This is a genomic window from Domibacillus indicus, assembly GCF_000970685.1.
GTDB classification, from domain to species: Bacteria; Bacillota; Bacilli; order Bacillales; family Domibacillaceae; genus Domibacillus; species Domibacillus indicus.
In genome coordinates, this window is record NZ_LAJB01000008.1 from 1 (window position 1) to 94,889 (window position 94,889).

92 protein-coding genes, 1 pseudogene and 3 riboswitches are annotated in these 94,889 nt (G+C 44.3%); of the genes and pseudogenes, 27 read left to right on the forward strand and 66 right to left on the reverse strand.

The window, feature by feature from the left end:
- Positions 1-18: 18 nt before the first annotated feature.
- From VP98_RS19110 to VP98_RS11415, 7 genes are all read right to left on the reverse strand, one after another.
- A complete protein-coding gene (locus VP98_RS19110; RefSeq protein ID WP_197076589.1) occupies positions 19-165 on the reverse strand; it encodes a hypothetical protein in 147 nt (48 codons plus the stop codon).
- A gap of 317 nt (positions 166-482) precedes the next feature.
- Positions 483-1,811: a 6-phospho-beta-glucosidase gene (locus VP98_RS11390; RefSeq protein ID WP_046175517.1), complete on the reverse strand. Its 1,329-nt coding sequence runs from the start codon at positions 1,809-1,811 to the stop codon at positions 483-485.
- A gap of 168 nt (positions 1,812-1,979) precedes the next feature.
- Positions 1,980-2,309 carry a PTS lactose/cellobiose transporter subunit IIA gene (locus VP98_RS11395; RefSeq protein ID WP_231584172.1) on the reverse strand — a complete coding sequence of 110 codons (330 nt, stop codon included), beginning with the start codon at positions 2,307-2,309 and terminating at the stop codon, positions 1,980-1,982.
- A gap of 30 nt (positions 2,310-2,339) precedes the next feature.
- Positions 2,340-3,683 carry a PTS cellobiose transporter subunit IIC gene (gene celB, locus VP98_RS11400; RefSeq protein ID WP_046175519.1) on the reverse strand — a complete coding sequence of 448 codons (1,344 nt, stop codon included), beginning with the start codon at positions 3,681-3,683 and terminating at the stop codon, positions 2,340-2,342.
- A gap of 14 nt (positions 3,684-3,697) precedes the next feature.
- A complete protein-coding gene (locus VP98_RS11405) occupies positions 3,698-4,003 on the reverse strand; it encodes a PTS sugar transporter subunit IIB (protein WP_046175520.1) in 306 nt (101 codons plus the stop codon).
- 224 nt (positions 4,004-4,227) lie between these two features.
- Positions 4,228-4,545 (reverse strand): PTS sugar transporter subunit IIB, encoded by a 318-nt coding sequence (locus VP98_RS11410; protein ID WP_046175602.1) that lies wholly within the window; start codon positions 4,543-4,545, stop codon positions 4,228-4,230.
- A 31-nt stretch (positions 4,546-4,576) separates the two neighbouring features.
- Positions 4,577-6,514: a BglG family transcription antiterminator gene (locus VP98_RS11415; RefSeq protein WP_046175521.1), complete on the reverse strand. Its 1,938-nt coding sequence runs from the start codon at positions 6,512-6,514 to the stop codon at positions 4,577-4,579.
- Positions 6,515-6,767: 253 nt separating this feature from the next.
- Here VP98_RS11415 and VP98_RS11420 point away from each other — a divergent pair, with 253 nt between their 5' ends.
- Positions 6,768-7,490 (forward strand): MurR/RpiR family transcriptional regulator, encoded by a 723-nt coding sequence (locus VP98_RS11420; RefSeq protein ID WP_046175522.1) that lies wholly within the window; start codon positions 6,768-6,770, stop codon positions 7,488-7,490.
- A 122-nt stretch (positions 7,491-7,612) separates the two neighbouring features.
- Here the strand turns inward: VP98_RS11420 and VP98_RS19345 are convergent, their stop codons facing one another.
- On the reverse strand, positions 7,613-7,741 hold the full coding sequence (locus VP98_RS19345; protein ID WP_269431504.1) for a hypothetical protein: 129 nt from the start codon (positions 7,739-7,741) through the stop codon (positions 7,613-7,615).
- A gap of 116 nt (positions 7,742-7,857) precedes the next feature.
- On the opposite strand from VP98_RS19345, the gene VP98_RS11425 reads away from it, so the two are divergent.
- On the forward strand, positions 7,858-9,000 hold the full coding sequence (locus VP98_RS11425; protein ID WP_046175523.1) for an MFS transporter: 1,143 nt from the start codon (positions 7,858-7,860) through the stop codon (positions 8,998-9,000).
- 196 nt (positions 9,001-9,196) lie between these two features.
- Here VP98_RS11425 and VP98_RS11430 read toward each other — a convergent pair whose 3' ends face one another.
- Complete coding sequence (locus VP98_RS11430; RefSeq protein ID WP_046175524.1) at positions 9,197-10,162, reverse strand: EAL domain-containing protein; 966 nt, start codon at positions 10,160-10,162, stop codon at positions 9,197-9,199.
- A 219-nt stretch (positions 10,163-10,381) separates the two neighbouring features.
- Between VP98_RS11430 and VP98_RS11435 the strand changes: the two genes are divergently transcribed.
- The 5 genes from VP98_RS11435 to VP98_RS11455 all read left to right on the forward strand — a co-directional run bounded on the left by VP98_RS11435 (position 10,382) and on the right by VP98_RS11455 (position 12,920).
- Entirely contained in the window at positions 10,382-10,774 is a 393-nt protein-coding gene (locus VP98_RS11435) for a thiol-disulfide oxidoreductase DCC family protein (protein ID WP_046175525.1), read from the forward strand.
- Between the two features lie 153 nt (positions 10,775-10,927).
- Positions 10,928-11,404 carry an Lrp/AsnC family transcriptional regulator gene (locus VP98_RS11440; RefSeq protein ID WP_046175526.1) on the forward strand — a complete coding sequence of 159 codons (477 nt, stop codon included), beginning with the start codon at positions 10,928-10,930 and terminating at the stop codon, positions 11,402-11,404.
- 99 nt (positions 11,405-11,503) lie between these two features.
- Entirely contained in the window at positions 11,504-11,647 is a 144-nt protein-coding gene (locus tag VP98_RS18925) for a hypothetical protein (protein ID WP_156151381.1), read from the forward strand.
- 185 nt (positions 11,648-11,832) lie between these two features.
- Positions 11,833-12,393 carry a chromate transporter gene (locus VP98_RS11450; RefSeq protein ID WP_046175527.1) on the forward strand — a complete coding sequence of 187 codons (561 nt, stop codon included), beginning with the start codon at positions 11,833-11,835 and terminating at the stop codon, positions 12,391-12,393.
- Entirely contained in the window at positions 12,390-12,920 is a 531-nt protein-coding gene (locus tag VP98_RS11455) for a chromate transporter (RefSeq protein WP_046175528.1), read from the forward strand. The genes VP98_RS11450 and VP98_RS11455 overlap by 4 nt, the downstream gene beginning before the upstream one ends.
- A 327-nt stretch (positions 12,921-13,247) precedes the next feature.
- On the opposite strand, the gene VP98_RS11460 is transcribed toward VP98_RS11455, so the two are convergent.
- The 9 genes from VP98_RS11460 to VP98_RS11500 form a co-directional block, all read right to left on the reverse strand.
- Complete coding sequence (locus VP98_RS11460) at positions 13,248-13,757, reverse strand: methylated-DNA--[protein]-cysteine S-methyltransferase (protein WP_046175529.1); 510 nt, start codon at positions 13,755-13,757, stop codon at positions 13,248-13,250.
- The gene (locus VP98_RS11465; RefSeq protein ID WP_046175530.1) at positions 13,757-14,323 is read right to left on the reverse strand and encodes a bifunctional transcriptional activator/DNA repair enzyme AdaA; all 567 of its coding nucleotides are present in this window, start codon (positions 14,321-14,323) and stop codon (positions 13,757-13,759) included. Before VP98_RS11465 ends, VP98_RS11460 begins: the two co-directional genes overlap by 1 nt.
- A 121-nt stretch (positions 14,324-14,444) precedes the next feature.
- Complete coding sequence (locus VP98_RS11470; RefSeq protein WP_046175531.1) at positions 14,445-15,287, reverse strand: Cof-type HAD-IIB family hydrolase; 843 nt, start codon at positions 15,285-15,287, stop codon at positions 14,445-14,447.
- A 112-nt stretch (positions 15,288-15,399) separates the two neighbouring features.
- Positions 15,400-16,668: a PTS ascorbate transporter subunit IIC gene (locus VP98_RS11475; RefSeq protein ID WP_046175532.1), complete on the reverse strand. Its 1,269-nt coding sequence runs from the start codon at positions 16,666-16,668 to the stop codon at positions 15,400-15,402.
- Between the two features lie 39 nt (positions 16,669-16,707).
- Positions 16,708-16,974 (reverse strand): PTS sugar transporter subunit IIB, encoded by a 267-nt coding sequence (locus tag VP98_RS11480; protein WP_046175533.1) that lies wholly within the window; start codon positions 16,972-16,974, stop codon positions 16,708-16,710.
- A complete protein-coding gene (locus VP98_RS11485) occupies positions 16,971-19,031 on the reverse strand; it encodes a BglG family transcription antiterminator (protein WP_046175534.1) in 2,061 nt (686 codons plus the stop codon). Before VP98_RS11485 ends, VP98_RS11480 begins: the two co-directional genes overlap by 4 nt.
- Positions 19,032-19,415: 384 nt before the next feature.
- Positions 19,416-20,408, reverse strand: a complete 993-nt coding sequence (locus VP98_RS11490) for a LacI family DNA-binding transcriptional regulator (RefSeq protein ID WP_046175535.1) — start codon at positions 20,406-20,408, stop codon at positions 19,416-19,418.
- Between the two features lie 112 nt (positions 20,409-20,520).
- Positions 20,521-20,895 (reverse strand): hypothetical protein, encoded by a 375-nt coding sequence (locus tag VP98_RS11495; protein WP_046175536.1) that lies wholly within the window; start codon positions 20,893-20,895, stop codon positions 20,521-20,523.
- Positions 20,896-20,913: 18 nt separating this feature from the next.
- Complete coding sequence (locus tag VP98_RS11500; protein WP_046175537.1) at positions 20,914-21,684, reverse strand: alpha/beta hydrolase; 771 nt, start codon at positions 21,682-21,684, stop codon at positions 20,914-20,916.
- A gap of 231 nt (positions 21,685-21,915) precedes the next feature.
- Between VP98_RS11500 and VP98_RS11505 the strand changes: the two genes are divergently transcribed.
- Positions 21,916-22,341, forward strand: a complete 426-nt coding sequence (locus tag VP98_RS11505; RefSeq protein WP_046175604.1) for a DUF2243 domain-containing protein — start codon at positions 21,916-21,918, stop codon at positions 22,339-22,341.
- Complete coding sequence (locus VP98_RS11510) at positions 22,331-23,110, forward strand: cytochrome c oxidase assembly protein (protein ID WP_046175538.1); 780 nt, start codon at positions 22,331-22,333, stop codon at positions 23,108-23,110. Before VP98_RS11505 ends, VP98_RS11510 begins: the two co-directional genes overlap by 11 nt.
- Before the next feature lie 57 nt (positions 23,111-23,167).
- Here VP98_RS11510 and copZ read toward each other — a convergent pair whose 3' ends face one another.
- Both copZ and VP98_RS11520 read right to left on the reverse strand, forming a co-directional pair.
- On the reverse strand, positions 23,168-23,374 hold the full coding sequence (gene copZ / locus VP98_RS11515; RefSeq protein WP_046175539.1) for a copper chaperone CopZ: 207 nt from the start codon (positions 23,372-23,374) through the stop codon (positions 23,168-23,170).
- A gap of 208 nt (positions 23,375-23,582) precedes the next feature.
- A complete protein-coding gene (locus VP98_RS11520) occupies positions 23,583-24,476 on the reverse strand; it encodes a cation diffusion facilitator family transporter (RefSeq protein WP_046175540.1) in 894 nt (297 codons plus the stop codon).
- Positions 24,477-24,710: 234 nt separating this feature from the next.
- Between VP98_RS11520 and VP98_RS18930 the strand changes: the two genes are divergently transcribed.
- Both VP98_RS18930 and VP98_RS11525 read left to right on the forward strand, forming a co-directional pair.
- Positions 24,711-24,851 (forward strand): hypothetical protein, encoded by a 141-nt coding sequence (locus VP98_RS18930; RefSeq protein WP_156151382.1) that lies wholly within the window; start codon positions 24,711-24,713, stop codon positions 24,849-24,851.
- A gap of 270 nt (positions 24,852-25,121) precedes the next feature.
- Positions 25,122-25,424, forward strand: coding sequence for a DUF3817 domain-containing protein (locus VP98_RS11525; protein WP_046175541.1), 303 nt, complete (start codon positions 25,122-25,124; stop codon positions 25,422-25,424).
- A 129-nt stretch (positions 25,425-25,553) separates the two neighbouring features.
- Here VP98_RS11525 and VP98_RS11530 read toward each other — a convergent pair whose 3' ends face one another.
- The 10 genes from VP98_RS11530 to VP98_RS11575 all read right to left on the reverse strand — a co-directional run bounded on the left by VP98_RS11530 (position 25,554) and on the right by VP98_RS11575 (position 35,889).
- A complete protein-coding gene (locus VP98_RS11530; protein WP_046175542.1) occupies positions 25,554-26,309 on the reverse strand; it encodes an HAAS domain-containing protein in 756 nt (251 codons plus the stop codon).
- Between the two features lie 16 nt (positions 26,310-26,325).
- The gene (locus VP98_RS11535; protein ID WP_046175543.1) at positions 26,326-26,640 is read right to left on the reverse strand and encodes a PadR family transcriptional regulator; all 315 of its coding nucleotides are present in this window, start codon (positions 26,638-26,640) and stop codon (positions 26,326-26,328) included.
- Positions 26,641-26,791: 151 nt separating this feature from the next.
- Entirely contained in the window at positions 26,792-27,745 is a 954-nt protein-coding gene (locus tag VP98_RS11540; protein WP_046175544.1) for a pectinesterase family protein, read from the reverse strand.
- 12 nt (positions 27,746-27,757) lie between these two features.
- Positions 27,758-28,660 (reverse strand): dienelactone hydrolase family protein, encoded by a 903-nt coding sequence (locus VP98_RS11545; RefSeq protein WP_046175545.1) that lies wholly within the window; start codon positions 28,658-28,660, stop codon positions 27,758-27,760.
- The gene (locus tag VP98_RS11550; protein ID WP_046175546.1) at positions 28,653-29,996 is read right to left on the reverse strand and encodes a glycoside hydrolase family 28 protein; all 1,344 of its coding nucleotides are present in this window, start codon (positions 29,994-29,996) and stop codon (positions 28,653-28,655) included. Before VP98_RS11550 ends, VP98_RS11545 begins: the two co-directional genes overlap by 8 nt.
- A 17-nt stretch (positions 29,997-30,013) precedes the next feature.
- A complete protein-coding gene (locus VP98_RS11555; RefSeq protein WP_046175547.1) occupies positions 30,014-31,132 on the reverse strand; it encodes a glycoside hydrolase family 88/105 protein in 1,119 nt (372 codons plus the stop codon).
- Positions 31,129-32,709 (reverse strand): glycoside hydrolase family 43 protein, encoded by a 1,581-nt coding sequence (locus VP98_RS11560; RefSeq protein ID WP_231584169.1) that lies wholly within the window; start codon positions 32,707-32,709, stop codon positions 31,129-31,131. Before VP98_RS11560 ends, VP98_RS11555 begins: the two co-directional genes overlap by 4 nt.
- Before the next feature lie 69 nt (positions 32,710-32,778).
- Positions 32,779-34,290 carry an extracellular solute-binding protein gene (locus VP98_RS11565; protein ID WP_046175549.1) on the reverse strand — a complete coding sequence of 504 codons (1,512 nt, stop codon included), beginning with the start codon at positions 34,288-34,290 and terminating at the stop codon, positions 32,779-32,781.
- Between the two features lie 5 nt (positions 34,291-34,295).
- Positions 34,296-34,934 (reverse strand): YesL family protein, encoded by a 639-nt coding sequence (locus VP98_RS11570; protein WP_046175550.1) that lies wholly within the window; start codon positions 34,932-34,934, stop codon positions 34,296-34,298.
- A gap of 43 nt (positions 34,935-34,977) precedes the next feature.
- Complete coding sequence (locus VP98_RS11575) at positions 34,978-35,889, reverse strand: ABC transporter permease (protein ID WP_082087922.1); 912 nt, start codon at positions 35,887-35,889, stop codon at positions 34,978-34,980.
- 363 nt (positions 35,890-36,252) lie between these two features.
- Between VP98_RS11575 and VP98_RS11580 the strand changes: the two genes are divergently transcribed.
- Positions 36,253-37,122, forward strand: a complete 870-nt coding sequence (locus VP98_RS11580) for a carbohydrate ABC transporter permease (protein ID WP_046175552.1) — start codon at positions 36,253-36,255, stop codon at positions 37,120-37,122.
- 390 nt (positions 37,123-37,512) lie between these two features.
- On the opposite strand, the gene VP98_RS11590 is transcribed toward VP98_RS11580, so the two are convergent.
- The gene (locus tag VP98_RS11590) at positions 37,513-39,783 is read right to left on the reverse strand and encodes a helix-turn-helix domain-containing protein (RefSeq protein WP_046175554.1); all 2,271 of its coding nucleotides are present in this window, start codon (positions 39,781-39,783) and stop codon (positions 37,513-37,515) included.
- Between the two features lie 304 nt (positions 39,784-40,087).
- On the opposite strand from VP98_RS11590, the gene VP98_RS11595 reads away from it, so the two are divergent.
- Positions 40,088-40,609, forward strand: coding sequence for a type 1 glutamine amidotransferase domain-containing protein (locus VP98_RS11595; protein ID WP_046175555.1), 522 nt, complete (start codon positions 40,088-40,090; stop codon positions 40,607-40,609).
- Between the two features lie 152 nt (positions 40,610-40,761).
- Here the strand turns inward: VP98_RS11595 and VP98_RS11600 are convergent, their stop codons facing one another.
- The 8 genes from VP98_RS11600 to VP98_RS11635 all read right to left on the reverse strand — a co-directional run bounded on the left by VP98_RS11600 (position 40,762) and on the right by VP98_RS11635 (position 49,521).
- Complete coding sequence (locus VP98_RS11600; protein WP_046175556.1) at positions 40,762-41,760, reverse strand: LacI family DNA-binding transcriptional regulator; 999 nt, start codon at positions 41,758-41,760, stop codon at positions 40,762-40,764.
- An 18-nt stretch (positions 41,761-41,778) separates the two neighbouring features.
- Positions 41,779-43,257 carry a UDP-glucose--hexose-1-phosphate uridylyltransferase gene (galT, locus tag VP98_RS11605; RefSeq protein WP_046175557.1) on the reverse strand — a complete coding sequence of 493 codons (1,479 nt, stop codon included), beginning with the start codon at positions 43,255-43,257 and terminating at the stop codon, positions 41,779-41,781.
- Positions 43,254-44,255: a UDP-glucose 4-epimerase GalE gene (gene galE, locus VP98_RS11610; RefSeq protein WP_046175558.1), complete on the reverse strand. Its 1,002-nt coding sequence runs from the start codon at positions 44,253-44,255 to the stop codon at positions 43,254-43,256. The genes galT and galE overlap by 4 nt, the downstream gene beginning before the upstream one ends.
- Complete coding sequence (locus tag VP98_RS11615; RefSeq protein WP_046175559.1) at positions 44,252-45,433, reverse strand: galactokinase; 1,182 nt, start codon at positions 45,431-45,433, stop codon at positions 44,252-44,254. The genes galE and VP98_RS11615 overlap by 4 nt, the downstream gene beginning before the upstream one ends.
- A 153-nt stretch (positions 45,434-45,586) precedes the next feature.
- Complete coding sequence (locus tag VP98_RS11620; protein WP_231584170.1) at positions 45,587-46,462, reverse strand: histidine phosphatase family protein; 876 nt, start codon at positions 46,460-46,462, stop codon at positions 45,587-45,589.
- A 43-nt stretch (positions 46,463-46,505) separates the two neighbouring features.
- A riboswitch (cyclic di-GMP riboswitch) is annotated at positions 46,506-46,594 on the reverse strand.
- Between the two features lie 58 nt (positions 46,595-46,652).
- Entirely contained in the window at positions 46,653-47,393 is a 741-nt protein-coding gene (locus VP98_RS11625; RefSeq protein ID WP_046175560.1) for a sulfite exporter TauE/SafE family protein, read from the reverse strand.
- 108 nt (positions 47,394-47,501) lie between these two features.
- Positions 47,502-48,560, reverse strand: a complete 1,059-nt coding sequence (locus VP98_RS11630) for a tartrate dehydrogenase (protein ID WP_046175561.1) — start codon at positions 48,558-48,560, stop codon at positions 47,502-47,504.
- Between the two features lie 292 nt (positions 48,561-48,852).
- Entirely contained in the window at positions 48,853-49,521 is a 669-nt protein-coding gene (locus VP98_RS11635) for a GntR family transcriptional regulator (RefSeq protein WP_046175562.1), read from the reverse strand.
- Positions 49,522-49,662: 141 nt separating this feature from the next.
- Between VP98_RS11635 and VP98_RS11640 the strand changes: the two genes are divergently transcribed.
- Together VP98_RS11640 and VP98_RS11645 are read left to right on the forward strand one after the other, a co-directional pair.
- Positions 49,663-49,932, forward strand: coding sequence for a YiaA/YiaB family inner membrane protein (locus tag VP98_RS11640; protein WP_046175563.1), 270 nt, complete (start codon positions 49,663-49,665; stop codon positions 49,930-49,932).
- A gap of 132 nt (positions 49,933-50,064) precedes the next feature.
- Positions 50,065-50,724 carry a DsbA family oxidoreductase gene (locus VP98_RS11645; RefSeq protein ID WP_046175564.1) on the forward strand — a complete coding sequence of 220 codons (660 nt, stop codon included), beginning with the start codon at positions 50,065-50,067 and terminating at the stop codon, positions 50,722-50,724.
- 116 nt (positions 50,725-50,840) lie between these two features.
- Here VP98_RS11645 and VP98_RS11650 read toward each other — a convergent pair whose 3' ends face one another.
- From VP98_RS11650 to VP98_RS11660, 3 genes are all read right to left on the reverse strand, one after another.
- The gene (locus tag VP98_RS11650; protein WP_231584171.1) at positions 50,841-51,911 is read right to left on the reverse strand and encodes a two-component system sensor histidine kinase NtrB; all 1,071 of its coding nucleotides are present in this window, start codon (positions 51,909-51,911) and stop codon (positions 50,841-50,843) included.
- A gap of 148 nt (positions 51,912-52,059) precedes the next feature.
- A complete protein-coding gene (locus VP98_RS11655; protein WP_046175565.1) occupies positions 52,060-53,088 on the reverse strand; it encodes a hypothetical protein in 1,029 nt (342 codons plus the stop codon).
- A gap of 98 nt (positions 53,089-53,186) precedes the next feature.
- Positions 53,187-54,365: an MFS transporter gene (locus VP98_RS11660; protein ID WP_046175566.1), complete on the reverse strand. Its 1,179-nt coding sequence runs from the start codon at positions 54,363-54,365 to the stop codon at positions 53,187-53,189.
- A gap of 184 nt (positions 54,366-54,549) precedes the next feature.
- Positions 54,550-54,644, forward strand: a riboswitch (guanidine-I (ykkC/yxkD leader).
- Positions 54,645-54,712: 68 nt separating this feature from the next.
- On the opposite strand from VP98_RS11660, the gene VP98_RS11665 reads away from it, so the two are divergent.
- The 5 genes from VP98_RS11665 (at position 54,713) to atzF (ending at position 63,079) form a co-directional block, all read left to right on the forward strand.
- Positions 54,713-56,074 carry an APC family permease gene (locus VP98_RS11665; protein WP_046175567.1) on the forward strand — a complete coding sequence of 454 codons (1,362 nt, stop codon included), beginning with the start codon at positions 54,713-54,715 and terminating at the stop codon, positions 56,072-56,074.
- Between the two features lie 89 nt (positions 56,075-56,163).
- Positions 56,164-56,269, forward strand: a riboswitch (guanidine-I (ykkC/yxkD leader).
- Positions 56,270-56,322: 53 nt separating this feature from the next.
- Entirely contained in the window at positions 56,323-57,051 is a 729-nt protein-coding gene (locus tag VP98_RS11670; protein ID WP_046175568.1) for an urea amidolyase associated protein UAAP1, read from the forward strand.
- Positions 57,051-57,701 (forward strand): urea amidolyase associated protein UAAP2, encoded by a 651-nt coding sequence (locus VP98_RS11675; RefSeq protein WP_046175569.1) that lies wholly within the window; start codon positions 57,051-57,053, stop codon positions 57,699-57,701. Before VP98_RS11670 ends, VP98_RS11675 begins: the two co-directional genes overlap by 1 nt.
- Positions 57,702-57,717: 16 nt before the next feature.
- Positions 57,718-61,374 (forward strand): urea carboxylase, encoded by a 3,657-nt coding sequence (gene uca / locus VP98_RS11680; protein ID WP_046175570.1) that lies wholly within the window; start codon positions 57,718-57,720, stop codon positions 61,372-61,374.
- Positions 61,334-63,079 carry an allophanate hydrolase gene (gene atzF / locus VP98_RS11685; RefSeq protein WP_046175571.1) on the forward strand — a complete coding sequence of 582 codons (1,746 nt, stop codon included), beginning with the start codon at positions 61,334-61,336 and terminating at the stop codon, positions 63,077-63,079. The genes uca and atzF overlap by 41 nt, the downstream gene beginning before the upstream one ends.
- Positions 63,080-63,185: 106 nt before the next feature.
- Here atzF and VP98_RS11690 read toward each other — a convergent pair whose 3' ends face one another.
- Positions 63,186-63,617, reverse strand: a complete 432-nt coding sequence (locus VP98_RS11690; RefSeq protein WP_046175572.1) for a DnaD domain protein — start codon at positions 63,615-63,617, stop codon at positions 63,186-63,188.
- 165 nt (positions 63,618-63,782) lie between these two features.
- Here VP98_RS11690 and VP98_RS11695 point away from each other — a divergent pair, with 165 nt between their 5' ends.
- On the forward strand, positions 63,783-64,082 hold the full coding sequence (locus tag VP98_RS11695) for a hypothetical protein (RefSeq protein ID WP_046175573.1): 300 nt from the start codon (positions 63,783-63,785) through the stop codon (positions 64,080-64,082).
- A gap of 52 nt (positions 64,083-64,134) precedes the next feature.
- On the opposite strand, the gene gntK is transcribed toward VP98_RS11695, so the two are convergent.
- The 8 genes from gntK to VP98_RS11740 form a co-directional block, all read right to left on the reverse strand.
- Positions 64,135-65,682, reverse strand: coding sequence for a gluconokinase (gntK, locus tag VP98_RS11700; RefSeq protein WP_197076590.1), 1,548 nt, complete (start codon positions 65,680-65,682; stop codon positions 64,135-64,137).
- Between the two features lie 15 nt (positions 65,683-65,697).
- Entirely contained in the window at positions 65,698-67,044 is a 1,347-nt protein-coding gene (locus VP98_RS11705) for a GntP family permease (RefSeq protein ID WP_046175575.1), read from the reverse strand.
- An 806-nt stretch (positions 67,045-67,850) separates the two neighbouring features.
- Complete coding sequence (locus VP98_RS11715; protein ID WP_046175607.1) at positions 67,851-68,477, reverse strand: LysE family translocator; 627 nt, start codon at positions 68,475-68,477, stop codon at positions 67,851-67,853.
- A gap of 171 nt (positions 68,478-68,648) precedes the next feature.
- Positions 68,649-69,368 carry a YebC/PmpR family DNA-binding transcriptional regulator gene (locus tag VP98_RS11720; protein ID WP_046175577.1) on the reverse strand — a complete coding sequence of 240 codons (720 nt, stop codon included), beginning with the start codon at positions 69,366-69,368 and terminating at the stop codon, positions 68,649-68,651.
- A gap of 71 nt (positions 69,369-69,439) precedes the next feature.
- Positions 69,440-70,225 (reverse strand): enoyl-CoA hydratase, encoded by a 786-nt coding sequence (locus VP98_RS11725; protein ID WP_046175578.1) that lies wholly within the window; start codon positions 70,223-70,225, stop codon positions 69,440-69,442.
- A gap of 199 nt (positions 70,226-70,424) precedes the next feature.
- Positions 70,425-71,456: an NADH:flavin oxidoreductase/NADH oxidase gene (locus VP98_RS11730; RefSeq protein WP_046175579.1), complete on the reverse strand. Its 1,032-nt coding sequence runs from the start codon at positions 71,454-71,456 to the stop codon at positions 70,425-70,427.
- 130 nt (positions 71,457-71,586) lie between these two features.
- A complete protein-coding gene (locus VP98_RS11735) occupies positions 71,587-72,030 on the reverse strand; it encodes a MarR family winged helix-turn-helix transcriptional regulator (protein WP_046175580.1) in 444 nt (147 codons plus the stop codon).
- A gap of 311 nt (positions 72,031-72,341) precedes the next feature.
- Entirely contained in the window at positions 72,342-73,688 is a 1,347-nt protein-coding gene (locus VP98_RS11740) for a GntT/GntP/DsdX family permease (protein WP_046175581.1), read from the reverse strand.
- 153 nt (positions 73,689-73,841) lie between these two features.
- On the opposite strand from VP98_RS11740, the gene VP98_RS11745 reads away from it, so the two are divergent.
- Positions 73,842-74,678, forward strand: a complete 837-nt coding sequence (locus VP98_RS11745) for a MurR/RpiR family transcriptional regulator (RefSeq protein ID WP_046175582.1) — start codon at positions 73,842-73,844, stop codon at positions 74,676-74,678.
- 236 nt (positions 74,679-74,914) lie between these two features.
- Here the strand turns inward: VP98_RS11745 and VP98_RS11755 are convergent, their stop codons facing one another.
- Both VP98_RS11755 and ypfJ read right to left on the reverse strand, forming a co-directional pair.
- Positions 74,915-75,232, reverse strand: a complete 318-nt coding sequence (locus VP98_RS11755; RefSeq protein ID WP_046175584.1) for a thioredoxin family protein — start codon at positions 75,230-75,232, stop codon at positions 74,915-74,917.
- Positions 75,233-75,426: 194 nt separating this feature from the next.
- Positions 75,427-76,257, reverse strand: a complete 831-nt coding sequence (gene ypfJ / locus VP98_RS11760; protein WP_046175585.1) for a KPN_02809 family neutral zinc metallopeptidase — start codon at positions 76,255-76,257, stop codon at positions 75,427-75,429.
- A 213-nt stretch (positions 76,258-76,470) separates the two neighbouring features.
- Between ypfJ and VP98_RS11765 the strand changes: the two genes are divergently transcribed.
- The gene (locus VP98_RS11765; protein ID WP_046175586.1) at positions 76,471-77,052 is read left to right on the forward strand and encodes an LOG family protein; all 582 of its coding nucleotides are present in this window, start codon (positions 76,471-76,473) and stop codon (positions 77,050-77,052) included.
- A 219-nt stretch (positions 77,053-77,271) separates the two neighbouring features.
- Here VP98_RS11765 and VP98_RS11770 read toward each other — a convergent pair whose 3' ends face one another.
- From VP98_RS11770 to VP98_RS11780, 3 genes are all read right to left on the reverse strand, one after another.
- Positions 77,272-78,186 (reverse strand): LysR family transcriptional regulator, encoded by a 915-nt coding sequence (locus VP98_RS11770; RefSeq protein ID WP_046175587.1) that lies wholly within the window; start codon positions 78,184-78,186, stop codon positions 77,272-77,274.
- Positions 78,187-78,258: 72 nt separating this feature from the next.
- Positions 78,259-78,825: an O-acetyl-ADP-ribose deacetylase gene (locus VP98_RS11775; RefSeq protein ID WP_046175588.1), complete on the reverse strand. Its 567-nt coding sequence runs from the start codon at positions 78,823-78,825 to the stop codon at positions 78,259-78,261.
- Positions 78,809-80,095: a cytochrome P450 gene (locus VP98_RS11780; protein WP_046175589.1), complete on the reverse strand. Its 1,287-nt coding sequence runs from the start codon at positions 80,093-80,095 to the stop codon at positions 78,809-78,811. Before VP98_RS11780 ends, VP98_RS11775 begins: the two co-directional genes overlap by 17 nt.
- Before the next feature lie 359 nt (positions 80,096-80,454).
- Between VP98_RS11780 and VP98_RS11785 the strand changes: the two genes are divergently transcribed.
- The gene (locus tag VP98_RS11785) at positions 80,455-80,781 is read left to right on the forward strand and encodes a KGG domain-containing protein (protein WP_046175590.1); all 327 of its coding nucleotides are present in this window, start codon (positions 80,455-80,457) and stop codon (positions 80,779-80,781) included.
- Between the two features lie 94 nt (positions 80,782-80,875).
- Here VP98_RS11785 and VP98_RS11790 read toward each other — a convergent pair whose 3' ends face one another.
- Positions 80,876-81,343, reverse strand: coding sequence for a hypothetical protein (locus VP98_RS11790; RefSeq protein WP_046175591.1), 468 nt, complete (start codon positions 81,341-81,343; stop codon positions 80,876-80,878).
- A gap of 493 nt (positions 81,344-81,836) precedes the next feature.
- On the opposite strand from VP98_RS11790, the gene VP98_RS11795 reads away from it, so the two are divergent.
- A complete protein-coding gene (locus tag VP98_RS11795) occupies positions 81,837-82,598 on the forward strand; it encodes a MerR family transcriptional regulator (RefSeq protein ID WP_046175592.1) in 762 nt (253 codons plus the stop codon).
- A 45-nt stretch (positions 82,599-82,643) separates the two neighbouring features.
- Here VP98_RS11795 and VP98_RS11800 read toward each other — a convergent pair whose 3' ends face one another.
- Both VP98_RS11800 and VP98_RS11805 read right to left on the reverse strand, forming a co-directional pair.
- A complete protein-coding gene (locus VP98_RS11800; protein ID WP_046175593.1) occupies positions 82,644-83,156 on the reverse strand; it encodes an SRPBCC family protein in 513 nt (170 codons plus the stop codon).
- A 60-nt stretch (positions 83,157-83,216) separates the two neighbouring features.
- Positions 83,217-84,110, reverse strand: coding sequence for a PPK2 family polyphosphate kinase (locus tag VP98_RS11805; protein WP_046175594.1), 894 nt, complete (start codon positions 84,108-84,110; stop codon positions 83,217-83,219).
- A gap of 300 nt (positions 84,111-84,410) precedes the next feature.
- Here VP98_RS11805 and VP98_RS11810 point away from each other — a divergent pair, with 300 nt between their 5' ends.
- Positions 84,411-85,487: a serine hydrolase domain-containing protein gene (locus tag VP98_RS11810; RefSeq protein ID WP_052712223.1), complete on the forward strand. Its 1,077-nt coding sequence runs from the start codon at positions 84,411-84,413 to the stop codon at positions 85,485-85,487.
- A gap of 185 nt (positions 85,488-85,672) precedes the next feature.
- Positions 85,673-85,942: pseudogene (locus tag VP98_RS11815) on the forward strand (CPBP family glutamic-type intramembrane protease); the annotation flags it as partial.
- A 42-nt stretch (positions 85,943-85,984) separates the two neighbouring features.
- Here VP98_RS11815 and VP98_RS11820 read toward each other — a convergent pair.
- The 7 genes from VP98_RS11820 to sigW form a co-directional block, all read right to left on the reverse strand.
- The gene (locus VP98_RS11820; protein ID WP_046175596.1) at positions 85,985-87,574 is read right to left on the reverse strand and encodes an amidohydrolase; all 1,590 of its coding nucleotides are present in this window, start codon (positions 87,572-87,574) and stop codon (positions 85,985-85,987) included.
- Positions 87,575-87,726: 152 nt separating this feature from the next.
- Entirely contained in the window at positions 87,727-89,529 is a 1,803-nt protein-coding gene (glmS, locus tag VP98_RS11825) for a glutamine--fructose-6-phosphate transaminase (isomerizing) (protein ID WP_046175597.1), read from the reverse strand.
- Between the two features lie 524 nt (positions 89,530-90,053).
- On the reverse strand, positions 90,054-91,403 hold the full coding sequence (glmM, locus tag VP98_RS11830; protein WP_046175598.1) for a phosphoglucosamine mutase: 1,350 nt from the start codon (positions 91,401-91,403) through the stop codon (positions 90,054-90,056).
- Positions 91,404-91,440: 37 nt separating this feature from the next.
- Positions 91,441-92,388, reverse strand: a complete 948-nt coding sequence (locus VP98_RS11835; RefSeq protein ID WP_052712224.1) for a CdaR family protein — start codon at positions 92,386-92,388, stop codon at positions 91,441-91,443.
- Positions 92,381-93,220, reverse strand: a complete 840-nt coding sequence (gene cdaA / locus VP98_RS11840) for a diadenylate cyclase CdaA (protein ID WP_046175599.1) — start codon at positions 93,218-93,220, stop codon at positions 92,381-92,383. The genes VP98_RS11835 and cdaA overlap by 8 nt, the downstream gene beginning before the upstream one ends.
- A 110-nt stretch (positions 93,221-93,330) precedes the next feature.
- Positions 93,331-93,927, reverse strand: a complete 597-nt coding sequence (locus VP98_RS11845; protein ID WP_046175600.1) for a zf-HC2 domain-containing protein — start codon at positions 93,925-93,927, stop codon at positions 93,331-93,333.
- An 18-nt stretch (positions 93,928-93,945) separates the two neighbouring features.
- The gene (gene sigW, locus VP98_RS11850) at positions 93,946-94,509 is read right to left on the reverse strand and encodes an RNA polymerase sigma factor SigW (RefSeq protein WP_046175601.1); all 564 of its coding nucleotides are present in this window, start codon (positions 94,507-94,509) and stop codon (positions 93,946-93,948) included.
- Positions 94,510-94,889 lie beyond the last annotated feature (380 nt).

A 94,889-nucleotide genomic window follows, 5' to 3' on the forward strand; every position in this document is an offset into this window, starting at 1 on the left:
TAGATTCTTTTTGTTTATTTATAGAATTAAAGAAATTGCTTTTTTTAAAAGCCTGATATCTTTCGCTATTTCTTTTTTAACAGCCCCATCACGGCAGCGGCTGTAATCCATATATAATAAAGAAAGTTCTTTCTGTAAAATTGTTCTTTCTGCTGCCATCCCCATACTGGCCACATCCTTTGCGTAGCTTTTCTTTTTTCTTTATAGTAATAATTACCCACTATAAAGAAATATATGCCTTATTTTTTAAAGTTTTTCAACTCTTTATTTACAATTGAATTAATGGGGGACACAGTATAAAGAATGCCACTTAAGAAAGGGGCCTTTTCAAATTATCTCAAATAATAAAAAGGGGAATATTTAACCGGATTACTTTTAAATTGGAGATAAAAAAGCAAAATTAAAAAGCTGAGTCAGGCCGTATCCTGTCTCAGCTTTTTTAATTTTACCTGCTGTAAGATCACAGCCCCGTTTGTATCCTTTTATGCTTCTACTTTTTGAAAAAATTGCGGCAGATGCTCTTTATGGGCTTCCATCATTTCATCTACAATTTCTTTTGCAATTGTATCTGTCGGTGTCAACGGATTGATTGTCAGCGCCAGCACAGCTTTTTCATAATCGCCCGTTACAGCTGCTTCTGCTGAGATACGTTCAAACGATTTAATTTGTTGGACCAGTCCGCGTACCGCTACCGGCAGGTCACCCATGACAATCGGTTTCGGGCCGTCTTTTGTAATTACACAGCTTATTTCTACAGCGGAGTCATCGGGGATGCTCGCAATTGCACCGTTGTTGCGCGTATTAACCGGCTGAATATCTCTTTTATCCGTGTAAATAGATGTAATAAGACGCACTGCTGCATCCGAATAATAAGCACCGCCGCGTTTTTCAAGCTGTGGCGGCTTGATATCGAGATTTGGATCCTGATAAAGCTCAAATAGTTCTTTTTCGAGCTTCTGCACAACTTCTGCCCTTGTACCTTCTTCTTTCGCATTTTTGACGTCTTTTTCGATCATGTTTTTTGTTTTGTAGTAGTACATGTGATAAGGACATGTTAAGACGTTTAAGGATCTTAAAAATTCCGGCTCCCAGCCAAGACCTTCAATATTTTTTACAAAGCTGCTGTTGTTTGGATCTGTTAACAGCTCAATCACTCTGTCCTTAACGCTTTCTCCATCCACATATACATCAAGTCCGTACACCATATGGTTTAATCCGGCAAAATCAATGCGGACACGTGAATGGTCAACATCTAAAAGCTTGGCAATCCCCATTTCCATTCCGATCGGCACATTGCACAGCCCGACGACTTTTTCAATGTTGGAATACCGGAGAACCGCCTCTGTCACCATACCAGCCGGATTGGTAAAATTAATTAGCCAGGCATTCGGACAGAGCTCCTCCATATCCTTGCAAATATCAAGAATGACTGGAATCGTACGCAATCCTTTAAACAAGCCTCCCGGTCCGTTTGTTTCCTGGCCGAGCACACCGTATTTCATAGGAATGCGTTCATCTTTTGCCCGTGCATCAAGAAGGCCGACACGAAATTGAGTCGTTACAAAGTCGGCATCCTTTAAAGCGGCACGGCGGTCAAGTGTTAAATGAACATCAATTGGCAGTCCGGCTTTTTGGATCATTCGTTTCGCCAGGTTTCCGACGATTTCCAGCTTCTCTTTCCCGGCTTCAATATCGACAAGCCATAACTCACGAATAGGCAGCTCGTCATACCGTTTAATAAACCCTTCGACCAGCTCGGGAGTATAGCTTGAGCCGCCGCCAATTGTAGCGATCTTAATTCCTTTTGTCATTTTGCTGCACCTCCATTTTTGATACGTCTATCATATCGTGCCGGATGTAAGCGGTAAATATATCTTAGCCATTGGGTTTTATATGCCGCCGAAAGGGATTTGTCACTAACAAGTAACAAGCTGTTACAAGACGGGTTCATTATTTTCTTAATTTGGTTTATTTTTTTTTCAAGACTGAATGCTTTGCATTTTAAGCACTTTATACATATCGATAAATTCAACAGCAATATCTTTTAATGTCATGGCATTCATTAAATGATCCTGGGCATGCACCATTAATAGTGAAACAGGTGCGTTTTCTCCCCTCGTTTCCGCTTGAATCAAAGAAGTTTGTAATTTATGAGCTTCACTTAGAGACTGGGCAGCTTCATCCAATTTATTTTTCGCTTCATCAAAGTTGCCGGCTTTTGCTGCCATAATTGCTTCCATGGCGGCACTCCTGCCGTTTCCTCCATAAAGAATAATTTGAAAAATTGTATTTTCCAGGTTTTCCATTATACATCCTCCATTTTCCAGCTGATAAGCCGTTTACAGTGCTTTTTTATCAAGCGTTCCTGATGTTTCCATGCCGCCTTCTTCAATCACTTTTTGTTTATCCCACATTTTAAAGAACGGGACATAGATAAAGAAAGCAACCGCTAAATTTACCAGCTGTAAAATCGCCCCGGAAAAATGTCCTCCCGTCGCCAGATAACCGCCGAAAATTGGAGGAGTCGTCCACGGCAGGGAAATCCCGACCGGCTTGGCAATAAGCCCCGCCTGCATAGAAAGGAAGCTGATTGTAGTGACGACAATCGGTACCAAAATAAATGGAATAATCATAATGGGATTCATCACAATAGGCATTCCGAAAATGATCGGTTCATTGATGTTAAATAATCCCGGCGCAATGCCTAATCTGCCCAGCTGCTTCATCTGTTTACTTTTTGCAGTGAAAAGCATAGCCAGTACTAATGCCAAGGTAGCTCCTGACCCGCCAATTAAAACGAAAATATCGATAAATTGCTGTGTAACAATGTTCGGCACTTCTTCCCCTGCCTGAAAAGCAATACGGTTTGCGTCCATTGCCCCCAGCCAGATGGGACCCATTACCCCGCCGACAATTGTCTGGCCATGGAGGCCGGTAGACCAGAGCATTTGAACAAGAATTAACGCTAAAATGGTTCCAATTAGTGTACCTCCCAACGCGCTGAGAGGCTCCTGCAGCAGCTGCGTGACTACATTATGCAGGCTTTCAAAGGAAGTGTTTTCCACCAGCAGCCTCAGCAGCCAAATGGTTAATACAACGGCAAAGCCCGGGATTAAAGCGACAAACGATTTACTAACTGCTGGCGGAACACCGTCCGGCATTCTAATAACGATATTTTTTTGGATAATAATCCGATAAATCTCTGTTGAAACCATGGCCAGAATCATGGCAATAAACAGTCCCTTGCTTCCTGTTAAAGCAGCGGGAATTGCGCCTCCCACCATAATGGCTTCTTCAGCACCCTCAGGAGTAAATGGCACCTGGTAAGGGGTAGCCAGCAGGAATGCAACAAGTGAAATGATACCCGCTGACAGCGGGTCAACATGATACTTTTCTGCCAGCCGGTAGGCAATCGCAAAGGCGGCAACCAGCGCCATAATATCAAATGTAGCTCCTACCGGATATAAAAGCTTATCGAGCCAGCCGTCTCCAAATATACTGGCCATCATTTCCGGGTAGCCGTTAATCGGCAGAAAGCCAATGATCAAAAACAATGAACCGATAATCATTAACGGCATTGTCGCAATAAGCCCATCACGCAGCGCCTGCAAATGACGCTGTCCGGCGATACGCCCGGCAACCGGCATCACTTTTGCTTCTAAAAATTGGGTTAACTTATTCATGATTTTTTCCTCCTTTACTTTTTCGCTAAAGATAGTGCTGTTTTCAGCACTTCTGCTCCGTTAACTGTTCCATAATGTATTGGGTTAATCGCATCGACCGGAATATTGTTTTCTTCTCCTATTTTTTTAACCTGCGGCAGAAGATAGCGAACCTGCGGGCCGAGCAAAATTACATCTGTTCCCCGCACATGATTTTTGATAGAATCCACTCCTTCTGCCCAAATCTTACAATCGATCCCCAGTTCTGCTGCAGCTGCCTCCATTTTGGTTACCAAAAGACTGGTTGACATACCTGCCGAACAGCATAGTAAAATATTCATCCGAATTCCCCCTTTAATTTTGTTGAAACCAATACTTTGACACAGCCCACTGACCTTTATGCTTATATTTTAATTTAAAAGCGCTTTCATTTGAACGCAGTCTTTTTCCGTTACGTAACGGAAATGATTGACACAAGCAAAAAGCAGCTGGATTCTTAGAAGAGTATTGTGCATAAAAAAACCCATCCTAAAATAGAATGGGCCAGCCATTTCATTTCCTGGGCTCACAATGATTGACCTTTTTCTACGAGCCGTTTAGCAAACTGGTAAACTTCCTCCCCGTTAAAGGTTCCATAATGTACCGGGTTAATAATCTCGACAGGAATGCCGTGTACTTTCCCGAGCTCTGCTATTTGCTTGAGCATATGCCGGACATGAGGACCAATAAGGATTACATCTGCATCAGCTAAATAATGCCGGACGGAATCGCCCGGGATAGCCCATATCTGGCACTCTTCTCCCAGTATTTCTGCATATTTCTCCATTCTCGTCACTAAAAGACTGGTTGACATACCTGCTGAACAGCACAACAGTATATTCATCCGCTTAATCCTTTCTTTTTTGTTTTTCAATTTAAAATCTTACAAACACATGAACAAATTCCTCATAGGTTTTACACTTTATCAGCTTTTGTACTTTCGCGCTGTCATCAATAATTTTCCCGAGCAGCCGGTACATCTTTTGCAGGTCTTCTTTGCTGCTTTTTTTCACACTCAGCAGGCAAACAAATTGAACGAACTGCTCTCCCCATTTGATCGGCTTCTGCAGGGTGCAAATTGCCCAAAAAGTCGAATCGGTCTGAGGATCAACAGGGTGCGGAATCGCCGTCATATTTCCAAAAGAAGTGGGCGACAATGCCTCTCTCTCTAAAACGGAATTCAAAAATTGATCACCCACAAGACCAATTTCCTGCAGTCTGTTACAAATAAAATGGAGAACTTCTTTCTTTGAGTCCAGCTTTTGCTGTAAAAAAACTAATTCTTTTCTCGTGTACTCAATATCTATATTTTCTGGGCCGGAAAATACATGCTGAATTTTTTCAAAATCATTATTTCCCAGAAAGGTATTTACCTCAATGATAGGAACAGGAAACGGTTCAGAAATAGGAATTGTGCTGATGATAAAATCAATATCCTTTAAAGGCTGTTCCTTCAGCTTGTAGTATTCCGTAGTGCCTGCAACCTCTATTTTATCACCAAACTTTTCCTGAAGCTTATACGAAAGCAGGCGCGAGCTGCCGATCCCGGTAGCGCAAACGACCAGGCACCTCTTCGGCCGGTTCGTGATTTTCCTTCTTTCTATGGCGGCACCAATATGAAGAGCCAGATACCCCGCTTCATGCTCATTCATTTCAACACCTGTTTCTTTTTCAATTACACGCCCTGCAATAATTCCCGCTTCAAATGCTACGGGGTAATTGAGTTTTATTTCGTTTAACATAGGGTTGCGAATGTTCATCCCATACTTAAACCGGTTAATTGCCGGCTTTAAATGAAGATAGAGAGACATGTTCAGCTCTTTATCCGTTCTTATGCCCAGCCGTAATTCTTTGTCTACTGTTTCAATAATCCTGGCTGTAAGCTGATGCGTTTTATTGTCAATCACACTTTGATAATCAGATCCTTTTGCATCCATGTACGTAACCAGCTTTGTCCCCATCAAATGAACAGCCACGTAAGCAATTTCTCCTGCCGGGAAAGAAACCTCCAGCTCTTTTTCAAGAAGCTGAATGATCTTTCCGGCTACTTCATATTCCTTTTGTTTTTCGACTTCTTTTAATTCTTCAGGCACCCAGTAAACAAAGTTATTGTTTTGAATCCGTTTACAAGCAATTGCAATATGAATAACCAAATTTGTTAATCCTATATCAGAAAGCGTAATATGATGTTCGTTTATTTGCTTAACAATAATATCCCGTATAATCAGCATATCCTCCCTGGAGAGAATAGAACTATCGAGATTGGCAATGTCAGGGTGGTTGCCTGAATACTGATTAAAAATAAACTCCGACATACAAAAGCGAAGCTTAAATTCCGGTCCCTTCAGCTTCATGCCATAGTTCGGGCGGGATTCGAGAAAAATCCCGTATTTCTTAAATATGTTTCTCACATGGCGAAAATCATACTGGATCGTAGACTTGCTTACAAAAAGCTCTTCCGCTGCGTCTTCCATCTTCAAATAATTTTCCGCCAGTAAAAGACGCTTCACCAGATATTGAACACGGTCTTCCGGGGTTGTAGGAATTTCCCCTTCGTTAAATCCATCCTTTTGAAAATTTAATTGAAGAAATTTAAGGAATTTCGTCTGATCATGGACCATTAAACGAAACCCCGCGCCGCGAACCGACTTAATTTCAGCGCCATAATCAGACAGAAGAATATTCAGTTCTTTGATGTCATTTCTGACCGTCCTTGATGTAACCCCGATCACTGCGCCGATTTCTTCACTTGTAACAGAAGCTTCCACTCCCATTAATTCACGTAAAATCACCGCTGTCCGTGTGTTTAACATTTTCCCCCTCCTTTTTAAACATCCCGCAGCAAAAGGATTGATAAAATTATATGCGGTTTGGATGCAAGACGAACACCATAAGTACTAATTATTATAATCAACTGAGTATAAATGTCTATACAATTAATCAGAAAATTATAAAACCGGACAAAATCTTTTTTCTGCCAGGAAGCTGCAACCGGAATTCTGGATCAGATTTTTTATTTTTATTCATGATATACTTTTTCTAACTTTACACCCTGGAGGGATGGTTTTGTTTACGTCCGAGCAAATCGCTTCATTTAATGAGCTGGAAACCATTTTATATCAATATATTACAACGCACAGCGGAAAGGTAGTTCATATGCGTATCCGTGATCTTGCAGATGAAACCCATGTTTCCCCTTCGACTATTTTACGTTTTTGCCGTAAGGCCGGCTGTGACGGATTCGCAGAATTAAAGGTTAAGTTAAAAATAGAAGCAGAAACACGTAAGAAGGAAGCGGTGAAAAGCTCAAATTCCGCTTTTGCGGAATTTGCGGAAAAAACATTAGAAGGGCGATTTGAACATGCCATCGGGGAAGTCGCAAGCCTTGCTTCTTCAGCTAAAAGCGTCATCTTTGTCGGAGGCGGCTCTTCTGGTATTCTTGCCCAGTATGGAGCTCATTATTTCTCCGGGCTTGGCAAGTTTTCCACTTATATAAATGATCCTTATTTTCCCGTATATGATGATTTGCGGCATACTGCCACAATTGCTTTATCTGTCAGCGGAGAAACAAAGCAGATGATCGACCTTGCCAGCAAGCTGAAAAAAGAAGGAAGCCGCCTTATCAGTATTACGAATAATAAGCAATGCACACTTGCCAAAATGTCTGAAGTGAATATCGCCTATTATACGACAGAAGAGCGCCACCGCTATACGAATATTACTACTCAATTGCCCGTTCTTTACTTAATTGAAGCTATTGCAAGAAATATGTACACTTTTTCAAGTTGATTTTTTAGTTGATTGATCTGGATAAGCATGGCTTCTTTTTTTGATGAAACACCGCTGCAATTAAAAAGAGATCCACTTGAACTCTGTGAAAAATAAATTGCTTTTTCAAGCTGTATTTTTTGTTAATTTAACCATTTTACCAGGGCACGGATACCATACAAAAGGGCTTCTCCACCGTATGTTACTGCTTCAATCAAAATATCGGCTACATACCACCTGTCTTCGCCTTTCTTTTTTCTTTTTCTTTCCAAAAAGTCCGCCTCCCTTTTTCTGCTTCTACGAGTGCGGGGAAGAATTTGTTTCATTTTCTTTTCCAGCTCTCCTCATGCTATAGTAAAAAATATTCACCGAACGGAGGCGGCCATGGATGCGGGTGTTTGTTTATATTATCGTCTTTTTTTCTTTTTTTGACTTGTTTACCCAGCTGCCCATTATGAGCCCGTTTGCAGAATCACTCGGGGCAACGCCGTTTTTAACCGGACTTGTAGTAGGCATGTATTCTTTTTCAAATACAGCTGGAAATATACTTTCTGGTGTTTGGACCGATAAAAAAGGGCCCTTCCGGGTGCTTGTAACGGGCCTTTTTGCTGCGGGTGCCGCTCTTTTGCTGTATCAGACGGCTGCAACTCCGTGGATGCTGCTGCTGATTCGTTTTCTTCATGGCCTGCTGGCCGGCCTGATTACACCTGCTGCCTTTACCTTCCTGGCAAATCACTCTGCACAGGATAAAAAAGGAAAGAACGCAGCCGTTTCAGGAGCATTCGTTGGAATGGCAGCAATTATTGGGCCTGCGTTCAGCGGGATTATGGCAAGCCGGACAAGTGAAACGGCTGTCATTAACACAACAGCAGCTGCGATGTTTATATTGGGGATCGTTGCCCTTTTTGTGCTAAGAAAACTGCCTTACCAGGCCATTACTGCTCATGAAAGACATATCTCACTACGCGGCTTTTTTCGAAATACTGGTATGCTTAAGGCGTTCACTGGCGCTTTTCTGCTTATGTTTTCTCAGGGAGTGCTTGCTTATATGCTCCCTTTAAAAGTGATACATCTTGGTTTTGATTCCCAAACAAGCGGCCTTTTATTAAGCACATTTGGCATTGTGGCTATTTTTGTGTTTCTTACTCCCATAAACCGCCTGTTTGACCGGCTGCGGCCGGAAACGACATTTTCATTTGGAATCGCAATGATGGGAATCAGCCTTATCTGTCTTAGCCAGGCAGAGGTTTCTTCTCTTCTTTATATAATTATGGGACTGTATGGAATCGGGTTTGCTTTCTTGTTTCCTTCTATCAATTCACTGCTTGTCGGCGCGGTTCCCCCGGAAAACCGCGGCAAAGCATATGGCTATTTTTACGCATTTTTCTCGCTTGGAGTAGTGGCAGGATCAACGGTTACAGGCGGACTTTCCTTATCGCCTTCCCAGGGCCTTTTCTTTACAGGCATCCTGCTTTGCAGCGCCGGCTTTTTTGTGGGAGCCGGCCAACTGAAAAAAGCATCCGCCAAGTAAGAGCGGATGCTTGAAAGTGTAAACAAAGTTAGAACTCAGGCTGATTGAAAGCGCCTGTCTTTCAAGGAACGCGGCCGGTTGGGAAGCGGAGTGACCTTTTGGGGGTCATGAGCATTCACAGCCGGCAAGTGACACCGAAAGCGGGCGTTTGTCAACAGCCTGAAGCATCCGCCAAGTAAGAGCGGATGCTTTTTTCTTATATATATTGAATATTACCCATCGGCTCTGCAGAAGGCCTGCCAAAATAATAGCCCTGCGCAAGCGGTATGCCCGCAGAACGGCAGTAGTCATATTCCTCTTTTCGTTCAATTCCTTCTGCAAGTGCTATAATGCCAAGATCTGAGGCTGTTTTTAATGCTCTATTGATAAATGACTGCTTTGTACTGTCCTGGTCACAGAAGGATATATAAGACCGGTCGATTTTGATGTAGTCCGGCCGCAGCTTCTCCAGCATTTCAATTGTGGAAAAACCCGCTCCTACATCATCAAGCGCCACTTTAATCCCTTCTCTTTTGTATACATTCAACACTTTTTTTAAATGATCCACGTCTTCGATTTTCTCCGTTTCCACTACTTCAAAAACAAGGTCATCCGGTCTTACATTGTACTTTTCAATAACACTGAATGTATGCTTCAAGCAAAATTCCGGATTATAAATGGTAGAAGGCAGAAAATTGATAAAGCTTTTTTGGCCATCCTTCACATGCTCTTTTCTTGCAAGAATGGCACTTTCTCTCGCCTGCTTATCAAGATAGGAATGCATGCCTAACTTTTGAGCAGTATGAAAAAGCCTTCCCGGCGGTATTGCCGCTTCTTCGTTTGTTCTCAATAATGATTCATATCCGTAGACATTGCCGGAAGATGTTTCTACAATCGGCTGCAGAAAACTGACAAACTGCCCTTTTTCAATTACACGAATCACTTCCTGATGTGAAAACCATTCGGCAACATCACGAAGCGGCGCAGTGCGGACCGGCTTTTGATCGCCGGGCTTTCCAATTCCCCCTATGACGTTATCGTTGCCGATGCGGCCGAGCTCTTCTTCTGCTTCTTTTATTGTTTGAAAATCAACAAACGACCAGTGATTTTCATTTGAAATAAACAGCCTTCCCGGCTCGTAAAACCGAATTGGAATCCGGCATTCAATACAGCTCCCTGTCATACATGCGCGCCCCTTTTCTTTATCTATATACTTTCAAACAGCAGATACTACATTAGTCCCCTCGCTCTTTTAGCTATAAACCTTTTTTCATATTAATTTTTAAGCATTTTTAACTAGTTTAATATTTTCAAAAGGAGCATTGCAAGTGAAGCTGTTTAAAATTCAGAAAAGCGGTTAAAGTAATTAAGACATGACTCTTGTTGAAGGAGGAAGTTTACAATGACTGCGATTGTTTTATTTGATGGTGATTGCAATTTTTGCGATGCAAGTGTTCAATTTATTATACAGCGTGATTCCAAAGGATATTTTAACTATGCGTCTTTACAAAGCGATGTAGGGCAGAAGTTATTAAAAGAGCACAATATGCCGGAAGATCTTGACAGCTTTATGTTAGTAGAAGATGGGAAAGCATATATTAAATCGGCGGCTGCACTGCGGATTACCCGTCATCTGGATGGAGCCTGGAAGCTTTTGTATGCCCTTATTGTTCTTCCAGCACCGCTCCGCAACTTCGTTTATGATTATGTAGCTGCTAACCGCTACAAATGGTTTGGCAAAAAAGAAGACCACTGCATGCTTCCATCACCGGAAGTTCGCCAGCGCTTTTTATAAATAAGAAGCTGAAACCGTATCTTATAGATGCACTTCGCCCATATGCGATAATACTTTCTTTGTATAAAGCGCCTGCTTAGCCGCAGGTTCTTTTTTTTGCGCAAAAAATGGTACACTAAAACAAACCATGTGATGAAATTGGAGTGGAACATAATGGGGACGAACTATCAAATGCCGGATTTGCATATTGATCAAATAGACAAGCAGATTTTATCTTTGTTACATGAAAACAGCCGGATGTCTTACACGGATATAGCCAAAGAAGTGGAACTGTCGCGCGTAGCTGTGCAGGCGCGGGTTAATAATTTAATGGAGCAGGGTGTAATTGAAAAGTTTACTGCTGTTATTAATCCGGCAAAGATCGGTATTCACGTATCTGCTTTTTTTAACGTGGAAGTTGAGCCGCAGCACCTGGAGCAGGTCGCCAGCCATTTAGAGACGGAACCGGCTGTGACAAGCCTTTATCATATGACCGGGCCAAGCAAGCTTCATATGCACGGAATTTTTTCGGACAATCAGGAAATGGAGCAGTTTTTGGTAGAAAAGCTCTATCCCCTGCAGGGGGTAGTGAGTGTTGACTGCCAGATTTTAATTAAACGATATAAAAGCCGGATGGGCATGAAACTGTAAAAAACACTCTCCGTTAAGCTAAAGCTGTTTTCTTTTGAAGGCAGCTTCAGTTTTTCTTAAACAGGTTACCGTATTGCAGGAAAAGCATGTTATATAGTTATGCTGACTTCAACAAACTTACAAGAGATCGAAGAGTTTATTAATGAAATCACTTCATTTGCGGAAGCGGTTCCCCACATTATTTTTTCTGAAACAAAAATTAACTCTTCCATCGAGCAGCATGTTCCTCTTTTAACGGAATGAAAGAACCCCTTTTTTAAAGACGGGGTTCTTTCTATTTTTTCGCAGCAGTGCTGAATAAAAAAATGGCTGTCATATGTGGAAAACGATTCGTTTTCGAAGCGAAAGATTTTTTCCTTTTTTTCTTTCTTTTCGAATGATAAAATAAATAAAAAAATTCGTAATGTTAAGAAGAAAGGGTGTTTTGAATGAAGCAGCGAGATATTTTTGTCGCTTTTTTCCGCAGCAGCATGCTTGGCTATGGCGGCGGCCCTACCACGATTCCGCTCGTTCAAAAGGAAGTAGTCGAGCGGTTTAAATGGATGGACAATGAAGAATTTGGAGATGTGCTGGCTATCGGCAACACCCTTCCCGGCCCGATCAATACCAAGATGGCCGGTTATATTGGCTATCGAGTCGGCGGTATTCCAGGAACCATCAATGCCATTTTAGCCACAGTGCTGCCAACGATTCTTTTAATGATTATCCTTTTGACGACCTTAACTGCTTTTAAAGACCTGGCCTGGGTGCAGGGAATGACCAGAGGTGTTATGCCGGTTGTCGGTGTTATGCTTGCCGTTTTAACAAAAGATTTTCTGCAAAGCTCCGTCAAGGGGCTAAAGTGGGCAACAGTCGCCCTTCATACTGTGCTGTCCCTTATTCTTATCGAATTCCTTCATATTCATCCCGCTGTTATTATTGGAGCTCTTTTGCTATTTGCTTTCTTTAAGCCTGAAACAAACCGTGAAAAGAAAGGACGGCTTACATGATTTATTTGCATATTTTTTGGGTCTTTTTCATGACCAACCTTTTAGGCTATGGCGGCGGTCCGGCAACCATTCCGCTTATTCAAAAAGAAGTGGTGGACCGTTACGGCTGGATGACTGTACAGGAATTTAACGAAGCATTTGCCATGGGCAATGCGCTGCCTGGCCCGATTGCGACAAAAATGGGCGGTTATATTGGATTCCAGGAAGGCGGATGGCTCGGCGCATTTCTCGCTGTTCTTGCAACGGTTACCCCGTCTCTTATCTTAATGATCACACTGATGGGCATTTTGTATAAAAACCGGACCTCTCCCCGTGTGAAGCGGATGACTGCTTATGTAAAGCCAACGATTGCTGTTCTGCTCGGCGTCATGGCGTTTCAAGCATTTGCAGATGTATATTTTGATGTAAGCATTATTCATATTATCATTTTGGCGGCCGGCAGCTACTGGCTTATGGAAAAAAGAAAAGTCCACCCCGGTCTTGTGGTCTTATCTTCTCTTATTTACGGGGCTGTTTTTCTTTCTTAAACCGGCACGCCTTTCACAGTGTTGAAAAAGAGAGTCGTCAAGAAGATAGTCTGTTTTTGGGCCGACATGATCTTTCTTTTGCGGGCTGGAGACGGGCTAGTTTCTTTTCAAAGCTGTATTAGGGGCTGCGGTCTGCCGGCTGCGCTTTTTTGAAGCGAACACCGAACCAGCCATCGTGCTGGAGACCTGAACGTTCATAAATAGGTTAAATGTAACCTGGAAAAGGTGTAGACAGTTGCTTATTTCAACAGCATGAAAGACGGGCTCTTACAAGAGCCCGCCTTTTTAAACAGCGGAATCCATAAATCCCCGGACTCTGCTTTTGCTTTATTTATTTCCTTCTAATTCCAATTCAAGCAAATAGCGCTTTAATTCCAGCCCGCCCCTGTAGCCTGTTATGGCTCCATTTTTGCCAATAACCCGGTGGCACGGAATTGTCACCAATACCGGATTGGCGCCAATGGCAGCACCAACGGCCCTGACTGCGGCCGGCCTGTTAATTGCTTTTGCAACCTCAGAGTATGACCATGTTTCTCCATATGGGATTTTTTTAAGCGCCTCCCAAATCTGCTTTTGAAACACGGTTCCTTTTATGTCGACAGGCAGTGTAAATTCCCGGTTCTTTCCTTCCAGATATTCCTGTAATTCCTCACGGTATGGCTTTAATGCTTCATCGTTCCGGTACAAGATGGACTCAGGATAGTGCTTCTTTATTTTGCTTTCCAATTCTTCTATTGTTGCACCCGGCGAGCTGACATAACAAAGCCCTCTTTCTGTTTTCGCAATGTAAAGATGCCAGTGATCTTGCTTTACAGCCGAGTAACAGATCATTTCCATCAAGATTCACCTGCTTTTTTTCGATATTGCAGAGGCGTACAGCCTGTTATTCGTTTAAAAAGAGCTGAAAAATAAGGAGTGCTTAAAAATCCAATTTCCCGGCTGATATCTGAAACCGTGCGGCCAGTCGATCGAAGCAGGCAGCACGCCCGGTTAAGCCTCGCCATTTGAACATATTCAGCCGGCGACAGGCCGGCTATCCGCTTGAATGACCGCTGCAGATGAGAAGGACTTCCATGCCATTCACGGGCCAGTGATTGAAGTGTAATAGGCTCTGCGTAATGAGCATCAATCCATTGGGTTATTTGGAGGATCCAGTTTTCTGCCGGCAGCCGCAGTTCGTCTGGCTTGCAGCGCTTGCATGGGCGGAAATTGTTTTCGAGTGCGCTGTAAGCATTTTTAAAAATGCGCACATTTTCTTTTTTAGGCAGCCGTGATTTGCATGAAGGACGGCAGAAAATTCCTGTCGTTTTCACTCCATAAAAAAATGTACCGTCATAGTCTTTGTCACATTGTTCAATGGCCCGCCAGTATTCTTCTGAAACGATCTGCTTTCCTGCTCTCATAACGCTCACCTCTTCATTCACTATACACCGAAATCTCCAGGATAAAGCAGGAAAAGAATGAAAAAGCAACATATCATAATTTCTGCAAATTCAAAAGCAGCCTTTTGTAAAGGCCGGCTTTTCAGTCAAAGGTTTTCTTTAAGAACTTGTACAGCCCGTCTTCCTTGTATGAAAAAGCAGTTACTTCATCCGCCTGACTTTTCACAAAATCAGATGCGTTTTTCATGGCGATGCAGCGGCCGGCCAGCTTAAAAAGAGGCAGATCATTTTCACCGTCACCAATAGCCATGATCTCTTCCTTTTTCAAATGAAACCGGTCCAGCAGCTGAACAACGCCGGTTGCTTTCGAGATTCCTTCTACTGTCACTTCAACATTATGGCTGGTAGAAGAAGCAGTCGTAAAAGCCGTTTTCTCTTTTTTCTGCTCCAATTCTGCTTTCCACTCCTCCATCACCTGCTCTTCCCGGCTGAAAAAGTAAATTTTCACAGTATCCTTTGTTTCCAGCTTATCGGTCCAGTAAATTTTAGACTGAACAGCTTCCTGGCGCGACAGCCATTCATTTTCATGAACGGTTGGCGGCTTCGGCTCAGTGGCAGCTTTTATCATAAACGGCTGATCTGTTTTTAAAGCCGTCCTCGGCCCATCACTCGGATGAATTTCATAATAAATCCCCTGTTCACTGGCTTTGCCTGCAAGCTCTTCCACCAGTTCAGCAGAAAGCGCATGACTGGAGATTTGCTTTTCTCCTACAAAAGCGGACATCCCGTTCGCCGTCACAATTCCGTCTGCTTCAAAACTTGGCGGCAGCACATCCTTTGCTTCCTTTAACGTCCGGCCCGTAGCAATAAACACGAGCATACCGCTTTGCCGAAGTTCTGCCACATAATCGGTCAGTGTATCGTTCACCGTGTTAAATTCCGTTAAGGTTGTTCCGTCCAAATCCAAAACAATTGCTTTATACATAGTTGAATCACCTCGTTGAAAAAGGGTATGTAAATAAAAGAACCAGCAGCTTACCTGTTTATAACATCATAAGCTGCTGGCAAATACAAATTATTTTCACTTTTAAGCTTCGTTAAGCTAGCCCCAACAATTCCATGATACTTAGAATTAAAATACCAACCACGCCAAAATCTGAATCTCCAAAAGTAGTGCCTTCAAACCCGATGTCCCCAAGCAAAACAAGTAAAACAGCCGGCAGGAAACTGATAATAATTCCATTTGCAAAAGCACCGGCCATTGCGCCACGGCGTCCTCCTGTGATGTTTCCGAAAACGCCTGCGGCCGCTCCAGTAAAGAAGTGAGGAACCAGGCCTGGAACAATAACTTTTAATCCAATAACCGGGAGAACAAACATAGATAAGAGTCCAGCTAAAAAACTAAATAAAAATCCAATAATGACGGCATTCGGCGCGAAAGGAAAAACAGTCGGACAATCCAGTGCCGGCTTTGTATTTGGAGCCAGTTTATCGGCAATTCCTTTAAAAGCCGGTACGATTTCTGCGATAAGCATACGCACGCCGGCAAGAATAATATAAACACCTGCAGCGAATGTTATTGCCTGGATAAAAGAAAAGACAATAAAATTCGATCCGCCTGAAAGCTCTGTTTCGATATAACTTTGACCAGCAAATAAAGCGACCGCAATAAAAAAGATTGTCATCGTCAAGGAAACCGCAACTGAAGTATCACGCAGAAAGCCTAACGATTGCGGAACTTTGATTTGTTCAGTCGTTTTTTCTTTGTTGCCCACCCATTTTCCAACCATCGCAGACACAAAATACCCAATTGTGCCGAAGTGGCCGATCGCAAAATCGTCACTACCTGTTATTTGACGAACGTACGGCTGAAGCATAGCAGGAAAGATGACCATACATAAGCCAAGCAAAATAGAGCCAATTATGATTTGGGCAGGTCCATTAAGACCACCCACTGACAAAGCAACCGCAATTAAACAAGCCATGAAAAGTGTATGATGCCCAGTTAAGAAAATATATTTGAGAGGTGTGAATCTCGCTAATAGAATATTCACGATCATTCCAAAAACCATAATAAGTGCTGTAGCTGTACCAAATTCACTTTGCGCGGCAGCTACAATCGCTTCGTTATTAGGAATGACTCCCTGCACATTAAATGCATGATCGAACATTTTGCTAAATATATCTAAAGCTCCCGTTAAAACAGATGCCCCGGCTCCAATAATGACAAATCCCATTACCGTTTTCAGTGTTCCTGAGACAATATCCGCACTTGATTTTTTCTGAAGCAATAACCCGATAAGCGCGAATAGGCCCACTAAAATGGAAGGTGTGCCTAAAATATCATTCATAATCACGTCTAACATGCTTTTCAACCCCCTTTATATATACGAGTTCCTCATTACTTATCCTAAAAGCGGCTCTAATTTCGATTTGATTTCAGGTATGCTCATCATGTTTTCCAGCGTAACAATTTTTCGGCTTCCGTCATTAAGCTGCCCGACAATATCAGCTGCTCCGATAAAGATATCTGCTTGTTCCGTTTTAGCTGAAGCTAAATCAGTATGATCAACGTCTGCTGTTTTCCCCATCTCTGTTAACGCTTTTTTCACATTCATCTCCATAATAAAGCTGCTTCCTAATCCATTTCCGCATACGACCATGATTTTCATTTTGTTTCCTCCTTAGAATATTTATGAATGTACTCCATCAATTGAGCTGGTTTCGAGCTTTTAATCATTTCTTCAATATTGGACGGCTCACCCAGCAGCTGCGTTAATTGAACAAGGGCTTTTAAATGTGTGTCATTGTCTACAGCAGCTAACACGATGATCAGATGAACCGGCTTATCCGGCGCAAAGGAAACTGGCTCATCAAGCTTTAAAAGACTCATAGATAAAGAACGGACCCCTTGTTCAGGACGGGCATGTGGAATCGCCACATTTGGTGTAATCACCACATAAGGGCCGTTCACGTCAATCGCTTGAATCATTGCGTCAACGTACCGCTCTTCAATTGTTCCAATGTCAACTAAAGGTTGGGATGCAGTACGGATGCCTTCTTTCCAATCCACCACACTTCGTTTTATTTGAATCGTCTGTATTGTGAGCAATTCTTCAAGCACGGGTTTTTTTACCTCCTTTAAGGAATGTTTATTTACTTGATGCGTGTACATGTTGGCCTGCAGCGCTTTTTCCAGCTGCTCCCTTTCATGGACAGTCGCGTACTTCGAAATAATAGACAGCAATGATGAAAGGTCGATTTCCTGTAAAGCATATCCGTATAACTCCTGCATGACCTGCTGTCTGAGCTTATGTTTGTCATCTGCTGATAAAATAGGCGGAACTACAAACAGTGTGGATGATGTCCGTAAATGAACCGTCGAAAAAACCAGGTCAACAGCAAGAGGATATTCCGCTGCTTTGCGAACGGACAGTACATCCAAAAACAAAATATCAGGAAATAGCTCTCTCAAAGTGTAAATAAGAATATTGCTAATCCCTATGCCGTTGGGACATACAACAATTGCTTTTTTCCGCTCATCCAACGCGGTTCCCTGTTTGCGAAGCCAGCCGCCAAAATGAATGGTGAAATAGGCAATTTCGTCTTCAGATATTGATCTTTTTATTTCTTTTTCCAGCACCTGCATTGATTTTTTTGTTAAATGATGAAGCTCTGGATATATATCCTGCACCCGTTTCGTTAAAGGATTCGTCTGAGAAAATCCATATTTCATTCGAAAGTATGCCGGACGAAAGTGCACATACAATTGTTTATACAGCTGCTGTTTATCATGCAAATGAACGCAAGCGAGCCGTTCGAACTCCTCTACAATACCGTTCAACAGAGGACGAATTTGTTCATCCTCATGAAGAGGCGAAAAATCTCTTATGCGGTTCATGCCAAGCAAATGAAGTGCTGCATATAAAATCTCCGTTTGATTCCAATCACCATAAAAAGCCGGGGATTCGATCAGCTGGCTGACTATTTCATATTCTCGTGAAGATAAAAGAGGATTCCAGCTGTCTTCCAGATCTAATATTTCTCCTTTTTCAATAAACTGATCTGTACATAAAAACCAGTACGTAAATTCATGAAGCTGTTCATCGGTAAATGTGATCCCCATTTTTTTCTCAATTTGTTCAAGCTCGCTTCGAATAGTACTTATCTGTTTTTCCTTATCTGCCCAGATACACTCAATAACCATCTCACTGTTTATATGATGCAGCATTTCGTGGACAAGACGTTCAATCACATAACGTTTTTGACGAACAGTTCCTTTAGCGATATAACCGTCCTGCTTAGAGTACAAAATTTCAAGACCATGAGCTCTGGCATTTTCTTTCAAACGCTGAATATCTGATAGAACGGTATTTCTCGAAACACCCATCAATGATTGAAAATGGTAAACCGATAAAGGAGCCTTGCTCAGTAAAATCATAAAATAATAAATTTTTTCTCGATCTTCTTCCGAGAATGCATATACTTTTTTGGAAAATCGAATCTCCTGCGCTTTTAATTGGAGACCCGCCGGCAAAGAATAACCGACCCTGCGGCTGTATTGAATCCCCTCATGCCCATTGAAGTAAAGCCAGTCATTAATTTTTCCAAATCCGTATTGGATCTGCCGGCGTGTTAATCCCGTCTTTTCTTCTAAGTCATTCATTTTCCAAATAGGAGAATGCTGTAGCAGTTTTAGCAAAGAAGCGCTTCTTTCATCTAAATACATGTTGTGATCCTCTCCCTGCTTTTACGATATCTTATTTTTTAGTGAAAATATATTTCTTCAAAGACTGATTTTTGTTCTTTCTTCTGCACACTGCTATACACTTCGCATAAAACTAGCCTCTAATGAAATTTTTAAAATGAATATCCAGCTCTACGGCATGTATTTTTAAAGTCCAACAAACCAAAACCTGCGTTATGCTTCAATAATTAGTTTGAGCATACGTAAAATCAGATTGGTATCGTTCCCAAAGGCTGTTTTTCAGTCTTTTCGCTCCTTTTTTCAATAAATTGGAATAAACTATTTTTAAAAATATAACCCTTGTAAAATCAGTATTGGTATCGTTCCCACAATGCTTTTTAAAAAATGCGGGGAAAAATCCCGCATTTAAGTAGATTTTCGGATAATAATGTCACTCGCCAGCTCGTATGGCTCCATCCCTGCCTGGTTATTGTGTAGAAGTTCCAATATGACCTGGGTCGATTTTCGACCCATACCATCAGCAGGCTGCTGGATTGTTGTTAATGCCGGAGTGATCCACTGAGCTACCGGCTGGTTGCCAAAACCCATAATCGCCAGATCCTCTGGAACGCGGACCCCCTGCTCGTTTGCTTGTGTGATCATGCCGGCGGCAATATCATCACTTCCCGTAAACACAGCAGTGGGCCGGTCTTCCATATTCATAACATGAGTAAGCAGCTGTTTTCCGTCTTCGGCTGTATGCCGATCAACGAAGATCCACGCAGGATTAATAGAAAGCCCTGCTTCTGCCATCGCTTTTTGGTAGCCCTGGTTGCGGTCCTTGTCTCTTCCTTTTTCAGCAAAAAGAGCGCCGGTGCAATAACCAATCTTTTGATGCCCTTGTTGAATCAAATGTTTAATCCCTGTATATGTTCCACTCAATTGATCAAACTTAATAACCGGAACAGACGGCTCAGAAATATCTTCGTTACACAGCACGATCGGGCCGTGCTTCGTAAACGGCTGAACGTCCTTCCAGTCGTTTTCTAAAGCGCCTATGATCATACCGTCCGCCTGCTTTGTTTTAAGCAGATTTAAAAATAGCCGTTCTTTTTCTTTATCTCCGCTGCTCTGGCATATCATCGTTTTATAGCCCTTTTCATACGCCGTTTGCTCAACAGCTGCAATTAGAGAAGCGAAAAAGGGGTCGGTAACAGCTGGAACCACAACCCCAATTGTCATCGTCAGCTGCCCTCTTAATCTTCTGGCAGCTGGATTCGGGTGATAATCAAGCTCTTTCATGGCCTGCAGTACCAGTGCCCTTTTTTCTTCTGATACATGGGCCTGATTATTGATTACGCGCGACACTGTTGTTTTCGATAAACCGGCTCGTTTCGCTACGTCTAAAATGGTGGCCATCCTGCTTCCTTCTTTCTTTGATTTCAATTTTGTTCATTGTAGCGCCTATTTAAATTCAAGTGCAATACTGCACAAAAAAAACAGCCGGTCTGCTTTCCGGCTGCTTCCTTTTTCATGATTCCGGCACTGCTTCCATATGAAGCACTTTAAAAAATTCAAGAATGTAGCGGTAGCTGTTCCCGAAATCACCCAGCGTTCCATCTTTCGAACAATATACATCAATTGCCGACCGCATTGGCGTTAACTTATAAATCGTAATCACCATGCCGTAAGCGCCTTTTTCAAGCATAACTTCACCGCGCGCTACGTCTTCATTCGCAATTGTCCAGCCGCCCAGCCTGCCATCCTGAATAACCTTTTTGATGTCATTAATGAGCGATTCTCTGCTTTTTCGGTAATAGCGGGTTTTTAATGCAGGGTCCTTCGGAGTTTCCTTTGTTTCTTCATGCTTTCTCCAAATCCCGGTCAGCACTCGTGTCGTTGACATAAATACTCCTCCATTAAACTATTTTTTTAATGGCAGCCAGTTGAGCACATCTTGAATTTTTCGATCCCAATAGCCCCATTCGTGCTCTCCTGGTTCAAACTCAGCTGTTAATTCATAAGACGTTTTTTCACAAGCGCCTTTAAAGCGAATATTGCCTTCGTACAAAAAATCTTCTGTTCCGCAGCACTGATACAATTTCGGCCGTTGGCGGGTATTTGGCTGTTTTTCGATGAGTGTAAACAAATCATGATCAGTGCCGGCGATTTGATCGTCGCCAAACACAAGATCAAATACACCGCTGCGAATTGGGTTTTTCGCTGCAGAAACAATATCTGTCACACCGGATAAACTTGCCGCCGCGCTAAAGTGTTCAGGATACGAAAGCGCCCATTTCAATGCTCCGTAGCCGCCCATTGAAAGCCCTGCCACAAAATTGTCCTCCCATGCGTCAGACAATGGAAAAAAGGAACGGGCTAGTGCTGGCAGTTCTTCCGTTAAAAAAGTCCAATAGCGATTTCCATGCTTCATGTCTGTGTAAAAGCTATGGTGCACCTGCGGCATCACGACCGCCAGCCCAAGCGGCGCCACGTAGCGTTCAATCGATGTCCGCCGCGTCCAGATGGTGTCATCATCGCTCAGTCCATGAAGCAAATAAAGCGTTTGATGCTTAGCAGCAGCTTTTTTGTTTTGCATGCCAATTTGCGAAGATGTTTGCTGCGGAAGAATAACCGTCATAGATGTGCTCAAATGTAATACCTCAGAATAAAATTGACAATGAATAAGAGCCATTTCTTTCATCCTTTTTGGTTTTCAGAATATTTTCATTATACCATTCTCTCTTTCTCATCCGAAGAAATAAGATCATTTGCACCAAAAATAATATTTTCGCATATTGGAATGCCCACGCCATGTTGTGGGTACAACAGAAGTATAACTAATTACTAAACAGGAAAAGAGGTGTTTGCACTGGCTGATTTAAGAAAACAAGCCGTCAGCCAACGCCAGTGCCGTGCTCGCAACATGTGGTCAGGCTTTTTATTTGGCGTGGGATTTGCTGCTTTTTTTGACGAAGCTGTTTTTCACCAGCTGCTTCATTGGCACCATTTTTATGATAAATCCACTACGAGCGCGGGTCTTGTTTCTGACGGCTTTTTCCATGCATTCAGCTGGTTTGCAACGGTTGGCGGATTGTTTTTATTTGCGGACCTCCAGCGGCGGAACGCTCTCTGGCTGAAAAGGTGGCTCGGCGGCACCCTGCTGGGGATCGGTGTATTTCAGCTTTACGATGGAACAGTCCAGCACAAGGTAATGCAAATTCACCAGATTCGCTATGTCGAAAATATTTTAGTGTATGATCTTATCTGGAATATGAGCGCGGTTGTTCTTCTCCTAATTGGAGCCATTGTCTTGTATCGGACAGGAAAAGAGGCGTCATATGAGCAGTGAACATCTGCATCATTCAGCAGGAGACACAGCTTCATTTTTACTAGCAGCCCTTTTTTGCCTTGCCCTGATTTTTTATATCTGGGCTTCTCTTTATTCGAGCCGGTTTTATAAAAAGTGGCCTGTTTATCGGTCCGTTCTTTGGACAGGCGGAATCGTATGCGCTATAGGAGCGATTGCCGGCCCTCTGGCTGAAAAAGCGCATACCCATTTTACTGCTCATATGGCCGGCCACCTGCTTCTCGGCATGCTGGCTCCGCTTCTGCTTGTTTTGTCAGCACCAATGACGCTGCTTTTCCGGACGCTCCGCACCGGCAGTGCCCGCTTGCTTGTCGGGATATTGAAAAGCGGGCCTGTACGGTTTATAGGCGACCCGGCCACAGCTGCCGTTTTCAATATAGGCGGCCTCTGGCTTCTTTATACGACAGGCCTTTACGCAGCGATGCATCAAAATCTTTTTCTTTATCTTTTGATTCACCTGCATGTTTTTTTAGCCGGCTGCTTGTTTACAGCTTCCATTCTCTACATCGATCCAGTGCCGCACCGCAGAACTTTTCAGTACCGGGCTGCTGTACTCGTTTTTGCACTTGCCGGCCACGGTATTTTATCCAAGTACCTGTACGCGCACCCGCCCCGCCATGTGTCCGCTTCACAGGCAGAAACAGGCAGCATGCTTATGTATTACGGCGGAGATGCCATTGACCTTGTGCTCATCACCATTTTTTGTTTTCAGTGGTACAAGGCTGCACGCCCCCGTTCTGTCCCGGTTTAACTAAGCCTTCGAGGACTTTGAGATAAAAAAGAAACGTGCTGCTTTCAGCACGTTTTTTTAAACAACATCATAGCCCTGATCGTCGATCGTTTCTTTAATCTGGTCAAGCGTTACTTTTGCGCCATCATATTGGACATCCACTTGATTGTCCTGTAAATGAACAGTTACTGATTGAACGCCGTCCAGTTTACCGACGCTTCCTTCAATTGCTTTTACGCAATGCTCGCATGACATTCCCTGTACATTTAATTTCGTTTGTTCCATTTTAAACGCATCCCTTCCGATTTTTTTGTTCTTATGAAATCGTCACAAACCACTCATTCAGACTGTTCTCACATACCCCTCCCCTATCATTATACTACCATACCCCCCTAATGTATTAAAACGTTATGCCTGCTTTTTTATTTTTTCCATAAACGGTCTGCTAAAAACATGGGCAGACACAGAACCGTTCTCTGTTTGTTCATATCTTTTAATTACATGTTTCGCACTCTGCGGCTCCTTCTTTTTCAATTTGAATGGTTACATGATGCAGTTCGAATTCATCATGCAGCAGTTTTTTCGCTTTGGCAAGAACACTCTGGTTATCTTCTCCTTCTTTCACAACTAAGTGGCAGCTGATGGCAGGAAAATCAGATGTAATAGACCAGATATGCAGATCATGAACATTTTGAATTTCTGCTACTGAAAGAAGTTTTTCTTTTACCTTTTCAGCGTCAATGTTAGAAGGCACTCCCTCCATCAGTATGTGAATAGAATCTTTTGTTACCCGATATCCGCTGATCATAATTAATAGAGCTACAAGGATGCTTGCGATTGTATCTGCTGCTCCCCAGCCAAAAAACAAAATCAGCAATGCGGCCAAAATAGCACCTACTGATCCAAGCAGATCACCTAAAACATGAAGAAAGGCGCTTCTCACATTCAGGTTTTCGTCCTTGTCCCCTTTCATTAAAATAAAAGCCGCCGCAATATTTACAATTAAACCGATAGTTGAAATAATGAGCATTCCCGTACTGGCAACTTCCGGGGGGTTGATAAGCCGCTGGTATGCTTCGAAAAAGATATACGCTGAAATAGCAATTAAGGTAATTCCATTAATAAATGCCGCTAAAATTTCAAAGCGCTTATAGCCGTATGTTTTTTTACTGGACGCTGCTCTTTGTCCAAATGTTATCGCCGCATAGCTGAGGCCAAGCGCTGCAGCATCACTCAGCATATGCCCTGCATCAGACAGCAGTGCCAGGCTGTTTGTTAAAATACCGCCAATCACTTCCACAATCATAAAACCACTGACCAAGAAAAAAGCCCATTTCAACGCTGACTTATTACTGCTTCCATGATGATGATCATGCGAATGTCCCATTTCATTCACTCCTTTTTCTTTATTTATATTCAAACAATGATTTGTTTGTGTGATTGACATTATTTCACTTTCATCATACACTAAAAATACACATTCAAACAACCATTTGAATGATATATCATAATGACTGTAAAACCGCTTGCTTTAATAAAAATGTCGTCAGCCTCGTTCAGCCGAAAATCGAAGAGGTTAATGGAGTTGAGCTTTCATTTAAGGCATTAAGAGGCAGCTTTAATGGCGGATGATCTGAAAAAGCTGCCCACGATCACTCTCAGCCGGAAAACCCTCCAGATCATTCAGCAAAATATAGCTTTTGCTTTTGTCCGACAGCTTTTTGCTTTTCTGCTCGTTATTCCGAGGTTGCTGACGCCTTAGCTGGCGGCAGTATTCGCTGATGCATGCTCCATCTTCATCGTAGTATTGAATTCAATGCGTCTAATAAAAACAAAAATAAATGAATGAAAAGAGCCGGGTAATTGGCTGGAACGTCCGAATAGTTCTTCTTTCGGTTTGCCGTCCGCCTTATCCGGCTATTCATTCCAGGCCAAACACTGACAATCTGGTGAACAGCGGCGAAAAAGGATGAAATTTATTTGTGTATCCGCTATCTTTAAAGAAATGATATTTCCAGCACTGGAGGAACCTATGTTAAAAACAACTGTGGGCAAGCTGCGGTTTGCCGGTTATTTTGAAGGAATTTCTTTGCTTGTTCTTTTATTTATCGCAATGCCGCTGAAATACTGGTTTGGCATACCAGAGGCCGTCCGCATTGTTGGCTCTATTCACGGAGCTCTGTTTATTACCTATTGTGTGATCATTGCCTATGTAACATTGAAAACACGCTGGAATCTGATCTGGCCGATTCTTTCTGTTGTAGTGGCATTTATTCCATTTGGCAATTTTCTTTTGGACAAAAAGCTGCATCAGCTCGAACAAGTGCATGGATAACGAAAAACCCGCCTGAATTTTCATTCAGGCGGGTTTGTTTCTTTGTGCAGCCATATAGCCGTTCCTTACAATTTTCCAAATAATAAAGAAAGCTCGTTTTAAGAAAAGACAAGTACGAAAAATTGAGCTTTAGTTTTCTGATTGTTTTTTTGCTTTCATTAAAAGCGGCCAGATCATAATCGCCAGACAAGCAATTATTGTTACAGCAGCACTCCCATATAAAATCGTTTCCTCTGTCAGCTCCATGCGTGCCATTACTAAAGACGGGCCAAATAAAATGAGCGGGATGACTATTGTAAACCAGGTTTTGCTCCAGACCGCCAGTCCAATAAAAGCAATGGCGCACAAGGCGGCAATGATATTGTTCGCAAGCGGCCCTGCCGTATAAATGGGCGGCGCCAGAACATTTCCCCCGAGCATAATTGCCACAAAGAGAGCCGTCAAAACAAAATAGGAGATCATGGCATATACGAACATTTTCTGGTCAGAATATTGCTTTTTGCCGGCATTTTGAAGAAAGACAATGTAAATGGCCAGTCCGACCAGAACCACAACCGGAAAACCGGTCAGCTGAACAATGTTCACAGAGAAGCCGCCACGGACAGCCGGGCCCATAATAAAATATGCCAGCACTCCAATAAAAAACACCGGCAGGCTTTTTAACAATCCTTTGTAGTCTGTTTCAAGCTCATCCTTAATCGATTCCATGTAAGCCTCCGGCGATCCGCCTGTTATTTCATGAATATCTTTCCCTCTTTTTTCCGCTTCGGCTAAATGATCACTCAGTTCTGCTGTAATATCCTCTACTTCCTTATCCTTTTTCCCTGAAGTGATTAAATAAAGACGCAGGTTATGAATAAACTGCTCACTTTTTTCGGACAGCACACCAATCCCTCCCTGATTAAAATAACCGGTTCATAGCCGATGAAAGCTCCAGCCATTTTTCTTTAAACTCCGCCAGCTCTTTTATCCCTTTTTCCGTAAGTGTATAGTACTTCCGTTTTGGTCCGCTTGGAGACTTTTTCATAACCGTCTCCACCAGCCCTTCCTTTTGCATTCGGATAAGAACCGGGTAGATGCTTCCTTCACTTACCATATGAAAGCCGTATTCTTCAAGGCGTTCAATCATTTCATAGCCATACGTTTCACCTTTTTCGATAACCGCGAGCAGACAGCCTTCTAATATACCTTTTAACATTTGACTGGACGATGCCATAATTCCACCACATTTCCAACAGCTATCTTGTATAACACAATAGCATTGATAAAATTCTTTCGTCAACTAACTTGCATAACAAAATAGCCCAGCTGGCCAGTTCAAACAAAAAAACAGTTCTTTTCCCCGCATGGAAAAGAACTGTTCTTCTTTATTTTACTGTTTCACTTTTTTGAAACCGGCGAATATAGCCGGCCGCCTGTTCAGCGGATAAGCGATGCGCCCATTGAACCCGGCTTTCCATCCTTCCGCCTGGCCCGCTGCTGTTATATTCAGCATAAAACGTTGTTTTCTCCGCCCGTTTTTTATCCCAATTGTGCCACCCTTCTTTTTTAATATGCGGTCCCATCCAGCAGTTAATAAAGACCGTTCTGGCATAGTCACGCCAGGGTCTTCCTAAATAAACGGTTTCAGGAGCCGCGCTGCCTGTTAAGCGGCAGTTGAGAAAAACGTATCCAAACGGCTGGCCTTCAGGAGTGGACGCAGCTGTAATATAGCCGTTTACTTCTTCCCGCCGGTCCAGGCTGAAAATTTCACAGGAATCAAAAACAGCAGTGGACGAGCCGAAAATAAAGTCAATATCCCCTTCAAGATAGCAGTCGTAAAAATAGCTATGCCCTGCCTTCCGCTCTTTCCCTTCCATCGGTCCGCCAAAGGTTGTTCCTTCAATTGGTTTCGGGGGAAGAGGACCGGTAAAAAGGGTATCCTGGTGCCCTAAAAACCGGCAATGGTGAAATTCCATTTGATCACCGTCTACATAAGCAGCAACTGCCTGTCCTACAACACTGCCGCAGCCGGCGCTGTTTTCAAACGTTATATTTTTGGCAGTAAAGTGATCAGCTCCGATAAATACGCTATAAGAAGCAAAAGTCCTCATTTCTTCGCCGTTCGGCCCCTTTTTTTTCGCATAATCATCATACGTAATCGTCACTTTTTCCGGCGAGATTCCCATTAATGAGACAAATGGCTTTGTAATCACCAGCTTTTCTTTATATACTCCATCCTTAATATAAATGGTTACCCATTCTGTGTTGCTGTCAGGAACGCTGTCGATTGCCTCTTGAATAGATGTGAAGGCACCGCTTCCGTCTTTCGCCACGATCATTTCATCCGCCTCCTACAAATACTTTTGAAGAAATGAACAAACCTCGCTCCGCATGCCTGCTGTTTCGATATGGCCGCAGGAGTAATGGCTCATTTTCCAATGCCCGGGCACTCCCGCTTCTTCATACATTTTTGACAGCCCTGCATCAATAAGGCCGAGCCCTTCATACGGCGTCAGCCGGTCCTGATCGCCAACAAGGCTCAAATGAGGACGGGGAACAATGAGCGATTGAATATCCGTTGTTTGAAACGCTTTTAAAAGGCCCGGTACATACGAATAAAAACCGTGATGATCCAGGCCCCGCTGGCGGATTAATGCCTGTGCTTCCACCTGTGCAGCAATATCGATGCAAACGCGAATCCGCTCATCCAGCGCGGACAGCCACCATGCCATTAAGCCGCCCATAGACATGCCGATTGTGGCAATTCTCTTTTCATCAACATCTTCTCTTGCCGTTAAGTAATCGATACCGCGCATGCTGTCATAAATCATCATGCCCCACATGACCTGGCCATTCCAGAGCATTTCTTTAAAAAGCTCGCTTTCCGTTTTGCCTCTGCGCTCTCCAAATCCCCACATGTCCATGCATAAAACGCTGCAGCCCAGCCGGGTCAGCTCCTCGGCATAAGAGAGCTGCTGCAGGTACGGGCTGCTGGTAAGCAGCTCCGTTTTTCCTCTCTCATACTGCCCCCCATGGGAATGGTTAAATAAAACAGCCGGCCGTTTTAAATCTGTATTTTTAGGACGGACAAAGTAAGCGGGAATTTTTTCTGTTCCATTCAGCTCCATCAGCAAAACTTCAAGAATATAAGTCTCTTTTTCTTCTTCCTTTAATTTTTGCACAGTTAATCCAGTGCTTTCAGGCAGGTCACCGAGCAAAGCCAGCAGCTGCCGGCGCTTTTTTTCCTTACTCATTTTTTTCGACAACCATTGGACCGTTGGATTTCGGCTGTTTTACCCTGCATTCATGAAATTCAACGCCCTGTCCGTTTTCCACATAAAAAGCCGGGCCTTCATGATTGCTTATCGTCACCCTGTTAAATTGCACATCTCTTACATTGCCACAGTAAAAGCCGCGCTGCTTCATCGGCTCAAGCTGAGACATCATTGCCGGCATGCCCGGCTCCGCATCTTCTGCCATGGCAACCGCAATATCGTTAAAGGTAATATCTTCTACGTACATTTCCGGAAGCCCGTATAGAAATCCGGCCGCCGCACTTACTTCCCGCGCCGTAATATTGGAAAAATGAATCCGCCTGAAGGACGGGGTTTCTTCTGTCACCGGATACGGAGCCTTGTCCCATACATACTTTTCTTTTCCGCGCGGTCCACAGAAATAATAAGCATTAATGATGAACGGACAAATCACATTTTTCATAATGATATTATTCACACGGATATCTTCCACAGCTCCGCCGCGTCCGCGCCGTGATTTAAGCCTGATTCCCCGGTCTGTCCCTTCAAATACACAGTTACTTACTGTCACGTTGCGAATGTCTCCACTCATCTCGCTTCCTAATACTACTCCGCCGTGCCCGTGGATCATCGTACAGTTTGTAATAGTGATGTTCTCACATGGAACGCGTTCCGGAGAATCCTCAGTTCCCGACTTAACCGCAATGCAATCATCCCCTACATCAATATGACAGTCTGAAATGCGTACATTTCGGCAGGATTCGGGATCAATGCCGTCTGTATTCGGAGAGTTACTCGGATTTAAAATGGAAATATTGTGAACCGTTACATCCTCGCAGCGGATTGGATTCACTGTCCAGCTCGGCGAATCAACCATTTTCACGCCGGAAATCAAGACACGCCGGCACCGGTCAAAGCTGACCAGCTTCGGACGCGGATACTTGTTTTCTTTTTTTGAAAAAAGCTCCCACCAGAATGCGCCGTTTCCATTTAGCGTTCCTTCTCCTTTTACGGATACATTTTCAAGGTCCTCGCCATAAATACAGGAGGCATATACCTCCCGGTTGACCCCTTCCCACCGGGAGTGTACCACCGGATAATCATCCGGACTGGTGCTGAACAGGAGAACTGCCCCCGCCTCTAAATAAAGCGTAACGTTGCTTTTCAATATAATCGCCCCTGTCAGAAAGCGGCCGGCCGGCACATACACTGTGCCGCCTCCTGCTTGCGCGCACGCTTCGACAGCCCGGGCAATTGCCTCCGTATTTAATGTCTGGCCGTCTCCTTTTGCTCCAAAGCTTTGTATATTAAATGCATGAGCTGCTGTTGCTTCCATCCATACTGCTCCTTTCTTTATTGGTTTTCCATTTCCGCCGCTGCCAAAATAAACGCACCGACTCCTTTTAAATCGTTGGTAATAATCGGTTCACTAATGTAATATTCAAACGTTCCATCCCGCTGATCGGGCCCGCCCAGTCCGGCTACCTGACAGTTTTTATTTAAATTCACAAACCCTTCCGCTGTTACTGTTATAAATTCAGAGAGGATGCCTTCATATGCTTTGTTTGCCGTTTCGATCCATCGTTTATCCAAATAACCAAGGCGGACACCTTTTGCGATAGCGTACACAATCATGCATGAGCAGGATGCTTCTAAATAATTTCCTTTCCGCCTTGCCTGATCTAAAACCTGGTACCAGACCCCGCTCTCTTGATCCTGCACTTTTTTAAGCGCTTCCAGTGTATCCATTAAAATACTGATTAGTTTTTCCCGATCCTGCTGATGCTCAGGCAGAATAGCCAGCGTATCAACAAGGCCCATGACGAACCAGCCCATCGAACGCCCCCAAAAGTTTTTAGACAGGCCGGTTTCGGGATCACACCATGGCTGTTCTTTTTTCTCATCAAAAGCATGGTACAGCAAGCCTGTTTTTTCATCCTTCGTGTTTTTCACACAAAGAACAAACTGCTTTGTAATATCATCAAACTCGGCTTCTTCTCCAAATTCTTTTACGTACTCCGCATAAAAAGGTGCACCCATATACAAGCCGTCCAGCCAAATCTGGTACGGGTATACTTTTTTATGCCAAAAAACCTGCTCGGAAGTGCGGGGATGCTGTTCAAGCTGCCCGCGAAGCAAATCGGCCGCTTTTTTATATTTTTCTTCTTTCGTTTCTTTATAGAGTGTAAGCAGCACTTTTCCATTGTTGATATGGTCAATATTAAATGCTGCCGTCTCATAATGGCGGATGCTTCCATCTTCACTTACAAAGGCATCCATGTTGCGCTTCATATACTCCAAATATTTCAGATCTCCTGTTTTTTTCCAGACTAGCTCGATTCCTTTTAACACTACTCCGTAATCATATGACCACTTGTCATTTTGAACACCCTTTGAAAGCAGCGGTCGGCGGGCGATCGTTGAATCTGTCATTTTTTTAGACCAGTCTGCGGTTTGAATGGCTGTTGTCATTTTGTTTTCAGCTCCTTATATGAAAAATAATCAAAATCGGCAGGAAGGCCGGTTCCCTTCAGATCTTGAACGCATATTCCGGCAAAGTTTCCGGTAAATCCGTTTCCTTCATCTGACAAGTGGGCGATGCTGACAGCCGTAAATACTTCCGTCCATGTACCGCCGTTATCCGCATAATAAAACTGGGCCTGATCATATTGAATAACAGCTTTTACTTTTACCGTTTCGCCCGAAAGCGGTATACAAATATCAAGCTTTTCAAATTCTCCTTTTACACATTTCATGATACCAAGGCATTCCCCCTTCTTTTCATCAAAAGAAATGAAGACGTATACATAATTATCGGTATTGTAATACAAAACAAGACCCGCCATCTGCAGGAAGGATTCCGGTTTGAAATCAATGGCTGTTTCCACCTCGCAGCAAACGTGCTGCTGCCGCCTGGCGATTAAGTGCTGCCGGTAAAGTGAGTGAAGGGACTCTCCTCCTTTAATTCTTGCATGCCCTTTTCTTTCGGATAAAGAGCACCATGATTCATCGGCTGCCATTCGAAGCGTGTTCCAGGCAGGGTGCAGCTGTTTTTCATCAAAATCGTCATAGCGGTTTTCGTCCAGCTCAAACGGATGCGGGGGAAGCTTCGGTGCCTGAACCTCCATTTGGGCTTCTCTTCCGCCCGATTCGAGGCGCAGCCAGCCATCATCCGTCCACTTTACCCGTTGCAGCGCGGTTTCCCGTCCCAGGATCGAATATTTTCCATGAACCGGCCGGCTGCATAAGTGTGCTATAAACCATTCGCCTGTTTGTGTTTCCACCAGACTGGCGTGCCCGGCTTTTTGCAAAGGAAGCGACTCGTCATGAGCTGATGTCATCATCGGATTTTCAGGATCTACTTTATACGGACCGGTAATGTTCTTTGCCCGGGCGACTGTTACCGCATGCGTGCTGCCGGTGCCTCCTTCTGCCGTGACCAGGTAATAATAGCCTCCATGCTTGTATAGATGCGGCGCTTCTGTTTTTCTTAAGTCTGTTCCTTCAAAAATATGAAAAACCGGGCCCTTCAGTTTTTCTTCTTCTGAATATTCCTGCATAACAATACCGGCCGATTTGTTTCGCCCTTCCATTCGATAATCCCAGTGAACATTGAGAAACCATTTTCGCCCATCGTCATCGTGAAATAATGAAGGATCAAAGCTGCCGCTGTTTAAAAAAACAGGCTCTGACCAGGGTCCGGTGATTTTCTCTGCTGTCCGCAAATAATTATGGGCGTCTTTAAATGGGTACTTGCTTCTCTTTACGTCCGTGTAAACCAGATAAAAAAGGCCATCATGGAAGCTTAACGCCGGTGCCCAGACTCCTGCCGAATCAGGGTTTCCTTCGAATTCAACATGGTCGGTAAGAATATTAGTTATATGCCGCCAGTGAACTAAATCCCGGGAATGGTAAACAGGTATTCCCGGAAACCATTCAAAGGTTGACGTAATAATATAGAAGTCTTCCTCAACGCGGACAATACATGGGTCAGGGTTAAACCCTTTTAAAATGGGATTTTGAATTGTTACGAGCGTCTTCGTTTCCACTCCGTTTTTCCCTCCAGACATTTAAGTTGTGGAAAAAGAAAGAGGGGATTTTCCTTCCCCTCCATCTGGTCATTTTGCCGCTTTATATGCTTCTGCATATTCTTTCGCGATCTGGTCACCGCCTGATTCACGCCATTTTTTTACGGCATCTTTAAAGCCGGCATCGTCTAAATCACCCATAATATATTTAATAGTCGCATCCGTAATAATTTTCTCAAGCTCTGTTCCGCGTTCATTTGCGGTAGCCGAATCAAGCGGTACAGTCGGATCAATGACCGCGAATTGATCGTTTTCAACGACCAGTTCGTTCGCCAGCTGTTTATCAGGATCAGCGTCTATAAGCTCATGTGTGACTTCGCTTGGCCGCGAGCTGGAAAAAGGCTGGACTTCATTTTTCCATGAGTCCGTATCGAGGATCTTTAACGCTCCATTCTCATCCATTTCATAATGCGTGCCTTCAACTCCGCCTGTCATTAATAAATAAGCCTCTTTATCAATTAAATCATCGACAAATTGCAGCAGCCGCTTCAATTCCGCTTCGGATTCTACTTCAGATTTCGGAAATGCCAGCAGCCCGCCTACACCCGTGTTTTCTGACCATACATGGTACTCTCCATCCGGCCCGGCAATTTTATTAACCGGAACCAGCTTCATGCCCTCCTGAAGGCCCTGGGATAAGTTTTTCAAATTTAAAATGTCGATCATGCCTGTGTAAATGCCTGTTTTTCCTTGAGCAAAATTTTGCTGCTGATCTGTTTTGGCGGTTACGGCAAAATCCTGTGCTAAATACCCGTTTTTATAAAGATCCCTGGAATATTTCATGGCATTCGTATACTCTTCTGTTTCAAATTCCGGCGTGAAAGTGCCATCCTCTTCAACCTTCCAGTTATTCGGCGCTCCATGATAAGAGGCAATCAGCTTAAAGCTGCTGTATTTCAAATCGCTTCTGTCGCCGAAGCCGACGGTATCATTTTTCCCGTTTCCGTCCGGGTCTTCTTCAGTAAAAGCTCTGGCCACTTCATACAGCTCATCTAAATTTGTCGGCTCTTTCAAGCCTACATTATCGAGCCAGTCTTTACGGATAACCAGTCCCGAACGGGCAAGCGGTTTTTGAAACGGCACTCCATACAGAGTTCCTTCAATAGAGGCCGCATTGCGGACCTCTTCAGGAATCTGTTTTAAATTTTCATAATCATCCAGGTATTTTCCAACGTCCCAGAACATTCCTGACTTTAGTGACTGCCGTACTGAGGAATTGGTCATCATTGTTAAGGACACAATGTCAGAAAGTTCGCCGGAAGCGAGCGCCGCTGTTATTCTTTCTTCTTTGGATGCATCCGGCACCCAGTTAAAGTTTATCTCGGCATTTGTATGCTCTTCCAGCTTATCCAGTACATCTCCGCTTGGCGGCGAAGGAGTGTGAAGCATTGCAGTCCAATTTACCTCAAGCTTTGAATCCGGGTCGTAATCAGCCGACTGGGCAGAATCCGATGATCCGTCATTTGAGCAGGCAGCCATGAGCATAGCAGAAGCAAGCAGGGCTTTAAGTGACAAAACTTTTGTTACGTTGTTTTTTTTCATGTTATTTATCCCCTTTGTTTGTCGATTGCCAGGCGGCTTTCGTTATTTGACTGTTCTTTTTCCGCTTTTTGAAACACCTGATGAACCATCCACATGGTTATATAAATAATGGGACTCAGGCCAAAGACGAAGAAAAAGCCAGGATTGATCATAAGCAGCACTGCCGCAGCGCTTAACGCAACAAGCAGCACAAGCGTGTATTGAAAATAAGCGATTCCAAGAAAAACAGCATACTTGATTTTCTTTAACAACGTTTTCATTTCATAGTGTACAACAATACAGGGCACATAAAAGATCGAAACCAGATAAAGAATTCCCACTGTGATTACAACTGCTCTAATGGCAAAAGACTGGACATACAACAAATCAATATATAAAATCCAGCCGGCAAGTCCGTAGAAGAACAAGAGCAGGTTTCCTTCTTTGAAATGAAGCTTGTACAGCTCTTTGAAGGTTTGAAAAATGGGAATGTCTTCATTGCCGCGAATCCACTGGCGAACAACACCGAACATGGCGATTGCAGCCGGACCCGCCCCGAAAATAACCAGGCCCATCAGCGTAAAAGCCAGCCATAAAAGGTGCACGTATACAAGCTTCAGTATAAGAGAACAAAAGCTGTTCGCCTTTTCTGCCATTCTTCCCATTCAGATCACCTCTTTTGAATGCGCTGTCATTTTTAAACGAAAATTAATAGAGCCCGTCTTCTCCAAACTTTTTCGCCAGCTTGTTTGCTCCGATGACAAGAACAAGCCCGACTACCCCTTTAAATAATCCAACTGCTGTACTGTAGCTCAGCTGTCCATTTTTCAGGCCTGCTGTATATACGTACGTATCAAAAATTTCTGCTACTTCCCGGTTTAACGAATTTAATAGAAGATACACATGCTCAAATCCTAAATCCAATGTCTGGCCGATTTTTAAAATCAGCAGGATGATGATAACCGGCCGGATGGCTGGCAGCGTAACATGCCAGATCTGGCGCAGCCTGTTTGCCCCGTCTATTTTCGCAGCTTCATATAACTGGGGATCCACTGCTGTAACAGCCGCCAGATAAATAATCGTTGACCAGCCCATTTCCTTCCATATTACCTGTATAATATATAATGACCGTGTCCAGTCAGGACTTGTCAGAAAGTCGATTTTCTCGCCGCCTATACGGGCAATCAATTCATTGATGATTCCGCCGTCTACAGTCAAAAACACATAAAAGATAGAGACGATAATAACCCAGGACATAAAATGGGGAATGTAAATAATGGTTTGAACAGTACCTTTGAATGCTTTCAGCCGCACTTCATTTAACATTAGTGCAACGATAATCGGAATAGGAAAAAAGATAAACAGGTTTAAAGCAAAAAAGATGAGTGTATTTTTTAATAACATAAAGAAGGTAGGCTCCGTAAAAAGCCGTTCAAAATGCTTAAAACCGACCCATTCACTTCCTGCCATGCCGAGAAAAGGCTGATAATCCTGAAAGGCGATCACAACTCCGGCCATCGGCACGTATTTAAAAATAAGAAAGTATAAGAGACCCGGCAAAATCATAAGGTAGAGATATTTGTTCCTTACCAGGCTTGCTGCGTTTTTTCTCCTTGCCATTTGCTTGATTTCTTTTTTGGATACGGCTGTTGATACTTGATCCACTGCTACATTGGTTTCTCTCACAATGCGAACCCCTCCTCCTGGTTTCGTTTGGTTTACACATTCAGATTAAAGGCAGCATGCTTATAACGTCTATACTCATCTGCCCGGTCTCCTTGAAAACCGCATTTTGAAAGCGTTTTCTAAGGTTATCCTACTAAGATGATCATTCTCATAAAAAATGATTACCCCAAGAAAAACCCAGCTTTTATTTTACATTTTACAGGCATGGACAAATGATTATAGACGCACCAGGCAGCTTATTGTTACATTAAACGAAGACAAGCATCATTTACTATTTTGACTTAAGGGAGGTTCTTTATGAAAGACTATTCATTGGGAAATCGTTTATTTAACGTCGTTAACTACACACTGCTCACTTTAATCTCGCTTGCCTGCCTTCTTCCATTTTTAAATGTTATCGCCAGTTCGTTTGCCACAACAGATGAAGTAATGGAAAAATCATTTATTTTATTTCCTACTACTTTTTCACTTGATGCTTACACCTTTATTTTTTCAACACCAACCATTTTTAAAAGCCTTGCTGTTTCGATTGGCGTAACGGGTATTGGCACACTGGTCAGTATGATCCTTACGGCAACAATGGCCTACGGGTTATCCCGAACTTATTTATATGGCCGGCGTACTCTTAACTTCCTTGTTGTCTTTACAATGCTTTTCAGCGGCGGTATGATTCCTACTTATTTAGTAGTAAAAAACCTCGGGCTGATTAACTCCTACTGGGCTCTTATTCTCCCTGTAGCTATCAGCGCCTTCAACCTTATTATAATGAGAAACTTCTTCCAGGCCATCCCGGACAGCTTAGAGGAATCAGCTAAAATTGATGGCTGCAATGACATTATGATTTTCTTAAAAATTATTCTGCCGCTTTCCATGCCGTCCATTGCGACTATCTCGCTGTTTTACGCTGTGGCTTACTGGAACGAATACATGAATGCCATTTTATATTTAAACGATTCCACCAAATGGCCGATCCAAATTTTGCTTCGCCAAATTGTAATCGTTTCCAGCGGTATGCAGGCGGACACAACTGCCGTTGATATTGTTCCTCCCGCACAAACTGTAAAGATGGCTGTTATTGCCGTGGCCACTCTGCCAATGCTGATTATTTATCCATTCCTTCAGAAGTACTTCGTAAAAGGAGCGCTTGTCGGCTCTGTCAAAGCATAAGCAGCCTGTGCCAATAAGAACAACAAGTATAAGCCGGATTCAGGAAGAATCCGGCTTATCAAAGTGTTGAAAAAGAGAGTCGTCAAGAAGATATTTCGTTTTTTAGCTAAAATTATTTTTCTTTTATGGGCTGGAAATAGGCTATTTTCTTTTAAAAGCAGTGTCAGGGGCTGCGGTCTGCCGGCTGAATTTCCTCCACGACTGCCCCGTGAAAAGCGGAATGCCGCCACTTCTATGCCCGGGCAAAGCACGGCGGTTATCCATCGTGCTAGAGATCCGAACGTTTATAAATGTGTTGGACTTAACCTGGGAAAGGTATAAAGAGCCGCTTATTTCAACAGCATGGTAAGCCGGGTTCAGGAAGAGCCCGGCTTATGCTTTTACAAGCTGTTATTCGTTTTCTATGGACAGGCTGCCAAAGCGGTTTTGTTCGCGATACTTTCCTGGTGTCGTTCCTTCCATTTTGCGAAAGAACCGGATAAAATTTTGCGAATTATTGTATTGTAGACGCTCGGCAATTTCTTTTACGGACATATTTGTGTCTTTCAGCCATGTTTTCGCTACAGTATACCGGTAATTGGACAAGTAGTCACTGAAAGACTGGCCAAACTCCTTTTTAAAAATTTCACTTAAATAATTCGGATTGTAATGAAGCCGGGAAGCGATTGTATCAAGGGTTAATTTTGTATCAAATTCCTGCTGGATCACATGAATAATTTTTTCAGAGACTGATTTATATTGAGAGCTTTCTCTTTCTTCCATAAGCTTAATCATCGGGTACACAATTTCCTCTTTAATAAATGCCTCTATTTCCTCTGCCGTTTCCATTTCAAAAGCAGCTTTATACAATGTTTTTTGATCTTTTACCATTAACGAATCCATTCCTAAAAGCTGCATAAGCTCAATCACATCATTAATAAACCGCATGATGTGTATTTCCAGCTCATACGCGCCCCGGTTTTGCGCAAACAAATCGGACAGCAAAGAATCAAGCTCTCTCCTGGCTGTTTCACTGTCACCCGCTTTAATAGAGTCAAAAAGCCGGTTTTCTAGCAATTTCGGAAAATAGCTTGTTTTTACTTCTGGCGATTCAAACACTTTTTCGTAAAAAACAATTGCTTCTTTGCCCGCCTTCAGCCGGTATTTCAGTGAACTGAATCCTTGCTCGAGCGCCTGATTGCTTTCACTTAATTGATAAAAAGGCCTGCTGATTCCTACACTGATTGATACATTAAACAATTCTTTAACCGTTCTTTGAATGGTTTCAGCATACGCCTGAATAGCAATAGGTCTTTGCTTTTCCTCTTCCTCACAGCCAATAAAAACGGCTGCCTGGGTTTTAGAGTCAATTGCTGCCACAGCAAGCCGCTCATTTTCTTTAATGACTTCTGAGACAATCTGGCTTATTCCGAATAACAGTACATCTTTTTCTTTACTCGTGTATTTTTGTGAATCCAGCTGGTCAATTTGAAGAACAAGTACATATAAATGCGTCCACTGAAGAGGATAGCCGAATTTCTCCAGCTCTTCCCGGATCTCATCTTCCGTTTTTCTTCCGTGAAGCAAATTAATTGTAAATAATGTTTTTAACTGTTCTAATTGACTTGTAACCATATTTTCTAATGATTGGTTTTGGTCCAGAACATTGCGAATCGATGTACCAATCAATTCAAATTCATCTTTATACTGGCCGCTTTTGGTTCTGGGAATCAGCGTTTGAAGCTCTTGAATCGGTCTTGAGAAATAGTTCGAGCTTAAATAGGCGATAATAACCGTTAATGCAAGCATAAGGATGCTCATCATAACTGTCCCAATAACAGTAGGCTTCATCGCCGCAGAAAATTCTGTATCGTCAATTTTTGAAACGTATATCCAGCTGTTGTACATTGATTTGGAGTACACAAGCTTAGACGAATCTTCCTTCGCATCCGTGTTTATGATGCCGATTTGCTGATGATCCTCCTCCATTAACGCGGCAATGTCCTCCGCCTTTATTGCTTTAGTATCTGCTGCACCGCTCTGGTATACCAGCTGGCCATTCTGATTATAAATAAAAATCGGGCTGGATTCCTCTTCCTTATAAACCAGGTTTGTTACGGACTCTAACGGGATATGAATAATTAGTGCTCCCGATTTTTTAGATTTATGCAAAGGCACTTTTTTTACGAGCTGAATTTCATTCGGGTGGCTTTCTTTTTTCAGCCAGGCTGATGCATGAGGCAGTTCCATATAATCTTTATAGAGCTGACTTTCCTGTGAATCTGTTAACTGCTTTAATCCATATTGATTAATGCTCCAGTTCCCGTCAAAGCTGACCAGTTCGGCAGTCGTCTGGTTGGGGCCAAATGTTGAGATATAATTTAACCGCTGATCGATGGTCTGATAAATATCAAAATGACTGGCAGCCAGTGGCTGCTGGATAATGCGTTCAAAAGACGGATCGTACACATAGGAATTAAACGTATAGTCAACAGCCTGGAGTTTTTGCTCGATTGTATTCATCGTTTGAACGACGTTTTCCTGCTTTTCGAGCGTTATCTTTTCTTCCAGTGAATCCTTCGTAAAAAAGTAAGCAAATCCGTTAAATAAAATCATAGCGAGGACGCCGGTGACAACAAAAGGCAAAAAGATCCGATAAAAATATTTTGGTTTATTCTTCATTTATCTGCCAGCCCCCTTTCTTTTAAAGCGCTTACAAAGATTATCCATTATATTACTCAAAGAAGTCAATATGATTTCAGAAGCATTAATGAGAAAAGAAATAAAACCGACAAATAAAAAGCAGACCGCAGTTCATGATCCTGCTTTTGAAAAAAGACCGCGCATTTCCGGCTGATTTGTTCATTCATCATTATTGCCCGGGCAATAAGAAATATTTACACAACGACCTTACTTAATAATACTGATGTATTATTTTTGAATTCTCTTTTCCTCTGTTACACTGAAAAGCGAGGGAGGGATATAAATGCGTTTAGCAGGAAAGAAAGTGATCGCGCTTGTTGAAGAGGAATTTGAAGATTTAGAGCTCTGGTATCCAATTTTGCGCCTGCAGGAGGAAGGAGCGGACGTACACCTTGTCGGCAAGGAAGCCGGCAAAAAGTATACAGGCAAGTACGGAGTGCCGGCAACCGCAGACTATTCGTTTGAAGAAATAAATGCAGACCAATACGATGCCATTCTGGTACCGGGCGGATGGGCGCCGGACAAGCTGCGCCGTTACCCCGAAGTACTTCATTTTGTCCGTGCTATGAATGATTCAAAAAAACCGATCGGCCAAATTTGTCATGCCGGCTGGGTGCTTATTTCAGCAAACATTCTGCACGGGAAGAATGTGACCAGCACACCCGGAATTAAAGATGATATGACGAATGCCGGTGCAGCCTGGCATGATGAGCCGGTCGTAGTAGATGGCCATATTGTATCAAGCCGGCGCCCGCCAGACCTTCCTCCGTATGTGAAAGCCTTTGCGGACAAGCTGGCGGAATAAAAAAGAGACCGCTGTCCAAATAGGAAGCAGTCTTCTTGAAGAGCGATAATTTTTATTTTGGGGCGGTTTCTTATGCTTTAAAGGCGGGGTATACTTTTACCGCCCCAGGCATCATAATTACCGCCCTAAATTTTAGTACACCGGCTTCCATTCTAACCTTTTTTTGTCGTTCCCCGGACAATTAGCTCTGAAGGCAGGACGACCTTTTTCGGAATCCGGTCTTCTTTCAGCTGCTCAGCCAGCAGGCCCGCAGCTGTTTCTCCCATAAATTCTGTATGAATTTTCATTGTTGTCAGCGGAGGATACACGTATTTTGAAACGCTGATATCATTGACACTAATAAGACTGACACGGCCAGGCACCGCAATCCCGGCTTCATTTAATGCCCGCAGCGCACCGATCGCCAGTGTATCACTGGCTGAAAAAAAGGCTTCAGGCAGCTCTGTGCCGCGCTGCTCGATGCACGACTTCATCATCGCATATCCTTCATCGGCGCTGTACGTGCCAACCAGCATATCTTCTTCATGAAACGCCTTTTTATCGATCATATACCGTTTATACGTTTGCTCGCGTTTATCTGCCACAAGGCCTGATTTATCCTGGAACTGCTCGCGTCCGCCAATATAGCCGATGCGGCGGGCTCCCGTTTCCCATAAATAATCAAGTGCTTTTTCCGTTACTTTAGAAAAATTCGTTAGGACGCTGTCAAACGCTTCATTTTCAGGCGAAAAATCAACGAAAACAATCCGCTTTGACCACTCACTCAGCTTTTCCACTTGCGCTTCGCTGTACTTTCCTACGGCAATGATGCCTTTTATTGAGCTTTTTTCGTTGCTGTTCAATTCACTATACAGCATTTTTTGAACGGTAAGCCCATGTTCCTGACAGCCGCTTTCAATGCCGAGCCGAATGGACCGGTAGTACAAATCATTTAATTCTTCTTCCTCTGTATACCAGTGCACAAGCGCTACAGTATCCTGAACACTTTTTTTGGCCGGACGCTTTCTTTTATAGTCCAGCTGTTCAGCCGCTTCAAAAATTTTTTGCTTTGTGTCTGCACTGACAGATAAACGCGGATCATAATTCAATACACGGGACACCGTGGCAATCGAAACACCCGCCTGCTCCGCAATATCTTTTATCGTCGCCATCCTTTTCATTCCAATCGGTTAAAGTTGCTTTAAAAAACGGGCGAATCCCGCTCTTCCTTCTACTGTCTGCTTGAAGACGCCACAATCCTCCAGGCCTCTTAAAAATTTCGCCGCCACTGCCTGGCGGACAAATTCATCTGCATTTTCCTGCCCGTCATATGCCTTACGCAGTTCTTCTGCCCATTTGAGATGCTCTTCTTTTACTTTTCCAGATCCATCCGCTACGAAGGCCGCGACTTCGCTTAACTCTTCTTTTAAACGTGACGGCAGCACGGCCAGCCCCATTACTTCAATTAATCCGATATTTTCACGCTTAATATGGTGAATATCGGCATGCGGATGAAATAAGCCGAGAGGGTGTTCCTCTGTTGTCCGGTTATTGCGCAGGACCAGATCCAATTCATAAACAGAGCCGCGCTTTCGGGCAATCGGTGTAATGGTATTATGGCGGGTGCTTCCTGTGAAAGAATAAATATCGCAGGCTTTGTCATCAAACGTTTTCCAGGAGTTTAATATATAATCGGCCGCCGCGGCCAATTCATTCCGGTCTTCACTTTTCAGCCGGATAACGGACATTGGCCAGTACAGGGTAACGCCCTCCACTGCCGGGAAGCGTTCCATTGAAAACGACAGGTCCTCTCTTGCTTTCGCCATCGCAAATTCATATCGGCCTCCCTGGTAATGGTCATGGGTTAAAATAGACCCCCCCACGATCGGCAAATCAGCATTGGAGCCAGCGAAATAATGCGGAAACTGGGAAACAAAATCAAGAAGCCGTTCAAACCCTTCCCGGTCAATTTTCATATCACGGTGTTCACCCGATAATAAAATACAATGTTCATTGTAATATAAATATGGAGAATACTGCAGGAACCATTCCTCACCGCCAAGCTCGACCGGAATAATCCGGTGATTGGCGCGGGCAGGATGATTCGCATGCCCTTCATATCCTTCATTCTCTACACAAAGCAGGCATTTTGGGTAATTTGTCTCCGGCTCCGGGCGCAGCTTTGCCCGGGCAATTTCAGCCGGATCTTTTTCCGGCTTCGATAAATTAATAGTAATATCAATTTCTCCATAATCGGTTGATGCTTTATAAGAAATATTTTTAGCAATCCGCTTTGTTTGAATATAATTGGAATTTCGGCTCATATTATAAAAGAAATCGGTTGCCTGCTGCGGGGAAGACTGATAGTTTTCCCAGAATTCGCGGGCAATTTCGGACGGCTTTGATATAAAAACATTCATAAGATCAGCGGCAAACATTTCTTTATCCTCTAAAAATGGCTGAACAATTCCTTTTCCAACTGCATATTCGGTAATTTTTTCTGCCAGATCTGGAATTGATATCTCTGTTTTTTCTCCGTCGGGCTGTTCAAAATTGTTCTCTTCCAGCAGGGCAAGCAGCCGGTTCCTTGTATACACATGGTCCCTTTTTTCAATCAGCCCCGCTGTTTGAGCTTTGCTGATAAGTTCTTCAATATAAGCAAAGATCATGAGCGGTCTGCTCCCTTATAGCCGTGAGGATGATGCTGATGCCAGTTCCACGCGTCGCGGATAATGGTCACAATGTCGGTCCGTGACGGAGACCACTCCAATGTTTTCCGCGCTTTTTCAGAAGAAGCGATTAATACTGCCGGATCACCCGCGCGTTTTTCACCAATTACAGCTGGAATTTTGTGCCCTGTAACTGTGCGGGCTGTTTCGACAATTTCTTTGACTGAAAAGCCCTGGTTAGACCCCAGGTTAAAAATGTCGCTTTCGCCGCCTTCTTTTAAATAGTCCAGCGCCAGAATATGGGCATCAACCAGGTCTTCTACATGGATGTAATCACGAATGCATGTTCCATCCTCTGTCGGGTAATCCTCTCCAAAGATCGTAATATGCTCCCGCTGTCCGTTAGCCACCTGCAGAACCAGCGGAATTAAATGGGTTTCAGGCTCGTGATCTTCTCCAATCACTCCCGATGCACTTGCGCCGGCTACATTAAAGTAACGGAGGGAAACGAATTTTGTTCCATGCGCTGCATCACACCATTTCATCATCCGTTCCATCGCCAGCTTTGTTTCGCCGTACGCACTTGTTGGAGCAGTTGGCGCTTCTTCAGTAATGGGCATTTTCTTTTGCTCGCCGTATGTGGCAGCGGAAGATGAAAAGACGATATTCTTTACTCCGTGCTTAATCATCGTTTCAAGGAGGATCTGTGTGCCAAATACATTGTTGTCGTAATATTTCAGTGGATTTTCCATTGATTCGCCGACAAGAGAATTGGCAGCAAAGTGAACAACCTGGTCAATTTGCTCATGTTCGAATACTTCATTTAAAAAGTCCCGGTCACGAATATCCCCTTTGTAAAATTGAACTCCTTCTGGTACTGATTCCTCATGCCCTGTTTCTAAATTATCAATCACCACAATATCACGATTTTGTGCCAGAAGCGCCCGGACTGCATGAGATCCAATATATCCTGCTCCACCTACAACTGCAATACTCATACCGTTTCCTCCTCCGTTAATTCGCGCGCACCGCCGCCGATATTGGCCATATAAAACGCCGCTTCGATGCCGCATTCTTCTTTATACCGTTTTCCTACTTCCTGAATAAATGAATCTATGTTTTCATTTTTCACAATGGCAATGGCACAGCCTCCAAATCCAGCGCCGGTCATACGCGCCCCGATAACACCCGGCTGCTCCCACGCCGTTTGAACAAGCGTGTCCAGCTCTTTTCCGGTTACTTCATAATCACGTTCAAGTGAGCGGTGCGATTCATTCATCAAGCGCCCGACAGCTTCCAGGTTTCCTTCCTTCAGCTTGTTTAACGCTTCAATCGTCCGGGCATTCTCATAAACAGCGTGCCTGGCCCGCTTTTCTAAAACAGCATCCCCAATTGCCGGGCGGTGCTGGTCAAATTGTTCAACTGTCAGCTCACCTAATGATGTAACATGTATTTGTTTCTGCAGCCTTTTTACTGCTTCCTCACACTCGCTTCGCCGTTCATTGTACTTAGATGAAGCAAGCTCACGGCGTTTGTTCGTATTCATTATAACAATGCTTGCATCCGGGAGCTCGATTGGCGCATATTGATATTCAAGTGTTTCACAGTTAAGCCAAATCGCCGCTCCTTCTTTTCCCATCCCAATGGCAAACTGATCCATAATGCCGCTGTTTACACCAATGTAATTGTTCTCAACCTTCTGTCCGATTTTCACCATTTCAACACGGTCAATCGATAAATTGAATAATCCTTCAAGCATCACCCCGGTTGCCAGCTCAATAGAAGCCGAAGAAGAAAGGCCGGCACCATTTGGAATATTGCCGTAAAAAAGAATGTCATATCCTTTACTAATTGGATAGCCTGCTTCAATCATCAGTTTCGTCATGCCTTTCGGATAGTTCGTCCAGCTGTCTTCTTCTTTGTAATGAAGTGCCTGAAGTGAGCTTTCTATAATGCCTTTTTCCGCAAAATTGACCGAGTAAAAACGAAGCTGATCATCCTCGCGCTTTGCTGCCAGAGCATACGTACCAAATGTAATAGCAAGTGGAAAAACGTGTCCGCCATTGTAATCGGTATGCTCTCCGATTAAATTAATTCGACCTGGCGCAAAAAAGATCCTCTCTGCCTGCTTCCCAAAGACTTCTTTAAATTTTAATTTTAATGATTTTAAATTCATGAAAGCGCCCCCTTTTTTACTTCAATTTAACTTATATTTTACTAAAAGTAAATATTTTTTTAGTAAAAATTATTCCTTCAGCCATAAAATTTTCAAAAAAAAAATAAGACCGTCGATTTTATCGACAGTCTTATAAAAGTTGGATTTTCCATTTTATGGTTTCATTGTCATCCAGCTGCCGACATGGTGAACAGCCGTGCCGCCGAACGCTGAAGAATTTGCGTAAAATGCCTGTACTGCAGCCAATTCATTTTTCATTGCCGCTTCGCCTTCTTCAAAAAAAGAAATATTATCTCCTTCGCCGGTTTCTCCTGTCTCAACCCCAACTACAAGCAGCTTTCCATGCTTTTGAGCCATAGCGATTTCATTTTTGACAAATTCAATAATAAGAGGCGCGCTGTCGCGATAAGCCATAATCGTTACGCTGTTTGTATTGGCAATTACCCATTCCGCTAAATTTCCTTTTCCATACGTATTTTTATAGGCTATTTCATCAAACCAGAATGGCATGTCGGCTTCAAGCGGAATTTTCAAAGAAGCTGCGCTGCTTTTTGCTTTCAGCAATAGAGCCTGGTAGGATTTAATTGCTGCTGCTTGATTTGATGTCCAGCCGCTGTATAAGTAAGGCTCTACATCCAAATGAATGCCGGCAAATTTCTGGCTGGCCGCTGAACCGTTTTGATAGCTGCTGAGCCACTGTATAAGCTGGTCCTGGCTCGTGTATCCCTTTGGAGCCACCCAGCCCGGCGCTCCATCAAGCGCATAAATTTTCATTCCTCTGGCAGCGGCTTTTTCAATAAAGCTGCGGTATACATTCACAGAAACATCACGGTCAATTTGTACATACACTTTATTTACCTGCTTGCTTTCCAAAAAAGCCAGTGTTCCTGCTTCATCATTGACAATCATCCATGGGTTCCAGAGCCAGGTCGCCTGGCCGTTTGGCGCAGAAGCCTCTGCGTTAAGCCGGGGACCCGAGGAAGCGAGCAGCACAAAAAACAAAGCTGAAACGATTATTTTTTTCAACACAAAAAGCCCTCCATTCTGTCAGCCGGGACTCACAGAATGAGAGCCTGGCAACCTGACGACCATATGCTTATTAAGCATTTAGGCTCACGGCTTTGCGTCCTTTCCTTTCGGAGAAGTTTGCCTTTTACAGATTATTTTGTACCACTATTATACATCCCATAAATACTTTTTGCCTAGTCCTTTTATCAGATTACATTACTAAAAGAAGGGCTGCTGCTGTCGGCGTTAAAATAATCGCCGATTTTAGTAAAGGCTTAGGCACTATATTTGTGAACTTTGCTCCCAGATAAGCCCCGCATGCCGTACCGATTAAGACTTTCAGCAGCAGGAAAAAGTCGATAAAGCCTTCCGAAAGGTATCCCGCCCCTCCTCCAATTGCAAGCGGGACAATCACAAGCATAGTTGTTCCAACAGACTGACGGATCGTTAAATGCAAAAGAATCATTAAGCCTATTTGAATAAAAGGTGCCGATCCAATCCCAAATGTGCCCGACAGCACTCCTGCCAGCAGGCCCAAAAACATACTTTTGAGAAAAACTATGTACCTTCTTTCATCAATTTCCTTTGAAGTCTCCTGTAAGAAAAATAATTTCACTGCCAGCAGAAGCGCTGATAAAAACAGCATGCCTGCTGTGAGCCAATGCAGGGACTCATCCGGTATAACAGCTGCCAGCCTGGCGCCGCCAAACGAACCGGCCGCTGCAAATCCTCCGACGATCAGCCCTATCTTCAAATGGATATTTCCTTCCCGATAATGGCTGAACGCCCCGGATATGCTTGTAAATGCCATTGCCGCCAGTGACGTGCCGAGTGCCATATGAATGGGTATATGAAAAAATACCGTTAACACCGCAATAACAAAGCCGGCACCTCCCGCTCCAATAAAGCCGAACAGTGTGCCCAGCAAAAACATTGTGAGTACAATAAGCATTTATCTATTCATCTCCAGCTTCTTCTAATCTGTTTTCCATTTTAACAAAATAGAAAAAAGCCGCGCGGAAAATGAATTTCTTTCCTGCAGCTCTTTCAACTTCTTTTTTTATTTCTTTTTCAGCCGTGCAATGATTTCATCGGTTACATCCTTCGTGGAATGCCTGCCGCCAATATCGCGTGTTAAAAAGCCATCGCTTGTCACGCTTTCAACAGTGTCGAGCAGCACCCGGCCCAGTTCTTCCTCGCCGAAATGGTCAAGCATCATTTTCGCCGTCCAGATCTGGCCAATTGGATTGGCCAGCCCTTTGCCCGCAATGTCAGGCGCTGAGCCATGCACGGGCTCGAACATAGACGGATACTTGCCGTTTACATTAATATTCGCCGCTGGGGCAATACCGATGCTGCCCATAATGGCTGCCCCAAGGTCAGTTAAAATATCCCCAAATAAATTGCTGGCTACGATCACATCAAACCGGTCAGGCTGGGTGACAAAAAAGGCAGCTAATGCATCAATGTGCTGGGAATCGGTTTGAATACCAGGGTAATCTTTAGCCACATCTTCGAAAACGCTGTCCCAAAACGGCATAGAATACACAATCCCATTCGATTTCGTCGCGCTTGTAACACGGCTGTTTCGTTTTTTTGCCAGGTCAAATGCAAAACGCATGGCACGCTCGGTTGCTTTTCGCGAAAAAACAGCATTTTGAATGGCGATCTCATCATCTCCTTGATACATTTTCCCGCCAATCGAGCTGTACTCTCCTTCACTGTTTTCCCGGACAACCATAATATCGAAATCTTTTGGATTCAACAGCGGCGAGCGAATCCCTTTGATCACTTTTGCCGGGCGAAGATTGATAGACTGCTCAAACTCACGGCGTATTTTAATAAGCAGGCCCCATAGTGATATGTGATCCGGCACAAGATTTGGATCACCGACCGCTCCCAGGAAGATGCCATCGAATTGAGAGAGCTGGTTCATTCCATCTTCCGGCATCATAGCTCCATGTTCCAGGTAATAACGGCAGTTCCACGGGAAATCGGTAAATTCAAAAGATAATCCTCCATGGATATCTGATACCGTTTTCAAAATTTCCGTTGCCGCTGCGACTACTTCTGTTCCGATCCCATCTCCGGGAATGTTAGCAATTTTCAATTGTTTCATACTCTATTCCTCCTTTTAGTCGACAGTCGACTGTATTTTCTTTAGTTTACTAAATTAACGGTTTGCCGGCAATAAAAAAAAGAGCTATTTCTCGTTTTCAGCATACAAACACATTCACCTGGAGCCGGACAGATACAGACTCCTTCGATACAGTAAACCGGAAGACCTCGCAGGCTCAAGGCCGAAGACGGACAGGTGAGACAGACGGCGCAGCGTGCCGGCTGGTCCATCGTTCGCCTCATAGAAAAAGAGCAGCCGGCAGCCGCAGCCCCTTGCAAGACTGCCCATCGCCTCAGGTCATTTGCTGCAGGACCTGTGTAATATGAGCTAGATCATGCTCCAAGTGTGTGATCATTTCCTGCGAAGCTTTTTCCTTATTCCGCGACCGAATATGGCCAAATATTTGCTGGTGTTCCCTTAAAATAATGGATGCCCGGTTTTGATCCTGGAAATGTAAAATACGGTAAAACTGTGTTAACGATTTTAAATCGTCTACTTGCTTTTGAAGCCGCTTGTTTTTGGTGAATTGAACAATAAACCGGTGGAATTTCGCGTTTAACGCTATAATTTCACTTGCTTCTGCCCCTCGCTGAATGGCCCTTTCCGCTTCCTCAAGCGCTGTTTTTATTTCGTTTAGTTCCTTGTCGGAGGCTAAAGCAACGGTTAAACTGACTGCAAATGATTCCAGAGCCATCCGGCAATAATAAATATCTTCTACATCCTTCAATGTCGGTTCGTACACCATCACTCGCGATTTATCATCAACTACAACCAGTCCTTCTTTTTCAAGAAGGCGGATTGCTTCCCGCACCGGACTTTTGCTTACACCGAACTGCTTGGCCAGCTGCGTCTCAACAATGCGCTCCCCTGGCTTGTACGTCCCATCAAAAATCATTTTTTTAATCGAATGATAAAATTGTTCATAATACGGTATTGGTTTTTCAATTGAAAATTCCTTCATTCTTCCACCTCCGGTTTGTTCCGTTTATTTTATCTTATCACAGCGGATTTTTTTAATTTCATTTTACATTAATGTTCTTTTTCAGAAAATTATGGTATAGTATTAGTATCTAGTACTAATTCCATACAAGGGGGAAATAATATGCAGCGATACCGGAAAAGAAATACACCCGCTTTTACATTTTTAGCTTATTTCACTTTTGTTGCAGGTGTTGCCCTGTTTTCAATCGGGCTTTTTAACGCGGATATGGAATTAAATGAAAAAGGTTATTATATTGCCGTGATGATTTTAGTGGCGGTCGGCGCCATCTTAACACAAAAAGTCACTCGCGATAATGCGGAAGACGCCGAAATTATGGCTCAGGAAGAAGAAGAAAGAAGACGGGGCAGCAGCAAGTCTCCTTCTGAATAAAAAGAAACAAAAAAGATGCCTTTGTGCATCTTTTTTGTTTCACGTGAAACATTTTGAGAAAGCAGATAGTTAGACGAACCTCCCCTGCCGCTATATAATCAGCTGAAAGGAATAAGAAAGGAGACTTTCGCTATGACGTTAAAAATCAACATATACTCCGATTATGTGTGCCCATTTTGTTTTTTGGCGGAACAACCGCTCCTTGAAGCTATTAAAGGAAAAAAGAATATAGAGATTGAATGGATGCCGTTTGAGCTTCGTCCTTATCCAAATGAAACACTCCGCCCTGAAGGAAGCTATCTTCAAACTACATGGAAGCAGTCTGTGTACCCGCTGGCAAAAGAAATGGGAATCCCGATTGTCCTGCCGAATGTTTCTCCACAGCCTTACACCCACCTTGCCTTTGAAGGGTATCAATTTGCCAGGGAAAATGGCAAAGGCCATGAGTACAACATCCGGTTATTGCGGGCTTTTTTTCAGGAAGAGCAGAACATTGGTGATGTAGATGTTTTAACAAAGCTAGCCGGAGAAGTTGGCTTACATGAAGAAAAATACCGTACGGCTCTTCAAAACCGCACGTATCAAGAAGCTCATAAAAAAGCGCTTAAGCATGCTTATCATGAAGCAGAAGTGACCGGAGTTCCAACATTTATTATCGGCAGTTCAAAGGTGTCCGGTATCCGCTCTAAAGAGGCAATTGAAGAAATCATTGAACAGGAACAAAAAAAACAAAAGAAAAAAGTAACTCTTTTAATGGAGGGACAGTCCTGTAATCTGGATGGCTGTTCATAATAAAATCGTCCAGAACGGTCTGGACGGTTTTATAGGAAGTTAACTGGCAGATATAATCCAATTAACGTAAATGATTGTTTATCACCGTTTCAGCTCCGCTGGCAGCCAGGCTTCTCTTACGTTTCTTCGGTAATAGGAAGCCGAATACAAAAAGTGGTCCCTTCTCCAGGTGTACTGTCAACAGAAATATGGCCGCCGTGTTCATGAATCGTGGTATATACTTGTGTCAGCCCGAGTCCGGTTCCTTCCGCCTTGCTTGAGAAAAAAGGAGTACCAAGCATATTAAGCTTATCTTTCGGTATCCCTATCCCTGTATCTGTTATTTCAATATGAAGCCATTGATTTTCGGCATAATGGACAATTTTTATTTTCCCTTTTTCAGGAATCGCTTCCAAAGCGTTTTTGATCAAGTTAAAAAATGCTTTTAAGTACAGGTTTTTTTTACCTAGAACCCGAATGCCCCGGTCACGCAAATCCATTTCCACTTCCACATCGTAAAGCTTATCCTGAAACAGCAGCATTAATGATTTTAATTCATTGCAAAAATCAATTGGAACGAGCAGCTCGTCCTGAAGGTCCGGTTTGGATACCTGCAATAGATTTTGCAAGGTCAGAAGGGCCTTATCCAATTCATTTTCCATTGTCTGTAAATATGGATGTGAATGAGATTCTTTCAGCAATTGCAAAAATCCTTTTACGGCTGTTAATGGGTTTTTCACTTCATGGGCAATCCCTGCTGCAATTTGGCCAATGGAGACAAGCTTCTCCCGGTCATTTAATATTTTCTCCGCCTCTTTCCGGTACGTAATGTCCTGAAAAGCAGTTTGAATCATGTTTTTCTTGCCGAAAGTAACTGGCCGGCTGTGGATTTCCGCCTCTATAACCGTTTCATCAGCCCGCATCACTTTTTCTTCCATACGCAATACTGCTTCGTCTTTTTTGATTGCTTTCTGAATCCATTCTTGTATTATCCCGCGCGATGAAGACGGAAATATTGAGAAAATATCGCTGCCAATTAACGCTTCTTTTGATGTTCGAAAAAAAGAAGCGGCTGTTTGGTTAACATACGTAATCTCACAGTCCGTGTGAACGATAATTGCTTCAAATGAGTAGTCAATAATGTCTCTGAACATTTCTTCCCGCTCTGTGACGCTCCTATGGGTTTGATCAGGTTTTATACCTGGCAATTGCCCCCCCTCCTCTTTCCCCTTAATTCCCCTGTTTATTGTTACAATTCGATACCAGTTCTCCTTTTTCCTGTAAAGATCAAAAAAAACCACGCTTATTTTACATAAGCATGGCAACTATGGAACAAATTAGGCTAAGGAAAGCGTGTTACTGATTATGTATTGACAGCTCTGCTTCGATCAGCTGTTTCAGCTTCTCAGGCTCATCAACACGAAACGCCAATTCCTCTACTTCTTTTTTCCTTCCCATAAACAGGCGGGCTGTTACAGGCTCACATAGAGTGATCACTACCTGGGCTTCAGGCGTTTCAAAATCCTTTAAAATAAATTCAAGAGCCTGCTTATTCGGCCTGGCACCCCATTTTACTTCTTTTACTTTTTCTAATGGCACAATAATTCGTTTGGTTAATCCATGTGCTGCATATAGCTTTCCTTCTTTTATTTCGATAGGAGCCAGCCGGATCAGTTGTGTTTCAGCCAAAAAGAAAATAACAGAGTATACATTCAACACGAGCAAAACAATGGAAATAACAATCGATTTTTCATGCAGCCACCAGTGGAGGCCAATTGTTTCGATGACGATTGCATGGATAAGCATTAGATTCATCGCAACCGCGCTTGTTTTCACATGCATCGTAACCACGCCCTGATGAGATGGCGCCTTTTTTCTCCAGGTAAAAAAAGCGTAATAGAACATAAGAAATTCAGAAGCAGCGAGAGCGACAAGCTTGTTGCCAGAAGCGGCTTTTTCAACAGCCGGAAGCAGTGAGTAAATGGCCGCTGTCCCATTCATCTCTTTGCGGATGGCTGGTATTTTCCAAAGAACATAAAACAGCAGCCCGAGCTCAGCTGCTAAAAGAAGCCCTTCTGCTGCGGCACCCGCGTACAAAATACTTTTGTAAGGAGCGAAAAACTCTTCGGGCACAAGCAGCCGTGCCATGACCACTCCTAGAAACATCAGCCCGATTGTCTGCTTGGCTGACAGCTTAAAAGCAAAATAAGCAAGAACGGGTGCAATAATAACAAGATCAATGAGTGAACCGATCACAACGCCGTTTTCAATTTGAATAGAAAGAAGTTCCTGAACAGCAGGCTGATAAAGAAGTGTGTTGCTGGCAAGCACAAGCGCCAGGAAGGCAACGAGCCAGTACGGATATCGCAGCTGCCGGTAAACCATTGGATCTCCTCCCGTAAAAGCGTTTTCTTTTAGCTTACCGTAAAACAGCTTAAAAAGAGAAAACATAAATGAACATTTATTGAATAAAGAGGAAATACTCACTCTTCCTGCAAACGATCTTTTTCATACCGGCTAAACCTGGCCATCGATACGATCCCTAAAATCGGGCCCAGTCCCAGCAAAATAAAAACTCCTTCCCATCCCATGTATGGCTGCAGAAAAGAAACAAGATTAATAGACAGGATTGTAATCAAAAAGCCAATGCTCATCTGAAAAGTCAGAGCGGTGCCCATATATTCTGACTCGGCGAATTCAGAGACGGCTGCAGAAAATTGAGCCGAATCCGCGATGACCGCAGCCCCCCAAATCAAGGCAAGAATGACTGTTAAAACAGCCGAGCGCCCAAATACAAAGCCAATTGAAATAGAGCAGGCTGCACTGATGCCCATTGCCCATATCGTTAAACGGGCCCGCCCTATTTTGTCTGCCAGTATGCCTCCTGCTACGCAGCCGGCGGCACCCGCCAATCCAATCGCCGTAAAGGATAGGAGTGATGAAGGAATCGAACCTCCGGCTGCGAGAAATACGGGCAGCCATGTCCACATAGCATACAGCTCCCACATGTGGCCGAAGTACCCGTAGTTTGCCAGCATAACCGGCTTATTGCGGAGAACTTTGCCGATCATATTAAAAGAAAACACCGAGGCTGTGCCCTTCTGAGGAGGATCTTTCACCAGGATGCTCATAATGGCCGCTGCTAAAACAGCTAATCCCGAGCTTATGCTGATCACAGCCTGCCACTTCAATCCGGAAGCGATCCATGCAAGCAGATGGGGCAGAGCCGAACCCATCGTTAGTGCACCAATGACAATGCCAATCGCAAAGCCGCGTCTTTTCGGAAACCACAGGGTCAGAACTTTCACGGCAGTCGGATAGACTCCGGCAAGTGCCGCCCCTGTCAGGAACCGAAGAGCAACCCCATAAAAAGCACTGTCTGCAAGCAAAATCAAACTGTTTATCAACGCGCCCGCCAGAGCACAGATCGCAAATAGCTTGCGTGCATTAAACCGGTCTGCCAGGCCAAAATAAGAGCTGGCCAATGCGCCTGCCGTAAAGCCCGCCGGCACGGCCGCGGATACCCACGGTTTCGCTGTCTCCCCCAAACCCCATCTCTCCGTTAATTCGTCAATAACAACAGATGCACTGAACCAGAGACTGAGCGCAAATAAAACAGCGGCTGAAATCCAGCTCAGTGCTCCCCATTTTGATTGCTTCATTTTATTTCCTCCGTCTCCATATACCACACATTTTACATAAAAAGAAAAATGAATCGGCATACAAATACATTTTGTTTAAAATATATTGTTATAAAATCTAACATGTTTGTTGAACCTCTTCCTTTTTCTCCTTATACTCCATGATATCAAATATATAAGGGTTCTTATTAATGCAATCAAGAACAAAATTGCTCTCTAGGGTTCCGGTTGAAAAACGTCTGGTCCGAGAGAGAGCGTACAGTTTTGCTGTATACACGGAGGGACAAAAGCCCGGGAGAATTTTTTTACATAAAATTCTCCCGGGCTTTTTGTTTTTCCATTCAAATTTGGAAAAGAGGGTGAATGGAATGAAAGAACAACCGACATTAGCAAAATCACTGAAGCTGAGCCAAGTCGTTTTCATGGGTCTTGCCTGGATGACGCCAATGATTTTCTTTACTGTATACGGTGTCGCCTTTGAAGCGGCCGGAGGAATGATGGCCGCAGCGTATGTAACGGCCTTTATTGCTATTTTCTTCACTGCCTACAGCTACAGCCGCATGGTTAAAGCTTATCCAATTTCAGGATCCGCTTACACATACACCAAAAAAGCGATCCATCCAAAAGCCGGCTTCCTCGTCGGCTGGGCGCTATTGATGGATTATATCTTCTCACCGATTATTGCGATCCTGACATTCGGCATTTTTATGAATACTGAATTTCCGGCCATTCCTGTTTTTGTCTGGATTATTGTGATGAACGTTATCCTGGCTGTCGTGAACATTGTCGGCATCAAATCAGCAGCGCGGGTAAGCGGCCTGTCTGTTCTTGTTCAGATCGGATTTATCCTCCTCTTCTGCATTTTGATCGTTAAGGACATTATAGCCGGTGATACTGGCGCAGGCTCTTTATTCTCTCTTACTCCGTTTCTCAGTGATCAGATGACGTTTGGCGCCGTTTTTTCCGGTGCAGCGTTAATCTGCTTTTGTTTCCTTGGTTTTGATGCTGTGACAACCATGGCTGAAGAAACCATTGATGCCCAAAAAACGATTCCAAAAGCCATATTCTTTATTGTATTTATTGCTGCGGCTATGTATATTGCCATTTCCTATTTAACACAGGTTGCGTATCCAGGCTTCACATTTACAAATCCGGATAATGCGGCTTACAGCCTTGTTCAGCTTGTCGGCGGAAATCTGCTCAGCTCCCTTTTTATTATGGTGTTAATGGTCGCTACGTTTACACAGGGAGTTTCATCCGTGACGAGCGTCAGCCGTTTTTTATACGCTCTTGGACGCGAATCCGTTTTGCCAGAAAAACTGTTTACTACTATTCATCCGAAATATAAAACACCCGTTGCAAACATTTTGTTTGTCGCCGCTGTTTCATTATCTGCTGTTTTTATCAATCTTGACACAGCCGTGACATTTGTCAGCTTTGGCGCTCTTACCGCTTTTACATTTGTTAATTTGTCAGTCATTGCCCACTACTATGTAAAACTAAAAAAACGCTCATTAAAAGAAACATTTTTGTATCTTATTTTCCCATTAACCGGCGCTGGATTTATTGGCTGGCTGCTTACTCTTTTAGATAAGCATACACTAACTTATGGAATCATCTGGGTAGTGATTGGATTTGTTTATTTAGCTTTGAAAAATGCATGGGGCACATCGAAAGAAAGCACAGCAGCTTCTTCTCGAAAAGTACTGGCACATCGAAAAACCATGTAAGATAATCTGACACGTTTATTGTTTTCAGTTTTTTCAGACTGCTATACTTGTTGCATAAACCAATAAAGGTTTCCACAATGAGTTGGAAACAAAAAGCTGCCTAGGGTTCCGTTTAAAGAAACTTCTTTAAAGACTGGTCCAAGAGGGAGCGTGCAGCAGCTGCTGTATACACGGAAGGATAAAAGCCTGGGAGACGATCATGTCCCGGGCTTTTATCCTTTTTATTTTTTATAAGGAGGATGTCTACTATGACTACTAGTTTCACGAAACGTATTCCTGCCGGCGGCAAATGGTCCGGACGGATCAGCCGCGGCAAATCCATTACATTTACTGCTATGGAAGAAGGCGCGAATGTGTCTCTTCTTCTCTATTACGCTCACGACACCGCAGAGCGCTACAATATGCCCGATACATTGAAAGCCCAGCATACAGCTCACTTAACAACAGGAAATGTTTTGATGAGCGATAACGGCCGCGTCCTGGCAAGTATTACGGCCGACTCACTCGGCTGGCATGATACCATTTCCGGCTATGCATCCCGCAGCATGATCGATGCATGTTACGGAAAAACAACGTATCAGGAAAAACGGAATGACTGGTACCGAAGCGGCGAAGAAAACTTTGCGGTTGAGCTTTTCCGCAACGGCCTGACAGCACGTGATGTCGTCCCTGTTATGAATCTTTTTTCTAAAGTGTACTGCACAGAAGACGGCGCGATGCACTTTGTTTCCGGCCATGCCAAAAAAGGCGATCACATTACTTTGCGGACGGAATTAGACGTTCTTCTTATTTTGTCCAATACACCTAACCCGCTTGACCCGGCCGCTTCTTACCCGTCTGTTCCGGTAGAAGTAACAATCACAGATGCGGCACCGGTACAGAAGGATGACATTTGCTTGAATCACCGCCCGGAAAACCGGCGCGCGTTCGAAAATACATGGGACCATACTTTGCTTACTGAAGGAGGCGTTCGATAATGGCTGTTTTGCATCAGGCTGTAAGTGAACGAAAAGCGGAAGAAGCCGTTTACAACGAAATCATTCCTGCCGGAGATGGCTGGACATATACACTCGAACCCGGACAGGTGCTCCGCATTGTGGACCTTAAAGGAAACCAGGCAGCCGATACGCTCTTTTATGATGCTGATAATCCCTCGGACCATTACAGCGCAGTCAATACGATTCAGCGTCAGGGCAATGTGTATTTAACAGCCGGTTCTGTTCTTGTTTCCGAGTCTGGAAAAGAGCTTGTTAAAATTGTGGCGGATACATGCGGAAATCATGATACTCTCGGCGGTGCCTGCTCTGCACAAAGCAACACGGTCCGTTATTCACACGATACGCTTCCAATGCACAACTGCCGTGACACCTTCATGCTGCAGCTGTCAAAAAATGATCCGCGCTTTACAAAGCGCGACCTGGCTCCAAACGTTAACTTTTTCATGAATGTACCGGTGACACCGGACGGCGGCCTGACCTTTGCGGACGGCGTCTCTGCACCCGGCTATTATGTGGAAATGCAGGCCGCAAGCCGGACACTTGTTTTAATCAGCAACTGTCCACAGTTAAACAATCCATGCAATGCTTATAACCCGACACCGATCCAGCTGCTGATCTGGAATAACTAAAAAAGGAGCGATCACTATGTTTACAAAAGTATTAATAGCCAACCGCGGAGCCATCGCAGTCCGCATTGAGCGCACGCTTCGCCGTATGGGAATCGCTTCTGTTGCTGTATACACAAAAGCCGATCAAGACAGTCTCCATGTCGACCTGGCAGATGAAGCGGTTTTAATTGGCGAAGGTGCGGCGAAAGACAGCTACTTAAATGCCAAGCTTATTTTAAAAACCGCGATTGAAATAGGTGCCGAGGCGATTCATCCCGGATACGGATTTTTAAGTGAAAATGCAGACTTTGCCCGTGCCTGCCGCGAAAACGGCATTGTGTTTATCGGCCCGACGCCGGAGCAGATGGAAGTGTTCGGCTTAAAGCATTCCGCCCGCGAAATGGCAGCAAAAGCGAATGTTCCGCTTTTACCTGGAACCCCGCTGATTACCGATCTTGAGACAGCTTTGTCAGAAGCAGCGCGAATCGGTTACCCGGTTATGCTGAAAAGCACAGCGGGAGGCGGCGGCATCGGCATGCGTGTCTGCGCCGATGAAACAGCGCTTCAAGAAGCATTTCATTCGGTCTGCCGGCTGGCTGAAACAAATTTCAACAATGGCGGCGTGTTTTTAGAGAAATATATTCAAAAAGCCCGCCACGTGGAAGTGCAGATTTTCGGCAGCCAGTTTGGCGAAGTCGCGGCCCTCGGTGAACGGGACTGCTCGATTCAGCGGCGCAATCAAAAAGTTGTAGAAGAAAGCCCGGCTCCCCTTCTTTCTTCTTCTGTTCGGGGGCATATGCTTGCCTCTGCAAAGCGCCTTGCGGAAGAAGTCGGCTACCGGAGTGCCGGCACAGTTGAATTCCTGTATGACCCGGAAGCGGAAGAATTTTATTTTCTTGAAGTCAACACCCGCCTTCAAGTAGAGCACGGTGTAACAGAAGAAGTACTGGGCATCGATTTAGTCGAGTGGATGGTTCGTGAAGCAGCTGGTGAATTGCGCGGGCTTGACCAATTGTACGAAGCACCAAAAGGACACAGCATTCAGGCACGCATTTATGCAGAAGACTGCTTAAATGCTTTCCGCCCAAGCGGCGGCCAGCTGGATAAAGTTCAATTCTCTGACCGGGCCCGGATTGAAACGTGGGTACGGGACGGTCTGAACGTTACCTCTCTTTATGATCCGATGCTGGCTAAAATTATTGTTCATGGCGAAACACGCGAGGAAGCAATTAACAAGCTGTCTGACGCGTTAAACGAAACACGCCTTTACGGAGTAACAACAAACCTGCAATACATTCAAGCACTTTTACAGGAGGAGAACTGCCGAAGCGGGCTCGTCCATACACGTATGCTGGAGAACTTCACGCCGGCTGAGCGGGCGATTGAAGTGCTGGATGGCGGCATTCAAACAACCGTGCAAGACTGGCCGGGACGTATCGGCCACTGGGATGTCGGTGTTCCTCCATGCGGACCGATGGACCCTTTTTCGTTCCGAATCGGCAACAAGCTGTTAGGAAACGGCGATCGGGCGGCAGGACTTGAGCTGACATTGCGCGGCGGCTCCTATCGCTTTCGGGGCGACACTGCTTTTTGTTTAACCGGAGCAGATATGAATGCTGTTCTTGATGAAGAAGCTGTGCCGATGTACAGCGTGATACAGGCAAAAAGCGGGCAGGTGATTACATTCGGTGAAGCAGCCAGAGGCATGCGGACTTATCTCCTCATAGCAGGCGGTTTGGATATGCCGCTGCACCTTGGCAGCGCTGCAACCTTTACACTGGGCGGCTTCGGCGGACATGGCGGCCGCGCCCTTCGCACCGGTGATGTCCTCCAGGTACATGCAGCTGATGCTCCTGCTGCTGCCGCGCTTGCTGCAGAAGAACAGCCAGTTTTAACGAAAGAATGGACAATCGGAGTTATTCCCGGTCCTCACTGCACAAATGAATTTTTACTGCCAGAATATTTGAACCAGCTGACCGAAACAAGCTGGGAGGTTCACTTTAACAGCTCCCGCACCGGCGTCCGCTTAATCGGGCCGGCTCCACTTTGGACACGTGAAGATGGTGGTGAAGCAGGACTTCATCCTTCAAATATTCACGATAATGCGTACGCCATTGGAACGCTTGATTTAACGGGTGATATGCCGATTTTACTCGGACCGGACGGGCCGAGTCTTGGCGGCTTTGTCTGCCCTGTCACCACTGCTTCCGCCGAGTTTTGGAAAATCGGCCAGCTTCACGCTGGCGACCGCATTCGTTTTCAGCTGCTGACGCTGGAAGAAGCAGAATCACTGCGTCAAAAGCAGGAATGTCATTTGAGCGCTATTGGTTCGGGCAGTACTGATTATTCACTTCCAGTTCTGCCGGCAGAAGCAGCGAAATTGTCAGCTGATTATCCCGTTTTTATTGAGCAGTCAAAGAGCCGCTTCCCGATGACAATCCGCGCGGCAGGTGATGAGCATGTACTGATTGAGTACGGCGATATGGAGCTGGATCTTCCGCTCCGGTTCCAGGTACATGCGCTGATGGAAGCTATTCAGGCACGGACAGATCTTCCTGTGCTGGACTTAACACCGGGTATTCGCTCCCTGCAAATTCATATTGACGCATCGAAAATGTCCATTACGGAACTTTTCGAGGTTATTGCTTCAATTGATGAAAGCCTGCCGCCACTGGAAGAAATCGAAGTACCATCGCGCATTGTCCGCCTACCGCTTTCATGGAATGATCCGGCCACGCAGCTGGCGATTGACCGCTACCAGCAAAATGTCCGTCCTGATGCACCCTGGTGCCCAAGCAATCTGGAATTTATCCGCCGGGTTAATGGATTGAACGAAATTGAAGATGTCAAACGTATTGTCTTTGATGCCAACTACCTTGTTCTCGGTCTTGGTGATGTATATCTAGGCGCGCCTGTAGCAACACCGGTAGACCCGCGCCACCGCCTTGTCACAACGAAATACAATCCGGCCCGCACGTGGACACCGGAAAATGCCGTTGGAATAGGCGGCGCGTATATGTGCGTGTACGGCATGGAAGGACCAGGCGGCTACCAGTTTGTCGGCCGCACGGTTCAAGTATGGAACCGGCTTCGTGAAACGGAAAGCTTCAAGGCTGGCAAGCCATGGCTGCTACGCTTTTTTGACCAGATTCAATTTTATCCGGTCAGCGCCGATGAGCTGCTGCAAATGCGTGAGGACTTCCTGCGTGGACGATTTGAAGTCGATATTACGGAAACAACTTTTAAACTCGGTGAATATCTGTCTTTCCTGGATTCGATTGAAGAAAGCGCCCGGGAATTCCGTGAAACACAGCAGGCTGCTTTTCGTGCCGAGCGGGAAAGCTGGCGGGAGCTTGGCCTTGCAGAATATGTGTCAGAGCATGAAGCTGCAGAGCCGGCAGAAGAAGTTCTTTCCGAAGGAGCTGAAGCCGTCCGCTGCACAATGCCGGGAAGCGTCTGGAAGGTGCTTGTGTCACCGGGTGACGAGGTGAAAAAAGGCGATACATTAATCATTGAAGAAAGCATGAAAATGGAGTTTCCTCAAACAGCACCGAGCGACGGATTTGTTGAATCAGTTTATGTTTCACCAGGCGATGAAGTTCACGCCGGCCAGCTGATTGTCTCCATTACAAAAGAAAAGCGGGGTGTATCCGATGCAGACAATGAGCGTACCGAAAATGTTGTCCATTCGTGAGTTAACAGAGAGTTATCAGTCAGGTGCTTTGCAGCCTGAAATGGTTATGAACGAAATTATCGAGCGCGCTCAGGCGGATAAAGAGATGAATATCTGGATCACGCCGCCTTCCTGGACATTCATCCGCCCTTATGTGGAACGGTTAAAATCGATCAGCCGTGAACAAGCACCGCTGTGGGGGATTCCATTTGCCATTAAAGATAATATTGACCTTGCCGGCGTGCCGACCACTGCCGGCTGTGCAGAATTTGCTTATACGCCGGAGGAGCATGCAACAGTAGTTCAGCGCTTAATTGACGCCGGGGCTGTTCCTGTTGGAAAAACGAATTTAGATCAGTTTGCGACCGGTCTTGTCGGCACAAGAAGTCCCTACGGCGAAACAAAAAATGCCCTGAAGCCTGAATTAATAAGCGGCGGTTCAAGCTCAGGCTCTGCTGTATCAGTTGCCCGCGGCCAGGCTGCTTTCTCACTTGGCACGGACACAGCCGGGTCCGGCCGGGTGCCAGCCGGGCTCAACCGCCTTGTCGGCTATAAGCCGAGCCTCGGGGCGTGGCCGGTGAGAGGAGTTGTTCCGGCATGTGCAAGCCTTGACTGTGTGACGGTTTTTGCCAGCAGCCTGAATGATGTGGATTTGGTCGATCAAGCTGCCCGCGGCTTTGATGCTGATGATCCATGGTCAAGACCGATTAAGCGTAAGGCGGCGGCTCTTCCAAAAAAAGTATACATGCCAGATGGTCTGCCTGTTTTCTATGGCCCATTTGCTGACCAGTATAAGCATGCATGGCAGCAGGCCGCTGCAAAAATAAAGGAACTCGGTATTCCAGTTCAAACAATGGATGTCAGCTATCTGTCAGAAGCGGCGGCTCTTTTATACGACGGTCCCATGGTAGCCGAGCGATGGGCGGATTTAGGAGAATTTATTACGGAGCATGAGAATGCTGCCTTCCCGGTGACGGAAACCGTGCTGCGGTCCGGCGCAAAGCCTGAATACGACGCGGCTTCCCTTTTTAAAGCGATGCATACAATGCAGGCCTTTAAACAAAAGGCACGCCAGCAGCTGGAGGATGCGGTACTGGTTATGCCGACAGCTGGAGGCACCTGGACGCGCGGAGAGGTGCGGAAAAATCCGATTGGGACGAACAGCCAGATGGGGCTTTATACAAACCACTGCAACCTGCTTGATCTATGCGCTATTAATATTCCAGCTGAAGATGCAGCTGAAGATCTGCCGTTTGGCATCACCCTGTTTTCAGGCAACAAAGAGGAGCATTTGATCAATGGCCTGGCGGATCTTTTTCTGCACGGCCGCCGTGCTCCCGAACAAAAAACTACTGCACTCGTAGCAGTCTGCGGACTTCACATGAGAGGGTTTCCGCTTGAGAAACAAATGAAGGAACATAGTGCCCTTTTTATAAAAGAAGCCAAAACGGCACCACACTATCAGCTTGTCCGGCTGCCTGCTTCTCCAGAAAAGCCGGGCCTTATCCGGACCAATAATCCCGGCTCTTCAATCGAGCTTGAAATATGGGAAATGCCTGTTGCTGAACTGGGCTCTTTCGTTTCGTTAATTCCAGCTCCGCTCGGCTTTGGCACGATTGAACTCGAAGATGGAACGCATGTGCAGGGCTTTCTTTGTGAGGCGAGTGCTGCCAGAGACAGCGAGGATATTTCTTCATTTGGAGGATGGAAATACGCGCAGGGTTGAAAAAAGAGGCTCTGTTTTTCCATACTGTAGAAAAAGGGGCTGTTAACGCCCCTTTTTTGCTTCAAAGAAAAACGGCTGATCAGCCAGCCGTTTCAAAAAATCCTTTTTAACGAGAAAAAAGCTCCCGTATATACGCTCCAAGCTGCTCGTCGCTTAAATTGCTGCTTGCTGCCCCGCGAATCATATCAACCGTAATATCCGTCTTTTTTTGCAGGTGAAGAATATCAGTCATCCAGAGCGTTTTGTATTTTTTATGTTCTTTTTTTACAAGCTCCATTGCCTGCTCAGCCGTTTTTACGTTCATTCTGCTCCAATGCATCGCAATTTTAAAAAGTGATGGATGGCTTAATGACAAGGAGGCCAGCAATATATACTGTACAAGCACATTTATAACTTCATCCGGCAGATTATATCGTTTGCTTAAATCTGTTATAACCGTCATATCCATCTTCGAGACAGATTGCTCCCCCGTTGTATGCATAATCATCTGCCGGGGATGAATGCTTTTAAAATAAGCAGCAGCACTCTGGCTGGCCATAAAAAAGACCCTCCTTTTATTAAAAGAATAATTATCTTTTTTTCTTTCCCTTCCCGCTTGCTTCTAAAGCATTATTTTTATGAAAAATGTTTTATTTTCTTAAATGATGGCTAATGTTAGGAGGAAACAGCCAGCATTTAAACCAAAAGAAGAGAGGTTTTTTATATGAATACAGCACGTGATCTTCATTACACGGATGAAATGGTTGAAGAAACAGGGACGTATATTTGCGAAGCCGGAAAAAGAGCCGATCTGGAAAAAGGAGAACAGTTTCCGGTTTGCCCAACGAAAAACCAGCCGACAACATGGCGCCATGCTGATCATGTGCATAATACAGGTGACCAGGTCACGGAAGCAGGAACATATATAGATACAAATGGCGGCCGAATAGATCTGGCGCCGGGTGATACATTCCCTTCCTGTCTGCAGTCCGGCAAGTCTACACAATGGAAACATATGCAGTAAACTAAACTGTCTCACTGGCTGAGACAGTTTTTTAATAGCAAAAAAGCTGTCCTTATTTTAAGGACAGCCCGCGCTGAAAATCAGCAATCACTTTATACTCCGGCTCCAGCAGCCGGGCGATACGAATAAAAGAAGGAATTAATTCGCGATAAACGCTGCTGTTCGCTTTGTCTGGCACGTGTTCAAAGACAGTGCCGCCGGCATCCGCTGCCGCATCAAGCGAGTCAATCTCTCCAAGCTCATATAATCCCAGCAGGACCGCTCCAAAGCAGGAGCTTTCAAAGCTTTCCGGTACAATTACCGGGTGGTCAAATACATCCGCCATCATTTGCCGCCAAAAATCAGACTGTGCAAAGCCGCCGGTTGCCAGAATCCGCTGCGGCTCGCCGGTCAGCTCCTCAAGTGCCAGAAGGACTGTATATAAATTATATAAGATGCCTTCAAGCACCGAGCGGATCATATGCTCTTTTTTGTGATGAAGAGCCAGTCCAAAAAATGAACCTCGTGCATCCGCATTCCAAAGAGGTGCCCGTTCACCTGAGAAATATGGGTGGAAAAGAAGCCCTTCGCTTCCTGCTGGAACGCGTGCGGCAACTTCTGTCAGCACATCATATGGATCTTTTCCGAGGCGTCTGGCCGCTTCTGTTTCGGCGGCACCGAGTTCATCACGGACCCAGCGGAAAATCATGCCGCCATTATTCACCGGGCCGCCGATTACCCAGTGATCTTTCGTCAGTGCATAGCAGAAGATACGGCCTTTCGGATCGGTAACCGGCTTACTGGTGACAGCCCGGATGGCTCCGCTTGTCCCGATCGTTACCGCTACATCTCCTTGCTTAATGGCGCCTGTTCCTAAATTTGAAAGCACACCATCGCTCGCTCCAATCACAACCGGTATATCAAACCGGACTCCTGCTTCCACAGCAAAGCCTGGCGCCATGCCGCGGACTACATGAGTGGTAGAAACAGGCTTCGACAAACGTTCTGTGTCAATACCAGCGACCCGGAGTGCTTCTTTATCCCAGTCAAGCGTATTCAGATTGAACAAGCCGGTTGCTGAGGCAATTGAGTAGTCAATTACATATTCACCGAAAAGACGGTAAAAAACATATTCTTTAATTGAGATAAATTTCGCTGTCTGCCGGAAAAGATCCGGGAATTCCTCACGAAGCCAAATAATTTTTGACAAAGGCGCCATTGGATGAATAGGTGTACCGGTCCTCATATAAATTTCATGGCCGTTCCATTCATTTTTAAGCTTTTCCGTCCATTTTGTGCTTCGGCTGTCGGCCCACGTAATAGAAGGCGTCAGCGGCCGCCCTTCCGAGTCTGCTGCGATAAGGCTGTGCATGGCGGATGAAAAAGATAGAAAGCCGATGTCTTCTTCCCGAATACCGCTTTCTTCTATACACGTGCGGATTGACGCCAACACAGCCCGAAAAATAACGTCGGGGTCCTGCTCAGCTGCAGAAGGCTCCGGCGTATGAAGCGGATATTCCACTCCGGCCCGGTAAACAAATGTACCGTCTTTTTGAAAGATTACGGCTTTCGTACTCGTTGTGCCGATATCAATCCCCATCGCATATAAAAATCCCATCATCCATTCATCCTTTCCTTAGTAACCAATAATCATGCCAATAATAAATACAACGATAAAGCCAACAAGCCCAATCAATGTTTCCATTACTGTCCAGGATTTCAGTGTATCCTTTACATCCAATCCAAAATAACGGTTCACCAGCCAGAACCCTGAATCGTTTACGTGCGAAACAACAGTGGCTCCACCGGCGATAGCAATTACCATCAGTCCTAGAAATGGTCCTTCAATATGAAGCATTTCAATTAGCGGTGCCATTAATCCGGCAGCAGTCACCATGGAAACGGTCGCTGAGCCCTGAGCCACCCGTACAGCTGCGGCGATTAAAAAAGCCAGCAAAAGCGGCGGCAGCGGCGAACCTGCCATCATATTCCCCAGCACTTCCCCAACACCTGAATCAATTAATATCTGCTTAAATACACCGCCTGCGCCTGTTACAAGAATAATAATACCCGCCGGCTCAAGCGATTTTGTCGCGATATCCTGAACTTCCTGGCGTGTGTAGCCACGTCTTGTGCCTAAAAACGTAAATGCTGCCAATGTAGCAATCGTTAGTGCCACAAATGGGTGGCCCAGAAAAGTCAGGATCGAACGAAGCAGATTGCCTTCTTCTAATAATACACCTGAAACCGTATTCAGCAAAATCAAGACAAGCGGAATCATGATTAATGAAGCAATTAATCCAAAACCGGGAAGATCCTTATCATACTCTTTTTCCTCTACATTCATGTAATCCGGCACTGTAACATGGATACGCTTTGCAATATAGCGGCCGAATAAAGGCCCTGCGATAATCATTGCCGGAAGACCCGCGATAGCTCCAAATAAGATAACCCAGCCCAGGTCGGCACCGATTAAATCCGCAACCGCAATCGGCCCCGGTGTCGGCGGGATAAAGCTGTGTGTAACAGCCAGGCCAGCCAAAAGCGGAATGCCATAGTACAGGAGAGAACGTCCTGTTTTTTTCGCTAACCCATATACAATTGGCACTAAAATAATAAAACCGACATCAAAAAATACTGGAATGGCTACAAGAAAGCCGGTAATGCCAAGCGCCCACTGGGCTTTATCCTGGCCAAACTTCTTTATCATGGTCTGGGCCAGCCGTTCGGCACCGCCGGACACTTCAAGCATCTGGCCAAACATAGCACCAAGCCCGACAACAACGGCTACAAACCCAAGTGTACCGCCCATTCCATTTTGAATAGAAGTGACTACTTCTTCAAGCGGCATGCCTGCAAGCACACCGACAATTAAACTGACAAGCAGCAAGGCTACGAACGCATGGAGCTTTGTCCGAATAACTAAAAACAAGAGAGCGAAAATACCTGCCATTGCTATTAAAATTAACATTGAATCTGACATAGAAGTGGCCTCCTCTTTATATTCTATGATTCTCGACGTTAAAGACACCGCTTTCAAATACAGTAGTGCGGAAAATATTTTTTGTGACTTTAAGTATTCGTCGAAATTTTTTCCTTGTGTGGCGATTATATAAAATATTTTTCCTTACTGCAACCCCTTACAAAAAATTTTTTTCCTAAATAAAAAACTGTTTTTATGCAAACACACAAAAACAGTCATAGTGTTGAAAAAAGAAGTCGTCAAAAAGATAGTCCGTTTTCAAGCTAAAATCCTCTTTCTTTTATGGGCTGGAAACAGACTGCTTCCTTTTAAACGCAGTATCAGGGACTGCAGTCTGCCGCCCGTTGTATTTCTAAAAAAGCGGCATAAAAAAGCCTATTTGTTCCTATCCTTCTCATTAGGAAAAGAATATGAACCGGGCATTACCGGCTGAATTTCCCTCCTCGCCAGGGCGGCAGGTGCAGGGCACATACTTCTGCGGGATTGGCAGGAAGCTGCTGAAAAAGTATTGGGATTAAATAGTTAACAGTAATTTTTATCCATATATTGAAACTAAAAGAAGCTGACTATCTACATACAGTAGGCAGTCAGCTTCTTTTTTCTTTAAATGGACTTTTTCAGCAGTCTCGACTGGCAGAGTTCCCGCTTTGCCGCGCTCACCGGATGCCCCGCGAAAAGCCGCGCCCGGCAGATGCCGCCTTTTCTACGCCCGGGCCAAGCTCAGCTTGCTGAAGGCCCGGACGTTCACTAATAGGGTGTATTTAATCGACAGGAGATATAGACAGTATCTTATTTAAACAGTTTTTTTACCTCCCTTGAAAAACAACTTTAAATCCGAGGCCAATATAAATGGCTCCAATAAATTTACTGCCGCCCCGGTTAAGCCAGGAAATATTTTTTATCCACTGGCTGATTGGGCCGATCACGAGGGCAATCAGCGTTGTATAAACAATACCAAGCAGCACAAAAATAGCTCCAAGCGTGAAAAACTGAAAAATAGAGGCACCTCGTGAAGGATCAATGAACTGTGGCAAAAAAGCAAGAAAAAACAGCGCTGTTTTTGGATTCAGTATTTCAGCCAAAATGGCCTGGCTGAATATACGGCTTGCCGATGCGGATGACGCTTTCTCCATTTCCCTGCCCGATGCTTTGGCAAATAAAGCTCGAATGCCCATGTAAAATAAATAAATGGCACCTGCCAATTTAACAATATTAAATGCAGAAGCAGATGTCATTAAAATAGCGGACAGGCCGACTGCTGCAAAAAGAGTATGGATAAAATCGCCGGCTGCAAGACCGAGGCCGGTAATAACTCCTGCTTTTCGTCCATTTTGAATGGTTTGTGCCGCTGTTAATAACACAGCCGGACCCGGAATTAAAAAAAGACCGATTACCACTGCCGTAAATGTTAGTAAGGTAGAAATCTCAAACATGCCCTGTCCCCGCATTCTACTGATAATAAAAAGCTCTGCTTTGATCATAGCAGGTGCACCCTAAAATAATCCAGTTTATCTTGCTAAAGGATTTAGCCAAATAAAAAAGCGGCCGGCAGCCGCTTTTTGCTTATCATATATTTATACTTCCACTCACGTACGCTGGAAAAGTTATTCACCCAGGTCAACGTTATGGTAAACCTGCTGAACATCTTCCAGATCTTCAAGTGCATCAATCATTTTTTCAAATTGCTCCTGATCTTCCTCGGACAGTGTCACATCATTCTGTGCAAGCATTGTTAATTCTGCGATTGTAAATTCCGTTACACCGGCTTCTTTCAATGCTTCCTGAACGGCATGAAATTGATCCGGTTCCGCATATATAATGACAGACTCTTCTTCCTCAAGCACGTCACGCACATCGATATCCGCTTCCATTAAGAGTTCCAGCACCTCGTCTGCCGTTTTTCCTTCAAGACCGAAAACCGCCGTTGCATCGAACATATATGCAACCGAGCCGCTGACACCCATATTCCCGCCATTTTTTCCAAAGGCGGCACGCACATCAGATGCTGTCCGGTTTACATTATTCGTTAATGCGTCAACGATTACCATCGAGCCGCTTGGCCCAAACCCTTCATAGCGAAGCTCATCATAGCTTTCTTCTGCGCCGCCTTTTGCTTTTTCAATTGCCCGGTCAACAATGGTTTTAGGCACGCTGTACGTTTTGGCACGCTCAAGCACCATGCGGAGCGCCTGGTTGCTTTCCGGATTTGGTTCGCCCTGTTTTGCCGCTACATAAATTTCACGCCCGAACTTCGCATAAATACGGCTTGTATTTGCGTCTTTAGACGCTTTTTTTTCTTTAATATTATTCCATTTACGTCCCACAATGAACACTCGCTTTCATTTTCAATCTATGTTTATTATACAATAAACGCAGAGCGCGGTACAAAGCAGGCTCATTGATCTTTGAAAGAAGCCGGGCGCTTTTCAATAAAAGCCCTGACACCTTCTCTGGCATCCTCCGTTCCAAATAAAGCGCCAAATTGGCTTGCTTCAAATTCCAGCCCTTCCTGAAGAGGCAGATCTATGCCTTTTAAAACAGAGGCTAATGCCGACTTTATTGACAGGCTGCTTTTTTGGCTGATCGCTTCAGCAAGCTCCGAGGCTTTTGAAAGAAGCTGGGCAGAATTAACCGAGTGATTTACCAGTCCAATTTCTTCTGCTTCCTTCCCGTCGATAAACCGGCCTGTTAAAATGAGCTCTAATGCTTTTGCTGTGTTTGTCAGCCGGGCAAGCCGCTGTGTCCCGCCGTAGCCGGGTATGATGCCAAGCTTTATTTCCGGAAGGCCAAGCTTTGCTTCATGCGAAGCGATCCGCATATGGCAGCTCATTGCCAGTTCCAGGCCGCCGCCAAGGCATGCTCCGTTAATCGCCGCAATGACCGGCTTTTCAAATTGCTCGATTTTTGAGCAAAGCGCCTGGCCTTTTAATGCGGCTTGTTCCGCTAGCTCTTCCTGCCCAAACAGAGAAGTAAATTCTTTTATATCAGCTCCCGCTACAAAAAATGTTCCGGCTCCAGTTAAAATAACTGCTTTTACAGAAGAGTCCTGGCGGAAATGGTCGAGGCATTGTTCCAGCTCTTGAAGCACCACTGCATTTAACGCATTTACCGGAGGATTATTAATCGTTAAAAAGGCCGTTTGCTTTTTTACTTCTACATTAATAAGCGAAAAATTCTTCATGTTTTGTCCACTCCCCTTACTAAGTAATATGCTTTTATTTTATTGTATACGAAAACGAGTGAGTATTCATTCACTTTTTAGACTTTAAGCAATTCAGCTTGCTGCCTTTTACATGCTCACTAAAGCGTTCATAAAAAAAGCGCCTGGCCTGGGAGCTTCATCAGGCCAAACGCTTTTTTGATTTAGTTTTCCACTGTCTTTATTTTCTCGGGAAGCCCATTTCATATTGCTTTGGAATTTCTGTTTCCTTTTTTAATTGAACAGCCGCTTCAAGCGTCCAATATGGATTTCTGAGCATTCCTCTGCCGACCGCAACAAGGTCTGCTTCTTCGTTTCCGATCACTGAGTTAGCCAAAACCGGATCATCCAGGCGGCCGACCGCAATAACCGGTACATCGAGCGCCCGTTTAATATCTCTTGCTAATGGCACCTGGTAAGCAGCATGTGTACCCGGCCGTCCGGCTGCTGCAATCGGCCCTTCACCGCCGGCACTGATATGGAAGATATCGACTCCAGCTGCCTGGTATTCTTTTGAAAATGCAATACTGTCCTCGATGCCATAGCCGCCTTCCACATATTCCTGCGCGGATATCCGCATAATCAGCGGCATTTCCTTTGGCATTTCACTTTTGGCAGCCTTGATTACTTCCCTGCCGAATTTTGTTAAATCTTTTCCATACTCATCTGTCCGTTTATTTGTCAGCGGTGAATGGAACTGGTGAATCAAGTAGCCGTGCGCCCCATGAAGCTCAATCGCATCGACTCCCGCTTCAACTGCACGCCGGACAGCACCACGGAATTTTTCAACCATTTCTTTTACTTCATCGGTAGATAAAGCTCTCGGGGTTTTTGAATTTTCATCAAAAGCCACAGCTGATGGCGCGACCGGCACCTCTGCATCTTCTGCTTTACGGCCGGCATGCGCAATTTGAATGGCCGCTTTTGAACCATTTTCGTGTACTGCGTCAATAACCCGCTTCAGTGCCGGCACCTGCTCATCTGACCATAGCCCTAAATCGTAATCGGTAATACGGCCATCCGGCTCTACGTCTGTCATTTCAATAATAATGAGGCCGGTGCCGCCGATGGCACGGCTGACATAGTGAAAATAATGCCAGTCATTTGCAATGCCATCTTTCGCCGTCACTGAATACTGGCACATTGGAGGCATAACAACCCGGTTTTTTAGTTCAAGGCTTTTTATCGTATAGGGAGAAAATAAATGTTTCATTTCATCCAGCTCCTTTAATATAAACTATTCAATATATGTATGCACACGCATATAAATTATCATTTGATAGTAATGGTGTCAAATAAATGGATTGGCATACAAAAAAAGCTTTCCCCAGTTGGAAAGCTTTTTAAACATCGTTCCTTTTTAACTGCTCGATTGCAGATGCCAGATCATTTTGGATGGAAGAAGCGGAAAAAGCTGTTTCAAGCGTCTCACAAAATGTTTTCAACACAGCGGCAAGCTTTGCCTCTCCTTCTTCTGTGAGTGAAGCATATATCGCACGGCGGTCATCCTCACAGCTGTGCCGCCTGACAATCTGGCAGCTTTTTTCCTCCAGCCGGTTTACGAGCCGGGATAATGCACTCTGGCTCAGGCCCACCATATTTTGAAGCTGATACAGCTTTAATTTCTTCTCCGGCGCTTCTGACAAATATAACAATACATAGCATTCGTTTAATGAAAGACGGTGCTGTTCCTGTAAAGCCTTCTCCAATTCGCCTGCAACCGCCGCCTGGACAGCAGTCAGGCCAAGCCACCCTTTAAACAGTGAAGCATTCTGTTCATTTCTCATCTGATACTCACCTATTTCCGTTTACATAATGGTTCCTATTAGAATAGTTATTTTTATTATACTGTGTTTTGGAACAAAAACGAATGCTCAGTTCTTTTGCATAAGATGGTCCAGCCACTCGTTTAATTTTCCCATTGACTGAATGTTTTCATTGCATGCAATGCCAATAGTTTTGCCTGACTTTTTATAAAATAATATTGTTCACTTCGAATAAATGGTTCCATTTCTACCACTCCATTCTCTTCGACTGTAAAAGAAGGGTCTGCCTTCGTAAATGCCAAAAACCATTAGGGGTTATTCATGATCTCTTTTTAGAAAAAAACAAGACTGACAATGAGTATAACTATAAAAGAAGTCAGAGATGTTAACGTTTCAAGCACCGTCCAGGTTTTCAGTGTGTTTTTTACGTCAAGGCCCAGATATCGGTTGATAAGCCAGAAGCCGGAGTCATTCACATGGGAAGCTATTATTCCACCCGCCGCAATTGAAATAGCAAGCAGGCCAAGCACCGGTCCTTCTAATGAAAGCGGCTCGATGATTGATGCCATTAAACCGGCCGACGTGACCATTGCCACAGTCGCCGACCCCTGCAGAATCCGAATGGCTGCCGCAATAAAATAACCTAATACAAGCGGCGGCATAGAGGACTCGGCAAGTATGCCGCCAAGCACGCTGTTTAAATCAGAATCAATCAGCACCTGCTTGAATACCCCTCCGGCACCGGTTACGAGCATAATCATGCCTGTCGGCTGAATCGCTTTGCCGGCGATCGCAAGGACATCATTTTTCGAATATCCCCGCCGAATGCCGAGAAAATAAAAAACGAGCAGTACCGACAGAAGCATCGCTGTAAACGGATGACCTGCAAAAGCAAAAAAAGCGCGGACGTTGCTTGCTTCCGTTAAAAAAGCGGCTGTCGTTGTATTCAGCAGCATAAGCAGCAGCGGGATCGCAATGATTGTGATAAGCAGGCCAAAGCCGGGCAGCTCGTCCTCATCTTCTACTCGTTCGTCAACAGGTATATAATCCGGAATGGGCACTTGAATTTTCCCCGCTATGTACGTCCCGAATAATGGTCCTGAAATGATCATGGCTGGAATCCCCGCTATCAAGCCAAATAAAATCATCCAGCCCAGGTCTGCCCCAATCAAATGGGCTACAGCAATCGGGCCAGGTGTCGGCGGAATAAGGCTGTGTGCGGCAGAAAGCCCGGCAAATAGCGGCAAAGCATAATAAAGGAGCGAACGGCCGCTTTTTTGTGCCAGCCGGTATACAACCGGCATTAACAGAATAAACCCGACGTCAAAGAAAACAGGAATGCCGACGAAAAAACCCGTAAAACCCAACGCCCAGGGCACACGGTGCTCGCCAAATGTCCGAATTAACGTGTGCGACAGCCGTGATGCCCCGCCTGATACATCAAGCATTTGTCCAAACATCGCTCCGAGCCCCACAATTACCGCTACAAAGCCAAGAGTTTCCCCCATCCCTTTTTGCATCGAAAAAAGAAGAGATTCTGTGGACATTCCTGTTGCAAGACCGGCAAATAAACTAACAAGAAACAGTGCAACAAAGGCATGCACCTTTAACGTAATCACAAAAAACAGCAGCAGCGTAATTGCTGCGGCAACAGTGGATAATAAATAAAATTCAGGCATACACGTGCCTCCGATTGTTTCAATTCCAGTATAGTATGTTCCTTCATTATACGGAAATTTATTTTCTCTGCAATCGTTTACAAGAAAAAATTTTCTTTTTCTTCTTATTTCAGTATAATAGAGAAAAGAACGATTTTGGCGGGGGTGAATAACATGGAGCAGCCACAGCAATGCCTGATAAGGATCCAATCCTTTTATCCGGAATTCAATGAAACAGAGAAAAAAATAGCCGATTATATTTTAACAACGCCTGAGAAAATTATGAATCAAACGATCACTCAGGTGGCGGAAGAAGTCGGTGTTGCTTCCTCGACGATTTTCCGTTTTTGCCAGCGGATGGGCTTTACCGGTTACCAAAAATTAAAAATCGCCCTCGCTTCTGAAATTGCTGCGCCGATCCGCAGCATGGTGCAGGAAAAAATCCAGGAGCAGGACAATGAACGTGCTGTGACAGAAAAGATTTTCAATACGAGTATCCGCACATTCCAGGATACGATTCAAACAATGGATTTTTCGTTGATAAAAAAAGCAGTGAATGCGATGACAGCGGCAGAAAAAGTGGAATTTTACGGTACAGGCAACTCTGGAATCGTTGCCCTTGACGCCCATCATAAATTTATCGGCTCCGGACTTTCTACGGTTGCTTATACGGATCCGTACCTACAGCGCCGTGCCGCTTCTCAGCTGTCTGAAAATGACATTGCTTTTATTATCAGCGGATCAGATGCAGCGGATGAAGCGCTGGAAGTGTTTAATGCCGCAAAAGAAGCCGGCGCTAAAACCATTGTCATGACGAATATTATGCGCACGCCGATGAATAAAAGGGCCGATATTATTCTGCGGACCATTTCAAACGGAATTGAGTCACGCACAGATGATATGTATTCCCGTATTGTTCAAATGAGCCTGATCGATGCCCTTTACACAAATATAATGAAAGCACGCAAGCCGGCGGGACCGCTTGGAAAATTTAAAAAGCTATTTGAATAAAAAAGAGGCTTTGGAGAAAGCTTCTCATGCTGTTGAAATAAGCGACTGCTTATATCTTCTCCGGGTTAAATCCAACACATTTATGAACGTTCGAGTCTCCAGCACGATGGATAAACCACGGCGCTTAGCCCGGGTGGGAACATCATCTTTTATATGTTCACGGCTTTCAAGGCAGGAATCGCCAATCCGCGCCAAAAGAAAATGGCCACTGCCTCATTAGACAGCGGCCATTACTCTTAAGCCGATAAGCTGTTCAGGAAGGATTCAATTTCTTCCTGTGTTTTGCGGTCCTTGCTGACAAAGCGGCCTGCTTCTTCTCCATTGTGGTAGGCAACAAAGCTTGGAATGCCGAATACGTTTAATTCACCGCAAAGATCAATGAATTGATCCCGGTCAACGTAGATAAATTCATACTCCGGGTAATCTGCTTCGATGCCTGGCAAAATGGGCTCAATTATCCGGCAGTCCGGGCACCAGTCTGCAGAAAACATAAAGACAACTCTTTCTTCTCTTTTCAACTGCTCAAATTGCTCTGGCGACTGTAATTTTTTCATATTTATTTCCCTCCGGCTCTTTTTATGTACAGTTTATTATACGTCTTTTTCTGTTAAAGAAAAGAGAAGAGTTTTGGGGCGGTATGTTCATTTAAAAGGCGGTATCCGGTACGCCCGGGGCGGTAAATTAGTTTTCCGCCCCGGGCATGCCAGATACCGCCCTTATTTTTCATATACCGGCTCAAACAGCATTATCATAGATCTCTCGCATTAAATGTATCCCCATTTTTTAAAGTTCCTGACTCAAATCCGCGGTAAAACCATTTTTTCCGCTGCTCCGATGTGCCGTGTGTAAAGCTGTCCGGCACAGCGTAGCCCTGTGAACGTTTTTGAATGGTATCATCTCCGACAGCACTTGCTGCAGTCAGTGCTTCTTCTACATCGCCCTCTTCAAGCAAATTCATGTCCTGCGCATGATGCGCCCAGACACCTGCATAATAATCCGCCTGAAGCTCAAGCATAACAGAATACCGGTTATATTCTTCCTGGCTTACGCGGTCCCGCATAGCATGCACTTTTTGCGATGTTCCCAGCAGCGTCTGGACATGGTGGCCCACTTCATGAGCAACAACATACGCCATCGCAAAGTCTCCCGGAGCCTGGAACTGATTTTGCAGCTCCTGATAAAAACTCAGGTCAATATACAGCTTTCGGTCTCCCGGACAGTAAAAAGGCCCAACTGCCGCTGTTGCTGTTCCGCAGGCAGAATCCACGCTTCCCGAAAACAGCACCAGCACAGGCTCTTCATATACCATTCCTTCTTCTTCAAAGACTTCTGTCCAGACATCCTCTGTGTCTGCCAGTACAACAGATACAAACTGGGCAAGCTCCTCGTCTTGTTCTGTTTCTTGATAGGGCTCATTGCTGACGGTTCCAAGCAGCTGCGACGGATCGCCGCCGAGCAGTGTAAAAATAAGAACAAAAATCAATCCCACTCCGCCAATACCACCGCCAAGAACGGCTTTGCCGCCCATGCCGCGGCGGTCTTCCACATTTGAGCTTCCTCTTCTTCCCTGCCATTTCATCGCGTTTCCTCCTCGGGCCACTTCTTGTTGTAGTAGTGTTATACCCAGCAGAGCCTTCAGTTAGACGGCAAAGAAGAAATTTCAAATAAGTCAGTTCGATAGTATATGTCAGCCGCTATATAAAAGTTATGTAAAGATGCTGTTCTGACGTTCTTTTTCAAGAAATATCACGGTATACTTTAAAGAGAATTTGAACAGAAATGAGGATGTGCAATGAGGCGGATTGCAGTTTTTTGCGGCTCAGCAAATGGAGCCTCTCTGGAGTATAAAGACGGTGCTGTGTTGCTTGGAAAAGCATTGGCGGAGCAGGGCATTGGAATTGTGTACGGCGGATCAAGCGCCGGATTGATGGGAGCGGTTGCAGACACGGTTCTTCAAGAAGGAGGAGAAGCCATTGGCGTTATTCCAACACTGCTAAAAGAACGGGAAATCGCTCATACAGGCCTGACTGAGCTGCATATTGTAGACTCCATGCATGAGCGGAAAGCAAAAATGGCAGAGCTGGCCGACGCATTTATTGTTTTGCCAGGCGGTGCCGGCACAATGGAGGAGTTTTTTGAAGTTTTTACATGGGCGCAAATCGGTCTTCACCAGAAGCCAATCGGGCTGCTGAACGTTGCTCATTATTTTGATCCGCTCGTATTCTTTATTAACCATATGACCAGCGAGCACTTTTTGCAGGAGCAGTACCGCTTAATGCTGCTGGTCGGCGCGTCAGCCGGGGAGCTGCTCAAAGCTTTCCATACGTATGAGCCGCCCGCTGTAAAAACCTATGATAGAAAAACAAAAGTATAAAAAAGAGACAGGCGGGGTTTTTAACCAAATTCCGCCTGTTACAGCTTCCGGACCGGGTTTCTTTTACTTTTTAACCCGGCGGGAGACTTAGGCAGCTTCTCCTTTTTATTCCACCGATACAATATGCTCCTTTATTTTATGGTTTTAGGTATTACACTACAGAAAGAAAGATATAACGCAGCGGATAATTTCCATTATTCGCTATAGTAAGAAGTTATATCAATTTGCCAAATGCAGATCGATAATAGCCTGGAGTTCCTGCAGGTATATGTTCGCCATCCGGCCAAGCCGGGTTTTTTCATGGACAATCCATCCGACTGTAATCGTCTCCTCCGCCTCGAGCGGTACAGGAATGATGTTAGAGCCATTTAAATCTTCACTTAAAATACCGCTTGAAATCGTATAGCCATTCAGCCCGATTAACAGATTAAACAGCGTCGCGCGATCACTGACCTGAATGCTTTTTGGCCGCGGCAGCGTGCTGAAGATTTCTTCCGCATAATAAAATGAATTATAAGTGCCCTGTTCAAAGGAAAGGCGCGGGTATCCTTCGAGCTCCTCAAGAGTTACAGACGACTTTGCGGCAAGCGGATTTTGTGTACTGACAAAAATATGCGGCTTCGCTTCAAACAGCGGATGAAACAGCAGCCCTTCTTCTTTCAGCAGCTGGCGCATAACTCTTTCGTTAAAGGAGCTAATATACAAAATGCCAATTTCACTGCGTAAATTTTTTACGTCCTCAATAATTTCATACGTGCGTGTTTCCCTGAGCGTAAATTGATATTCTTCTGCGCCATGTTTTTTGATCATTTCCACGAACGCGTTAACCGCGAAGGCATAATGCTGCGTCGAAACGGAAAAGAGCTGGCGGGAAGGAGCTGAATTTAAATAGCGCTGCTCTAACAGCTCTGTCTGCTCCACTACCTGGCGTGCATAGCCTAAAAATTCTGCCCCATCGGTTGACAGCGTAATGCCTTTCGGTGTCCGGATAAAAATCGTAATTCCGAGCTCTGCTTCAAGCTCCTTGACTGCTTTTGATAAGCTTGGCTGGGACAAAAACAGGCGGCGTGCCGCTTCATTGATCGACCCGCATTGCACAATTTCAATCACATATTTTAACTGCTGTAATGTCATGCTTCCATTCCTTTTTCACTTTTTCTGTCATCATACCATCTTTTATTCCAGCAAAAAAACCGCTAACTGCTTTTAGCGGTTTTCTTCGTCCTGTAAAACTCTGTTCAATGCCGCTTCGTAAACGCGGTAGTCATGTTCAGAAAATAACGTAAATGCTACGCTTCCAAAGGAATGCTCCCTTAGAAAGCCAATTACTGTTTGGAGGGCAATAACGGATGCCTGCTCAATGGGGAAGCGGTACACTCCTGTTGAGATAGATGGGAAGGAAATACTTTTCAGTTCTTTCTCTGCAGCAAGTTTTAATGCATTCCGATAACAGCTGGCCAGCTTTTCTTCTTCCTTTTCCGTCCCTCCATTCCAGACAGGGCCGACCGTGTGAATTATCCAATCGGCTGGAAGTTCGCAGCCTTTCGTAATAACGGCTTCCCCAGCCGGCAGCTCTTCTCCATTTAACTTTTCCATCCGAACCCGTTTGCACTCATCTAAAAGCTCATGGCCGGCCGCACGGTGAATGGCACCATCGACGCCTCCTCCGCCAAGCAGAGATCCATTCGCTGCATTTACGATTGCTTCTGTCTGCTGCCTGGTAATATCACCTACCAGCAGCTCAAGCTTATTATCATTAATTTCTATTTTCATTATTTTCACTCCCTGGAATGATTGAAATGCCGTTCATAATAAACCCGCTTTTCGGCATACTCGGCATGCTGGTCATGCTGAAGCTGAGATCCTGTTCAGGTACAGCGTAAGCCAGGCGGTTTACAAGGAAATCTACGCTTATTTTCATTAATTCAACCGTTATCCACTCTCCTGCACAGCGATGGCCGGTATGATAAACACCTCCGCCCTGCGGAATAAAATCGAACGGGCTTCTTTTCCAGTCCTCAAACCGGGCAGGCTGGAACAAATCCGGGTTTTCCCAGAGCGCTGGATCATGATTGGTTCCATATAAATCGAGAAGCGCCAGGGTATCTTTCTTAAAAGTTATGCCTTTCCACACAAAGTCTGCTGTTACTTTGGCTCCGGTAAACGGGAAAAACGGGTAAAACCGACGCACCTCCTGTATAAAATAAGTAGTGTAAATGGAATCTGGAGAAGCAAGCTTCGGCTTTTCTTCTGGAAATTGATGCAGAGCCAGTGCTGTAAAAGCAAGGTAGATGGATACAGCTGTAATTGGACGTAAAATATTAATTACTTCCACTGCCGCCGTTTCGGTATCCAATAATTCACCATCCAGCTCTTTATAATGGGAAAAAACAAACAGGGCTGATTCTTCCGGAGGATGCAACTTGTTTTGTCTTACTTGCTCAACCAGGCCGCCAACCCATTTTTCCGCTTTTCGTCTGGAACGGCGCGTTTTCCAGTATTCCGGCCCTGCGGAAACAGGTGATTCAAACATGTCAGAAAACTCTTCAGTCCGCTGTTTCACTTCATCTTCTGCAAGCGGAACACCAGCCCATTCGCAGGCAATCCGGCAAAGCAGCTCTTTTGCTTCTTCATATAATACAATTTCCTTTTGCTGTGTCCATTTTTCCGCTGCATTCGTCCAATGCACCCTTGCCAAATCGGTCAGGCGCATAATGTGCTTTGGAGCCATCAGCGACATAAAAGCCGCTTTGCGGCGTTCATGCGCTTCTCCGTCAAGCGTCTGTACACCACCTTCACCAAACAGGGTTTTAACGACTCGTTTTGGTGCCGCCCCTGCCCGCTTAAATTTTGTTGTATCATAAAAAAGCTCCGCCGCTTCCTTGCCGCCCATACAAATGGCCGGCTTGCCCATTAAGCGTGTTTCAAAAACATCCGCTTGAAAGGAATGGCGCCGGTTTGGTATGTATAAATATCCTTCTCTCAGAAGGCTCAGGCTTTGGTCCAGCCCTTCTTCTTTTGGCATCCCATTTTCACCAGACATTTATATCTCTCCTTTTAAGATATTTTTCTTTGTTTTCCCCTTTTTCACCAAAATATAGCTTTTTTAAGTAAAAAGGCCATCCACATTCGTTGAATTTTGTATCTGTATCTTTAGCAGTATAAAAGGCTGCGGAATAAACGCTGAACCCAGATGGCTTTAAAGATCAATAAGCAAGGACAGCATGGTCATTTTCTCCTTTTAAAAGAGAAAAATACGATCAAACCATCTTGCCTCGCGCAACCGTCAATCCAATATTTGGTTCTTTAGTTTCATTTTTATTGAACCCTGTTTTGCAGAATGCGAGGCGGGTAACATACAAGCGTAAGTGAAATCCAAATTTACCGAGGAGGAACCTAATAATGGCTAGAAATAATGATAAAATGAGTCGTGAAGAGGCAGGACGTAAAGGCGGAGAAGCTACAGCAAAAAACCATGATAAGGAATTTTATCAGGAAATCGGACAAAAGGGCGGAGAAGCCACTGCCGAAAACCATGATAAAGAGTTTTATCAGGAAATCGGTAAAAAAGGCGGAGAAGCTACTGCTGACAGCCATGATAAAGAATTTTACCAGGAAATCGGTGAAAAAGGCGGAAGAGCAAGATCCAATTCCAGCGATGACAATGATGGCAAAATGAGCAGAGAAGAAGCCGGCCGCAAAGGCGGACAGAAAAGCCGCCGCTCTTAAAAGCAAATAACCTTGTATTTGGTTCATAACAAAAGCCTGCGGACAGTCCCTTTACAACAAGGGATCTGCCCGCAGGCTTTTTTGTTTAGTTTTATTATGCAGCATCTCCGCTATGATAAGGCTCAAGTGAAAAATGCATAAGAAATTGTAAAAATTCACTGTTTTCTTCTTGAAGAAGACGGTTTGCATAACTCCATGCATTGGTTTCGATACGGAGGGCAAGCCGCTTTTTTTGCAGCGGGTCGTCTGTGCGGTCTATTTCATCGGCCAGAAACTCCAGCTCAGGATCTTCAGCGTGCCCCAGCTCATGGGCAAAGACAGCCGCTAAATGCTGTTCGAATGGCTTTAATGAGCCATACAAGAGGCGGCATTGCGCTTCAATGCCATCCCAATAAAGAATAATTTTATGCTGGGATAAACTGTATTTCCCGCCGGCAATCGTCTGCCGGCCGGCAGATTGATGAATTTCAACAGCAGCCTTGCTGCCTGAAAGGTCAAGGAGACGTTTTATGATAGCTGGAAGCGCAGCAGTTTCAATATAAGAAGAGTTCGTTTCATGCATTCTGGTGTTCTCCTAAGTATTTAAGATAATTTCTGATGTAAAAAAAGCACCTCCATAGTTCAATCAGGCAGTCGACAAAATGCCCTAAATAGAATTGAAGAATGACTCTCTTTTACCATTATACGACAAATCATCTTTCTATAGCTATTTTTAATTTCTGTTCATTATTTTTTTAAAATAATTACATTTTATCCCAATAATTAATTTATACATTTTAAAGATCTGTCCCCTGCTCCTCTATCCGTTTATCTTCTTTACATGTTACTCCCTACCATTCATTTTATGCATATCGTTGAACTATTTGTTTCCTCTCTAATTTAAAAGATTAATTCATGATACAGACTGGAAAATGTACCTTTCCAAATAGATGAAATGAAAATAAAAAACATGCTCCCGGAAAATTCCAGAAATCAAAAAACCAGAAAAATTTTTATTTCTTCTTGACCTTCACGCTGCGTAAACGTTTAGGATAATAACTATCAGGAGGGCTGCTATGGAATATACGATTAACAAATTGGCACAGCTGTCAGGTGTTACCGCAAGAACGCTTCGTTATTACGATCAAATCGGGCTGTTAAAACCAGCCAGAATCAATTCATCCGGCTATCGTATTTACGGGCCAAAAGAAGTTGATTCTTTGCAGCACATTTTGTTTTACCGGGAATTGGAGGTGAGCCTTGAAGATATTGCAGCGATTATAAATGAGCCCGGCTTTGATTCAACGGCTGCACTAAAAAACCATTACAAAAAGCTTCAGCAAAAATGCACCCGCCTTGAGAAAATCATGGCGACTGTCGAAAAAACAATCGCCAGCCAGGAAAGAGGGATACCCATGCAAAATAATGAAAAGTTCGAAGGGCTGAAGGAAAAAATGATTGAAGAAAACGAGCAGAAATATGGGGCGGAAATTCGGAAGCAATATGGCGATCATACTATCGATGCAAGCAATACAAAGCTGCGAAATATGTCCCCGGAAGATTACACTGCCATGAATAAACTGGGTGAAGAAGTTCTTTCGCTGCTGAAGGAAGCCTGCACGGACGGAGATCCCGGGTCGGTCAAGGCACAGGAGCTTGCAGGCAAGCATCGGGAGTGGCTGATGTATTCCTGGCCGGACTATTCAAAGGAAGCGCATGCCGGTCTTGCGGAAATGTATGTGTCGGATGAACGCTTCAAGGCGTATTACGACAAAGAAGTAAAAGGCGGAGCCGAATTTTTACGTGATGCAATTTTCATTTACACAGGAACGAAGTAATAAAAAGCCGCATAAACCCTTTCTCTGGTTTATGCGGTGTTCTGGCTATTGAAGCTCTTTAAGAAAATCGTCAAGGCGGTTAAATTGTGAGGAAAATCCCTGTACCATTCCCATCTCCACGACCTGCTGGAGCTCTTCTGCAGAAGCAAACCGGGAACGGACAATAAGCCTGGTTCTGTTTTCATCTTCTGCAAATTGGATGTCCATCTGAACGGAAGGCGTTCCTTCAATAATATTGCCTTCTTCATTTGTAAGCAGATTCGTATACATGATTCTCTCCGGCTGGACGACTTCGTGAAAAACCGCTTTGCTCCAGGATTCCTCTCCATAATATTCCCCCTGGCTTTTATCCGCACACCGCATGCAAAAATGCCATACACCATCAGGCTTAAATTCAAATTGGCGGCTTTCGGTTTCACATCCTTGAGGCCCCCACCAGGCTTCCAGGTGCTCTGGCTTTGAAAACGCCTGAAAAACAAGAGTACGCGGTGCATCAAAAACTTGTTCCATTATCAATTCACGGTCTTCCGTTTTTGTGTTCATTTTATATTCAGGCATTGTTCTCCCTCCTTAATTAAACGGCGTTAAAATCCTCTATTCACTTTTTATTCCAGCGAATCAATATTTTTGATTTTCAAAGCCACCTGTCTGCTCTTGTTCAAGCCTCTCAATATATTCATCCAACTTCTTTCGATTCTCGGCTGAAATTTCCGGAAACTGCGGATTTATTTTTTCCAGGCACTCAATCATCACTTCTGTAATAAGATAGCGGGAATACCATTCATCGTCAGCGGGAAGCACGTACCACGGGGCGGAGTCGGTCGATGTATGACTCAGCATCTCTTCAAATACTTTCTGATAATCGTCCCAGTGCTCCCGTTCCCGAACGTCATTAAAGGAAAACTCCCAATTTTTCTTCGGATCTTTCATGCGTTCCAGCAGCCGTTTTCTCTGCTCTTCTTTTGATAGATGAAAGAAAAACTTTACTACTAAAAATCCATTTTCAACCATGTATCGTTCAAAATCGTTAATTTGCCGGTAACGGATTGGCCAGATATCTTCTTTTTTGCTTACATGGTCAGGAATCATTTCATCTCCGAGCAGATCATGCACTCTCGGTGCGATAACTTCCTCATAATGCGAACGATTTAAAATGCCAATTTGTCCTCTTGCGGGCAGCGCTTCATGGACGCGCCAGAGATAATCATGGCTGAGTTCCGTCGCAGAAGGCTTTCCAAGTGTAGTGGTTTTCAAACCCTGGGCATTCAAATTTGAAAAAATATAACTGATTGCCTCGTCCTTCCCGGCCGCATCCATCGCCTGAAGAACGACCAGTATTCCCTTTTTCGCTTCCGCATAAAGCTTCCAATGCAGCTCTTTCAGCTTACTGACACTCTCTGGAATACGTCTGTCCAGCAGTTCTGCTTCCTCCAGGCCATGCTCCTCTGTCGTTTTATACTCCTGAAGATCCACCTTTTGGTTTTCTTTGATTAAATAGCGGCCCGTCTTCATATATTCCTCCTATTATTCTTTCTGAAAGATTTTTAGAAATGATCTTACTTTGATGCCTTTCATTTTTCTCCAGGTCTTCTGCTTTTTCTTTAAATACCCCCTTATTAAAAACGAAAACAGCGCTCTGATTCTTTCTCCTGGATTTATTTTTCTCGTGTGAATGGTCTTTACTAAAAAAAGATTGGATAATATTAGGTAAAGGGAAAATAGAGAGTTATAATGAAAACAGCATGATTTCCATTTATGAACATAAGGTTAAAATACGGTAACCGATCTCATTAATAAACGGAGGAATATGCCTTGAAAACGATTAGTAAAGAAGCCGCCAAAATCCATCTTGACCGATACTTCTCTAAGCTTCAGCGAAAAAAAGAGACAGCCGGAATTCAGGTTTTTGTTGAAACTGATAAGCTGGATTTTCATTATACATATCCTTCCGAAAAGTGGAATATGCCGTTTCATATAGCCAGCATAGGCAAGCTTTTTACTGCCTCGCTTATTATGATTCTCTCCGAAAAAAACGATGTTTCCCTGCAAGACTCGCTTCTAAAATATTTTACAGCGAGCGAGCTTGAAGGACTTTTTCTTATTCAAGGCAAAGACTATGCAGAGAAGGTAACAGTTGAACACCTGCTGACTCATACGTCGGGAGTTGCCGACTATTTTGAAGACAAGGTACAATTCGGAGAATCGATGATGGAATTAATTATTTCCAACCCGGATAAAAAATGGTCACCATCTGAACTCATTGACTTTACAAGAGAGCGCCAGCAGGCAGCCGGCCTGCCTGGACAGAAATTTCATTACTCGGACACAGGTTATATTCTGCTTGGACTGCTTATTGAAAAAGTGACCGGCAGGCCTTTTCACGAAAGTCTCCACCAATATATTTTTCAGCCGCTTGGCATGAATGATTCCTATTTGCTTTACTGCTCTGAGCCTTTCCATCCAAAAAAAGCATTTCAGCCTGTTTGGCTGAACGGCACCAATATAACCTTCAATCAAAGCTTGAGCGCCGACTGGTCCGGAGGAGGAATCATTTCGACACCCGCAGACCTTCTCTCTTTTTACAAGGGCTTTAGAGCGGGGTCTTTATTCCAGAAAGAGAAAGTACAGATGATGGAAAAAAGTCTCTCCAAATTCAGGAAGGGTATCTATTATGGGACAGGCATGATGGAGATTCATTTCGAAGAGTTCTTTTTTCTTCTAAGAGGCCTCCCAAAAGTAAAAGGACATATCGGCATTCTTGCGACCCACCTGTTTTATGATCCTTCTACAGATGCTTATATCGTTATGAATTTTGGCTCTAATAAACAAATGGTATCGAGCTTTAAAGCATTAATCCAAATCGTCTCTTATCTAAAGAAAATGCAGTAAACGTAAACGCTGTTCAGCATCTTTTTGATGAATATGGCTTTTATTGCGATCCCGGACATATTGGAAGGGCGCAGCGGCAGCTTTAAAAAACGCGGTATTCAGTGACCTATATTGGAGTCTTTTGGAGCAGCGGTAAATGAAGAGTCCATGCTGCGCCTTGTTCTTGTTACTTTCTTTATCAGGCTTTTGACGAAAGCAAGGAAAAAAGCATTACTCTTTTTCGCATCTGGACCGCTATTTGTTTGTCCGCTGTAATTTTTGGCTCTCCGCACTACAGTACAGCCGAGGCTCACTTTGATATGACATGGGGACTTTTCGCAAGCATGCTTCTTATAAATGGAATAGGCGGCATCGTGTTCGGCGCTCTGTTTATTTTTACAGGCCTTGAATTTGCTATTATCGCTCATTTCATGGCCGACCTCATGATCCACGTTATCGGTCCCTTATTTATTTAAATTATAAAATAAGGGACTTTCAATGCGAGCAATGCGCCCTTATTAAACGCCTTTATCTCTGCTGTACACGGTACGACCTTCCACAACGGTTTTAACCGCTCTGGCGGCCAGCATATCTTCGGAGGTGCCGGCAAACAAATCACGGTCGAAAATTGAAAAATCTGCCGCATAGCCGGGTTTAATCAGCCCTCGTTCATGCTCCTTGCCAATAGCCTGTGCACTGCCGAGGGTATACATTTGAACCGCTTCAAAACGGGAGAGTTTTTGTTCCACTCCATAGCCGTCATGCGCTTCATGCGGCTTTTTGCGTTCGACCGCCGCATAAATAGATAGAAGAGGATTGATGTTTTCTACAGGTGCATCCGTTCCAGCCGCACACATTACACCGCGGTCCAAAAGCGTTTTCCATGGATAAGCAACGTCCAGCCGTTCTTTGCCCAGGCGGTCGACGACCCAGGGAAAGTCGGAAGGCACAAAGGCCGGCTGCACATCAACGACAACAGGCAGGGCAGCTATTCTGTCAATTAAGTCCCGGCGCAGCACACAGCCATGAATAAGGCGGTCCCGCTTTCCTGCTGGAACTGGGTGCTTTTCGATCAATTGCAATACTTGCTCTGCGGCTGCATCGCCGATAATATGTACTGCTACTGCTTCATCGTATTTACGCGCAAGCTTTATTAATTGTTCCAGTTCTTCATCCGTATGAATCAGCAGCCCTTTATTGTCCGGCTGATCCGCATACGGCTTTGACAGCGCCGCAGTGGAGCCGCCCAGTGCTCCATCTGCGAAAATCTTCATTGCCCCCGGCTCAATAAATGGCTCATCAAACTCCACCCCGGCTTTTATCATTTCTTCAAACACTGCATGGTGCCTGAGAAGGCTGACTCTAAAGTGCTGCTTCTCTCCAATTACACGGCGAAACGCAGTTAGAGGATTGGCAAAGCTGCCAAAGTAATGCATATCTTCTGTGTGACCGCCAGTTAATCCATATGACAGCATTTGATTGACTGCCAATTCGAGCACTTCTGTCAGATAATCGAGGTATGCTGCTCCTTTTCTCGGAATTGCCTCTGTAACAGGATCAATGGCTTTGTCATATAAAAGCCCGTTCAAATAACCAGCCGCATTTCGCCCGATTTCACCGCCCGGCGGCGGCTCACTCGCTTCTCCAATACTACCCGCTGAAAGTGCTGCTGTATTGCCTAGCGCCACATGATGGCAAACCCTTGTTAAGAGAATTGGACCTTTGCGGATAGCATCCAGCTCTTCTATTTCCGGAATACGCGCATCGACAAAGCTGTTTTCATTCCAGCCTTCACCAAACAGCCATTTATCCGGCGGGGTTCTCTCTGAAGCTTTTTGAACCAGCTGCAGCATTTCTTCCGCCGAGGAAGCCGCCGATAAATCCAGCCTTACAAAGGTTTCCCCCTGGAAAATCATGTGCAGATGACTGTCTACAAAGCCCGGATACATAGCTGCTCCCTGTAAATCTATTCGCTCTTCCGCTTTTTCAATTAGTTGGTTCATAGCACCCGCTGCGATAATTTTCCCTTCTTCTACAAGGACCGCTTCTACTGTTTTATTTTCTTGTTCCATCGTGTAAATCGTTCCGCCATACCAAAGTTGTTTCATCAAAAGAACCCTTTCTCTGCTCGTTTTATCCTAGCTCAATCGAAAAAGTCAGCCACCTGAAAAAAAGAATGTAGATTAGGTTTTATTTTCAAATTAAGATTTATTCATTTTATTATACAAAAAACCGCCCGATGTTCGGACGGCTTTTTGTATTATTCTACTGTTACAGATTTTGCAAGGTTACGCGGTTTATCGACGTCACAGCCGCGGTGAAGCGCTGCATAATACGCAATCAGCTGGAATGGCACAACAGCTGCAAGCGGTGCAAGAAGTTCATGAACTGGCGGCAGAACGTAACGGTCGCCTTCCTGTTCAAGACCTTTCATTGAAATTACGCATGTATTGGCACCCCGTGCTGCGACTTCTTTTACGTTTCCACGGATATTTAGATTCACAGACTCCTGCGTTGCCAGAGCGATTACCGGTGTACCGTCTTCAATCAGCGCGATCGTACCGTGTTTCAGCTCACCGCCGGCAAAGCCTTCTGCCTGGATATAAGAAATTTCTTTCAGCTTCAAGGCCCCTTCTAAGCCGACATAGTAGTCAACAGAACGGCCGATAAAGAAGCAATTGCGTGTTGTAGCCAGATAGTCTTTCGCGATTTGTTCGAATTCTTCTTTAGCATCGCAAAGAACTTCCATCGCATTGGCTACGATGCCGAGCTCGTGTACAAGATCGAACCCTGTATCGATGCCGGCTTTTTTCGCTGCTGCATCTGCCAGGATAGACAGAACGGCAATTTGTGCAGTGTACGCTTTTGTAGACGCCACTGCAATTTCAGGGCCAGCATGAAGAAGCATCGTATAATCTGCTTCACGTGACAGCGTAGAGCCCGCTACGTTCGTAATAGTGAGAGCTTTAAATCCAAGCTCTTTTATTCTTACCAGTACAGCACGGCTGTCTGCTGTTTCACCGCTTTGAGAAATAAAGATAAAGAGCGGCTTTTTCGATAGAAGCGGCATGTTGTAGACGAATTCACTCGCTACATGCACTTCCACTGGAATATTCGCCATTTGCTCTAAATATTGCTTGCCGACAAGGCCTGCATGGTAGCTTGTGCCGCATGCAACAATATAAAGACGGTCCGCTTCGTTCAGCGCATTAACGATGTTCTGGTCTACCTCAAGCTCGCCCTGCTCGTTCTGGTATGCCTGCATAATTTTACGGATAACAAATGGCTGCTCATCCGTTTCTTTTAACATGTAATGCGGATATGTGCCTTTCTCAATATCTCCGGCATCTAATTCCGCTGTATAAGGAGCACGTTCAATACGTTCGCCGTTTTCATTTTTGATTGTAACGGATTCTTTTGTGACGATGACCATTTCTTTGTCCATCAATTCTACAAATTGATTCGTTACTTGAAGCATTGCCATTGCATCAGATGCAACAACATTGCACTCTTCACCAAGACCGATTAAAAGCGGGCTTTTGTTTTTCGCCACATAAATCGTGTCTTCGTCTTCTTTATCCAAAAGAGCAATCGCATAAGAGCCTTTTAAAAGACCAAGCGTTTTACGGAATGCTTCTTCTGTTGTTAATCCATCCTTTGCAAATAAGCCGATCAGTTGCACAATGACTTCTGTGTCTGTATCACTTTGAAGTGCCACATCCAGCAGATATTCGCGTTTCAGCTGCTCATCGTTTTCGATAACGCCGTTGTGTACAATTGTGTAACGGCTGCCTGCATTCTGGTGTGGATGCGCGTTGTACCGGCTTGGCACACCGTGAGTCGCCCAGCGAGTGTGACCAATTCCTACATAGGATTGTACATCTTCGTCTACAATCTCACGCAAATCAGCGATACGTCCTTTTTCTTTGAAAATGTGCACACCCTCTGTGTTGCGCACAGCAATACCGGCTGAGTCGTAGCCGCGGTATTCGAGCTTTTCAAGCCCTTTCAATAAAATTTCTTTCGTATCCTCACTGCCGATATATCCAACTATTCCGCACATAATTTTTCCTCCCGGTGAGAGGCGTCGGCAAACAAGCGCCGGCTGGGGCACATTGCCTGCCGCGCTCCTTCATATTTTTATTGTTTTTTAGGCACATGTTCCATTCCTTTGTGCAAAAGGTTGCCCCCTTGTTTTAAGAATAAACATAACAGCTGTGTACCTGCAGCCGGGAGGTATCCGCCGAATCATCGATAAACCTCCTCCTCGTCAACTGAACGTATGGTCGTCCGGTTCAGTTCAGGCGCTTTTAATAAAACACGTATCTATCTCTCTCGCTCCTTTCTATGTACAGATAAAAACACGATAATCATACCGCGTTCTATCTGTTTCGTCAACGAAAAAATAATTTTTGCTTCCTAAAAACAGGAGATCAGGCAGCGCGGCAGCCATTCAAAAGAAGAATACACTATTAAGAGATGCAGGCTTATGCGAAAATGGAACGGCTCCCGGAAAAACAGCCGCTGCTTTAAAACAAAAAGAAGCCGGACAGCCCGTTTAAAACCGGCTGCCGAACTTCTTTTTTATTATACGTGAAGCCCCATTTCTTCTTCGACAATTTTTGCTATACGATCTGTGTATGCGTAGCATTGCTCTTCAGTAGCAGCTTCTACCATAACCCGAACAAGCGGCTCAGTACCGGAAGGGCGGACAAGCACCCGGCCGTTTCCAGCCATTTCGGCTTCTACTTTTTCAATTTCTGCTTTCACTTTTGCATTGTCTGTCACATGGTATTTATCTGTTACCCGGACATTCACAAGCTTCTGCGGAAACTTCTTCATTTCTGATGCCAGCTCGGAAAGAGATTTTTTCGTGGCTTTCATAATATTGGCAAGCTGAAGGCCGCTGAGCAGGCCATCACCTGTTGTATTGTAATCAAGGAAAATAATGTGCCCGGACTGTTCTCCGCCTAGATTATAGTTGTATTTTTTCATTGCTTCTACAACGTAGCGGTCACCGACAGCCGTTTGTTCACTTTTAATTCCATGCTCTTCAATGCCTTTGTAAAAACCAAGGTTGCTCATAACGGTTGACACGATCGTATCATTGTTCAAGCGTCCCTGCTCTTTCATATAGCGCGCGCAAATAAACATAATTTGATCGCCGTCGACAATATTTCCTTTTTCATCAACTGCAATAAGACGGTCTCCATCCCCGTCAAAGGCAAGGCCAAGGTCTGCTTCTTTTTCTTTTACAAACTGTGCCAGCTTCTCCGGATGAGTAGACCCCACGCCATCATTAATATTCAAACCGTTCGGTGAAGCACCCATCGTAGAAATGTCCGCTTCCAGGTCTGCAAATAAATGAGCAGCAAGCGAGGAAGTGGCACCGTGCGCGCAGTCAAGAGCGACATGAATTCCTTCAAAGTCTTCATCGACAGACTGCTTTAAGAATTGCAGGTATTTTTGCCCGCCTTCAAAGTAATCATTTAATGAACCAAGATCTGCTCCTGAAGGGCGTGGCAGAAGATCTTTTTCCTGATCAAGAAGCTTTTCAATTTCAGCTTCCTGTTCATCAGAAAGCTTAAACCCGTCTGATCCAAAAAACTTTATGCCGTTATCCTGAACAGGGTTATGAGAAGCAGAGATCATGACGCCTGCCTGCGCATCCAGCGCTTTTGTTAAATATGCCACTCCCGGCGTTGAAATAACGCCGAGGCGCATAACCTCTGCTCCAATAGAAAGAAGTCCCGCTACAAGCGCTCCTTCAAGCATCGGTCCTGAAATACGTGTATCCCGTCCAATTAACACTTTTGGACGATCAGCGTCTTTTGTTAATACATAACCGCCAAACCGGCCCAGCTTAAACGCAAGCTCCGGCGTCAACTCTGCATTTGCGACACCTCTGACACCATCTGTACCAAAATACTTACCCATCTATTGTTTTCTCTCCTTTTATCAAAACGGCTTTTTATTATTTGTCCGTTGATTTTTCGACTGTAACTTTTACCTTTACTTCCTGCGGCGATGAAAAGTTAAATTGTTCTCCAAGATTAACCGGGACTGTCAGCGTTGTATCTTTCGTTACACCGCTCACATCAACCGGAAGTGAAAATTCTTTTAGCTCCTTCAAAGCGGACTCTTTCCCGTAAATCGTAATCTCACTTATATCCGGTTCAAGGGAGGTAACAGTAAGATCATTTGCCGGCGTTCCTTTTGAAACAGCATTCAACGGAACCTTTTTGCTTGGGTTTTTAACTGAAATGGAAACCTGCACGGTAGCCGGCTCCACTTTCACATCCAATTTATTTAAGTTTCCGTCTAACACCTGAACCGCTGCAGTGGCTGTGGTTTCCTCGCTAATTTCATCCTCTCCTGTTAAAGCAGTACGGACAAAAGCAATTTTCTCAATATCTGATTCAGAGCCCGTTACTTCTACTTCATGAGGAGCAACGGTTACGTTTTCTACTTGGTAGCCCTCCGCAAGAGCGGAATCATTGAACTCGGGTGTAACGGTTTTTGTGGTTGTCACTTTTTCCTCAATGGTCACATCCACCGCTGAAGGCAAAATCGTTACATCAAGTTTATCAGAAAAATTTTTGTGTTTAATGGCTACCCGGTGTTTTCCGATTTCATAATCAGTTAAATCAATCATTACTTCAAAATCCCGCAGCCGCTTTGTTGATTCAATAATACTTTTCGGCCCCGACAGTTCAACACGGACCTGCTCCGGCACCCCGGATACATATAAATTTTCTGTATCATAATAGGCCTTTACCGGTACATTCGTCAATATCTCGGTTGAATCACCTGCCGGCTGCACAGCTTCAAAGTCACTAAAATTCACAGTCATGTACAGCAAAAAAGCCAGCAGAAACGCAACAATTCTTGTGAACCATTTGTTTTCAATGAAACTATCCATTATTTTTGCGCCCCTTCCATGTCCAGCGGTTAGAAGAATCATTTTTAACAATTCCAGTTAATAACTGGTGCTCCAAAATATCCTGAAACTCCTCTTCCGTTAAATCACGGTACAAGTCGCCATTTCGAGTAACTGAAATGGCGCCTGTTTCTTCCGAGACAACAATGGTTAAACTGTCGGTAACTTCACTAATACCAAGTGCAGCCCGGTGCCTTGTTCCGAGCTCCTTTGAAATAAATGGATTTTCAGAAAGCGGCAGGTAACAAGCCGCTGCCGCAATTTGATCCTTTTGAATAATAACGGCTCCATCATGCAATGGTGTATTTGGAATGAAGATGTTAATTAAAAGCTCGGAAGTAATAACAGACTGCATCGGAATGCCTGTTTCAATATAATCATTCATTCCCGTTTCTTTTTCAATAGAGATTAATGCCCCAATTCTGCGTTTTCCCATGTAACGAACAGATTTAACGAGCGCGTCAATAATTTTGCGCTGCTCCTCATCTTCCTGAATGGCGCTGCGGGAAAAAATCCGCCCGCGCCCTAACTGTTCTAATGCACGGCGCACTTCAGGCTGGAAGATAATAATAACGGCGAGAAAACCCCAAGTCAGCGCCTGCTGCATTATCCAGCTCAGCGTATCTAACCCGGTAAATCCGGCAATCGCCCGAATAATAATAATAACAAAAATTCCCTTTAACAATTGAACAGCTTTCGTTCCTCTAATTACCATTAGTAGTTTGTAAACAACATACCAGACGAGCAATATATCAATCGTGTTCGATAAATAATCAATAAATGTATAATCTTGAAAATAAGTCGTAAACGGCATACTAGATCCTCCAGGTTGGAATTACGGAGCCGTGAAGAAATCACTTTCTTCCTTAACCTGTCCATTATAACATACAAGCCGAAGAGAAGCAGACGATACCCGTCTGCTTCTTATTGAAATAATGACTTTATTTCATACCAAATTCTGCCGAATAACTGGTCTATTTCTTCAATTTCACCTGTTACGTTTCCAGCGGATGCCATAAAGCGTTCCCCGTTTATAACGGTAACATCGCCTTTTACGGAGCCTTCAATCCGAATATCCCCGTTTTTCACAATGATATCCTCTTCAATTACTGTTCCAGCAGGGACAATCACAGTCTCATTTTCTACTTTTAGCTCACTGTTTTTGGTGAAAGCAAAATGATTGTTTTCCTGGCTGGCCAGTGAGGCAAAGCCGCCGCTCATTAATAAAAGAAATAGGGCTGCTGCGGTTAAGAACGGGTGGTTGCGGAACCAGCGTTCAATTCCGATTTTTTTTCCTTCTTTCGGAAGGAGTGAGAGCACTCTCGCTGTGAAACCGGCAGGAGCTTCAATATGGGAAGCACTTTGAACCAGTGCAATAGTTTTCTTTAATTCCGCAAAATGCTTTTGGCAGTCCGCACATGTTTCAATATGAAATTTTAATTCCTGCTTTGCTTTTTCTTGAATATCCCCATCCAGATACTCATGCATATAATGAACAATCTGCTTTGGACAAGATGTCATCGCTCATCGCACCCTTTCTCACAAATGCCGCAGATGCTTACGCAGTGCTTCACGTCCCCGGTGCACACGTGTTTTTACGGTGCCAAGAGGCAGTTCTAATATATCTGCTATTTCCTGCAGCGGCAATTCTTCAATATATTTCAAGACAATCACCGAACGATACTTTTCTGGAAGCATGATTATTGCTTTATGGATTGATGCTTGTACTTCCAGTCCTTCTACTTCTTCCTCGGGAAGCTGGCCGCCTGACGCCACATGAGAATACATATTAAGCCCTTCTGTTCCGGCGATTTCTGCGTCTAAATGATAATCCGGCTTTTTTTTACGGATTTTATCAATGCACAGATTTGTTGCAATTCGGTACAGCCATGTTGAAAACTTTTTATTTTGATTATATGTGTGTATATTTAAAAAAGCTTTCAAGAAGGTTTCCTGGGCGGCATCCTCAGCCTCGTGGCGGTCCCAGAGCATACGAAAACAGATCTGGTATACTTTGTCTTTATAAAGCTCGACAATTTCTCCAAATGCGTTTTGATCTCCTTTTATTACTTGTTTAATTCGTCTTTGTACAATTAAATCCATTTCTTCTCCCTCCGCCCTCGCGGTATGTAGTAATACGGACATTGGCATATAAAAGTTTCAAAAAAAGCAAAAAAATTAATTATGCACGTTTATATTCAATTTAAATAAGGTATGATTATGTATGCGAGTTGAATAATAGGGGCATCTTTGCTGCTGCTTCGATTTTTGGCAGTGAGTAAACAGATAAAACTAAAAGGTGTTTTACATAATACAGCCAGCCTTCTTTATTGTCCAGAAAAATCCAGTAGAATGAGAATCCGATTAGCTCGTTTAAAGTACGGCTGAAAATTAACCGAATATGGTCATCCCTTCCATTTTATTTCTAATTATAACAGTTTTTTGTCGAATAACGAAGAGATTAACAAAAAAAGCGACTTTTC

What these genes read in the sequence shown, in the direction of transcription:
- VP98_RS19110 (WP_197076589.1), bottom strand. Translation starts at nt 165, where the DNA reads ATGGGGATGGCAGCAGAAAGAACAATTTTACAGAAAGAACTTTCTTTA.
- VP98_RS11390 (WP_046175517.1), bottom strand. Translation starts at nt 1,811, where the DNA reads ATGACAAAAGGAATTAAGATCGCTACAATTGGCGGCGGCTCAAGCTAT.
- celB (WP_046175519.1), bottom strand. Translation starts at nt 3,683, where the DNA reads ATGAATAAGTTAACCCAATTTTTAGAAGCAAAAGTGATGCCGGTTGCC.
- VP98_RS11405 (WP_046175520.1), bottom strand. Translation starts at nt 4,003, where the DNA reads ATGAATATTTTACTATGCTGTTCGGCAGGTATGTCAACCAGTCTTTTG.
- VP98_RS11410 (WP_046175602.1), bottom strand. Translation starts at nt 4,545, where the DNA reads ATGAATATACTGTTGTGCTGTTCAGCAGGTATGTCAACCAGTCTTTTA.
- VP98_RS11415 (WP_046175521.1), bottom strand. Translation starts at nt 6,514, where the DNA reads ATGTTAAACACACGGACAGCGGTGATTTTACGTGAATTAATGGGAGTG.
- VP98_RS11425 (WP_046175523.1), top strand. Translation starts at nt 7,858, where the DNA reads ATGCGGGTGTTTGTTTATATTATCGTCTTTTTTTCTTTTTTTGACTTG.
- VP98_RS11430 (WP_046175524.1), bottom strand. Translation starts at nt 10,162, where the DNA reads ATGACAGGGAGCTGTATTGAATGCCGGATTCCAATTCGGTTTTACGAG.
- VP98_RS11435 (WP_046175525.1), top strand. Translation starts at nt 10,382, where the DNA reads ATGACTGCGATTGTTTTATTTGATGGTGATTGCAATTTTTGCGATGCA.
- VP98_RS11440 (WP_046175526.1), top strand. Translation starts at nt 10,928, where the DNA reads ATGGGGACGAACTATCAAATGCCGGATTTGCATATTGATCAAATAGAC.
- VP98_RS18925 (WP_156151381.1), top strand. Translation starts at nt 11,504, where the DNA reads ATGCTGACTTCAACAAACTTACAAGAGATCGAAGAGTTTATTAATGAA.
- VP98_RS11450 (WP_046175527.1), top strand. Translation starts at nt 11,833, where the DNA reads ATGAAGCAGCGAGATATTTTTGTCGCTTTTTTCCGCAGCAGCATGCTT.
- VP98_RS11455 (WP_046175528.1), top strand. Translation starts at nt 12,390, where the DNA reads ATGATTTATTTGCATATTTTTTGGGTCTTTTTCATGACCAACCTTTTA.
- VP98_RS11460 (WP_046175529.1), bottom strand. Translation starts at nt 13,757, where the DNA reads ATGGAAATGATCTGTTACTCGGCTGTAAAGCAAGATCACTGGCATCTT.
- VP98_RS11465 (WP_046175530.1), bottom strand. Translation starts at nt 14,323, where the DNA reads ATGAGAGCAGGAAAGCAGATCGTTTCAGAAGAATACTGGCGGGCCATT.
- VP98_RS11470 (WP_046175531.1), bottom strand. Translation starts at nt 15,287, where the DNA reads ATGTATAAAGCAATTGTTTTGGATTTGGACGGAACAACCTTAACGGAA.
- VP98_RS11475 (WP_046175532.1), bottom strand. Translation starts at nt 16,668, where the DNA reads ATGTTAGACGTGATTATGAATGATATTTTAGGCACACCTTCCATTTTA.
- VP98_RS11480 (WP_046175533.1), bottom strand. Translation starts at nt 16,974, where the DNA reads ATGAAAATCATGGTCGTATGCGGAAATGGATTAGGAAGCAGCTTTATT.
- VP98_RS11485 (WP_046175534.1), bottom strand. Translation starts at nt 19,031, where the DNA reads ATGTATTTAGATGAAAGAAGCGCTTCTTTGCTAAAACTGCTACAGCAT.
- VP98_RS11490 (WP_046175535.1), bottom strand. Translation starts at nt 20,408, where the DNA reads ATGGCCACCATTTTAGACGTAGCGAAACGAGCCGGTTTATCGAAAACA.
- VP98_RS11495 (WP_046175536.1), bottom strand. Translation starts at nt 20,895, where the DNA reads ATGTCAACGACACGAGTGCTGACCGGGATTTGGAGAAAGCATGAAGAA.
- VP98_RS11500 (WP_046175537.1), bottom strand. Translation starts at nt 21,684, where the DNA reads ATGGCTCTTATTCATTGTCAATTTTATTCTGAGGTATTACATTTGAGC.
- VP98_RS11505 (WP_046175604.1), top strand. Translation starts at nt 21,916, where the DNA reads ATGTGGTCAGGCTTTTTATTTGGCGTGGGATTTGCTGCTTTTTTTGAC.
- VP98_RS11510 (WP_046175538.1), top strand. Translation starts at nt 22,331, where the DNA reads ATGAGCAGTGAACATCTGCATCATTCAGCAGGAGACACAGCTTCATTT.
- copZ (WP_046175539.1), bottom strand. Translation starts at nt 23,374, where the DNA reads ATGGAACAAACGAAATTAAATGTACAGGGAATGTCATGCGAGCATTGC.
- VP98_RS11520 (WP_046175540.1), bottom strand. Translation starts at nt 24,476, where the DNA reads ATGGGACATTCGCATGATCATCATCATGGAAGCAGTAATAAGTCAGCG.
- VP98_RS18930 (WP_156151382.1), top strand. Translation starts at nt 24,711, where the DNA reads ATGGCGGATGATCTGAAAAAGCTGCCCACGATCACTCTCAGCCGGAAA.
- VP98_RS11525 (WP_046175541.1), top strand. Translation starts at nt 25,122, where the DNA reads ATGTTAAAAACAACTGTGGGCAAGCTGCGGTTTGCCGGTTATTTTGAA.
- VP98_RS11535 (WP_046175543.1), bottom strand. Translation starts at nt 26,640, where the DNA reads ATGGCATCGTCCAGTCAAATGTTAAAAGGTATATTAGAAGGCTGTCTG.
- VP98_RS11540 (WP_046175544.1), bottom strand. Translation starts at nt 27,745, where the DNA reads ATGATCGTGGCGAAAGACGGAAGCGGTGCCTTCACATCTATTCAAGAG.
- VP98_RS11545 (WP_046175545.1), bottom strand. Translation starts at nt 28,660, where the DNA reads ATGAGTAAGGAAAAAAAGCGCCGGCAGCTGCTGGCTTTGCTCGGTGAC.
- VP98_RS11550 (WP_046175546.1), bottom strand. Translation starts at nt 29,996, where the DNA reads ATGGAAGCAACAGCAGCTCATGCATTTAATATACAAAGCTTTGGAGCA.
- VP98_RS11555 (WP_046175547.1), bottom strand. Translation starts at nt 31,132, where the DNA reads ATGACAACAGCCATTCAAACCGCAGACTGGTCTAAAAAAATGACAGAT.
- VP98_RS11565 (WP_046175549.1), bottom strand. Translation starts at nt 34,290, where the DNA reads ATGAAAAAAAACAACGTAACAAAAGTTTTGTCACTTAAAGCCCTGCTT.
- VP98_RS11570 (WP_046175550.1), bottom strand. Translation starts at nt 34,934, where the DNA reads ATGGGAAGAATGGCAGAAAAGGCGAACAGCTTTTGTTCTCTTATACTG.
- VP98_RS11575 (WP_082087922.1), bottom strand. Translation starts at nt 35,889, where the DNA reads ATGGCAAGGAGAAAAAACGCAGCAAGCCTGGTAAGGAACAAATATCTC.
- VP98_RS11580 (WP_046175552.1), top strand. Translation starts at nt 36,253, where the DNA reads ATGAAAGACTATTCATTGGGAAATCGTTTATTTAACGTCGTTAACTAC.
- VP98_RS11590 (WP_046175554.1), bottom strand. Translation starts at nt 39,783, where the DNA reads ATGAAGAATAAACCAAAATATTTTTATCGGATCTTTTTGCCTTTTGTT.
- VP98_RS11595 (WP_046175555.1), top strand. Translation starts at nt 40,088, where the DNA reads ATGCGTTTAGCAGGAAAGAAAGTGATCGCGCTTGTTGAAGAGGAATTT.
- VP98_RS11600 (WP_046175556.1), bottom strand. Translation starts at nt 41,760, where the DNA reads ATGGCGACGATAAAAGATATTGCGGAGCAGGCGGGTGTTTCGATTGCC.
- galT (WP_046175557.1), bottom strand. Translation starts at nt 43,257, where the DNA reads ATGATCTTTGCTTATATTGAAGAACTTATCAGCAAAGCTCAAACAGCG.
- galE (WP_046175558.1), bottom strand. Translation starts at nt 44,255, where the DNA reads ATGAGTATTGCAGTTGTAGGTGGAGCAGGATATATTGGATCTCATGCA.
- VP98_RS11615 (WP_046175559.1), bottom strand. Translation starts at nt 45,433, where the DNA reads ATGAATTTAAAATCATTAAAATTAAAATTTAAAGAAGTCTTTGGGAAG.
- VP98_RS11625 (WP_046175560.1), bottom strand. Translation starts at nt 47,393, where the DNA reads ATGCTTATTGTACTCACAATGTTTTTGCTGGGCACACTGTTCGGCTTT.
- VP98_RS11630 (WP_046175561.1), bottom strand. Translation starts at nt 48,560, where the DNA reads ATGAAACAATTGAAAATTGCTAACATTCCCGGAGATGGGATCGGAACA.
- VP98_RS11635 (WP_046175562.1), bottom strand. Translation starts at nt 49,521, where the DNA reads ATGAAGGAATTTTCAATTGAAAAACCAATACCGTATTATGAACAATTT.
- VP98_RS11640 (WP_046175563.1), top strand. Translation starts at nt 49,663, where the DNA reads ATGCAGCGATACCGGAAAAGAAATACACCCGCTTTTACATTTTTAGCT.
- VP98_RS11645 (WP_046175564.1), top strand. Translation starts at nt 50,065, where the DNA reads ATGACGTTAAAAATCAACATATACTCCGATTATGTGTGCCCATTTTGT.
- VP98_RS11655 (WP_046175565.1), bottom strand. Translation starts at nt 53,088, where the DNA reads ATGGTTTACCGGCAGCTGCGATATCCGTACTGGCTCGTTGCCTTCCTG.
- VP98_RS11660 (WP_046175566.1), bottom strand. Translation starts at nt 54,365, where the DNA reads ATGAAGCAATCAAAATGGGGAGCACTGAGCTGGATTTCAGCCGCTGTT.
- VP98_RS11665 (WP_046175567.1), top strand. Translation starts at nt 54,713, where the DNA reads ATGAAAGAACAACCGACATTAGCAAAATCACTGAAGCTGAGCCAAGTC.
- VP98_RS11670 (WP_046175568.1), top strand. Translation starts at nt 56,323, where the DNA reads ATGACTACTAGTTTCACGAAACGTATTCCTGCCGGCGGCAAATGGTCC.
- VP98_RS11675 (WP_046175569.1), top strand. Translation starts at nt 57,051, where the DNA reads ATGGCTGTTTTGCATCAGGCTGTAAGTGAACGAAAAGCGGAAGAAGCC.
- uca (WP_046175570.1), top strand. Translation starts at nt 57,718, where the DNA reads ATGTTTACAAAAGTATTAATAGCCAACCGCGGAGCCATCGCAGTCCGC.
- atzF (WP_046175571.1), top strand. Translation starts at nt 61,334, where the DNA reads ATGCAGACAATGAGCGTACCGAAAATGTTGTCCATTCGTGAGTTAACA.
- VP98_RS11690 (WP_046175572.1), bottom strand. Translation starts at nt 63,617, where the DNA reads ATGGCCAGCCAGAGTGCTGCTGCTTATTTTAAAAGCATTCATCCCCGG.
- VP98_RS11695 (WP_046175573.1), top strand. Translation starts at nt 63,783, where the DNA reads ATGAATACAGCACGTGATCTTCATTACACGGATGAAATGGTTGAAGAA.
- gntK (WP_197076590.1), bottom strand. Translation starts at nt 65,682, where the DNA reads ATGATGGGATTTTTATATGCGATGGGGATTGATATCGGCACAACGAGT.
- VP98_RS11705 (WP_046175575.1), bottom strand. Translation starts at nt 67,044, where the DNA reads ATGTCAGATTCAATGTTAATTTTAATAGCAATGGCAGGTATTTTCGCT.
- VP98_RS11715 (WP_046175607.1), bottom strand. Translation starts at nt 68,477, where the DNA reads ATGTTTGAGATTTCTACCTTACTAACATTTACGGCAGTGGTAATCGGT.
- VP98_RS11725 (WP_046175578.1), bottom strand. Translation starts at nt 70,225, where the DNA reads ATGAAGAATTTTTCGCTTATTAATGTAGAAGTAAAAAAGCAAACGGCC.
- VP98_RS11730 (WP_046175579.1), bottom strand. Translation starts at nt 71,456, where the DNA reads ATGAAACATTTATTTTCTCCCTATACGATAAAAAGCCTTGAACTAAAA.
- VP98_RS11735 (WP_046175580.1), bottom strand. Translation starts at nt 72,030, where the DNA reads ATGAGAAATGAACAGAATGCTTCACTGTTTAAAGGGTGGCTTGGCCTG.
- VP98_RS11740 (WP_046175581.1), bottom strand. Translation starts at nt 73,688, where the DNA reads ATGCCTGAATTTTATTTATTATCCACTGTTGCCGCAGCAATTACGCTG.
- VP98_RS11745 (WP_046175582.1), top strand. Translation starts at nt 73,842, where the DNA reads ATGGAGCAGCCACAGCAATGCCTGATAAGGATCCAATCCTTTTATCCG.
- VP98_RS11755 (WP_046175584.1), bottom strand. Translation starts at nt 75,232, where the DNA reads ATGAAAAAATTACAGTCGCCAGAGCAATTTGAGCAGTTGAAAAGAGAA.
- ypfJ (WP_046175585.1), bottom strand. Translation starts at nt 76,257, where the DNA reads ATGAAATGGCAGGGAAGAAGAGGAAGCTCAAATGTGGAAGACCGCCGC.
- VP98_RS11765 (WP_046175586.1), top strand. Translation starts at nt 76,471, where the DNA reads ATGAGGCGGATTGCAGTTTTTTGCGGCTCAGCAAATGGAGCCTCTCTG.
- VP98_RS11770 (WP_046175587.1), bottom strand. Translation starts at nt 78,186, where the DNA reads ATGACATTACAGCAGTTAAAATATGTGATTGAAATTGTGCAATGCGGG.
- VP98_RS11775 (WP_046175588.1), bottom strand. Translation starts at nt 78,825, where the DNA reads ATGAAAATAGAAATTAATGATAATAAGCTTGAGCTGCTGGTAGGTGAT.
- VP98_RS11780 (WP_046175589.1), bottom strand. Translation starts at nt 80,095, where the DNA reads ATGTCTGGTGAAAATGGGATGCCAAAAGAAGAAGGGCTGGACCAAAGC.
- VP98_RS11785 (WP_046175590.1), top strand. Translation starts at nt 80,455, where the DNA reads ATGGCTAGAAATAATGATAAAATGAGTCGTGAAGAGGCAGGACGTAAA.
- VP98_RS11790 (WP_046175591.1), bottom strand. Translation starts at nt 81,343, where the DNA reads ATGCATGAAACGAACTCTTCTTATATTGAAACTGCTGCGCTTCCAGCT.
- VP98_RS11795 (WP_046175592.1), top strand. Translation starts at nt 81,837, where the DNA reads ATGGAATATACGATTAACAAATTGGCACAGCTGTCAGGTGTTACCGCA.
- VP98_RS11800 (WP_046175593.1), bottom strand. Translation starts at nt 83,156, where the DNA reads ATGCCTGAATATAAAATGAACACAAAAACGGAAGACCGTGAATTGATA.
- VP98_RS11805 (WP_046175594.1), bottom strand. Translation starts at nt 84,110, where the DNA reads ATGAAGACGGGCCGCTATTTAATCAAAGAAAACCAAAAGGTGGATCTT.
- VP98_RS11820 (WP_046175596.1), bottom strand. Translation starts at nt 87,574, where the DNA reads ATGAAACAACTTTGGTATGGCGGAACGATTTACACGATGGAACAAGAA.
- glmS (WP_046175597.1), bottom strand. Translation starts at nt 89,529, where the DNA reads ATGTGCGGAATAGTTGGATATATCGGCAGTGAGGATACGAAAGAAATT.
- glmM (WP_046175598.1), bottom strand. Translation starts at nt 91,403, where the DNA reads ATGGGTAAGTATTTTGGTACAGATGGTGTCAGAGGTGTCGCAAATGCA.
- VP98_RS11835 (WP_052712224.1), bottom strand. Translation starts at nt 92,388, where the DNA reads ATGGATAGTTTCATTGAAAACAAATGGTTCACAAGAATTGTTGCGTTT.
- cdaA (WP_046175599.1), bottom strand. Translation starts at nt 93,220, where the DNA reads ATGCCGTTTACGACTTATTTTCAAGATTATACATTTATTGATTATTTA.
- VP98_RS11845 (WP_046175600.1), bottom strand. Translation starts at nt 93,927, where the DNA reads ATGACATCTTGTCCAAAGCAGATTGTTCATTATATGCATGAGTATCTG.
- sigW (WP_046175601.1), bottom strand. Translation starts at nt 94,509, where the DNA reads ATGGATTTAATTGTACAAAGACGAATTAAACAAGTAATAAAAGGAGAT.